The organism is Bradyrhizobium sp. (genome assembly GCF_027307225.1).
GTDB lineage: Bacteria > Pseudomonadota > Alphaproteobacteria > Rhizobiales > Xanthobacteraceae > Bradyrhizobium.
Map to the genome: position 1 here is coordinate 1 of NZ_DAHUXJ010000149.1, position 112863 is coordinate 112863.

At 61.5% G+C, this 112863-nt stretch carries 112 protein-coding genes and 1 tRNA gene (1 of these 113 only partly in view); 74 read left to right on the forward strand and 39 right to left on the reverse strand.

From position 1 onward, the window contains the following. Positions 1-398, reverse strand: a 398-nt coding sequence (locus M6D32_RS24760; RefSeq protein ID WP_298261503.1) for a SurA N-terminal domain-containing protein, incomplete at its 3' end; no start/stop codon positions are given. A gap of 246 nt (positions 399-644) precedes the next feature. Here M6D32_RS24760 and tpiA point away from each other — a divergent pair. The 7 genes from tpiA (at position 645) to M6D32_RS24795 (ending at position 6077) form a co-directional block, all read left to right on the forward strand. Continuing rightward, positions 645-1403 carry a triose-phosphate isomerase gene (gene tpiA / locus M6D32_RS24765; RefSeq protein ID WP_298261282.1) on the forward strand — a complete coding sequence of 253 codons (759 nt, stop codon included), beginning with the start codon at positions 645-647 and terminating at the stop codon, positions 1401-1403. Between the two features lie 124 nt (positions 1404-1527). Then, on the forward strand, positions 1528-1899 hold the full coding sequence (secG, locus tag M6D32_RS24770) for a preprotein translocase subunit SecG (RefSeq protein WP_298261283.1): 372 nt from the start codon (positions 1528-1530) through the stop codon (positions 1897-1899). A gap of 183 nt (positions 1900-2082) precedes the next feature. Next, the gene (locus M6D32_RS24775) at positions 2083-3714 is read left to right on the forward strand and encodes a CTP synthase (protein WP_298261284.1); all 1632 of its coding nucleotides are present in this window, start codon (positions 2083-2085) and stop codon (positions 3712-3714) included. Positions 3715-3807: 93 nt separating this feature from the next. Next, a complete protein-coding gene (locus tag M6D32_RS24780; protein WP_298261285.1) occupies positions 3808-4134 on the forward strand; it encodes an NIPSNAP family protein in 327 nt (108 codons plus the stop codon). A gap of 24 nt (positions 4135-4158) precedes the next feature. Beyond that, entirely contained in the window at positions 4159-5034 is an 876-nt protein-coding gene (locus M6D32_RS24785) for a VOC family protein (RefSeq protein ID WP_298261286.1), read from the forward strand. 49 nt (positions 5035-5083) lie between these two features. Then, complete coding sequence (gene kdsA, locus M6D32_RS24790; RefSeq protein ID WP_298261287.1) at positions 5084-5929, forward strand: 3-deoxy-8-phosphooctulonate synthase; 846 nt, start codon at positions 5084-5086, stop codon at positions 5927-5929. A 25-nt stretch (positions 5930-5954) separates the two neighbouring features. Continuing rightward, a complete protein-coding gene (locus M6D32_RS24795) occupies positions 5955-6077 on the forward strand; it encodes a hypothetical protein (RefSeq protein WP_298261288.1) in 123 nt (40 codons plus the stop codon). On the opposite strand, the gene M6D32_RS24800 is transcribed toward M6D32_RS24795, so the two are convergent. The 4 genes from M6D32_RS24800 to queF form a co-directional block, all read right to left on the reverse strand. Further along, complete coding sequence (locus tag M6D32_RS24800; RefSeq protein WP_298261289.1) at positions 6061-6936, reverse strand: LysR family transcriptional regulator; 876 nt, start codon at positions 6934-6936, stop codon at positions 6061-6063. The two genes, M6D32_RS24795 and M6D32_RS24800, sit on opposite strands and share 17 nt — an antisense overlap. A gap of 6 nt (positions 6937-6942) precedes the next feature. Next, positions 6943-7995 (reverse strand): YeiH family protein, encoded by a 1053-nt coding sequence (locus M6D32_RS24805; RefSeq protein ID WP_298261290.1) that lies wholly within the window; start codon positions 7993-7995, stop codon positions 6943-6945. A gap of 111 nt (positions 7996-8106) precedes the next feature. Further along, positions 8107-8898, reverse strand: coding sequence for a dienelactone hydrolase family protein (locus M6D32_RS24810; protein WP_298261291.1), 792 nt, complete (start codon positions 8896-8898; stop codon positions 8107-8109). A 51-nt stretch (positions 8899-8949) separates the two neighbouring features. After that, positions 8950-9438 carry a preQ(1) synthase gene (queF, locus tag M6D32_RS24815; RefSeq protein ID WP_298261292.1) on the reverse strand — a complete coding sequence of 163 codons (489 nt, stop codon included), beginning with the start codon at positions 9436-9438 and terminating at the stop codon, positions 8950-8952. Positions 9439-9571: 133 nt separating this feature from the next. On the opposite strand from queF, the gene eno reads away from it, so the two are divergent. The 12 genes from eno to M6D32_RS24875 all read left to right on the forward strand — a co-directional run bounded on the left by eno (position 9572) and on the right by M6D32_RS24875 (position 23108). Continuing rightward, positions 9572-10855, forward strand: a complete 1284-nt coding sequence (gene eno / locus M6D32_RS24820) for a phosphopyruvate hydratase (protein ID WP_298261293.1) — start codon at positions 9572-9574, stop codon at positions 10853-10855. A 73-nt stretch (positions 10856-10928) separates the two neighbouring features. Next, a complete protein-coding gene (locus M6D32_RS24825) occupies positions 10929-12068 on the forward strand; it encodes a zinc-binding dehydrogenase (protein WP_298261294.1) in 1140 nt (379 codons plus the stop codon). A 70-nt stretch (positions 12069-12138) separates the two neighbouring features. Next, positions 12139-12528 carry an MAPEG family protein gene (locus M6D32_RS24830; RefSeq protein ID WP_298261296.1) on the forward strand — a complete coding sequence of 130 codons (390 nt, stop codon included), beginning with the start codon at positions 12139-12141 and terminating at the stop codon, positions 12526-12528. A 216-nt stretch (positions 12529-12744) separates the two neighbouring features. Next, positions 12745-13743, forward strand: coding sequence for an MBL fold metallo-hydrolase (locus M6D32_RS24835; protein WP_298261298.1), 999 nt, complete (start codon positions 12745-12747; stop codon positions 13741-13743). Between the two features lie 167 nt (positions 13744-13910). Beyond that, positions 13911-14468 (forward strand): NADPH-dependent FMN reductase, encoded by a 558-nt coding sequence (locus M6D32_RS24840; RefSeq protein ID WP_298261300.1) that lies wholly within the window; start codon positions 13911-13913, stop codon positions 14466-14468. Between the two features lie 83 nt (positions 14469-14551). Further along, a complete protein-coding gene (locus M6D32_RS24845) occupies positions 14552-14869 on the forward strand; it encodes a septum formation initiator family protein (protein WP_298261302.1) in 318 nt (105 codons plus the stop codon). A gap of 158 nt (positions 14870-15027) precedes the next feature. Beyond that, entirely contained in the window at positions 15028-16044 is a 1017-nt protein-coding gene (gene pdhA / locus M6D32_RS24850; protein ID WP_298261304.1) for a pyruvate dehydrogenase (acetyl-transferring) E1 component subunit alpha, read from the forward strand. Positions 16045-16079: 35 nt separating this feature from the next. After that, entirely contained in the window at positions 16080-17468 is a 1389-nt protein-coding gene (locus tag M6D32_RS24855) for a pyruvate dehydrogenase complex E1 component subunit beta (RefSeq protein WP_298261306.1), read from the forward strand. Positions 17469-17486: 18 nt separating this feature from the next. Continuing rightward, positions 17487-18833, forward strand: coding sequence for a pyruvate dehydrogenase complex dihydrolipoamide acetyltransferase (locus tag M6D32_RS24860; RefSeq protein ID WP_298261308.1), 1347 nt, complete (start codon positions 17487-17489; stop codon positions 18831-18833). A 2-nt stretch (positions 18834-18835) separates the two neighbouring features. Further along, the gene (lpdA, locus tag M6D32_RS24865) at positions 18836-20254 is read left to right on the forward strand and encodes a dihydrolipoyl dehydrogenase (RefSeq protein ID WP_298261310.1); all 1419 of its coding nucleotides are present in this window, start codon (positions 18836-18838) and stop codon (positions 20252-20254) included. Positions 20255-20593: 339 nt separating this feature from the next. Further along, the gene (gene ilvD, locus M6D32_RS24870; RefSeq protein ID WP_298261312.1) at positions 20594-22318 is read left to right on the forward strand and encodes a dihydroxy-acid dehydratase; all 1725 of its coding nucleotides are present in this window, start codon (positions 20594-20596) and stop codon (positions 22316-22318) included. Next, positions 22305-23108 carry a tetratricopeptide repeat protein gene (locus M6D32_RS24875; protein ID WP_298261314.1) on the forward strand — a complete coding sequence of 268 codons (804 nt, stop codon included), beginning with the start codon at positions 22305-22307 and terminating at the stop codon, positions 23106-23108. Before ilvD ends, M6D32_RS24875 begins: the two co-directional genes overlap by 14 nt. Before the next feature lie 136 nt (positions 23109-23244). Here the strand turns inward: M6D32_RS24875 and xth are convergent, their stop codons facing one another. Next, the gene (gene xth / locus M6D32_RS24880; RefSeq protein WP_298261316.1) at positions 23245-24036 is read right to left on the reverse strand and encodes an exodeoxyribonuclease III; all 792 of its coding nucleotides are present in this window, start codon (positions 24034-24036) and stop codon (positions 23245-23247) included. A 15-nt stretch (positions 24037-24051) separates the two neighbouring features. Then, complete coding sequence (erpA, locus tag M6D32_RS24885) at positions 24052-24381, reverse strand: iron-sulfur cluster insertion protein ErpA (RefSeq protein WP_298261318.1); 330 nt, start codon at positions 24379-24381, stop codon at positions 24052-24054. Between the two features lie 106 nt (positions 24382-24487). Here erpA and M6D32_RS24890 point away from each other — a divergent pair, with 106 nt between their 5' ends. The 12 genes from M6D32_RS24890 to surE all read left to right on the forward strand — a co-directional run bounded on the left by M6D32_RS24890 (position 24488) and on the right by surE (position 36939). Continuing rightward, entirely contained in the window at positions 24488-25699 is a 1212-nt protein-coding gene (locus M6D32_RS24890; RefSeq protein WP_298261505.1) for a deoxyguanosinetriphosphate triphosphohydrolase, read from the forward strand. A gap of 8 nt (positions 25700-25707) precedes the next feature. Next, complete coding sequence (gene argS / locus M6D32_RS24895) at positions 25708-27489, forward strand: arginine--tRNA ligase (RefSeq protein WP_298261320.1); 1782 nt, start codon at positions 25708-25710, stop codon at positions 27487-27489. Positions 27490-27594: 105 nt separating this feature from the next. Beyond that, positions 27595-29169: an SPOR domain-containing protein gene (locus tag M6D32_RS24900; protein WP_298261322.1), complete on the forward strand. Its 1575-nt coding sequence runs from the start codon at positions 27595-27597 to the stop codon at positions 29167-29169. Positions 29170-29422: 253 nt separating this feature from the next. Further along, positions 29423-30442, forward strand: coding sequence for a beta-N-acetylhexosaminidase (gene nagZ / locus M6D32_RS24905; protein ID WP_298261324.1), 1020 nt, complete (start codon positions 29423-29425; stop codon positions 30440-30442). Positions 30443-30449: 7 nt separating this feature from the next. Continuing rightward, complete coding sequence (locus M6D32_RS24910; protein ID WP_298261326.1) at positions 30450-31274, forward strand: ScpA family protein; 825 nt, start codon at positions 30450-30452, stop codon at positions 31272-31274. A gap of 93 nt (positions 31275-31367) precedes the next feature. After that, complete coding sequence (scpB, locus tag M6D32_RS24915) at positions 31368-32087, forward strand: SMC-Scp complex subunit ScpB (RefSeq protein ID WP_298261328.1); 720 nt, start codon at positions 31368-31370, stop codon at positions 32085-32087. 183 nt (positions 32088-32270) lie between these two features. Continuing rightward, entirely contained in the window at positions 32271-32504 is a 234-nt protein-coding gene (locus tag M6D32_RS24920; protein ID WP_298261330.1) for a twin-arginine translocase TatA/TatE family subunit, read from the forward strand. A 127-nt stretch (positions 32505-32631) separates the two neighbouring features. After that, positions 32632-33132, forward strand: a complete 501-nt coding sequence (tatB, locus tag M6D32_RS24925; RefSeq protein WP_298261332.1) for a Sec-independent protein translocase protein TatB — start codon at positions 32632-32634, stop codon at positions 33130-33132. After that, positions 33129-33947, forward strand: coding sequence for a twin-arginine translocase subunit TatC (gene tatC, locus M6D32_RS24930; protein WP_298261334.1), 819 nt, complete (start codon positions 33129-33131; stop codon positions 33945-33947). Before tatB ends, tatC begins: the two co-directional genes overlap by 4 nt. 140 nt (positions 33948-34087) lie before the next feature. After that, the gene (gene serS, locus M6D32_RS24935) at positions 34088-35521 is read left to right on the forward strand and encodes a serine--tRNA ligase (protein ID WP_298261336.1); all 1434 of its coding nucleotides are present in this window, start codon (positions 34088-34090) and stop codon (positions 35519-35521) included. Positions 35522-35641: 120 nt separating this feature from the next. Then, the gene (locus M6D32_RS24940) at positions 35642-36019 is read left to right on the forward strand and encodes a hypothetical protein (RefSeq protein WP_298261338.1); all 378 of its coding nucleotides are present in this window, start codon (positions 35642-35644) and stop codon (positions 36017-36019) included. 152 nt (positions 36020-36171) lie between these two features. Then, positions 36172-36939 (forward strand): 5'/3'-nucleotidase SurE, encoded by a 768-nt coding sequence (gene surE / locus M6D32_RS24945; RefSeq protein ID WP_298261340.1) that lies wholly within the window; start codon positions 36172-36174, stop codon positions 36937-36939. A gap of 19 nt (positions 36940-36958) precedes the next feature. On the opposite strand, the gene M6D32_RS24950 is transcribed toward surE, so the two are convergent. Further along, positions 36959-37336, reverse strand: coding sequence for a response regulator (locus M6D32_RS24950; protein ID WP_298261342.1), 378 nt, complete (start codon positions 37334-37336; stop codon positions 36959-36961). 185 nt (positions 37337-37521) lie between these two features. Here M6D32_RS24950 and M6D32_RS24955 point away from each other — a divergent pair, with 185 nt between their 5' ends. Continuing rightward, on the forward strand, positions 37522-38172 hold the full coding sequence (locus M6D32_RS24955; RefSeq protein WP_298261343.1) for a protein-L-isoaspartate(D-aspartate) O-methyltransferase: 651 nt from the start codon (positions 37522-37524) through the stop codon (positions 38170-38172). A 109-nt stretch (positions 38173-38281) separates the two neighbouring features. Further along, complete coding sequence (locus M6D32_RS24960) at positions 38282-39592, forward strand: LysM peptidoglycan-binding domain-containing M23 family metallopeptidase (protein WP_298261345.1); 1311 nt, start codon at positions 38282-38284, stop codon at positions 39590-39592. On the opposite strand, the gene M6D32_RS24965 is transcribed toward M6D32_RS24960, so the two are convergent. Continuing rightward, complete coding sequence (locus M6D32_RS24965; protein ID WP_298261347.1) at positions 39579-40550, reverse strand: ATP-binding protein; 972 nt, start codon at positions 40548-40550, stop codon at positions 39579-39581. The genes M6D32_RS24960 and M6D32_RS24965 overlap by 14 nt on opposite strands. Positions 40551-40747: 197 nt before the next feature. Between M6D32_RS24965 and yajC the strand changes: the two genes are divergently transcribed. Genes yajC through M6D32_RS24990 form a run of 5 tightly spaced genes read left to right on the forward strand, consistent with a single transcriptional unit; the run spans position 40748 to position 45075 of the window. Beyond that, positions 40748-41113, forward strand: coding sequence for a preprotein translocase subunit YajC (gene yajC, locus M6D32_RS24970; protein ID WP_298261349.1), 366 nt, complete (start codon positions 40748-40750; stop codon positions 41111-41113). A gap of 40 nt (positions 41114-41153) precedes the next feature. Then, the gene (secD, locus tag M6D32_RS24975; RefSeq protein WP_298261351.1) at positions 41154-42749 is read left to right on the forward strand and encodes a protein translocase subunit SecD; all 1596 of its coding nucleotides are present in this window, start codon (positions 41154-41156) and stop codon (positions 42747-42749) included. Positions 42750-42762: 13 nt separating this feature from the next. Beyond that, positions 42763-43767, forward strand: coding sequence for a protein translocase subunit SecF (gene secF / locus M6D32_RS24980; protein ID WP_298261353.1), 1005 nt, complete (start codon positions 42763-42765; stop codon positions 43765-43767). A 46-nt stretch (positions 43768-43813) separates the two neighbouring features. Continuing rightward, the gene (locus M6D32_RS24985) at positions 43814-44209 is read left to right on the forward strand and encodes an Mth938-like domain-containing protein (RefSeq protein ID WP_298261356.1); all 396 of its coding nucleotides are present in this window, start codon (positions 43814-43816) and stop codon (positions 44207-44209) included. Beyond that, positions 44206-45075, forward strand: a complete 870-nt coding sequence (locus M6D32_RS24990; protein WP_298261358.1) for a phytoene/squalene synthase family protein — start codon at positions 44206-44208, stop codon at positions 45073-45075. The genes M6D32_RS24985 and M6D32_RS24990 overlap by 4 nt, the downstream gene beginning before the upstream one ends. On the opposite strand, the gene M6D32_RS24995 is transcribed toward M6D32_RS24990, so the two are convergent. The 5 genes from M6D32_RS24995 to M6D32_RS25015 form a co-directional block, all read right to left on the reverse strand. After that, a complete protein-coding gene (locus tag M6D32_RS24995) occupies positions 45076-46167 on the reverse strand; it encodes a serine/threonine protein kinase (protein ID WP_298261360.1) in 1092 nt (363 codons plus the stop codon). Between the two features lie 7 nt (positions 46168-46174). Then, on the reverse strand, positions 46175-47605 hold the full coding sequence (trmFO, locus tag M6D32_RS25000; RefSeq protein ID WP_298261362.1) for a methylenetetrahydrofolate--tRNA-(uracil(54)-C(5))-methyltransferase (FADH(2)-oxidizing) TrmFO: 1431 nt from the start codon (positions 47603-47605) through the stop codon (positions 46175-46177). 113 nt (positions 47606-47718) lie between these two features. Further along, positions 47719-47871 (reverse strand): DUF1127 domain-containing protein, encoded by a 153-nt coding sequence (locus M6D32_RS25005; protein WP_298106169.1) that lies wholly within the window; start codon positions 47869-47871, stop codon positions 47719-47721. A gap of 327 nt (positions 47872-48198) precedes the next feature. After that, positions 48199-49005, reverse strand: coding sequence for a lytic murein transglycosylase (locus M6D32_RS25010; RefSeq protein WP_298261507.1), 807 nt, complete (start codon positions 49003-49005; stop codon positions 48199-48201). Positions 49006-49224: 219 nt separating this feature from the next. Beyond that, positions 49225-50136, reverse strand: coding sequence for a DUF2189 domain-containing protein (locus tag M6D32_RS25015; protein ID WP_298261364.1), 912 nt, complete (start codon positions 50134-50136; stop codon positions 49225-49227). Between the two features lie 483 nt (positions 50137-50619). Here M6D32_RS25015 and M6D32_RS25020 point away from each other — a divergent pair, with 483 nt between their 5' ends. Together M6D32_RS25020 and M6D32_RS25025 are read left to right on the forward strand one after the other, a co-directional pair. Next, positions 50620-51021, forward strand: coding sequence for a DUF3597 domain-containing protein (locus M6D32_RS25020; RefSeq protein ID WP_298261365.1), 402 nt, complete (start codon positions 50620-50622; stop codon positions 51019-51021). A gap of 139 nt (positions 51022-51160) precedes the next feature. Continuing rightward, positions 51161-51952 carry a fumarylacetoacetate hydrolase family protein gene (locus M6D32_RS25025; RefSeq protein ID WP_298261367.1) on the forward strand — a complete coding sequence of 264 codons (792 nt, stop codon included), beginning with the start codon at positions 51161-51163 and terminating at the stop codon, positions 51950-51952. Between the two features lie 99 nt (positions 51953-52051). Here M6D32_RS25025 and M6D32_RS25030 read toward each other — a convergent pair whose 3' ends face one another. Together M6D32_RS25030 and M6D32_RS25035 are read right to left on the reverse strand one after the other, a co-directional pair. Further along, on the reverse strand, positions 52052-52324 hold the full coding sequence (locus M6D32_RS25030) for a GNAT family N-acetyltransferase (protein ID WP_298261369.1): 273 nt from the start codon (positions 52322-52324) through the stop codon (positions 52052-52054). Between the two features lie 10 nt (positions 52325-52334). Beyond that, a complete protein-coding gene (locus tag M6D32_RS25035) occupies positions 52335-52613 on the reverse strand; it encodes a GNAT family N-acetyltransferase (protein ID WP_298261371.1) in 279 nt (92 codons plus the stop codon). Between the two features lie 98 nt (positions 52614-52711). Here M6D32_RS25035 and M6D32_RS25040 point away from each other — a divergent pair, with 98 nt between their 5' ends. From M6D32_RS25040 to M6D32_RS25065, 6 genes are all read left to right on the forward strand, one after another. After that, positions 52712-52912, forward strand: coding sequence for a hypothetical protein (locus M6D32_RS25040; RefSeq protein ID WP_298261373.1), 201 nt, complete (start codon positions 52712-52714; stop codon positions 52910-52912). 947 nt (positions 52913-53859) lie between these two features. Next, positions 53860-54549 (forward strand): septum site-determining protein MinC, encoded by a 690-nt coding sequence (gene minC, locus M6D32_RS25045; protein WP_298261375.1) that lies wholly within the window; start codon positions 53860-53862, stop codon positions 54547-54549. A gap of 24 nt (positions 54550-54573) precedes the next feature. Continuing rightward, on the forward strand, positions 54574-55389 hold the full coding sequence (gene minD / locus M6D32_RS25050; RefSeq protein WP_298261378.1) for a septum site-determining protein MinD: 816 nt from the start codon (positions 54574-54576) through the stop codon (positions 55387-55389). Next, positions 55389-55673, forward strand: coding sequence for a cell division topological specificity factor MinE (gene minE, locus M6D32_RS25055; RefSeq protein ID WP_298261509.1), 285 nt, complete (start codon positions 55389-55391; stop codon positions 55671-55673). The genes minD and minE overlap by 1 nt, the downstream gene beginning before the upstream one ends. 183 nt (positions 55674-55856) lie before the next feature. Continuing rightward, on the forward strand, positions 55857-56036 hold the full coding sequence (locus M6D32_RS25060) for a hypothetical protein (RefSeq protein ID WP_298261381.1): 180 nt from the start codon (positions 55857-55859) through the stop codon (positions 56034-56036). Between the two features lie 288 nt (positions 56037-56324). Continuing rightward, entirely contained in the window at positions 56325-56567 is a 243-nt protein-coding gene (locus M6D32_RS25065) for a hypothetical protein (RefSeq protein ID WP_298261383.1), read from the forward strand. Positions 56568-56592: 25 nt separating this feature from the next. Here the strand turns inward: M6D32_RS25065 and M6D32_RS25070 are convergent, their stop codons facing one another. The 3 genes from M6D32_RS25070 to M6D32_RS25080 form a co-directional block, all read right to left on the reverse strand. Continuing rightward, positions 56593-57783 carry an ATP-binding protein gene (locus M6D32_RS25070; RefSeq protein ID WP_298261385.1) on the reverse strand — a complete coding sequence of 397 codons (1191 nt, stop codon included), beginning with the start codon at positions 57781-57783 and terminating at the stop codon, positions 56593-56595. Between the two features lie 27 nt (positions 57784-57810). After that, positions 57811-60939 (reverse strand): excinuclease ABC subunit UvrA, encoded by a 3129-nt coding sequence (gene uvrA, locus M6D32_RS25075; protein WP_298261387.1) that lies wholly within the window; start codon positions 60937-60939, stop codon positions 57811-57813. A gap of 424 nt (positions 60940-61363) precedes the next feature. Then, complete coding sequence (locus M6D32_RS25080) at positions 61364-62101, reverse strand: outer membrane beta-barrel protein (protein WP_298261389.1); 738 nt, start codon at positions 62099-62101, stop codon at positions 61364-61366. A 386-nt stretch (positions 62102-62487) separates the two neighbouring features. Here M6D32_RS25080 and M6D32_RS25085 point away from each other — a divergent pair, with 386 nt between their 5' ends. The 5 genes from M6D32_RS25085 to M6D32_RS25105 all read left to right on the forward strand — a co-directional run bounded on the left by M6D32_RS25085 (position 62488) and on the right by M6D32_RS25105 (position 67600). Then, positions 62488-62979: a single-stranded DNA-binding protein gene (locus M6D32_RS25085; protein ID WP_298261391.1), complete on the forward strand. Its 492-nt coding sequence runs from the start codon at positions 62488-62490 to the stop codon at positions 62977-62979. Positions 62980-63089: 110 nt separating this feature from the next. Further along, entirely contained in the window at positions 63090-63488 is a 399-nt protein-coding gene (locus tag M6D32_RS25090) for a DUF2306 domain-containing protein (protein WP_298261393.1), read from the forward strand. Between the two features lie 180 nt (positions 63489-63668). Then, positions 63669-66410: a DNA gyrase subunit A gene (gene gyrA / locus M6D32_RS25095; protein WP_298261395.1), complete on the forward strand. Its 2742-nt coding sequence runs from the start codon at positions 63669-63671 to the stop codon at positions 66408-66410. Between the two features lie 430 nt (positions 66411-66840). After that, positions 66841-67425: a carbohydrate-binding family 9-like protein gene (locus M6D32_RS25100; RefSeq protein WP_298261397.1), complete on the forward strand. Its 585-nt coding sequence runs from the start codon at positions 66841-66843 to the stop codon at positions 67423-67425. 43 nt (positions 67426-67468) lie between these two features. Then, the gene (locus M6D32_RS25105; RefSeq protein ID WP_298261399.1) at positions 67469-67600 is read left to right on the forward strand and encodes a hypothetical protein; all 132 of its coding nucleotides are present in this window, start codon (positions 67469-67471) and stop codon (positions 67598-67600) included. 258 nt (positions 67601-67858) lie between these two features. Here M6D32_RS25105 and M6D32_RS25110 read toward each other — a convergent pair whose 3' ends face one another. Then, positions 67859-68116, reverse strand: coding sequence for a hypothetical protein (locus M6D32_RS25110; protein ID WP_298261401.1), 258 nt, complete (start codon positions 68114-68116; stop codon positions 67859-67861). A 307-nt stretch (positions 68117-68423) separates the two neighbouring features. Between M6D32_RS25110 and coaD the strand changes: the two genes are divergently transcribed. The 5 genes from coaD (at position 68424) to queA (ending at position 71884) form a co-directional block, all read left to right on the forward strand. Then, a complete protein-coding gene (gene coaD, locus M6D32_RS25115) occupies positions 68424-68921 on the forward strand; it encodes a pantetheine-phosphate adenylyltransferase (protein WP_298261403.1) in 498 nt (165 codons plus the stop codon). Positions 68922-68955: 34 nt separating this feature from the next. After that, on the forward strand, positions 68956-69498 hold the full coding sequence (locus M6D32_RS25120) for a peptidylprolyl isomerase (RefSeq protein ID WP_298261405.1): 543 nt from the start codon (positions 68956-68958) through the stop codon (positions 69496-69498). A gap of 356 nt (positions 69499-69854) precedes the next feature. Beyond that, positions 69855-70262, forward strand: a complete 408-nt coding sequence (locus tag M6D32_RS25125) for a hypothetical protein (RefSeq protein WP_298261511.1) — start codon at positions 69855-69857, stop codon at positions 70260-70262. Then, positions 70238-70702 (forward strand): peptidylprolyl isomerase, encoded by a 465-nt coding sequence (locus M6D32_RS25130; protein ID WP_298261408.1) that lies wholly within the window; start codon positions 70238-70240, stop codon positions 70700-70702. The genes M6D32_RS25125 and M6D32_RS25130 overlap by 25 nt, the downstream gene beginning before the upstream one ends. Before the next feature lie 105 nt (positions 70703-70807). Continuing rightward, positions 70808-71884 carry a tRNA preQ1(34) S-adenosylmethionine ribosyltransferase-isomerase QueA gene (gene queA / locus M6D32_RS25135; RefSeq protein ID WP_298261410.1) on the forward strand — a complete coding sequence of 359 codons (1077 nt, stop codon included), beginning with the start codon at positions 70808-70810 and terminating at the stop codon, positions 71882-71884. A 2-nt stretch (positions 71885-71886) separates the two neighbouring features. Here the strand turns inward: queA and M6D32_RS25140 are convergent, their stop codons facing one another. Further along, entirely contained in the window at positions 71887-72912 is a 1026-nt protein-coding gene (locus M6D32_RS25140) for an aspartate-semialdehyde dehydrogenase (protein WP_298261412.1), read from the reverse strand. 337 nt (positions 72913-73249) lie between these two features. On the opposite strand from M6D32_RS25140, the gene tgt reads away from it, so the two are divergent. Continuing rightward, complete coding sequence (gene tgt / locus M6D32_RS25145; RefSeq protein WP_298261414.1) at positions 73250-74383, forward strand: tRNA guanosine(34) transglycosylase Tgt; 1134 nt, start codon at positions 73250-73252, stop codon at positions 74381-74383. Between the two features lie 202 nt (positions 74384-74585). Here tgt and M6D32_RS25150 read toward each other — a convergent pair whose 3' ends face one another. Then, entirely contained in the window at positions 74586-74801 is a 216-nt protein-coding gene (locus tag M6D32_RS25150; protein ID WP_298261416.1) for a hypothetical protein, read from the reverse strand. A 208-nt stretch (positions 74802-75009) separates the two neighbouring features. On the opposite strand from M6D32_RS25150, the gene cysK reads away from it, so the two are divergent. Beyond that, a complete protein-coding gene (cysK, locus tag M6D32_RS25155) occupies positions 75010-75987 on the forward strand; it encodes a cysteine synthase A (protein ID WP_298261418.1) in 978 nt (325 codons plus the stop codon). A 2-nt stretch (positions 75988-75989) separates the two neighbouring features. Beyond that, complete coding sequence (locus M6D32_RS25160; protein ID WP_298261420.1) at positions 75990-76229, forward strand: BrnA antitoxin family protein; 240 nt, start codon at positions 75990-75992, stop codon at positions 76227-76229. Positions 76230-76382: 153 nt separating this feature from the next. Here M6D32_RS25160 and M6D32_RS25165 read toward each other — a convergent pair whose 3' ends face one another. Then, positions 76383-77303 (reverse strand): DMT family transporter, encoded by a 921-nt coding sequence (locus tag M6D32_RS25165; protein WP_298261421.1) that lies wholly within the window; start codon positions 77301-77303, stop codon positions 76383-76385. Positions 77304-77448: 145 nt separating this feature from the next. Between M6D32_RS25165 and M6D32_RS25170 the strand changes: the two genes are divergently transcribed. Next, on the forward strand, positions 77449-77844 hold the full coding sequence (locus M6D32_RS25170; RefSeq protein ID WP_298261423.1) for a RidA family protein: 396 nt from the start codon (positions 77449-77451) through the stop codon (positions 77842-77844). A 50-nt stretch (positions 77845-77894) separates the two neighbouring features. Here M6D32_RS25170 and M6D32_RS25175 read toward each other — a convergent pair whose 3' ends face one another. The 3 genes from M6D32_RS25175 to M6D32_RS25185 form a co-directional block, all read right to left on the reverse strand. Further along, positions 77895-78446: a hypothetical protein gene (locus M6D32_RS25175; RefSeq protein ID WP_298261425.1), complete on the reverse strand. Its 552-nt coding sequence runs from the start codon at positions 78444-78446 to the stop codon at positions 77895-77897. A gap of 281 nt (positions 78447-78727) precedes the next feature. Next, complete coding sequence (locus tag M6D32_RS25180; protein ID WP_298261427.1) at positions 78728-79318, reverse strand: formyltransferase family protein; 591 nt, start codon at positions 79316-79318, stop codon at positions 78728-78730. A 153-nt stretch (positions 79319-79471) separates the two neighbouring features. Further along, positions 79472-79828 (reverse strand): hypothetical protein, encoded by a 357-nt coding sequence (locus M6D32_RS25185; RefSeq protein WP_298261429.1) that lies wholly within the window; start codon positions 79826-79828, stop codon positions 79472-79474. A gap of 329 nt (positions 79829-80157) precedes the next feature. On the opposite strand from M6D32_RS25185, the gene M6D32_RS25190 reads away from it, so the two are divergent. From M6D32_RS25190 to M6D32_RS25200, 3 genes are all read left to right on the forward strand, one after another. Continuing rightward, positions 80158-80877, forward strand: coding sequence for a hypothetical protein (locus M6D32_RS25190; RefSeq protein ID WP_298261431.1), 720 nt, complete (start codon positions 80158-80160; stop codon positions 80875-80877). 81 nt (positions 80878-80958) lie between these two features. After that, the gene (locus M6D32_RS25195; protein ID WP_298261433.1) at positions 80959-81324 is read left to right on the forward strand and encodes a winged helix-turn-helix domain-containing protein; all 366 of its coding nucleotides are present in this window, start codon (positions 80959-80961) and stop codon (positions 81322-81324) included. A gap of 452 nt (positions 81325-81776) precedes the next feature. Beyond that, positions 81777-83282 carry a porin gene (locus tag M6D32_RS25200; RefSeq protein ID WP_298261435.1) on the forward strand — a complete coding sequence of 502 codons (1506 nt, stop codon included), beginning with the start codon at positions 81777-81779 and terminating at the stop codon, positions 83280-83282. A gap of 375 nt (positions 83283-83657) precedes the next feature. Here M6D32_RS25200 and M6D32_RS25205 read toward each other — a convergent pair whose 3' ends face one another. Further along, on the reverse strand, positions 83658-85073 hold the full coding sequence (locus tag M6D32_RS25205) for a sodium:solute symporter family protein (protein WP_298261437.1): 1416 nt from the start codon (positions 85071-85073) through the stop codon (positions 83658-83660). A gap of 65 nt (positions 85074-85138) precedes the next feature. Beyond that, positions 85139-85402: a hypothetical protein gene (locus M6D32_RS25210; RefSeq protein ID WP_298261439.1), complete on the reverse strand. Its 264-nt coding sequence runs from the start codon at positions 85400-85402 to the stop codon at positions 85139-85141. 104 nt (positions 85403-85506) lie between these two features. Here M6D32_RS25210 and M6D32_RS25215 point away from each other — a divergent pair, with 104 nt between their 5' ends. Then, positions 85507-85695, forward strand: coding sequence for a hypothetical protein (locus M6D32_RS25215; protein ID WP_298261441.1), 189 nt, complete (start codon positions 85507-85509; stop codon positions 85693-85695). 275 nt (positions 85696-85970) lie between these two features. Here the strand turns inward: M6D32_RS25215 and M6D32_RS25220 are convergent, their stop codons facing one another. Beyond that, the gene (locus M6D32_RS25220; RefSeq protein ID WP_298261444.1) at positions 85971-87059 is read right to left on the reverse strand and encodes an FUSC family protein; all 1089 of its coding nucleotides are present in this window, start codon (positions 87057-87059) and stop codon (positions 85971-85973) included. A gap of 501 nt (positions 87060-87560) precedes the next feature. Here M6D32_RS25220 and M6D32_RS25225 point away from each other — a divergent pair. Together M6D32_RS25225 and M6D32_RS25230 are read left to right on the forward strand one after the other, a co-directional pair. Beyond that, a complete protein-coding gene (locus tag M6D32_RS25225) occupies positions 87561-87830 on the forward strand; it encodes a hypothetical protein (RefSeq protein WP_298261446.1) in 270 nt (89 codons plus the stop codon). A 288-nt stretch (positions 87831-88118) separates the two neighbouring features. Further along, entirely contained in the window at positions 88119-88967 is an 849-nt protein-coding gene (locus tag M6D32_RS25230; protein ID WP_298261449.1) for a CmcJ/NvfI family oxidoreductase, read from the forward strand. Positions 88968-88980: 13 nt separating this feature from the next. On the opposite strand, the gene M6D32_RS25235 is transcribed toward M6D32_RS25230, so the two are convergent. Continuing rightward, entirely contained in the window at positions 88981-89367 is a 387-nt protein-coding gene (locus M6D32_RS25235; protein WP_298261451.1) for a hypothetical protein, read from the reverse strand. A gap of 150 nt (positions 89368-89517) precedes the next feature. Here M6D32_RS25235 and M6D32_RS25240 point away from each other — a divergent pair. Next, positions 89518-89593, forward strand: a tRNA-Lys gene (locus M6D32_RS25240). 413 nt (positions 89594-90006) lie between these two features. Then, complete coding sequence (locus M6D32_RS25245; protein ID WP_298261453.1) at positions 90007-90210, forward strand: hypothetical protein; 204 nt, start codon at positions 90007-90009, stop codon at positions 90208-90210. A 38-nt stretch (positions 90211-90248) separates the two neighbouring features. On the opposite strand, the gene M6D32_RS25250 is transcribed toward M6D32_RS25245, so the two are convergent. The 3 genes from M6D32_RS25250 to M6D32_RS25260 all read right to left on the reverse strand — a co-directional run bounded on the left by M6D32_RS25250 (position 90249) and on the right by M6D32_RS25260 (position 94688). Further along, entirely contained in the window at positions 90249-90905 is a 657-nt protein-coding gene (locus M6D32_RS25250; RefSeq protein WP_366145861.1) for a hypothetical protein, read from the reverse strand. A gap of 184 nt (positions 90906-91089) precedes the next feature. Continuing rightward, complete coding sequence (locus tag M6D32_RS25255; protein ID WP_298261455.1) at positions 91090-93924, reverse strand: glycosyltransferase; 2835 nt, start codon at positions 93922-93924, stop codon at positions 91090-91092. A gap of 203 nt (positions 93925-94127) precedes the next feature. After that, positions 94128-94688 (reverse strand): beta-1-3, beta-1-6-glucan biosynthesis protein, encoded by a 561-nt coding sequence (locus M6D32_RS25260; protein ID WP_298261457.1) that lies wholly within the window; start codon positions 94686-94688, stop codon positions 94128-94130. 254 nt (positions 94689-94942) lie between these two features. Between M6D32_RS25260 and M6D32_RS25265 the strand changes: the two genes are divergently transcribed. Then, complete coding sequence (locus M6D32_RS25265) at positions 94943-96568, forward strand: beta-(1-6) glucans synthase (protein ID WP_298261459.1); 1626 nt, start codon at positions 94943-94945, stop codon at positions 96566-96568. On the opposite strand, the gene M6D32_RS25270 is transcribed toward M6D32_RS25265, so the two are convergent. After that, positions 96528-96908: a hypothetical protein gene (locus tag M6D32_RS25270; protein WP_298261461.1), complete on the reverse strand. Its 381-nt coding sequence runs from the start codon at positions 96906-96908 to the stop codon at positions 96528-96530. The two genes, M6D32_RS25265 and M6D32_RS25270, sit on opposite strands and share 41 nt — an antisense overlap. A gap of 337 nt (positions 96909-97245) precedes the next feature. Further along, positions 97246-98739: a hypothetical protein gene (locus M6D32_RS25275; RefSeq protein ID WP_298261463.1), complete on the reverse strand. Its 1494-nt coding sequence runs from the start codon at positions 98737-98739 to the stop codon at positions 97246-97248. Between the two features lie 180 nt (positions 98740-98919). Here M6D32_RS25275 and glmU point away from each other — a divergent pair, with 180 nt between their 5' ends. From glmU to M6D32_RS25290, 3 genes are all read left to right on the forward strand, one after another. Next, positions 98920-100275, forward strand: coding sequence for a bifunctional UDP-N-acetylglucosamine diphosphorylase/glucosamine-1-phosphate N-acetyltransferase GlmU (gene glmU / locus M6D32_RS25280; RefSeq protein ID WP_298261465.1), 1356 nt, complete (start codon positions 98920-98922; stop codon positions 100273-100275). 304 nt (positions 100276-100579) lie between these two features. Continuing rightward, on the forward strand, positions 100580-102406 hold the full coding sequence (gene glmS / locus M6D32_RS25285) for a glutamine--fructose-6-phosphate transaminase (isomerizing) (protein WP_298261467.1): 1827 nt from the start codon (positions 100580-100582) through the stop codon (positions 102404-102406). 118 nt (positions 102407-102524) lie between these two features. Beyond that, positions 102525-103304 carry a DUF502 domain-containing protein gene (locus M6D32_RS25290; protein ID WP_298261468.1) on the forward strand — a complete coding sequence of 260 codons (780 nt, stop codon included), beginning with the start codon at positions 102525-102527 and terminating at the stop codon, positions 103302-103304. A gap of 2 nt (positions 103305-103306) precedes the next feature. On the opposite strand, the gene recG is transcribed toward M6D32_RS25290, so the two are convergent. After that, on the reverse strand, positions 103307-105412 hold the full coding sequence (recG, locus tag M6D32_RS25295) for an ATP-dependent DNA helicase RecG (protein ID WP_298261470.1): 2106 nt from the start codon (positions 105410-105412) through the stop codon (positions 103307-103309). Between the two features lie 275 nt (positions 105413-105687). Between recG and M6D32_RS25300 the strand changes: the two genes are divergently transcribed. After that, positions 105688-105978, forward strand: a complete 291-nt coding sequence (locus M6D32_RS25300) for a succinate dehydrogenase assembly factor 2 (protein WP_298261473.1) — start codon at positions 105688-105690, stop codon at positions 105976-105978. Continuing rightward, the gene (gene mfd, locus M6D32_RS25305) at positions 105975-109493 is read left to right on the forward strand and encodes a transcription-repair coupling factor (RefSeq protein ID WP_298261475.1); all 3519 of its coding nucleotides are present in this window, start codon (positions 105975-105977) and stop codon (positions 109491-109493) included. Before M6D32_RS25300 ends, mfd begins: the two co-directional genes overlap by 4 nt. 5 nt (positions 109494-109498) lie before the next feature. Here mfd and M6D32_RS25310 read toward each other — a convergent pair whose 3' ends face one another. The 3 genes from M6D32_RS25310 to M6D32_RS25320 form a co-directional block, all read right to left on the reverse strand. Next, positions 109499-110731 carry a GGDEF domain-containing protein gene (locus tag M6D32_RS25310; RefSeq protein ID WP_298261477.1) on the reverse strand — a complete coding sequence of 411 codons (1233 nt, stop codon included), beginning with the start codon at positions 110729-110731 and terminating at the stop codon, positions 109499-109501. Between the two features lie 90 nt (positions 110732-110821). Then, entirely contained in the window at positions 110822-112327 is a 1506-nt protein-coding gene (locus M6D32_RS25315; RefSeq protein WP_298261479.1) for a class I adenylate-forming enzyme family protein, read from the reverse strand. Positions 112328-112366: 39 nt separating this feature from the next. Then, positions 112367-112863: the 3' portion of an extracellular solute-binding protein gene (locus M6D32_RS25320; protein ID WP_298261514.1), read on the reverse strand. Its footprint extends 1288 nt past the window's final position; the window shows 497 of its 1785 coding nt (coding positions 1289-1785); the start codon falls outside the window, past its right edge — the gene reads right to left on this strand; it ends in the stop codon at positions 112367-112369.

A 112863-nucleotide genomic window follows, 5' to 3' on the forward strand; every position in this document is an offset into this window, starting at 1 on the left:
CCGTTGGAGCCCTTGAAGCTCGGATCGTCCATGATCATTTTCAACGTTTCTTCATTGGACTGTCCGAGTCCGAGCCGCTTGGCTTCTTCATCCAACGTGGTCTCAGCAATGGTTTGCTGCAGCACCTGCCGGTCGATACCGAGGGCGCGGGCCTGTTCGTTCGAAAGCGGACGATGGAATTGGCGACCGATCTGTTGCAGGCGGTCGGTGAAGATCCGGCGGAATTGCTCGGTCGATATCTCCGTGTGCCCAACCTTGGCCAACGACGACTGTCCAAAGCCCCTGAAAATGTCGGCGATGCCCCAAATGCCGAAACTGACGATCAGGACGCCCATCACGATGGCCATGATAATTTTGCCGAGCCAGTTTGATGAGGCTTTGCGTATTCCTCGAAGCATTGGGTCCAACTTGTTGGCAGGAGGGAACCGAAGGCTGCCCGCGGGAATTCGTTTTTCGAATGCCACAAAAGAGCGTCACCGGATTGATAACGCATCATAAAGTGGTGGCCACTCCCTCGCAACCAGCGCATTGCTGCAATTGAGAGAGTTAACGTCCGCACGATGGCGCCTGGCCCGATCTGGCCGAGTTTGATGGGCTCTGCTAGCGATTGTCCTGACTTTGGTCCCTTGAAGGAACTTTCGGATATGAGCCCCACCATTCGGCCATTGGTCGCCGGCAACTGGAAAATGAACGGCCTGCATTCCTCGATGGCCGAGTTCGAAGCCATGATCGCTGGTGCCCCGCAGGTGGCGGGGAAGGCGGACCTTCTGGTTTGTCCGCCCGCCACGCTGATTTCAGCTTTTTCCGCGAAATTGGTCGGCTCTCGGGATATCGGAATTGGCGGCCAGGACTGCGATCCGAAGGTCTCTGGCGCCCACACGGGCGATATATCTGCCGAAATGCTGGCCGATGCGGGCGCAAGCGCGGTCATTGTCGGCCACTCGGAGCGTCGAGCGGATCACGGCGAAAGCGATGCCTTGGTGCGGCAGAAGGCGGAGGCCGCTTGGCGCGCGGGACTTCTGGCCATCGTCTGCATCGGCGAAACCCAGAGCCAGCGCGATGCCGGGCAGACGCTGGAGATTTGCCGCGGCCAGCTTCAGGGCTCGCTGCCGGATGGGACCCGCGCGGACAACCTCGTGGTGGCCTATGAGCCGATTTGGGCCATCGGCACCGGCTTGACGCCGACGGTCAAGGATGTGGAGCAAATTCATCAGTTTATAAGGGAGACGTTGGGCACCCGGTTTAACGGAGAGGGTGCCCGGATGCGCATTCTCTATGGCGGCTCGGTCAAACCGTCCAACGCGCGGGAATTAATGGGGGTCGCCAACGTGAACGGCGCGCTGGTTGGCGGGGCAAGCCTGAAAGCCTCCGACTTCCTTGCGATTGCGGCTGGCTGCCCCTAACTGGAAGTAGGGTGGTGCCGGGGGTGACAATGCCCCGTGCAATCGTGTAACACCCCGCCCAAATCTATCCCCGCAAAACCGAAACCGGCTGCCGGACAGCTTCGGTTTGCGACGAAAGGTCGACATGCAGACTGTCATTATCGTAATCCATTTGATGATCGTCGCGACGCTGATCGCGACCGTCCTGCTGCAAAAATCGGAAGGCGGCGGCCTGGGCATGGGTGGCGGCGCGGGCTTCATGTCGAGCCGCGGTACGGCCAATCTGCTGTCGCGCACGACCGCTGTGTTGGCGACCGGCTTTTTCTTGACCAGCCTGCTCTTGTCGTGGCTTGCCAGCTACGACCGCAAGCCAAGCTCGATTCTTCCAGCGTCGCAGTCGCAGTCCGGGACTCCGGCGACGCCATCGAGCGGAGGCGTTCTGGATTCGTTGAAGAAATCCGAGCAGCAGCAAACTCCGCCCGCGCCGTCAGGCCCGGAAGCGCCGCACTCGCAATAAGCGAAATTCGCAATAAAGCGGGAGGGCCATGCAGCGTGGCCCTCTACCGTGCTGCATCAGCAGTCTATATCAAGCCGCTGATATCTCTTTAATTTTGGCGTCACCCACAGGCCGTGAAAATTTCGCGGCGAAGAGCCTTTTCGTTTTGGCGAATCGGACCTGTGGCCTTAAAGGTTAAGTCCCATGGCGCGGTACATCTTCATCACCGGCGGCGTGGTTTCCTCGCTCGGAAAAGGTCTGGCATCGGCGGCTCTCGGCGCGCTGTTGCAGGCGCGTGGCTACAAGGTTCGGCTGCGCAAGCTCGATCCCTATCTCAATCTCGATCCCGGCACGATGTCGCCCTACCAGCATGGCGAAGTGTTCGTGACCGATGACGGTGCGGAGACCGATCTCGATCTCGGTCATTATGAACGCTTCACGGGGCGTCCCGCAACGAAAGCGGACAGCATCACCACGGGCCGCATCTACCAGGACATCATCACCAAGGAACGACGCGGCGATTATCTCGGCGCCACCATCCAGGTGATCCCGCATGTGACGAACGCGATCAAGGATTTCATCCTCGACAGCAACGACGATTTCGACTTCGTGCTGTGCGAGATCGGCGGCACGGTCGGCGACATCGAGGGCCTGCCGTTCTTCGAGGCGATCCGTCAGGTCAAGAACGACCTGCCGCGCGATCATGCGATCTACATTCACCTGACCCTGTTGCCGTTCATCCCGAGCGCGGGCGAACTCAAGACGAAACCGACCCAGCATTCCGTGAAGGAATTGCGTTCGATCGGCATTCAGCCGGATATTCTGCTATGCCGAACCGATCGTCCGATCCCGAAGGAGGAACGGCGCAAGCTCGGCCTGTTCTGCAATGTGCGCGAGAGCGCGGTGATCGAGGCGCGCGACGTCGATAATATCTATGCCGTGCCGGAGGCCTACCACGCCGCCGGTCTTGACGACGAGGTGCTGGCGGCGTTCGGCATCACCTCAAAAATTCCACCGGCGCTGCAAAGTTGGCACGTCATCAACGAGCGGGTCCGAAATCCGGAAGGCCAGGTGACGATCGCCGTCGTCGGCAAGTACACCGGCATGAAGGACGCCTACAAATCATTGATCGAGGCCTTGTCGCATGGCGGCATCGCCAACAAGGTGAAAGTCAACCTCGACTGGATCGAGAGCGAGGTGTTCGAAAACGAGGATCCGGCGCCATTTCTGGAGCACGTCAACGGTATCCTCGTGCCCGGCGGATTCGGCCAGCGCGGCGCCGAGGGCAAGATCAAGGCGGCGCAGTTCGCACGCGAACGGAACGTGCCGTATTTCGGCATCTGTTTCGGCATGCAGATGGCGGTCATCGAAGCCGTGCGCAATCTCGTCGGCATCGCGGATGCCAATTCCACGGAGTTCGGGCCGACGCCGCAGCCGGTTGTCGGCTTGATGACCGAATGGCTGCGCGGCAACGAGCTGGAGCGGCGGTCGAAGAACGGCGATCTTGGCGGCACGATGCGACTTGGCGCCTATCAGGCCAGCCTGCGGCGCGGCAGCCGCGTCTCGGCGGTCTATGGCGGCGCCACCGAAATTTCGGAACGCCACCGTCACCGCTATGAGGTCAATACCGCCTACAAGGACAGGCTCGAACAGCAAGGCCTGCGGTTCTCAGGGCTTTCGCCCGATGGCATCCTGCCTGAGATCGTCGAGTACGAAGACCACCCGTGGTTCATCGGCGTGCAATTCCACCCCGAATTGAAGTCCCGCCCGTTCGAACCCCACCCGCTCTTTGCCTCGTTTATCGAGGCCGCCGTGGTGCAGTCGCGGCTGGTCTAATGCCGTGCGTCGGGGGCCTTTGACGGGCCCGCCGATTGTTGCGAAAAGACGCTCCCTCGCCATTACAAAAACAAGGTCAAAGGGAGTACGTCGATGATCTATGAAACCCGCGTCTATCGCTGCGTGCCGGGCCGGCTGCCCGCGCTGCTGAAGCGCTTTGAGACCATTACGCTGAAGCTCTGGGAAAAGCACGGCATTCGCCAGGCCGGCTTTTTCACCACGCTGGTCGGTGAATCCAATCAGGAGCTGACCTATCTGCTCGCCTGGGAATCGCTTGCCGACCGGGAAAAGAAATGGGCGGCGTTCCAGAGCGATCCGGAATGGATCGCGGCACGCGCCAAGACCGAGGCCGACGGGCAGATCGTCGACAACATCGTCAATCAATTGCTGGTGCCGACCTCGTTCTCCTCCGTGAAGTAGCATCAAAGGGCGCAAGGTCCCGCCATGCCCCAAGGTCTTGACCATATCGTGCATGCCGTCCGTGACGTGGACGCGGCAGCGGAATTCTATGTCCGCGCCGGGTTCACGGTGGGCGGGCGCAATCGCCACCCTTGGGGGACGCATAATCGCATCGTGCAGTTGAAGAACTGCTACATCGAAATTCTCGAAGTCGCCGAACCCGAAAAGATCGTGGCCCACAGGGCGCGATTTTTCTCGTTCGGCGCTTTCAGCCGCGATTTCCTCGCTTACCGCGAGGGCTTTTCGATGGTCTTGCTCAATAGCCGGGATGCGGCAGCCGATGCGCGCGCCTTCGAGGCAATTGGCATCGGTGCGTTCGATACATTCGATTTCACCCGCGAAGGCAAGAGACCCGACGGCAGCACGGTCAAGCTGGCTTTCTCGCTGGCCTTTGCGGCCGAGCCGAATTCGCCCGATCTTCGCTTCGCCACATGCCAGCATTATTTTCCGGAAAATTTCTGGAATCCGGCGTTTCAGAACCATGCCAACGGGGCCCGGCGCGTGCCCGGCGTCGTGATGACTGCTGCGGATCCGGTAAGCCATCAGAGTTTCCTTGAGGCCTATACGGGAGTGAAGATTGTCGCTTCGAGCGAGGATGGCGTAGCCGCGCACACGAAGAATGGCGATATCGTTATTCTTAATCCTTCAGCGGCTGGCGATCTCCTGGGATTCCCCGTCAAGACAAGCGGCGAGGGGATCGTGCTCAGCGCCATGCGCTTTACCGCCGCCGACCTGAGCCGGGCCGAGGGCTTGCATCGGAAGAACGGACTGGCGGTGCGGAGAAACGGGGAGAGGTTGATCATCCCGCCAGATGAGGGCTTTGGTGCAACCCTGATATTCGAGGCCGCAAAAGAGAGTTGATCCCAGTCTCCGCGCCCGGCATGGTCGCCCGTGAACAGGACAAAAGGCTTTGAAACCAGTCGCTTCCGCAGCAGAGATCGTTGACGTTGGCCCGGTCAAATTCGGCAATCGCCTGCCGATCTCGATCGTCGCGGGCCCGTGTCAGCTCGAGAGCCGCACGCATGGGCTTGAGGTGGCGACCGCGCTGAAGGAAATTTCTGATCGTCTGAAGGTCGGCCTCGTCTACAAGACATCCTTCGACAAGGCCAATCGAACCAGCGCTTCCGCAGCGCGGGGAATAGGTCTGGCGCAGGCATTGCCGATCCTTGCAGAAATACGCGCGTCGGTGGGATTGCCTGTCCTCACCGACGTGCATGAAGCCACCCAATGCGCCGAGGTCGCCCAAGCCGTCGACGTCCTGCAAATTCCGGCGTTCCTGTGCCGGCAAACCGATTTGCTGCTGGCCGCTGCCGCCACCGGCAAGGTCGTCAACGTCAAGAAGGGACAGTTCCTCGCGCCGTGGGACATGGCCAACGTCGTGACCAAAATTACGGGCGCCGGCAATTCGAAGGTGCTTGTCACCGAGCGGGGCGCCTCGTTCGGCTACAACACTTTGGTGTCCGATATGCGCGCACTGCCGATCCTGGCGCGTACCACGGGTGCGCCGGTCATTTTCGATGCGACCCATTCGGTGCAGCAGCCCGGCGGCAAAGGCACGTCATCGGGCGGCGAGCGCGAGTTTGTGCCGGTTCTGGCGCGCGCAGCTGTCGCGGTCGGCGTCGCCGGCGTCTTCATCGAGACCCATCCCGACCCGGATCACGCGCCATCCGACGGACCCAACATGGTGCCGCTGCGCGAGTTCGAAGGCCTGCTGCGAAAGCTGATGGCGTTCGACAAGGTCGCCAAGAATGCCTGAAAACAATGCCTGAGAGCGTGATGCGATGATGCCGCAGACCGTGCCGCGGCGGCGTAATCGCATGCCGCCCGCGATCAACATCATCGCGATCGCGACCTTTGCGGCAAGCCTCTCGGCCCGCGCGCTCGAGTTTAACCCAGCGACTTGAGCAGCGCGTCTTCGGCACGGCTGACGTGCCGCTCCTTGTGGCGCAGGATGTAGAACGATCGGCGCGGCAGGCCGAAGCGGACCCGGTGGAGCGTCCTGGCGGCGATCGACCGCGCCGCCACCAGGTCCGAGATGGCCGTGGCCGCCTGGCCGGCCTCGACCGCAGACCGGACCGCTTCGTTGGATGGAAACTCCAGCGCTATCGGAAGATCGGACAGTTCAAGTCCGTTCGCGCGAAGCCCGGCTTCGAACATGGACCTCGTGCCGGATCCAGCTTCACGCAGCACCCATGTGGTCGTCGGCAAGTCCTTCGCGGAGACTTTCGGTCGACCGGCCCACGGGTGCCGGCTACCTACGGCCAGGATCAGGCTGTCGCCGTCAATTCTCTCCGCGGTCAGGAGATCAGCGTCGATTTCTCCCTCGATAAAGCCGAGATCGGCACCGCCTTGCAGCACCGCCTGCGCGACCTGTTCGGTATTGGAAATCGTCAGCCGCAAATCGATGCCGGGATAGTCAGCGTGAAACGCCTGGATGCGGCTCGGCAGCCAATAATTTCCGACCGTCTGGCTTGCAGCGATGGAAAGTGAGCCACGCTTCAAGCCGGCAAGGTCGTTGAGAACCTGCGTCGCGTCCCTCGCGCGGGTCAGCACCGCCCGGGCTTCGATGAGAAAATCCTTTCCGGTCTGGGTCAGCGCAATGCCCCGGCCGACACGGTCGAACAATTTGATGCCGTAACGCGCCTCGAGCGCCGCGATTGCAGCGCTCGTGGCGGACTGGGTGAGATTGAGTTCGTTCGCGGCTCGCGTGACGTGCTGCTTTTCGGCGACGGCAACGAAGATGCGCAGCTGTTCGAGGGTCATTCGTCCTCATCCAAACAGTTTGACCAGCATGAGACTAAAGCTCGCAATGAACAGGAAGGCGAGGGCGCCTAACAGCGCCGGCCGGATGCCCCTTGCCATGAGCTTGCGAAGGTCGGTTTCCAGCCCCATCGCCGCAAGTGCGACAGACAGCAGGAATGTCGTAACGGCGGCGATCTCGGCCCTGTCGGCGGCAGGAACCGTGATCAGGCTGTTCAGTCCGACCACGGCGACGAAGCCAAGCACAAACCACGGCATGGGTAGCCGCGATGAAGCGGCCGAGGCCGAAGCTCGCGTTGAGGCGCTACGGGATGCAAGCCAGCCCAGCACGATCACGACAGGCGCCAGCAGGACGACCCGCGACAGCTTTGCGATCGTGCCGAATTCCCCGGCCGACTTCCCATACTGGAACGCTGCGGCGACCACTTGCGCGATCTCGTGGATGGAAGCGCCAGACCACAATCCAAAGGCGTGCGGATCGAGATGCAAGAGTGTCGGGAGAAGCGGGTAGGCGAACATCGCGACCGACCCAAAGATCGTCACGCAGGCGACCGCATAGGCGACATCCTCATCATCCCCGTTGGTCACCGTATTCGTGGCGATGACGGCGGAAGCACCGCAAATCGAGGTGCCGGCCGCAATCAACTGCGCCAGTTTTCGTTCGACGCCCAGCAATCGTCCCAGCGAAACCGTGAAGACGAAGGTGGCGAGAAGCGTGGTGGCGACGATGAGAAAGCCGCGCTCGCCGACGTCGATGATCTGGCTGACGGTCAGTTGAAACCCGAGCAAAATGATGCCGAGGCGCAGGAGTCGCCGCATGCTGAAGGCGACCCCGGCTTTGGCGATGACCGGCGTGCCGACAAGATTGTGAAGGGCGGTGCCAATCAGGATCGCCAGGATCAGGGGACTGAACGCCGTCAATCCTGGCAACTCGCGCAAACCATAGGCAGATGCAGCGACCACGGATACCATCAGCAGTCCCGGAAGGACGGCCAGTGCGCGCCTGACATGCGGTGTAACGGGATCGGCATTGGATGCGAGCGATGAGGCGCGATCGGTCATGTTGGGCTCCTTGTTCTTGCCCAACGACCATCGCGGTGTTCGATCGTTCAATCCAACAGATTATAATCGTTATATCAATCGATTTATTTGATTAATATTGCGTCCTGGAAACTATGCCAGGGCCTCACGAAAGAACGCGATGACTTCGTCGACCGCCGCCCGGGTCGGCTCGCCCGGCGCATCGATGAGGTCTCCGGTAAAGACCGAATGCGGTGGCTTTCCGCGGGCCTTCATGCCGCCGGGATGGCCGGCGCTGTCAGGCAATTCGGAGCCAGAAAAGGCGTCGCCAAAGGTAGTGCGTAGCGTTGCGAACCGCGGCGCCTTGCAGAGCTCGTCGCCTTCGAAGCGATAGCCGCGCAGCTTCAATCCCTGCCGTGTCCGGGCAACGACCTGCTCGAGATCGCGAAGAGCGATATCCAGTGCCGCGGCGGAAAGCGCCGGCGCGCCGGGCTGCGCGAGAACCGGCGCCAGCACGACGGGATCGAGCGCCATCGACAGAGCAAAGCCGCCTGTGACGCACATGCCGATAGCTCCGACACCGGGGCCTCCGCACTCCTGGTGGGCGAGGCGCGCCAGCGCGCGCAGCCAGTCCGTTACGGGGCTCGACGTGTTGGCGCGCAGGATGGTGAATTCGCGTGAAATGCAGAGTGAGACGATCCGCGCCACGGAGGGCTTCTCGATATTGCTCGCATCGGGCTCGCCGAACAGGATCGGGGCATAGACGCGGAAACCCGCATCACGAACCCATCGGCAAAACCGCGCAAGAGTTGGCGTGAAGCCGTAGATTTCGTGAACAACAATGATCGCAGGACCGCCAGTCCCCGTCACAAGGACCGGCTTGGTTTTGCCGAGCAGGCTGATGTCGCGTCTGGTGAAGTCGGTGATATCAGGCGTCAATTCCATGTCATCACCCCGTCGAGCTGCCAGTCTAACGAAACACCAACGAGCGGCATTTCATCCGCGACCGCGGTAGGGCGCCACGCCCTGATCAGGAATCCACATTCCCTTCGGCAGGGTACCGGTCTGCCAGAATACGTCGATCGGAATGCCGCCGCGCGGGTACCAGTAGCCGCCGATCCTGAGCCATTTCGGCTTGATCTCCGCGGCGATCCGCTTGCCGATCATGACCGTGCAATCCTCATGAAAGGCACCGTGATTGCGGAAACTCGCGACATAGAGCTTCAGCGACTTCGATTCCAAAAGCCATTGGCCGGGGACGTAGTCAATCACGAGATGAGCGAAATCAGGCTGTCCGGTGACCGGGCATAGCGATGTAAATTCCGGCGCGGTAAAGCGCACGACGTAATTGGTGTGTCTCTGCGGATTAGGCACGTGGTCGAGCCTGGCGGCCTCGGGCGTTGAGGGCCATTCGACGGCGCGGCCGAGCTGTAAATCGGACCGCTGGATTGCGGATTTTGGGGCCCTTCGTGGCTTTCTGGACATAATTGGTCTCCGTTGTGCACGTTTTAGCCAATTCGAGTTTTCCCGTCACGGGCAAGGCAACCTTTTCCGCCCCATTCGCTTGCTGTAGAAGCTGCCCAACCCCTCCGACCACTCCTTATCTCAAGAGGCACTCATGACCGCTATCGTCGACATCATCGGCCGCGAAATTCTCGATAGTCGCGGCAATCCCACGGTTGAAGTTGACGTCGTGCTGGAAGACGGCTCGCTCGGCCGCGCCGCCGTGCCATCAGGCGCTTCGACGGGCGCGCATGAAGCGGTCGAACTGCGCGACGGTGACAAGGCGCGCTATCTCGGCAAGGGCGTGCAAAAGGCCGTCGCTGCGGTCAACGGCGAAATCTGCGATGCCTTGAGCGATATCGCGGTCGAGCAACAGGTGCAGATCGACCAGATCATGATCGACCTCGATGGCACGCCGAACAAAAGCCGGCTGGGCGCCAATGCCATTCTCGGCGTTTCACTCGCCTGCGCCAAGGCAGCCGCCGCTTCCTTTGACATGCCCCTTTACCGCTATGTGGGCGGGACCTCGGCGCGAACCTTGCCGGTCCCGATGATGAACATCATCAACGGCGGCGTGCACGCCGACAACCCGATCGACTTCCAGGAATTCATGATCATGCCGGTCGGGGCTTCGAGTTTTGCCGACGCGCTGCGCTGCGGCTCCGAGATTTTTCACACGCTGCGAGGTGAGCTGAAGAAAGCCGGCCACAACACCAATGTCGGCGACGAGGGCGGTTTTGCGCCAAATCTGCCGTCGGCCGATGCGGCGCTAGAGTTCGTCATGGGTGCGATCGGCAAGGCCGGTTACAAGGCAGGTAACGACGTCATGCTGGCGCTCGACTGTGCGGCCACCGAATTCTTCAAGGAAGGCGCCTACGTCTACGGCGGCGAGAAGAAGACCCGCTCACGCTCGGAACAGGCAAGGTATCTCGCCGATCTTGCTTCGCGCTATCCGATCGTCTCGATCGAGGACGGCATGTCGGAAGACGATATGGACGGCTGGAAGGAATTGACTGGCCTGATCGGCGGTAAATGTCAGCTCGTTGGCGACGACTTGTTTGTCACCAACGTGAAGCGGCTGGCGGACGGCATCAAGAATGGCCGCGCCAATTCCATCCTGGTCAAGGTCAATCAGATCGGCACGCTGACGGAGACGCTTTCCGCCGTCGAGATGGCCTACAAGGCCGGTTATACCGCCGTGATGTCGCACCGCTCCGGCGAAACCGAGGATTCCACGATCGCCGATCTGGCCGTGGCCACCAACTGCGGGCAGATCAAAACCGGCTCGCTGGCCCGCTCGGACCGGACCGCCAAGTACAACCAGCTGCTGCGGATCGAACAGGAATTGGGTACGCAGGCGATATATGGCGGGCGGGCTGCGCTGAAGGCGCTCGCCTAAAAGGCCGCCAGGGGCTTGTGTTTCGCAGCCAGCGCGAGATCATCAGCCCAAAGAAACCTAACGGGAGGACGTGATGAGCGCCGATGGCAAAAGCGGTTTGCAGCTTCGTTCGTTGATCAAGAAAAGCGGCGAACTCGAAATATCGCTGGTTGATGTCCCGACACCGGAGCCAGCGGCCGATGAGGTCGTGGTCCGGGTCGAGGCAGCACCGATCAACCCGTCCGATCTTGGACTTCTCGTCGGCGCCGCCGATATGAGCACCGTGAAAGCGGGCGGGACCACGGACGCACCCGTCATCACTGCGCGCGTGCCTGAGGCAGCGATGCGGGGAATGGGAGCGCGTCTCGATCAATCCATGCCGGTCGGCAACGAGGGCGCCGGCGTCGTGATCAGAACCGGATCGTCCGATGCCGCAAAGGCGCTGATGGGCAAGAACGTCGCGATGATCGGCGGCGCGATGTATGCGCAATACCGCACGATCAAGGCCAGCGATTGTACCGTGCTCCCGGAAGGCACGACGCCCGCCGAAGGCGCTTCCTGGTTCGTCAATCCGCTGACGGCGCTTGGCATGGTCGAGACCATGCGGCGCGAAGGTCACAAGGCGCTGGTGCATACGGCTGCCGCTTCCAATCTCGGGCAGATGCTCAACAAGATCTGCCTCAAGGACGGTGTCGCGCTGGTCAACATCGTTCGCAGTTCCGAGCAGGCCGAAATCCTGCGCAGGATCGGCGCCAAACATGTCGTTGACTCCAAGTCGCCGACATTCCTGAACGACCTGACCGACGCGCTCGCCGAAACCGGTGCGACCATCGCGTTTGATGCCATCGGTGGCGGCAAGCTAGCGGGGCAGATTCTCGGCTGCATGGAGGTGGCGATCAACAAGACGGCGAAGGCCTATAGCCGTTATGGGTCCAACGTGCACAAGCAGGTCTATATCTACGGCTCGCTCGATCCCGGTCCGGTTGAGTTGAACCGGTCTTTCGGAATGGCCTGGGGCGTCGGCGGCTGGCTGTTGTTTCCGTTTATCATGAAGGTCGGACCGGCCGAGGTGACGAGCCTTCGCCAGCGCGTTGTTTCCGAGCTGAAGACCACGTTTGCGAGCCACTACACGCAGGTCGTCTCGTTGCAGGAAGCGCTCCAGCTCTCTCATCTTGCCGTCTACGGTAAGCGCGCCACCGGTGAGAAGTATCTGATCAACCCCAGTAAGGGCTGATCGTTCTCGATTGGGTTACCAGCATAGCAAGGAGTTATCGGGGTACATTATCAAACAGGGGGATACGTCCATGTCCACGGACCTGAAATACCTGGCTTTTACTGCCATCCTGACGGCCTCGTTATGGATTCCCTATATCGCCTGCCAGGTCATGACGAACGGCAATCTGACCCCGCAGAATTATGTCGACCCCTCACCCCGAAAGGTCCCGTTGTGGGGGATGCGCGCGAACCGCGCTCACCTGAATGCAGTGGAGACACTCGCGCCGTTCGCGGTGCTGGTGATTGTTATTCACCTCGCTGGCAAGGCCAACGCCACGACAGCTTTCTGGGCGATTGTCTTCTTCTGGACCAGGGTGGTCCACGCCGTCGTCTACTGGGTCGGCATTCCGTATGTGCGGACGCTGAGCTTCACGCTGGGCTATATCGCGGTTCTCGGCTTGTTCTGGGAACTCCTGTAGCAACCGATCTGCAAGGATTGACGGGGGGGTTGGGGTGGCTCAGGCCGGCGGGCCTAAAGTCGTACCTAGTCCAATGGGAGACCCCCCGGCAGAGCCGGGGGGTCTCCCATTGGACCAGGTACGCCAAATTGACTTGCCTTTGTATGGCGGGGGGAGAAGATTCGCGCCCGCAATCACGTGAGAAAACCCTCAAGCAAAACCTAAAGGGGGAAAGCCATGAATGATCTGAGCCGCCGCAACCTGCTGGCCGGTGTTGCCGCCATCGGCGCCGCATCCGTCCTTCCGCTTGCCTCGGAAGACGCCCATGCGACCGCATCTGCGGCTACCGACCAGGCGCCGGGCTTCTATCGCTACAAGGTCGGCAGCATCGAATGCACGTCGATCAACGACGGCGCGCGCACGTTTCCGCTGCCGGACAACTGGGTCACCAATGTCAGCAAGGATCAGGCGATCGCGGCTGCGGAGGCCGCCTACATGCCGAAGGGCATGGTGACGGTGCCGTTCAATCCGCAACTCATCAATACCGGCAGCAAGCTCATCCTGCTCGACTGCGGCAATGGCATCTCGGCTCTCAATGCGACCAAGGGTCAGGCCGGCCGCTTGTTGCAAAATCTTGCCGCGGCCGGCATCGATCCCAAGAGTATCGACGCCGTCGTCGTGTCTCACTTGCATCCGGACCACACCAACGGCATCCGCGCCGCCGACAATTCGATGGCATTCCCGAATGCCGAGATCATGGTGCCGGCGAAGGACTGGGATTTCTGGATGAGCGAGGAAAATGCCGCCAAGGCTCAATCCAATCCGATGATGAAGAACTACTTCGCCAACGTGAAGAAGATCTACACCGGCATCGAAAAGAACGTGACGAAGTACGATTGGGACAAGGAAGTTGTGCCGGGTCTGACGTCGATCGGCACGCCCGGTCACACACCGGGACACACTTCGTTTGCGCTGGCTTCGGGTAACTCGAAGATCCTGATCGCGGTCGACGTGACCAATATCCCCGAGTTCTTCCTGCGCAATCCGGATTGGCACGTTGCCTATGACGCCGATCCCGAACTCGCCCAGAAGACCCGGCACAAGTTCTATGACATGGCCGCGGCGGAAAAGGCGACCGTGGTCGGCTTCCACTTCCCGTTCCCCGCGGTCGGTCACGTCGAGAAGGACGGCAACGGCTATCGGCTCATTCCGGTCGCTTTCAATCCGGTGCTTTAAGCCTGAATTGTTCCAGGCTTTCCCATCAGGCCGCCTCCGGGCGGCCTGATTTTTGTTCGGGAAAATGTTTCAGAAACGCGTGGTACCAATTCATGCACTTGCATCTTTCGCAGAGGTCGCTAGGTTGACTTAGAAAGCAGCCCAGCGCTTCCAGCAAAGGAAACACCATGTCGAGCCCGCACCACATCCTCGTCCTCGCCGGCAGCCTCCGCAAGGAGAGCTTTACCCTCAAAATCGCCAATGCACTGGCCAAACTGGCGCCGCCTGCGCTGAGGCTCGACGTCGTCATGCCGCACGGGATTTCTTTCTTCAACCAGGATCTGGAGGCGAACCCACCGGCCGACTGGCTCGCTTTCCGCGAGCGGATTCAGAAGTCGGCGGCCGTGATCTTTGTGACGCCCGAATATAACCGCTCCATTTCGGGCGTCTTGAAAAACGCCATCGACGTCGCTTCGCGGCCCTACGGCAAGAGTTCGTTCCTCGGCAAGCCTGTCGGTATCATTTCCAATTCGCCAGGGCCGCTCGGCGGCGTTTCCGCCGCCAAGCACTTGCAGAATATTCTGCCGGGCATTTCCGGCCCGATCATGGGGCAGCCCGAGATGTATCTGAATGGCGTGGGCGATGCCTTCGATGAAAAGGGCCACCTCATCAAGGAATCCCTGCAGAAGGTGCTTCAGCAATATCTGGATGCTTTCGCCGCCTTCGTCGAAAAGCAGAACGGATAGGCGAGGCCCGTTTGGGTTCGAGCTTTCGCGGGTTTCGGGGCACGCTTAGGATTCCCTTAACCCCGCGGGCGCATCTTGCGCCCATGGTATCGCGCAGACGTCTCAAGTCGTTTCTGACAGGTTTTGCCCTCTATTCGATGGCGGCGGGAATGATCGGCTATTTCTGGGTCAACGCCTACACCGGAAGATATGGGTTGAATGCACGGCAGGAACTCGATCAGGAAGTCATCACGCTGACGGCTGAACTGGCGCGTCTGAAAAAAGAGCGCAGCGAAGGCGAACAACGCGTCTCGCTGTTGCGCTCCGACCGGCTCGACCCTGATATGCTCGACGAACGCGCGCGCTACCAGCTCGATTATGCCGACCCGCACGATCTCATTCGGATAATCCATTCGAATTGATCTTCAAATTACAAATTTCTCCGAAATAGATTTCGAAAATGTCGCGCCGCATTGCAGTGCGGCATGACGAGATATTTCCGGCTTACGCAAATCCTTTCAAGGCGGTTGGACTTGAGCTAGACAAAGCAAATTCGCTTCTCTTCACTCCGGAAAACGCCATGGCCCCTCCCAAAAAAAGCGCCGCCAATGAAACCGCTGAGGAGCAGGGGGCGCCGCCTCCCTTCACCAGGGAACAGGAGTTAAAGGCGCTAAGGGACATGCTGCTGATCCGCCGGTTCGAGGAAAAGGCCGGTCAGCTTTACGGCATGGGGGCGATCGGCGGCTTCTGCCACCTCTATATCGGTCAGGAAGCGGTCGTCGTCGGTATGCAGATGGCCTTAAAGAAGGGCGATCAAGTCATAACAGGATACCGTGACCACGGGCATATGCTCGCGTGCGGGATGGATGCCAAGGGCGTGATGGCTGAATTAACCGGACGCCGTGGCGGCTATTCCAAGGGCAAGGGCGGCTCGATGCACATGTTCAGCAAGGCCGAGAATTTCTACGGCGGCCATGGCATCGTCGGCGCGCAGGTGTCGCTCGGCACGGGGCTCGCATTCGCCAACCGTTATCGCGGCAACGATTTTGTCAGCCTGGCCTATTTCGGCGACGGCGCCTCCAACCAGGGCCAGGTCTATGAGAGCTTCAACATGGCGGAGCTCTGGAAACTGCCGGTGATCTACGTCATCGAGAACAACCGTTACGCCATGGGCACCTCGGTGACGCGCTCATCGGCCCAGACCGATTTCTCCAAGCGCGGCGCTTCCTTCAACATTCCGGGCGACCAGGTCGACGGCATGGACGTTCGTGCGGTCAAGGCCGCTGCCGACAAGGCGGTCGCCTGGTGCCGCGCCGCCAAGGGGCCGTACATCCTGGAAATGCAAACCTATCGCTATCGCGGCCATTCGATGTCGGATCCGGCGAAATATCGCACCCGTGAGGAAGTCGAAAAGGTGCGTCACGATCAGGATCCGATCGAACAGGTCCGCAACCGTTTGCTTGCGGCGAAGATGAGCGAGGACGAGTTGAAGAAGATCGATGCAGAGGTTCGCCAGGTCGTCAATGAGGCGGCGGATTTCGCGCAGCACGATCCCGAGCCGGACGTGTCCGAGCTTTATACCGACGTCTATCGATAAGCGTTCGTAGCGCGGCTTAAAATTGCGGAGTTGATATGCCCATTCAAGTTCTCATGCCTGCGCTCTCGCCGACGATGGAGAAAGGCAACCTCGCCAAGTGGCTGAAGAAGGAAGGCGAGACGATCAAGTCGGGCGATGTGATCGCCGAGATCGAGACCGACAAGGCGACGATGGAAGTCGAGGCGACCGACGAGGGAACGCTCGGCAGGATCCTGATCCCGGAAGGCACCGCGGACGTTGCCGTGAACACGCCGATTGCAACCATCTTGGCCGACGGTGAAAGCGCGTCCGACCTCGCCAAGGTGCCGGCCCCCGCGGCCGCGAAACAAGAGAAGCCCGCCGATGCGCCCGCTGCACCGGCGGCGAAGAGCGAACCCGCCGCCGCTCCGGCGGCGCCGAGCGCTGTTGCTCCGCCCGATCCGGAAATTCCCGCCGGCACCGAGATGGTGACCATGACCATCCGCGATGCGTTGCGCGATGCCATGGCGGAGGAAATGCGGCGCGACCCGGACGTGTTCCTGATGGGCGAAGAGGTCGCCGAATATCAGGGCGCCTACAAGGTCAGCCAGGGACTGTTGCAGGAGTTCAGCGCCCGGCGCGTGATCGATACGCCGATCACCGAGCATGGCTTTGCCGGCATTGGCGTTGGCGCGGCGATGAGCGGCCTGAAGCCGATCGTCGAGTTCATGACCTTCAATTTCGCCATGCAGGCGATCGACCAGATCATCAATTCGGCGGCGAAGACACTCTACATGTCGGGCGGCCAGATGGGCTGCGCCATCGTCTTCCGCGGCCCGAATGGCGCGGCCGCCCGCGTCGCCGCCCAGCACAGCCAGGACTACGCCGCCTGGTATTCGCAGGTCCCGGGCCTGAAGGTGATCGCGCCGTTCTCGGCTGCCGATTACAAGGGCTTGCTGAAGGCGGCGATCCGCGATCCCAACCCGGTGATCTTCCTCGAGAACGAAATGCTCTACGGTCACACCGGCGAGATACCGAAGCTGGACGACTATGTGATCCCGATCGGCAAGGCGCGTGTGGCGCGAACTGGCAACCACGTGACGATCATCTCGTGGTCCATGGGCATGAGTTACGCGCTGAAAGCCGCCGACGAGTTGGCGAAGGAAGGCATCGAGGCCGAGATCGTCGACCTCAGGACCATCCGCCCGCTCGATACCGAGACCATCGTCGCATCGGTCAGGAAGACGGGACGCGCCGTCACCGTCGAGGAAGGCTGGCAGCAGAGCGGTGTCGGCGCCGAAGTCGCAGCAAGGATCATGGAGCACGCCTTCGACTATCTCGATGCGCCGGTGACGCGCGTCTCGGGCAAGGATGTGCCGATGCCTTACGCGGCCAACCTGGAAAAGCTCGCACTGCCTTCGGTGGCCGAAGTGGTCGCGGCGGCCAAAGCTGTTTGTTATCGCTGACTGAGCGGGGCCTAGCACATGCCGATCAATATTCTGATGCCCGCACTGTCGCCGACGATGGAGAAGGGCAATCTCGCCAAGTGGCTCAAGAAGGAAGGCGATCAGGTCAAGTCCGGCGACGTGATCGCGGAGATCGAGACCGACAAGGCGACCATGGAGGTCGAGGCGGTCGATGAGGGCACCATCGCGAAGATCCTCGTGCCTGAAGGCACCCAGGACGTCGCCGTCAACGATGTGATCGCGGTGCTGGCCGGCGATGGCGAAGATGTGAAATCCGCCAGCGCATCGGCGGCCGCAAAGCCCGCACCGGCACCGGCCAAGACTGAAGCTCCTCCGCCAAAGCCGGCATCGCCAGCGCCGGCTGCCGCGCCAGCTCCGCAACCCGCCGCAGCACCTCCGCAGCAGGCGGTATCCCCCGCACCACAGGCCAATGGCCAAGGGCGCACCTTCTCGTCGCCGCTCGCGCGGCGCCTGGCCAAGGAAGCCGGCATCGACGTTGCGCGCATCGCCGGTACGGGTCCGCATGGTCGCGTCATCGCGCGCGACGTCGCGGAGGCCAAATCCGGCAAAGGGCTCAAAGCGCCGGCGGCGATACCGGGCGCGGGACCCGCACTCGCACCGTCGATGTCGGACAAGCAGATTCTCGCGCTGTTCGAGCCGGGCAGCTACGAGATCGTGCCGCATGACGGTATGCGCCGCACGATTGCGCAGCGACTCACGGCTGCGGTGCAGACCATTCCGACGTTCTATCTCACGATCGACTGCGAGATCGGCAAGCTCGTGGCCGCGCGCGAGGAGATCAATGCGGCCGCGCCGAAGGACAAGGAGAAGAAGCCGCTCTACAAGCTCTCGGTCAATGACTTCGTCATCAAGGCGATGGCGGTCGCGTTGCAGAAGATTCCCAATTGCAATGTGAGCTGGACCGAAGGCGGCATGGTCAAGCACAAGCACTCGGATATCGGAGTTGCGGTCGCCATGCCAGGCGGCCTGATCACACCGATCATCCGCAAGGCCGAAACCAAGACGCTGTCGGCGATCTCGAACGAGATGAAGGACTTTGCCGCCCGCGCGCGGGCCCGCAAGCTCAAACCGGAAGAATACCAGGGCGGCACCACGGCCGTGTCCAATCTCGGCATGTACGGCATCAATCACTTCACCGCCGTGATCAATCCGCCGCACGCCACGATCCTGGCGGTCGGCACCAGCGAGGAGCGTCCCGTTGTGCGCGGCGGCAAGATCGAGATCGCCCAGATGATGAGCGTGACGTTGTCGTGCGATCACCGCGCGATCGACGGAGCGCTTGGCGCCGAGTTGATCGGCGCCTTCAAGACGCTGATTGAAAACCCCGTGATGATGATGGTGTGACGATGGCCGACACATCCTTTGACGTCATCATCATCGGTTCGGGTCCCGGCGGTTACGTCACTGCCATTCGCGCGGCGCAGCTTGGTTTAAAGACTGCGATCATCGAGAAATCCTATCTCGGCGGCATCTGCCTGAACTGGGGCTGCATTCCGACCAAAGCACTGCTGCGTTCGGCCGAGATCTACCACTATATGCAGCACGCCAAGGATTACGGCCTGTCTGCCGAGAAGGTGGCCTACGATCCCAAGGCGGTCGTGCAACGCTCGCGTGGCGTCTCCAAACGCTTGAACGACGGCGTCGGCTTCCTGATGAAGAAGAACAAGGTGACGATCATCTGGGGCGAGGCGTCGATCGACGCGCCCGGCAAGATCAGCGTGAAGAAGTCCGCCGTCGAAGCGCCCAAGGGCGCGCTCGGCGAGGGCGCCTACCAGGCCAAAGACATCATCGTCGCCACCGGGGCGCGGCCGCGCGTATTGCCGGGGCTCGAGCCCGACAAGAAGCTGGTCTGGACCTATTTCGAGGCCATGGTGCCGGACAAAATGCCGAAGTCGCTGCTGGTGGTCGGCTCCGGCGCGATCGGCATCGAGTTCGCCTCGTTCTTCCACACCATGGGGGCGGAGGTCACCGTCGTTGAGGTGTTGCCGCAAATTCTCCCCGCGGAAGATGCGGAGATCGCCGGCCTCGCGCGCAAGCGCTTCGAGAAGCAGGGCATCAAGATTCTCACCAGTACCAAGGTGACGAAGCTTGAGAAGAAGAGCGATAGCGTGGTCGCTACCATCGATGACGGCAAGAAACCCCAGACAGTCGAATTCGATCGGGTGATTTCAGCCGTCGGCGTCGTCGGCAATATCGAAAACTTGGGCCTGGAAAAACTCGGCGTCAAAACCGATCGTGGCTGCATCGTCGTCGACGGCTTTGGCAAGACCAACGTGCCCGGCATCCACGCCATCGGCGACGTCGCCGGTCCGCCGATGCTGGCCCATAAGGCCGAACATGAAGGCGTGATTTGTGTCGAGGCGATCAAGGGCCTTCATCCGCATGCGCTCGACAAGAACCTGATCCCCGGTTGCACCTACTGCAATCCGCAGGTGGCCTCCGTCGGCCTTACCGAAGCGAAGGCAAAAGAGGGCGGACGTGAGATCCGCGTCGGCCGCTTCCCCTTCGTCGGCAATGGCAAGGCGATCGCGCTCGGCGAAGATCAGGGCCTCGTCAAAGTGGTCTTCGACAAGAAGACCGGACAATTGCTTGGCGCCCACATGATCGGTGCGGAAGTCACCGAATTGATCCAGGGCTATGTGGTGGCGATGAACCTCGAGACCACCGAGGAAGAGCTCATGCATACGGTGTTCCCGCATCCGACCTTGTCGGAGATGATGAAGGAAGCAGTGCTGGATGCGTATGGGCGTGTGCTGAACATCTAGCCCGAGTCGGGAGCCCGAGCGGTCCCGTTGCAGTGTCTATTCGACGCAGTCGGCCACCGGCTGGCTGCCGTCGCAGTACGAAACCCAGTCCTCCCGGAAGGCTTGGCCTTCAAATAATACCTAGAAATGGTGGCTTTACCGCAACGGTTGTGTCGTGGTTGCAACACTTCCCGAACATTTAACCCTCATCCCGGCTCCTGCACCGTTGCGCCGCTTTTTAGCCACACCCCTCCATGAGATCATAAATGCAGAAGATTTTGAGGCCCCGGTAATCGCCGCGGCGGTGGCAATGGTCCACCGATCGACCTGATGCGAGATGGCCGGGAAAACAGGTTCGCGATGGACGCCAAGACCGACATCAAGAAGCGACTGCCGAGCCGCCACGTGACCGAGGGGCCGGAGCGGGCGCCGCATCGCTCCTACCTCTACGCCATGGGGCTGACGACCGAGCAAATCCATCAGCCGTTCGTCGGCGTCGCCTCCTGCTGGAATGAGGCCGCGCCCTGCAATATCGCGCTGATGCGCCAAGCTCAGGCCGTGAAAAAGGGTGTCGCGGCAGGCGGCGGCACGCCCCGGGAGTTCTGCACCATTACCGTGACCGACGGTATCGCGATGGGCCATGACGGCATGCGGTCGTCGCTGCCCTCGCGCGAATGCATCGCCGATTCCGTCGAACTGACCATCCGCGGCCACGCCTATGACGCGCTGGTCGGCCTTGCCGGCTGTGACAAGTCGCTGCCCGGCATGATGATGGCGATGCTGCGGCTGAACGTACCGTCGATCTTCATCTATGGCGGCTCGATCCTGCCCGGCAATTTCCGTGGTCAGCAAGTCACCGTGCAGGACATGTTTGAGGCGGTCGGCAAGCACTCGGTGGGTGCGATGTCGGATGCGGACCTCGATGAAATCGAGCGCGTGGCTTGCCCCTCCGCCGGTGCGTGCGGCGCACAATTCACCGCCAACACCATGGCGACCGTGTCCGAAGCCATCGGCTTGGCGTTGCCGTATTCGGCCGGTGCTCCGGCACCTTACGAAATTCGCGATTCCTTCTGCATGGCCGCCGGCGAAAAGATCATGGAGCTGATCGCCAAGAACATCCGCCCGCGCGACATCGTGACGCGCAAGGCGCTGGAAAATGCGGCTGCCGTGGTTGCGGCATCCGGCGGATCGACCAATGCAGCGCTGCACCTGCCGGCAATCGCCCATGAGTGCGGCATCAAATTCGATCTGTTCGACGTTGCCGAGATTTTTAAGAAAACGCCATATGTCGCAGATTTGAAGCCAGGTGGCCGTTATGTCGCCAAAGACATGTTCGAGGCTGGCGGCATACCGCTTCTCATGAAGACACTGCTCGACAATGGCTACATGCACGGTGACTGCTTGACGGTCACGGGGCGGACCATTGCCGAGAACCTCCGGAGCGTGAAGTGGAACCCGCACCAGGACGTGGTGCGGCCTGCCGACAAGCCGATCACGGTAACTGGCGGTGTGGTCGGCCTGAAGGGTAACCTCGCGCCGGAGGGAGCGATCGTGAAGGTCGCGGGCATGACCAACCTGAAATTCTCAGGTCCCGCCCGCTGCTTCGATCGCGAAGAGGATGCCTTTGAGGCGGTCCAGAAGAAGACTTACAAGGAAGGTGAGGTCATCGTCATCCGCTATGAGGGGCCCCGCGGTGGCCCCGGGATGCGCGAAATGCTTTCGACGACGGCGGCGCTGACGGGCCAGGGAATGGGAGGCAAGATCGCCCTCATCACCGACGGCCGGTTTTCAGGCGCCACACGCGGCTTCTGCATCGGCCATGTCGGGCCGGAAGCTGCCGTCGGCGGTCCGATCGCACTGTTGCGGGACGGCGACATCATCGAGATCGACGCGATCGTCGGGACTCTTAACGTAAAATTGACCGACGCGGAACTCGCTCAGCGCAAGACAGTATGGAGGCCTCGCGCGACTAACCATACGTCAGGTGCTTTGTGGAAATACGCCCAGCAGGTCGGGCCGGCAGTGGCTGGCGCTGTCACCCACCCGGGCGGAGCGCACGAGAAGTTGTGTTATGCGGACATTTGAGCGCATCGCATTTGCTCTGATTTTAGGGGCCGCACCGGTGGCCACTCCCGGATTCGCCTTCGATGGCTCTCCAGTGAATCAGAACTCGACCATTCCAGTGGTTTCGACGCCGTCAGGCGCTGCGGTAACCCTGAAGAAGGGCGCGCCATCCGGCATCGACGGTTCGGCGTCGGCCTATGCTGCCGAAACGGTCACGCAGTGGAAGCTCGGTCGCATGTACGCCGACGGCAACGGCGTGGCGCAGGACGATCTGCGGGCCTTCGAATATTTTAGCGGAATCGCCAACACCCATGCCGAAGACAATCCGTCGGCGCCGCAGGCCGCGATTGTCGCCAACGCGTTCGTGGCGCTTGGACGGTATTATCTGAGCGGTATCCCGAATTCGAAAATCAAGCCGGACACCGAGCGGGCGCGTGAGATGTTTTCCTACGCCGCGTCCTATTTCGGAAACGCAGACGCGCAATACGATCTCGCCCGGCTCTATCTGAAGAGCGCCGGGACCTCCCGCGACGACTTCCGCTACGGCACGCGTTGGCTGTTCCTGGCTGCACAAAAGGGCCAGCATCAGGCCCAGGCGCTGCTTGGCCAGATGCTGTTCAACGGCGATCAGCTGCCGAAGCAGGCCGCGCGCGGATTGATGTGGCTGATGCTCGCGCGCGATAGCGCGACCCCGGATGAGACCTGGATCAGGGACAGCTACAACAAGGCGGTTGCCAAGGCATCCGATGACGACCGCACCATGGCGCTGCAAATGGTTGAGCGTTGGGTACGAACCGGCGGCAGAGACTAGTGTGACGAATTTGAAGTTACTGCCCGTTTCGCCGCGGGTTCGTAACAGGAATTTCAAAGTCAGGGCCGCCCTGGAAAACCAATAGTCGCTCGAGCTCCCTTGATTCCGAAGTTGATTGAGGGTGGGCAGGTAGGACCTACGCCGTAGCCAGATCGAGATCGATCCACACCGGCACGTGATCGGAGGGCTTTTCCCAGGCGCGGACATAGCTGTCGACGCCCACATCCTCCAAGCGATCGCTGGCCTGCGGTGACAGCAGGAGGTGATCGATGCGCAGGCCCTGGTTCTTCTGCCAGGCGCCGGCCTGATAATCCCAGAACGTATATTGGCCCGGTGCGTCGGTGACAGCGCGCAGCGCGTCCGTCAGTCCAAGGCCCAACAGGGATTGAAAGCTTTCGCGCGTCTGGGTTCGAAACAGCGCATCGTCCACCCACGCGGCCGGATTGGAGACGTCTTCCGGTTTTGGGATCACGTTAAAGTCGCCTGCGAGGACAAGCGGCTCTTCCGCTTTAAGTCGCTGCCTCGAATACTCAAGAAGGCGCGACATCCATTTGAGTTTGTAAGGGTATTTGTCGGTATTGGCCGGATTGCCGTTGGGCAGATAAAGACAGGCGATCCTGATCACGCCCTGCTTGAGGGTCACCACGCCCTCGACGAAGCGCGCATGCGCGTCTTCATCGTCACCGGCAAGACCCGACTTTGTCTCATCGAACGGAAGCTTTGATAACAGCGCGACGCCGTTGAAGGTCTTCTGGCCATGCGTGACCACGTTGTAACCGAGGCTTTCGATCTCCAGCCGCGGAAACGCATCGTCGGTGCATTTGATTTCCTGAAGGCAAACAATATCAGGCGAGCATTCCTTCAGCCAGCTCATCAGATTCTCGATCCGCTGACGGACCGAGTTGACGTTCCAGGTGGCGATGCGCATCTGAAATCGTCTCTGTTAAATCGAGAAGCTGGTGCCGCAGCCGCAGGAGGCGGTCGCGTTGGGATTGTTGACTCGGAACGACGCGCCGATCAGGTCATCGACGAAGTCGACCTCGGAGCCCGCCAGAAACGGCACCGAGGCCGGATCGACCAGCACGACCGCACTGTCGCGGGCAATGACGAGGTCGTCCTCGGCCTGCGCCCGCTCGACGTCGAATTTGTACTGGAAGCCGGAGCAGCCGCCGCCCTCGACGCTGATCCGCAGCATGGCGCCGTCGCCCTCTTTCCGGAGGATCTCGCCAATGCGGAGGGCAGCCCGCTCGCTGATGGTGAAGGCTGTGGTCATCATGAAGCTCCGATATGCGCGTATTTATCTCGTAACTGGCCTATCATAGTTAGGTGCAGGGGCCGCGGGAATCAAACCCGCCGGCCCGTTAATGACAGGATATCCCGTGTCGGTTGGAATGGCTGCCCCTCGCTCGGTCTATGCCTGCGACCCCGATCGCAGCCGGGGCCGGCAGTTCGTGGAGCCGCCGAGTCGGACCCGCAGTCCGTTCCGGCGCGATTGCGACCGCGTGATTCATTCTACCGCCTTCCGGCGTCTGAAGCATAAAACCCAGGTCTTCGTGTTCCATGAAGGCGATCATTACCGCACCCGCCTTACGCACAGTCTGGAAGTGGCCCAGATCGCCCGTGCGCTGGCTCGTCAACTGGGGCTCGATGAAGATCTGACAGAAGCGCTGGCGCTCGCGCATGACCTCGGCCATCCGCCGTTCGGTCACGCTGGCGAGCGGGCGCTCGATGCCTGCCTGCACGCCCATGGCGGGTTTGATCACAACGCGCAGACCTTGCGGGTGGTCACTGCGCTCGAGCACCGCTATCCCGAATTCGACGGGCTCAATCTGACCTGGGAGTCGCTTGAGGGTATAGTCAAGCACAACGGTCCCTTGACGGCGCGCGATGGCGTGCCGGTCGGCCGCTATCGCGCGCCCGGTGTTCCCGTCGGGATTTCGCAATTTGTGGCGGCCTACGATCTCGAACTGTGGAGCTTTGCCTCGCTCGAGGCACAGGTCGCCGCGATCGCCGATGACATCGCCTATGACGCCCATGACATCGATGACGGTTTGCGCGCCGGCCTTTTTAAGATCGATGATCTCAAGGCTATTCCGCTGATGGCGGTCATCATTGCGGAAATCGAAGCCCATTACCCTGGTCTCGACGAAAGCCGCCGCGGCGCTGAACTCGTGCGCGAGTTGATTTCGCGCTTGATCGGCGGCGTCGTTTTGGAAACCCGTCGCCGGCTCGAGCAGAGGCAGCCGGCATCAGTCGATGACGTCCGCCACCAGAACGAGGCGCTGATTGCGTTTCCCGACGATACGGCGCAAGCCGAAGCCGCGATCAAGGCGTTCCTGAAGATCAGGATGTACCGGCACCAGCGGGTGATGCGGGTGATGCAGGACGCCGAACAACTCCTCTTCGACCTTTTTGCGCGCTATCAGAGCGATCCGGCCGCCCTGCCGGCCGAATGGCTGCCTGCGGAGAGTCAGCCGGAAACGGAGGCCGAACGCGCACGGCGGATCGGCAATTTTATCGCGGGAATGACCGACCGATTCGCGCTGACCGAACATCGGCGGCTTTTTGACTCGACCCCGGATTTACGTTAGGCGGCGGCATGGCCGATACACCTCAGACACAACATCTTTTCGCCCAGGTGCTGGCGCGCGTGCAAGCCGTCTGCGCTGCGGAACTAGGGCTGGGCGCGGACCTGTCGCGCGTGGTGGTCGAGCCGCCGAAAGACCCGACCCACGGCGACGTGGCGACCAATGCCGCCATGGTGCTTGCCAAGGAGGCGAAGGCCAAGCCGCGCGACCTCGCCGAAAGGATCGCAGGGCGACTGCGCGCCGAGGAAATTGTCGCGTCGGTCGATGTCGCCGGTCCCGGCTTCATCAATCTCACTTTGAAGCCAGCAGTCTGGACCGACACGCTGTGCGTTATCATGCGGGCGGGTCGCGCTTACGGGAAAAGCGCCGTCGGTGCAGCGGAGAAGGTCAACGTCGAATACGTTTCGGCCAACCCGACCGGGCCGATGCACGTCGGGCATTGCCGCGGCGCCGTGTTTGGCGACGCGCTCGCCAGCCTGCTCGAACTCGCCGGCTCTGACGTCACGCGCGAATATTACATCAACGATGCCGGCGCCCAGGTCGACGTGCTCGCGCGTTCGGCCTTCTTGCGCTACCGCGAGGCGCTTGGCGAAGACATCGGCGGGATTCCCGAAGGGCTTTATCCCGGCGACTATCTGAAGCCGGTCGGGCAGGCGTTGGCCGCCGAACACGGCAAGTCGCTTCTCGCCAAACCCGAGAGCGAATGGCTGCCGCTCGTGCGCGCCAAAGCGATCGACATGATGATTGAGGCGATCAAAGACGATCTGGCCGCACTCAACATCAGGCATGACGTGTTTTTCTCGGAGCGCTCGCTGAATGCAGGCGGCCACAGCCGCGTCGCCGCGACGATCGATTTTCTGCGCGCCAAAGGCGACGTCTACGAAGGCCGGCTGCCGCCGCCGAAGGGCGCGCCTGTCGACGACTACGAAGACCGCCAGCAGACACTGTTTCGCGCGACCGCCTTTGGCGACGACGTCGATCGGCCGCTGCTCAAGTCCGACGGCAGCTACACGTATTTCGCTTCCGACATCGCCTATCACAAGGACAAGTTCGACCGCGGATTCCACAATCTGGTCGACGTCTGGGGCGCCGATCACGGCGGCTACATCAAGCGCGTCGAGGCGGCGATCAAGGCGGTGACCGGCGGCAAGGCCGCGCTCGATGTGAAGATCGTTCAGCTTGTCCGGCTGCTGCGCAACGGCGAGCCGGTGAAGATGTCCAAGCGATCAGGCGATTTCGTCACCTTGCGCGAGGTTGTCGATGAGGTCGGCAAGGATGCCGTCCGCTTCATGATGCTGTACCGCAAGAACGATGCGGTGCTTGATTTCGACCTGGCGAAAGTCATCGAGCAGTCGCGCGATAATCCGGTGTTTTACGTGCAGTACGGCCATGCCCGCGGGCATTCGATCTTCCGCACGGCGCGGGAGGAGGTCTTGCCTGACCTTCCGGCGGAGGAGAGCGCGCGGCTGGCCTACCTTGCTGCCGCTCCGGTCGAGCGGCTCGTGGATCCGGCGGAACTGAGCCTGCTCAGGAAGCTCGCCGTCTACCCCCGCGCGGTGGAAGCGGCGGCATCGGCGCATGAACCGCACCGAATCGCTTTTTATCTGTATGATCTCGCCAGTGAATTCCACGCCTTATGGACCAAGGGGCGCGATTTGCCCTATTTACGCTTTATTAACAATAATGATGCCGAGATGACGACGGCCCGGCTGGCGATGGTGCAGGGCGTTGTCACGGTGTTGGCGTCGGGCCTCGCGGTCCTTGGGGTCGGCGCGCCAAACGAGATGCGCTGATTGACGTGCCACCACCCGGGGGAAATTTTTGGGTGGATTCCGGCAGAAGCCGGTTCGTTTCTGAAGGCGGGTTGGCGACTTTCCCCGAGGGGACGCATCACGACGATGGCTGATCGATATCAGAACAGAGCTTATCCGGCCGGTGACGGCTATGATCGCGGCGCGGGCTCGCGTGGACCCGGCAATGCGGAAAGCGATCCGCTGGCCGAGCTTGCGCGCTTGATCGGCCAGACCGATCCATTCGGCACCAGGCCCATGAGCCGGGCCAACTTGCCGACGCAGCCGCCGGCGCGACCGTCCGAGCCGGGGCCCGCCGAGGGCGATTATCAAGACGGCGATCCGGACGGTTATCAGGACAGCTACTACGAGGCCTCGGAGCCGGAGGAGGTACCGCCTCCTGCGCCGCCATCCTGGATGCAGCGAGCCGCTACGAGACAAGAGGCACCGCCGGCTCCGCGAGAGGATGACTATCCAAACGCGGTACATCCGCTGCACCGTTACGCGGCCGCACATCCTCCTGCCGAGCCGGACTATGACCACGCGCAATACGATCATGGGCAATACGATCATGGGCAGTATGATCACGGAAAGTCCTTTGCCGAGCCCAGTCATGAGGCGGATCCGTCGCGCTACGATGAAGCGCTCTACGGCAGCTTCGATTCCGGCACGCAGCACGCCCAGCACGATCAGGGCTATGGCGACGATGGTTACGGCTACGAAGACGACCAGCAATTCGAGGACCAGCCAGAACCAAAACGGCGCGGCGACATGATCAAGGTCGCAGCTGTGCTGGCCTTGGCTGTGTTCGGCGTTGGTGGCGCCTTTGCTTATCGCACCTACACCGGCAGGGTCCGCAGTGGCGAGCCGCCGATCATCCGGGCTGACACCGGTCCGACCAAGATCATTCCTGCGCAGGCCGATGCGACGGCAAAGGTACCGGATCGAATGGCCATCAGCGATGGCACCGAGAAGATCGTCTCGCGCGAGGAAACGCCGATGGATCCCGGCAGCGCGAGACAGCCAGGACCCCGCGTCGTATTTCCGCCGCTCACTCAGAACGGAAACGCGCCACTGCCGGCGACAATTACACCGGGTGGGCCGGCCCCGGCCGCCGGTTCTCCGAACGGGACCTTCACGAACAACGAACCACACCAGGTTCGGACCGTCACGGTTCGTCAAGATGCGGCGAACTCCGGAACGCCGCCGGCTGCCGCGCCTCCTGCGGCAGCCCCGGCCAGGCCTTCATCGCGCACAGCAGCGGCGAGCCCCATCAGACCGTCCGCCGGCAACCCCAATGCCGCTAACGCGAACGGCCCGTTGTCGCTGGCGCCACAGGGTGAGGCTTCAGCGGCGCCGGAGCCGCCGGTTCGGATGGCTGCGACCAATCCCACCCAGATGGTGCCCAGCGCTCCCAGTCCGGCCGCCGCTGGTGGCGGCTACCTCGTGCAGGTCTCGTCGCAATCCAGCGAAGCCGAAGCTCAGGCATCCTACAAAATGCTCCAGAGCAAATATCCGTCGGTGCTCCGATCGCATGCGCCAGTGATCAGGCGCGCCGAGCTTAGCGGCGACAAGGTCGTGTATCGGGCCATGGTCGGCCCGTTCGGGTCGTCTGCGGAGGCATCGCAGTTCTGCGGTAGCTTGAAATCCGCCGGCGGCCAGTGCCTCATCCACCGGAACTAGTGGTCCACCGGAACTAGAGCTCCGATTCCGAAGTTCACAAGCTATTGCGGCCTTTCCGATGCGAACTTCGGAATCAAAGGAGCTCAAGCAACTTATTGATTTGAGTAGCGGCTTTGAATTTGAAGTTCCTATAACGAACTCACGGCGAAACTGATAGGAACTTCAAATTCGCCGCACGTGGTCCACACGAACTAGCGGCGACCGCCCCCGACCGGGTGTTGACCCTCGGAGGGCCGAGGGCTAATCGGCCTCGATGAAACGACGCGCCTTCATCACCGGCATCGCCGGACCAGAATTGAGCGCCGACGAGCGCACGTTCATCCAGGCGACGCGGCCCTGGGGTTTCATTCTGTTCAAACGGAACATCGAAACCCCTGAGCAAGTTGGCGGGTTGGTTGCCGAACTGAAGAAATGCGCTGGCCGCAGCGATGCCCCAGTTCTCATCGATCAGGAAGGGGGCCGGGTGCAGCGCCTCGGACCGCCGCATTGGCCCGTCTATCCGCCGGGAGCGTTATTCAGCGCGCTTTACGATGTCGACCCTGCGATCGGGCTCAGAGCGGCGCGGCTGAGCGCACGCCTCATTGCCGCCGACCTGTCCGAACTCGGCATCAGTGTCGACTGTTTGCCGTTGGCGGACGTGCCTGTTGCAGGCGCCAACGCCGTCATCGGCAATCGCGCGTACGGAACCGAGCCGCCCAAGGTGGCTGCGATCGCACGCGCGGTCACGGAAGGGCTCGCTGAAGGTGGAATTTTACCGGTTTTGAAGCACATTCCCGGTCATGGCCGGGCCACGGCTGATAGCCATTTGCGGCTTCCCACGGTGGATACGCCCAGACAAGAGCTCGAAAAGACCGATTTTGCGGCCTTCCAGCCTCTGTCGGACCTGCCGATGGCGATGACCGCACATGTTGTGTTTAGCGCGCTCGACCCGGTCCACCCGACGACAACTTCTGCGACAATCATCAGCCAAGTGATTCGCGGCGCGATCGGGTTCCAGGGTTTGTTGATGAGTGATGACGTTTCGATGGATGCGCTCTCCGGATCGATCGGGGAGCGAACGAAAGCCATTTTTGCTGCCGGCTGCGACGTCGTGCTCCACTGCAACGGTGACCTCGAGGAAATGCGCGAGGTCGCCGCCTGGACGCCGGAATTGTCAGGGAAAGCACTCCAGCGCGCCGAGCAGGCTCTGGCGTCGCGTGGCAACGCGCAGCCGCTCGACCGGGGCGCAGCCCGGGCCGAGCTTGAAGCGATTATGAACAGCGCGGGGACTTGAGGAGCACATGACCGCGGAAATTCTCTCGTTCGAAACCGGTCGTCCGGCCGAACTCGCCGATGGCGAGCCGGCGCTGGTCGTCGACGTTGAAGGCTATGAGGGGCCGCTTGATCTGCTGCTTGCGCTGGCGCGGCAGCAGAAGGTCGATCTCGCCAAGATTTCAATTCTGGCCCTGGCCGACCAGTACCTGCAATTCATCGAGGCGGCGCGAAAGATCCGGCTAGAGCTTGCTGCCGATTATCTCGTCATGGCGGCCTGGCTCGCCTTTCTCAAATCACGGCTTCTGTTGCCGGAGCCGCCGACGGCCGAGGGTCCGAGCGCGGAGCAAATGGCAACCGCGCTTGCCAACCGCCTGCGCTGCCTGGAAGCCATTCGCGAAGCGTCGAACCGGCTGATGAATCGCCCGCAGCTGCAGCGCGATATCTTCCCGCGCGGCTTTCCCGAAACGATCGCGGAAATCCGTCACCCCAGATACACGGCGACCTTGTACGACCTGCTTGCGGCCTATGCCGTGCAACGTCAGCAGACCGTGCTGGCGTCGGTGCATCTTGCCAAGCGCACGGTGTGGTCGCTCGCCGAGGCGAGAGCGTCCCTGGAGCGGATGGTGGGACTCGCCGAGGATTGGAGCCGCCTCGACGAATATCTTCTCCATTACGTGGTCGACCCCTCGCAAAAGGCGACCGTGTTTGCATCGAGCTTTGCCGCGGCGCTGGAGCTTGTCAGGGAAGGCGAAGTCGAACTGCATCAGCAGGAGCCGTTTGCTCCGCTGTTTTTCAGAAAGCGTCCGCCGCTACCGGCGCCCGACACCATGCCCACAGGCGACGCGGGCTGAGTGAGTGAGTGAGTGAGTGAGTGAGTGAGTGAGTGAGTGAGTGAGTGAGTGAGTGAGTGAGTGAGTGAGTAAGTGGAAGAAGGAGATTGTGCCATGGCAAGCCTGGCGGAAAAGCGCATGGTCGACGCCGAGCAGGCCGACAACAATCCGCGGACGCGGCCTGAAGAACTGCGCCTGCTGGAGGCACTGCTGTTTGCCTCCACCGAGCCGCTCGACCAGGCTACGCTGGCGAAGCGGATGCCCGACGGTGTCGATATCAAGGCCGCGCTGACGCAGTTGCAGGAGGACTATGCTCCGCGCGGCGTCAATCTCGTTCGCATTGCCAACAAATGGACGTTCCGTACCGCCGGCGATCTGTCGTGGCTGATGACGCGCGAGAGCACCGAAACGCGGCGGCTGTCGCGCGCGGCGACCGAGATGCTGGCCATCATCGCCTATCATCAGCCGGTCACGCGCGCCGAGATCGAAGAGATCCGCGGTGTAGTGACGTCGAAGGGAACGCTGGATGTGCTGCTCGAGACCGGGTGGATCAGGCCGCGCGGCCGCCGCAAGACTCCTGGTCGTCCGTTGACCTTCGGAACCACAGAAGCCTTTTTGTCGCAGTTCAGCCTTGAGGCGCTTAGTGACCTGCCGGGCCTTGAGGAACTGAAGGGAACGGGCCTGCTGGATACGCGCTTGCCGACAGGGTTCACCGTTCCGACGCCCTCCGACGATCCCACCTTGCGCGAGGATGAAGATCCGCTGGAAGCAGGCGACCTGGAACTGGTTTTGGCTCCGCGGGTCGAACCGGAAACAGGCTCTGAAGGCGAATAAACGCAGATTTCCCAGCGATCGGATCGCTGAGGTGCTTGGCCGCAGCGCACGTTAACGGTTCGCCGCGTAACGGGTATTTTACGCGGCCTAAGTCCTTGTTTTTGGCACCCCTTAAGCCTACGTTCGCTGGATGGCAGGCGGGCGCCGCAGGCGTCCCAATTCGCGTGTTTGGAGGGTTGCAGGATGGGTTCTTTGAGCATTTGGCACTGGATCGTGGTGATCGCAGTCGTCCTGCTGCTGTTTGGTCGCGGCAAGATTTCCGACCTGATGGGTGACGTCGCCCAGGGCATCAAGGCCTTCAAGAAGGGCATGCAGGACGACGACAGCACGGCCCAGAAGACCGAGCCTGTGAAGTCGATCGACCACGACGGCTCGCCGCAGGCGGCACGGACGGACGTCGGCAGCAAGGCGGTTTGATCCGTCGGGCGCCTCAGCAAGCCGCCTATGATCGTGATCATGCAGGCGGGAAGGCCTGCGGAATATAGACGCGGATGGCCCGGTCTCGGTAACGGAAAACCTTGGCCTCGCGTGAGCGGAAGCTTTCATGTTCAACATCGGGTGGAGTGAGTACCTCGTCATCGCGGTGATCGCGTTGGTTGCGATCGGCCCGAAGGAATTGCCCGGCGTTCTGCGCATGGTCGGCCAGTGGGTCAACAAGGCTCGCAAGATGGCCGCCGAATTCCAGGGACAATTCCAGGAAGCGATGCGTGAGGCCGAAATGGCCGACCTCAAGAAAAGTTTTGATGAGGTCAAGGAAGCCGCCACCGGATTCGCGAGCGGCGACATCATGACATCGCTCCACAAGGACGTCACCGCTGCTTTTGGCTCCGATGAAAAGCCCACTGCGGCGGTCGAAGCAAGCTCACCTTCAGAAGCAACGGGCCCTGTAGAAGAAGCGGCGAGCGCCTCCGCCGAGGTTGCGGCGTCGGAGCCCTTGGCAATCGCCCCAGTCAGCGAGCCGGCTTCGGTGACGCCGGATACTCACGCGGCTGCAGCCGAGGCTACCGAGACTGCTGAACCTCCACGGGATGCCAAGGCGTCATGAGCGACGACGACATCGAGGCCAGCAAAGCGCCGCTGATGGACCACTTGATTGAGTTGCGCTCGCGCCTGATCAAGGCGCTGCTTGGCTTTGGTCTCGCGTTCATCGTCTGCTTTTTCTTTGCCAAGTATATCTACAACTGGCTGATCTGGCCTTACGTCTGGATCGCCGGACCGGAAAATTCGAAGTTCATCTACACGGCGCTTCTGGAATATTTCATCACCCAGTTGAAGGTTGCGCTGTTTGGCGCGGGTTTCATTTCGTTTCCCATTGTGGCGGGGCAAATTTATGCCTTTGTGGCGCCCGGCCTCTACAAGCACGAGCGGAATGCTTTCAGGCCGTATCTGATCGCGACCCCGGTCTTCTTCTTGCTTGGTGCGATGCTCGTCTATTTCGTCGTGCTGCCGATGCTGGTGCGCTTCTCGCTCAGCATGCAGCAATCGGGCGGCACGGACAGCGCGCGGATCGAGCTTCTGCCCAGGGTCGGCGAATTCCTGTCGCTGACGATGTCGCTGATCTTTGCCTTCGGCGTTGCTTTCCAGCTTCCGGTCATCCTGACGCTGCTGGGACGGATCGGGCTGATCACGTCCCAACAACTGCGCGACAAGCGGCGCTATTTCATTGTGCTCGCTTTCATTATCGCGGCCGTGCTGACCCCACCAGACGTCTTGAGCATGTCTTCGCTCGCCCTTCCCTTGGTAGCGCTCTACGAGGGCTCGATCTGGGCCGTGCGTATCGTGGAAAAGAACGCCGCCGCCCGCCAGACCTCGACCGTGCCAACGCCGCCGGCGCCGACCACGCCGACACCGGCAGAGTAGGGACTCATTCCCTGGAAAGATGGATCACCCGCTTTCGCGGACGATGACGGCCGTGCTAGTTGAGGGCGCACCGTTGTGTAGACAGTTAACGCTTTTGCTAACTGTCAACATCGACGATTGAGGCCTGAGAGAGTCCCGCCATGCATGACATCAAATGGATACGCGAGAATGCCGACGCGTTCGACGCAGCTTTAAAGCGGCGGGGGCTTTCGGCTCTCTCCGCTTCGTTGCTGGCGATCGACGAGAAACGCCGGGCCGCGATCCTGAGGTCCGAGCAGGCGCAGGCGCGGCGCAACGCGGCGTCCAAGGAAATCGGCGAAGCCAAGAAGGCAAAGGATGAAGCGCGCGCGTCGAGCCTGATGGCTGAAGTCGCCGAGCTCAAGACGACCATGCCGGAGCTTGAGGCCGCGACCAAGGCTGCGGATGCCGAGCTCGAGACGGCCTTGGCCGCGATCCCGAACTTGCCGCTCGGCGAGGTCCCCGACGGCGTCGACGAGCATGGCAATGTTCAGCATCACGTCTTCGGCGCGGCGCGCAATTACGCGTTTGCGCCAAAGCCCCACGACGATCTCGGCAACGCGCTCGGCTTCATGGACTTCGAGGCCGCGGCAAAACTGTCAGGCGCACGCTTTGTCGTGCTGAAGAAGGGGCTGGCGCGGCTGGAGCGCGCGATCGGGCAATTCTTGCTCGACCTCCATACCAATGAGCACGGGTACACAGAAGTAAATCCGCCGCTCGCGGTCCGTCAGGACGTTATGTTTGGTACAGGACAACTTCCGAAATTTAGTGAGGATCAATTTCGTATCGCTAGCGAAATAGAATTGCGAGAGGGTGCACTGCACGACTTTGATAGGGCAAAAACAGCCGTTTTGGATTATGCAGAAAAATTCGGAATACCTGCAGCAAGAGCTGAGCAGGCGTCGGTAGGCGCTTTCCAATATGAACCGGGCTCTAGTCGGCGCTGGCTCATTCCCACCGCCGAAGTGCCGCTCACCAACCTCGTCCGCGAATCCATCGTCGACGAGAAGGAACTGCCGATGCGGCTCACGGCCCTGACGCCGTGCTTCCGCGCCGAAGCGGGCGCTGCAGGGCGCGACACCCGCGGCATGATCCGGCAGCATCAATTCACCAAGGTCGAGCTCGTGTCGATCACCACGCCCGAGACCAGCAAGGACGAACACGAACGCATGCTGGCTTGCGCGGAGGAGGTGCTTCGGCGCCTGGATCTGCATTACCGCGTGATGACGTTGTGCGCAGGCGACATGGGCTTTTCCGCGCAAAAGACCTACGACATCGAAGTGTGGATGCCCGGGCAGGGCGAGGGCGGGGCCTTTCGCGAAATTTCCAGCTGCTCGGTCTGTGGCGACTTCCAGGCGCGGCGGATGGATGCCCGTTATCGCGGCAGCGACGGCAAGCCGCGCTTCGTGCACACCTTGAACGGGTCCGGCACGGCGGTCGGCCGCGCCCTGATCGCGATCATGGAGACCTACCAGCAAGCCGATGGCACGATCGCTGTACCCGACGTGCTCCAGCCTTATATGGGCGGTGTAAAGGTAGTCGCGGCTGATCGATAACGCGATTTGTTTGCGGCGAGCCGCGATCTGCGGTTGCGAAGCCACGGCGCGCGGGTATCTTGGTTTCGGATAGCGCCGAAGAATTGCGCCCAAATCCATTTTCGCAAACCGACAAAGCCGATGGCCCTGCACCGCGACATCTACTGGGTGGGCAAGCAATGGGCGGTCACCGGCCACGGCATTCAAGCCTGCAATCAGAAGCAGAAGGGGCAATTCGACATCGCAGGCTCGCACCTATGGGACGATGGCGTTCAGGACGCCGTGCGCAGCCTGAACTGGGTCAACAAGGAAGATTTCGACAAAGCGGTCGCAGCCGCCCGCAAGCACTATCCCGAGCCGCTGCGAAACGAGCCGTCGCCCGCGCCGCCGGTTTCGCCGCCCACCCACATGGCCCCCGCGCCTGAAGCTGAGCCGTCGAGGCTTGCTCCCAAATTCGATATGCGGTTGGGCAGCGTGCCGGCCAAACTGCGACCGGTGTGGCGTGTCCGCCCCCGCTAGCGGGCGGACGTGGTCGCGGCTGAAATTGATGGCCCATGACGCGCAGTTGAAGAAATTTTGTAACGAGAACAACGGGTTTGCCTCTTGGTTGATAGCCGGATAAGACGGCGCCAGCCGCGCCACGGAATCGACCGGAAAGGGCCGCTCGAGCGATGCGAATTTTATGCACCAACGATGATGGTATTCACGCGCCCGGCCTAAAGGTGGTCGAAGAGATCGCGCGGAAACTGTCCGACGACGTCTGGGTCGTTGCGCCTGAACTCGACCAGTCCGGCGTCTCGCATTCGCTGTCGCTCAATGATCCCCTTCGTCTGCGCGAGATCGGTCCCCGCCATTTTGCCGTGCGGGGGACGCCGACCGACTGCGTCATCATGGGCGCGCGTCACATCCTGGGCCAAAAATTGCCGGACCTCGTGCTGTCGGGCGTCAACAAGGGACGCAACGTCGCTGAGGACGTCGTCTATTCTGGCACCATTGCCGGTGCGCTCGAGGGCACGATCCTGGGCCTGCCGTCATTTGCGCTGTCGCAGGAATTTACGCTGGAGACGCGCGAGAAGCCGTTGTGGGATACGGCCCTGCAGTTCGGCCCGTCGATCCTGCGCAAGGTGATCGATGCCGGCGTGCCGAAGGACACCGTGATCAACGTCAATTTTCCGGCCTGCGCGCCCGACGAAGTGGCCGGTGTTCGCGTCACCCGGCAGGGCAAGCGCAATCTGGGTTTCCTGAAAGTCGATCAGCGGCGCGACGGCCGCGGCAACCCCTATTTCTGGATCGGCTTCGAGCGGTTGTCCAAGGTCGACGTGCCGGCGGAGGGGACTGACCTGTGGGCGCTGGGTGCGCGCTACGTGTCGGTGACGCCGCTGCGGCTTGACCGTACCGACGAGGCATTTTCCGCAAACCTCGCATCGACCCTGAAGTAAGGCCGAGGCTGCCTGCCGATCAAGCCGCCGTGCGGTTAAGCGCCTGCTCGATCACCCGTCTCAGCGTCTCGATCTGGAAGGGTTTCTGCAGCGCCGGCCGGTCGCGATATTCTGCCGGAAGTCCCGACGATCCATAGCCAGTTGCGAAGATGAAGGGGCGATTGCGGGCCGCAAGGAGCTCCGCGACCGGCGAAATCACCTTGCCGTTGACGTTCACATCGAGGATGGCGAGGTCGAAGTTGGTCGATTGGGCGAGCTCGATCGCCTCGCCGATGTCGCCGGCTTCCGCGACAACGGTGTAGCCAAGCTCTTCCAGCATGTCCGCTACCATCATTCTGATCATGACCTCGTCTTCAACGAGGAATACCGATCTGCCTGATGTCCGCGCCGCGCCCATCCGTGGAACCCCTGACTACGTTCGTGCGAGGATCGCAAATATCCACTCCTGGCGCAATCTTGACCTGTGTGACGAAAAGTTCGGATGCACTGCGGGAACACGGCTCAGAAGTGCTATGTTTCCTGGAATCGGAATGGCTGTGCCATCACATGTATGGCCGCCGACAGGCAAGCTTGCAGACAAAGATGCCAGATCCGCAAAACCCGCCCCAGAAGATGATGTTTCAGCTGAATCTGCGGCGGCGCGGCATCAGCGATCAGGCGGTGCTTCGCACCATGGAGGCGGTGCCGCGGGACCTGTTCGTCGATCCCGCCGATCGCGCCGACGCCTTTCGCGACATGGCGCTTGGCATTGCCTGTGGGCAGACGATCAGCCAGCCCTTTGTCGTAGCCTACATGACCGAACAGCTCCAGCTGCAGAAATCGCACCGGGTGCTCGAGATCGGTACCGGTTCCGGCTATCAGGCGGCCGTGCTGTCGAAGCTGTGCAGCCACGTCCTGACGATCGAGCGCTATAGGACCTTGGCCGACCGCGCCCGGGCGCGGTTAAACGAGCTCGGCTACGACAACGTCGAGGTGATGGCGGGCGACGGCTTTGACGTTCCTGAAAACGTCGGCAGTTTTGACCGCATCATCGTGACCGCGGCGATGGAGGAAATTCCAGAGGCGCTTTCGCAACGGCTCGAACCCGGCGGCATCTTGATTGCACCGGTCGGGCCGCTTCACGGCGTGCAGACCCTCGTCCGTCTGGTCAGGACCGAAGGAGGCTTCGATCGGAAGCAGCTTGTCGACGTGCGCTTCGTACCGGCGTTACCCGGTATCGCGCGCGAGCTGTAAAACCCCGGATCGGCTGTCCCGCCAACGTCTTAATTCTTGGGCTTAAGCGGTTATTTACTCGGCGCGTGTTAACTCAAATCAGTATTTTGTTGCGTACGAGTGAGTAACCATGTCCCGTGCCGTCGAGTTGCTTTGCTCGCGTCGCGTGCCGCAGATCGCGGTGCTGGCGCTGATGTCGATCGGATTTGCTGGTTGCAGCTCCGACATGCAGGGCCGCCTTTCGGAAAACCCCTTTGCGTCCAATGAATCGACCGCATCGGTGCCTCCGGCCCCGGTCCAGCGTCGTGACCTGCCGCAATATTCAAGGCCCCAGTCGCAGGTTCAGTCGCGGGCACTTCCGCCGCCGATTGCCGCGCCGCAGTCCTATTCCACGGCAAACGCAGGCGTTTCCGGCGGTGGCCGTGGCATGGCGTCCTACGCGCCTCCACTCCATCCGATCGAGGCCACCGGCAGCGTTCCGCACTCGGTTGCGGCGGTGCATCCGGCCCATGTCACGACCATCATCGTCGGCACCAGTGACACGCTGGAAATTCTGGCCCGCCGCTACAATGTGACGCCGGCCGCGATCCTTCAGGCCAACGGCTACAAGGGACCGCGCGTGCTGTCTCCGGGGCAGCAACTGATCATCCCGCGCCCAGGCACCGTTGCGGTTGCCCCCGCCGTGTCCGTGCCCGCCTACAGGCCGGTTACGGTCGCCGCCGCTTCGCCCGTCCATGTCGTCAATCGCGGCGAGACGTTGATGGCCATTGCGCGCCACAACCACATCTCGGCAGCCGAACTCGCCAGGGCCAACGGTCTCGAGGCGGGTGCAAAGCTCCGGATAGGCATGAAGCTCAACGTGCCGACCAGGACATCCGCCGCCACGGCGCCGGTGGCGCGTCCGATGGACGCCCAGGCAGCGCCATTGTCCATGCCCATGACCAGGATCGCCGCTGTCGCGCCCGATCCACAACAAAAAGCAAGGTTGGCGCAAACGACTGACGTTGCGGAGGCAGCGGCAGTTGCAACGCCGGCGAAAGCCGCCGAGGCAACTGGCGCGCTGCCGACGTTCCGCTGGCCGGTCCGGGGCAAGGTGATCACGAGCTATGGCGCCAAGACCAACGGCAAAGCCAATGACGGTATCAACGTGGCCGTGCCTGAAGGCACGCCGGTGAAGGCCGCCGAGGACGGGGTGGTCGCATATGCCGGAAACGAGTTGAAGGGTTACGGCAATCTGGTGCTGATCCGCCATGCCAACGGCTATGTGACGGCTTATGCCCATGCCAGCGAGCTTCTGGTGAAGCGCGGCGATAGCATCAAGCGCGGTCAGGTCATCGCCAAGTCGGGGCAGTCGGGCGAGGTTGCATCGCCGCAGCTCCACTTCGAAATTCGCAAGGGTTCAACCCCGGTCGATCCGCTGCAATTCCTCAACGGAGCTTGATCCGCACGCCTAGCCGGCCTGCCAGTTCCTGGGTGAACTGCCAGGCCACGCGGCCTGAGCGCGAGCCACGGGTGGTTGACCATTCCAGGGCCTCACGCTCAAGCTCTTCTTCCGGCAGCTTGATGCCGAAATGGCTGCAATAGCCCTCCACCATCGCCAGGTACTCGTCCTGGCTGCAGCGGTGAAAGCCGAGCCACAAACCGAAACGATCCGAAAGCGAAACTTTTTCTTCGACGGCTTCGCCGGGATTGATCGCCGTTGAACGCTCGTTCTCGATCATCTCGCGAGCGAGCAGGTGCCTGCGATTAGAGGTCGCATACAGGATCACATTGTCGGGACGCCCCTCGATGCCGCCCTCCAACACCGCCTTGAGCGATTTGTAGGACGCATCGTTGCCGTCGAAGGAGAGGTCATCGCAGAACACGATGACATTGAACGGCGCCTTGCGCAGGACCTCCATCAGGGACGGCAGGCTCTCGATATCCTCACGGTGAATCTCGATCAGCTTGAGCCGGTCGGCCGGCTTGCGGTCACGATTGATGCTGGCGTGGGCGGCCTTGACCAGAGAGGATTTCCCCATGCCGCGCGCGCCCCACAACAGCGCGTTGTTGGCGGGAAAGCCGTTCGCGAAGCGTTCGGTATTCTCGATCAGGATGTCGCGCATCCGCTCGATGCCCTTGAGCAGGCCGATATCGACGCGGCTGACATGCGGAACGGGCGCGAGCCGTCCTTCGGGGTGCCAGATGAAAGCGTCCGCCCGGTGCAGGGCGTCGCCGCCTTCCGCGCAAGGCGCGGCCGCGGCCAGGTGGGTCGCGATGGCCTCCAGCGCACCCGCAATCCGTTCCGCCGCATCCTGTCCGGGGGTCGGCGCGGCACGGTTCGCGGGCCGTTGCTGTGAGCCGGACCGCTGCGCCTTTCGAGCGGCAGGCGTGACTTTTTTTGCGGGCTTTTTCGACATCTTTGGCCTTTCCGACGGCGAACCCTTAACGGGCCTTGCGGAGCCTCGCAAGCGGCCCAAATGAGGGGTCTATGAGGGGGTTAGCGGCGTTGCAATTGGGCGGTTGGCCGCTATAGTCCGCGCCAAATTTGCCTGCCGGACCGGGCTGGCGCCAGATATGCGCGCCTTCCGGTCACCGCTCCACGAGGATTGAACGAATGCTGATTACCCCTGCGTACGCCCAGGCCGCAGCCGGCGGCGATACCAACAGTATGTTGATGTCGCTGCTGCCGTTCGCCCTGATCTTCGTGATCATGTATTTTCTCATCCTGCGGCCGCAGCAGAAGAAGGTAAAGGACCACGCGGAACTCGTGAAAAACATCCGCCGGGGCGACACCGTGGTGACCACGGGCGGGCTGGTCGGCAAGGTGACCAAGGTCGTCGACGACGATCAGATCGAGTTCGAGATTTCCGATGGCGTTCGCGTCCGCCAGATGCGGCAAATGATCTCCGGCGTTCGCGCCAAGGGAGAGCCGGCCAAGGAGAAGGGCGACTTCGGCAAGGACGAGACCGCCGCGGGCTGAAATCAGGCACCGTTTTCTCTGGATCTGACGAGTCAATTCGATGCTGTATTTCACACGGTGGAAAGCGCTGGCGATCATCCTGACCGCGCTGGTGGTGTGCCTGTGCGCCGTGCCGAATTTCTTTTCGGAAGCACGCGTGAAGACCTGGCCGCTCTGGGCGCAGCGCCATCTGGTGCTTGGCCTCGACCTGCAAGGCGGCTCCTATCTGCTGCTTGAAGTCGATTCCAACTACGTCAAGAAAGAGAAGCTCGACGCGGTGCGCGACGACGCTCGCCGCGTGTTGCGTGAGGCGAAGATCGGCTACACCGGCCTCAACGCGCGCAACGATGCCGTCGAGGTGCACATCTCCCGCGACAACGAGTTGCAACCCGCGCTGGCGAAACTGCGCGAATTGTCCCAGCCGCTTGGCGGACTGCTCGGTTCCAACGGCCAGCGCAGCCTGGAAGTGACCGACGCTGGCAACGGAACGATTCGTCTGACGGTGCCCCCGGCGGCCATCACCGCTCGCATCCGCCAGACCATCGAACAGTCAATCCAGATCGTCGAGCGCCGCGTCAACCAGCTCGGCACTGTCGAGCCCGTGATCCAGCGTCAGGGCACCGATCGCATTCTGGTGCAGGTCCCGGGCCTGCAGGATCCGACGCGGTTGAAGCAGCTGCTTGGCAGGACGGCCAAGATGGAATTTCGCATGGTCGACGAGGCCGTGTCGCCGGACGCGGCAGCGCAGGGAAGAATACCGCCCGAGGATGAACTCCTGTCTGAAGTTTCCGGGCAAAAGATCGTCATCAAGAAGCAAGTGCTGGTATCGGGCGGAGATTTAAGCGACGCGCAGACCGGGTTCGATCAACGCTCTGGCGAACCGGTCGTGAATTTCAAGTTCAATTCAGCCGGCGCGCGCAAATTCGCGCAAGCCACAACCGAGAACGTCGGTCAGCGCTTTGCGATCGTGCTGGATAACCAGGTGATTTCGGCTCCCGTGATCCGCGAGCCCATCATCGGCGGCCAAGGTCAGATCTCCGGCAGCTTCACGGTCCAGTCCGCCAACGACCTCGCGATCCTGCTGCGCGCTGGCGCGTTGCCCGCCCCTCTGACCGTCATCGAGGAACGCACCGTCGGTCCGGGCCTCGGCCAGGACTCGATCGAAAAAGGCGAACTCGCGGCCTATGTCGGCTCGATCATGGTGGTCGTCTTCATGCTCGTGACCTACCGCCTGTTTGGCCTGTTTGCCAACATTGCCGTGGCTATCAACGTCGCGATGATCTTCGGCGTGCTGTCGCTTCTGAACGCCACGCTGACGCTGCCCGGCATTGCCGGCATCGTGCTGACGGTGGGCATCGCCGTCGACTCCAACGTGCTGATCTACGAGCGTATTCGCGAGGAAATCCGCGGAGGACGCAATGCGATCTCGGCGATTGACGCCGGTTTCAAGCGGGCGCTCGCAACCATCCTTGACTCGAACATCACAACATTCATCGCTGCCGCGGTCCTGTTCTACATCGGCACCGGACCGGTTCGCGGCTTCGCAGTGACACTTGGCGTCGGCATCCTCACCACGGTTTTCACCGCGTTCACGTTGACCCGGCTTATCGTCGCCACCTGGGTGCGTTGGAAGCGGCCGCAAAGCGTGCCGATCTGAAGGGAATGCGGCCGTGACTCATACCGTTTTGATTGGGCTGGGCATTCTGATCGTCGTCCTGACGATTGTCAGCATTTTCGGCATTCTGCCGCCGTTGCGGATCGTGCCGGACAATACCCATTTCGATTTCACGCGCTTTCGCCGCATCAGCTTTCCGATCTCGGCGCTGCTCTCGATCGTCGCGATCACGCTGTTCTTTACCCATGGCCTGAACTTCGGCATCGACTTCAAGGGCGGCACGCTCATGGAAGTGAAAGCCAAGTCGGGTGCGGCCGACATCGGCGCGATGCGCTCCACGCTGAGCGGATTGGGCCTCGGCGACATCCAGATGCAACAGTTCGGCGGTCCCGACGAGGTCCTGATCAGGGTTGCCGAGCAACCCGGCGGCGATCAGGCGCAACAGGTTGCCGTCCAGAAGGTTCGCGGTGCGCTCGGCGATTCCGTTGAATACCGGCGCGTCGAAGTCGTCGGCCCGCGCGTCTCCGGCGAACTGCTGGCCTACGGGATGATCGGGCTGATGCTCGCGATCGTAGGCATCCTGATCTATCTCTGGTTCCGGTTCGAATGGCAGTTCGCCCTGGGCGCCATGATCGCCAACGTGCATGATATCGTGCTGACGATCGGCTTCATGTCGATCTCGCAGGTCGACTTCGACCTCACCAGTATCGCTGCCTTGCTGACCATTCTGGGTTACTCGCTGAACGATACGGTCGTCATTTACGACCGAATCCGCGAAATGCTGCGGCGTTACAAGAAGATGCCGATGCCGGAACTGCTCAACGAATCCATCAACTCGACGCTGTCACGGTCCATCATTACCCACGTCACGGTGACGCTGGCCCTGCTGGCGCTGTTGTTGTTCGGCGGCAACGCGATCCACAGTTTCACGGCCGTGATGATGTTCGGCGTCGTGCTGGTCGGCACTTATACGTCGATCTTCATCGCCGCTCCGATCCTGATCTATCTTGGCGTGGGTACCCACCGCGCCGATACGCCGGATACGCCCGCGAAGAAGTAACGCGGGCGTGATCCCGGAGATCGGGATCCTGTTTTCGGAAAAGATCATGTCCAAGCTAGCAAGCGAAGGCGCCGACGCGCCACATCTTCCGAGGTCAGCAGCAATCGACGCTTACGGAAAGGGCGGCTTCGCCTTCGCCGATATGTCGCATCGCGGTTCGCTGCTGTGCTTGCCGGACGCCATCTGGGCTTGGCCGGTGACGAAGGTCGCTGAAATCGACGAGTATTCGTTATCGCGCGTGTTTGCTGCCGCAAATCAGATCGATACACTGATCGTTGGCACCGGCACGGAGGTCTGGGTTGCCCCCCGGCATTTGCGGGAGGCATTTCGCACTGTCCGTGTCAGCCTCGATATCATGCAGACGGGGCCGGCGATCCGCACCTACAACATCATGATGGGCGAACGGCGGCGAGTAGCCGCAGCGCTGATCGCCGTGCCATGAGCACATCCGTCGATGACGGCAGCGACGCGGCCGGCCAATGCGCCGAGCTTGTCCGTGCACACGATTTCACCCGTTATGCATCCACGCTGTTCGTGCCGGCGCCGGCGCGGCGCGCCTTGCTTGCGCTCTATGCCTTCGATGTCGAGATTTGCCGGGTCCATACCCAGGTGAGCCAACCCCTGCCAGGCGAGATAAGATTGCAGTGGTGGCGCGATATGCTTGCAGGGCAGGGTCATGGCGGCGTCGAGGGCAATCCGGTTGCCGCCGAACTTCTGTCGGCGATGCGCAGCCATCGTCTGCCGGTTGAACGTCTCTCGCGTCTGATCGACGAGCACCTGTTCGACCTCTACAACGATCCGATGCCGACCATGGCCGCGCTCGAGGGGTATCTCAACGACACCTCTTCGGCCATCTTTTCGCTGGCTGCGGCGATGATGGGACCGCCATCCAGTGAGGTCGAGCACTTGGCACGCCATGCGGGATTGGCGCAGGGAATGGTTCGGGTGATGGCTTCACTGCCGCTTGATGCCTCGCAAGGCCGGCTCTTTGTGCCGCAGCAGGTGTTTACGAAACATGGCTGCGATCCTGATGAGCTGTTCGCGGGCAAGCAGGCGCCGAGGCTGCGCGAAGCGTTGAATGACCTGCTGGGTGAAGCACGCGCGCATCTCGATACAGCCTACGCGCTGCTTGCGTCAGTGATGCCGGATGTTCGGCCGGCGTTTCTGCCGTTGGCGCAAGCCAAACGCGATCTCGCCAGGTTGATGCGGGCCGACAACGATCCCTTTGTGGCGCGGCCACCATCGCGGCTTGCGGTGCTGTGGACGCTGTGGCGTGCGTCGCGGTCATCGGCCCTTGCGGGACGATGATCAATTCATCCCGGCGGTTTCGAAATTGAAGCGATCGCGCAGGTTTTTCCGCGATTCCAGAATGGTATTCAAAAAGGCGCGGTCCGGCTCGCTGGTGATCATGGTCTCGATCAGATCGAGCTGATTGGTTGCGACCAATTGCAACAGCTCGATGCGAGGCTGTCCGCTGGAATCGCGCGGCAGCGCCTTGACAACCTGGATGTGCTCCGGCGGTTTGGGCCCGTGGCCCGCGGCAAGCGCGCCTTTCAGCTCGGTCTCGAGTGCTGTCTGATCGGATTCAACAAAGGCATAAAGGCCCACACCGACCCGGCGATCCGGAAAGGCGACGATAGCCGCATCACGAACGGCAGGATTTTTCCGTATCTCCTGCACCAGCACCGGGGCGTCGTTGACCAGGCGACGCCCGCCGCCTTCGCGGTCGGTGAAATTGAACAGGCCACGGGTGATCGCCTGATAGACCTTTTTCCCGGTTGCGAGCCACAAACTTGCGACGACCGACTTGCGGGTGAGAATCTGACGCTCTTTCGGGGTCAGCGCTTGCGGCGCATAGCTGCGCTTGTGCTTCAGAAGGTGTCGCAGATCCTCGTAGGCCGCGACACGAAACAGCCAGCTGCGCTTGCGAAAGCATGCCGCCAGCTGAAAGTCCGTCAGGTAAGCGCGGCCGTCACGTCCGACCAGCCAGTTCTGCTCCTTGGCGAGGTCGTTGTGGCAGACGCCGGCGCGATGCAACCGCCGCAAGGCCTCTTTGGCTGAACGGAAATAAGCGACGTCGCCGGTCGGTTTGACCAAGTGTAACGCGACGCCATCGATGAAGCCGCGGACCAGCGCCTGCCGGCCGCCCCATAGGAGCGGCGGCCCAACATTGAGGTCGCGCACCACCGCCAAGGCGTGACGCTCACGGCGGAACAAATGTCGCGCGAGCAGATATGACCACCGGGGCACCTGATCGATCCGGCGCAAGATGGCATCGACCTCGCCATTCGGTGTGCGGAAGCGGCCGCGCTCCACGGACGAAAACACGTCGCGTTTGAGCAGGACGCCTTCGGTCCATTGCGCCGACAGAATTTCAGCGTCGTGTCTTGCAAAACTCATGATAAGCTCACGCGGCCGCCGCCAGCCGCAAATGATCAGCAATCCAGCGATCGATGTCGGCTAGCGCCCGGGCGCTGAGCGCTTGGCGTTTCGCGATGGCCTTTTCGTTGCCGCGCAGCCGCGTTCCATCCGTCTTTCGTGTCGGCGGGTTGGCGAGCGGCGGAAACAGCCCGAAATTGATGTTCATCGGCTGGAACGAGCGTGGACCATTGTCGATCGTTTCCAGATGACCGCCGGTGATATGTCCGAGCAGCGATCCTAGCGCCGTGGTTGGAGGTGGCGAGGGCAGCACGCGGCCACGCGCGTCGGCGGCGGCATAAAGGCCCGCGATCAGGCCGATGCTGGCGGACTCGACATACCCTTCGCAGCCGGTCATTTGTCCCGCAAACCGCAATCGTGAGGCAGCCTTCAGGCGCAGCTGTTCATCCAATAGCTTTGGCGAGTTCAGAAAAGTGTTGCGGTGGAGGCCGCCGAGCCGAGCGAACTCGGCGTTCTCAAGTCCAGGAATCATGCGAAAGATGCGCTGCTGCGCGCCATACTTCAGCTTGGTTTGAAAACCCACCACATTGTAGAGGGTGCCGAGCTTATTGTCCTGTCGCAGCTGCACGATCGCGTAGGCCTTTACAGTCGGGTTGTGCGGGTTGGTCAACCCGACCGGCTTCATCGGGCCATGGCGAAGCGTCTCCGCGCCGCGTTCGGCCATGACTTCGATTGGCAGACAGCCGTCGAAATAGGGCGTGTTGGTTTCCCATTCCTTGAAGTCGGTCTTTTCACCTGCAATGAGCGCCGCGACGAAATCCTCGTACTGCTCCTTTGTCATCGGGCAGTTGATGTAATCGGCGCCCGTGCCGCCGGGGCCGACCTTGTCGTAGCGCGACTGAAACCATGCCTTCGACATATCGATGCTGTCGCGATGAACGATCGGCGCGATCGCATCGAAAAAAGCCAGGGCGTTTTCGTCTGTCAGCTGGCGGATGGCCTCGGCGAGCGGCGCAGAGGTGAGGGGGCCGGTCGAGATGATGACGTTGGCCCAATCGGCGGGCGGTAAGCCCTCGATTTCACCGCGCTTGAGTTCGATCAGCGGATGATCTGCCAGCGCTTTGGTGACGGCGGCTGAAAAGCCGTCCCGATCGACCGCCAACGCGCCACCGGCTGGCACCTGATGGGCGTCGGCGGCTTGCATAATCAGGGAGGAGAGCCGGCGCATTTCGGCGTGCAATAATCCGACCGCGTTGTTGGCGGCGTCGTCGGAGCGAAACGAATTCGAACAGACGAGCTCGGCAAAGCCTTCGGTTCGATGCGCCTCGGTCATCCGCTGCGGCCGCATCTCGTGGAGAATGACGCGGACGCCCGCATTGGCAACCTGCCATGCGGCTTCAGAGCCGGCGAGACCGCCACCGATGATATGGATGGGTTCCAATGAGAGAGTGCCTGTCATGCGGCACAGAGGTAGCGCGTTTCTTCCGTGAGTGGAATGCGCGCGACCGCCTACAAACGACAACGCCCGCCATCGGCGGGCGCTATCCGTTTTCCGTCAGCGGGTTTGAAATATCAGGCGGTGTAATTGCCGGCCGCAACGCGCGGAATATCCGAGCGGTCGAGTCCAATATCCGCCAGTTCCCGGTCGGTGAGCTGGGACAATTCGGCGACGTTGCGCTGATAGTCGCGGAACGCCTGGATCATTCGGATGAGCGAGAGCAGCATGGGTAGTCTCCTTGAATTCTTGATTCAATCTTTCGAAGAGGACTGAATCGTTGATGGCAATATAGATCCCTATACCGCAGTGCAGAAGCCAAGATGCTGCGTTGCAGCTAATCGATATATGCATAGCTATGTAAGAATTGATTAACTATTCGGGAAACGGTTCCGTAGACCCCCAGCAGGAATGCTCAGAATATTGCCGAAGTTTCGGCTACTACAGGGCAAAATCGTAGGTTCCGATCAATTCCGGCGCGGTTTTGATCTGTCGGGTGTATGAATCATATGCATGATAAAAAGTGAATATAAAATCATTGTAAGGAAACGGCTTAGCTACGGCGCGTGGGTCAGCTGGGTAGCGAAATAGGCGACGGTGCGGATGTAAACGTCGCTCTTGTTCCATTGCTGGAGCACCGCGAAGTTGGGACTTCCGGGCTGCCAATCCTTGCCGCGCTGCCAGCCGTAACTCGCGAGAAGGTTTGCGGTGGAAGCAAGCACGTCTGGCGGGCTGCGCAGCAGGTCACGGCGGCCGTTCGCGTCGAAATCAACCGCGTACTTCATGTAGTTCGACGGCATGAACTGCGTCTGGCCAATTTCGCCGGCCCAGGCGCCGCGCATTTCGGCTGGCGTGAGGTCACCGCGATCGATGATGCGGAGCGCATCGAGCAATTCGCCCCGAAACATTTCCGAGCGCCGGCAATCATAGGCCAACGTCGCCAGCGATCTCAGCGTCGGGAACTTGCCGATGTTGACGCCGTAATCGGTCTCGAGGCCCCAGATCGCGACCAGCACCTCGCCGGGCACGCCGTAGGTTTCCTCGATCCGCGACAGGACCGATCCATACCGTTTCAGCATGTTGGCGCCGCGCGCGAGGCGTGGCGGCACCATGCGGCCGGAAAACTGCTCAAACGTTTGGTCAAAGACCTTTTGCGAGTGATCGCGGGAGAGCACGCTCTGATCGAGCGTTACGCCGTTCAGGCTTGCAGTGATGGTCGCCTGTGAAATGCCCTTGGATGCGGCTTCAGTCTTGAAATCATCAAGCCAGGCCTGAAAGCTGCCAGAACCGCATGGCACGGCCGCATTCGCTGATGCCACCGAGAGAGCGAGACCAATGCCCGCTGCCAGGGCGCAATGTAGGATCTGGCGATATTGCAAGGGAATTGCCTTCCGCGCTGAAGAACGGTCGGGCGTTATGTCGGGCGCAACCGCGGCCAAAACAAGGCTCGCGTGGGACGTCGCGGAACCATGTGAAGAAACCTGTATTTGCTGGTGGTCCTTTGATTCTAAAATTCGCAAAGAAGCCGGCTGCGAACGGATGCGAATGTTAGAATCGGACCACCAGTTCACTTTTGCATCAGCTCAGACGCTGTCCTTGCGTCGCCAGGGGAACAGGTTGGCTGGAAAATCCGCGGCCGGGCGTTTTTCGCGCGGCGGACGCGGCGGAATCGGCCGTCGATGGGGATCCGGCGCGATCACCTTGCGATAAAGATGCCAGGTCGCGTGACCGAGCAGCGGGACCACGATCGCGAGCCCCAGAAATAGCGGGATCGATCCTGCCACCAGGAGCGCAGCAACGATCAAACCCCAGGCCGCCATGGCAACCGGATTGGCGGCGACCACGCGAAGCGAGGTCACCATGGCCTCGCCGGTCGTGGCGTGGCGATCGAGCATCAGCGGGAAGGAAACCACGCTGATGCACAGCGCCAGCAGCGCGAACAGGAAGCCGACGCCGCAGCCAACCACGATCAGCCACCATCCCTGTGGCGTGGTCAGGACGCGCCCGACGAAGTCGGGGATCTCGGCGGCGGATGCATAACCGAATGCCGCAACGTAGACCGCTTGCGCAACCCCGATCCAGACGACGAACAAGGCCAGCAGCAGCGTGCCGAGGCCAAGCATGGCGCCGAAGGATGGCGAGGAAAACACGTCAAACGCGTTCCAGGCCGAAGCTTCCTCACCGAGCTCGCGGCGGCGGCTCAGTTCGTAAAGGCCAAGTGCAGCGAAGGGGCCGAGCAGGGCAAAGCCGGCGGCCAGCGGGAACAACAGCGGCAAGACCGCGTAGCCCATCACGGCCCGCGCAAGCGCCAGGCCAAGCACGGGGTAGATCACGCAGAGGATGATGGCGTGGCTCGGGACGGCCTTGAAATCTTCCCAGCCAAGCCGCAACGCGTCGTGCAGATCGGAGAGTCCGATCCGGCGAATGATGGGATCTGCGGTTTCCTGAGCTGGCTGAGCCAGCGGTGGGGCATTGCCCGAATATTGATTGGCCATGTTCGCACTCCCTTGACGCGGCGGTTTTGCCTGGACCTCGGAAGAGGACGTACGGCACCGTCCGCGGGATAATGATCACGATCTGGCCAGACGCGAAGACAAGGAAACCGAACTGGCCATGTCGCGAACTGATGGCGCAATGGTACTCCGATTTGCATGCGTTGTCTCTCACGCTTCGTTGACGCCGGTTGCAAATCCAATACGCATATATTCGCCTCAATTTGAAACGGTATTCGAGGCAGCTTTGCCGAAAGCTTTCGCGTTCTTGCTTCGCGGCGCAACAAAGCCCCGGTACATTTTTGGTTACCGCTCGTGTCATTGCGCCGTCATTGCTGCGGTGTTCAGTCAAATCGCCGCGGGCTCGTTGCATTGGCAAGGTCTGCCGGGAAGACTAAGCTTTCCTTGATCCGGTCGGGGTGCTGCCGGACTGAAGAATAATCTGTTCACGCCGTCACAAAATCCAGAAATCATCAGGAGCGAGCGATGAGTATTTTCGGAAAAATCATGAGCGCGATTTTCGGCACCTCGGCAAGCGCGACCCCGGCGAGCGGTGGCGTAGCTGCGCCGGCGTCAGGCGGAGCGGCATCGTCAGGCAGCGCGTCTGCTGCGCCTGCGGCACCCGCGCAAAGCGTCGATGTCGCGCCGATTCTGGACAAGGCGGTGGCGGCGAAGAAGGAAAAGCTGGCATGGCGCACCTCGATCGTCGATCTGATGAAAGCACTCGACATCGATTCAAGCCTCTCCGCCCGCAAGGAGCTCGCCCACGAACTCGGCTACACCGGTGATACCAACGATTCCGCCTCCATGAACATCTGGCTGCACAAGCAGGTGATGGCCAAACTCGCCGCCAACGGCGGAAAGCTGCCGTCCGATGTGAAGTGGTGACCTGATTTTCACAGGATGCCAAAAGGCCCGCCATTTCGCGAGCCTTTTTCATGCCTTCGTTGCAGTCGCTCTGGCTTGCCGGGCCAAGGACCGGACAGTAGATAGCGTGCTCAACATCAACGACAATCCGGAGCACCCTATGGAAACCGTCGATCGCAGGACCTTGCTGGCCACGGGCGCGCTTGCGCTCGCGGGCACGGCTGCCGGAAGCCGTTCGGCCGAGGCCCAATCGGGACCGAAGCCGATCTTCGACGTGCCCGCGGTGACCATCCCGATCGCCGGCGAGAAGAACGTGTTTCCGGTTCGCCGCATCTACTGCATTGGCCGCAATTACGCTGCGCATGCGCTGGAGCGCGGCTCCGACCCCACGCGCGAGCCGCCCTTCTTCTTCCAGAAGCCGACCGATGCAATCCAGAATGTCCCGCCCGACACGGTTGCCGATCATCGCTATCCGTCGCTCACCAGGAATTATCACCATGAGGTCGAGCTCGTGGCCGCGCTGAAATCCGGCGGCACCAACATTGCGCCGGAGCAGGCGCTTGATCACGTCTATGGTTACGCGATCGGCCTCGACATGACGCGGCGCGATCTCCAGAACGGCATGGCCGTGCAGAAAAAACCGTGGGAGATCGGCAAGAGTTTTGATCACGCGGCGGTGCTTGGACCGATCCATTCGGCGAGCAACACCGGGCATTTCACCAAGGGTGCGATCTCGCTCGCGGTCAACGGCAACGTGCGCCAATCGTCCGATCTCAGCAAGATGATCTGGAGCGTCGCCGAGCAGATCGCCAAGCTTTCGGAGGCGTTCGAACTGAAGGCCGGCGACATCATCTATTCCGGCACACCGGAAAATGTCGGCCCGGTCGTCAAGGGCGACGTGCTGCTCTGCAAGCTCGATGGCCTGCCGGACATGTCGATCCGGATCGTGTGACTTGGTTTGCGTCATTCCGGGGCGTCCGAAGGACGAGCCCGGAATCTCGAGGTTCCGGGTTCGACGCGAGCGTCGCCCCGGAACGACGCCAGATAAGCATCACCCCACCATATCCGCATATTCCGGATGCTTGCGCAGGTAGTCGACGACGAAGCCGCAGGCGCCGATCACCTGGAGGCCGTCGGCACGGATCAGGGCAAGTGTCCCTTTGACCAACTCTGATGCAACGCCGTGGCCGCGCAGCGCGCGCGGCGTCTCGGTATGCGTGATGACGACGGCCGCGGGCGTGAGGCGGTAATTGGCGAAGGCCATGCCGCCCTCGACATCGAGTTCGAACCGGTTCAGTGCCTTGTTGTCGCGAACGATGGCCATGCGGGAAATCTCAGCGCACGAGCAGGAGGTCGGCATAGTCGGCATGCTTGTCGATATAGCCTTTGACGAAGGGGCATTGCGCGATGACCTTCAAGCCATCGGCTCGCACCTGATCGAGCGCACCCTTCACCAGCTTTGAGCCGACGCCCTTGCCGCCGAGCTCCGGCGGAACTTCCGTGTGAACAAAAGTGATGACGCCGTCGGCAAGCGTGTAATAGGTCGCGGCGAGATGGCCGTCGACCACGAGTTCGTAGCGATGCTCCGCCTTGTTGTTGACGACATCAGTCATGGAAGTTTCCTGTTATCCGCACCGCATCGATCGGTCTTAACAAAGTGGCGTGAATCTGGTTCAAGCTCAAGCCGGTCATACATCACAAGGATAAGTCCATGAAAATCATTCTTATGCTTGTCGGCATCTTGCTCCTCATCGCCGCCGGCTTCTATTTCATTTTCCCCGCAGACCAGTTGCCCGGCTTTCTCCCCGGACACGAAGCCGGCGTGACGCATGTTCACGTCAAGCACGGCGTTGTCGCAGGCGCCGCGGGCATCGTCTTGCTGATCGCCGGCTGGTTCGTCGGACGCAGGTGAGGGCAGCACTGAGCCCCCAAGCCGTCATCGCGAGCCCAAGCGAAGCGATCCAGACTGGATTGCTTCCGCCTTCGCGGAAGAACGCTTTGGCGGACTTCTACCCCGCGTAGCTCGCACAGCGAGCGAAGAGGGGTCGTCGCTGACGCTCCCTTGCGCAAACGTTTCGCGTTTGTCGCAGGCAATGACGAATTAACCTGGCCTGCCGTGCAGATGTGAAACGGCAATGCTTCGCATTCCCGCGGCACAAAACGCGCCCGGATGATGCGAAAAAGGCCCTCATGACGAGGGCGCAGGGAATGCCGGGCGTTCAAGCTCGCCCGCAGCCTCGTGCGCAAAAGTAAAAAGCACACGAGTTAGTCACCGCAGGTTCGCCGAAACATTCCGGCATTCCCCGCGCAATGGTTTGAACGGCTTATTCCACGCTCTTCCCGGCGATCGGGCTTTTTGTCACCGTCGCCAGCGCAATGCGCAAGCATTGTCGCCAACTTGACGTCAGCGTCGAGACGTCAGAACCACGTGGCTTCGCCGTACACCTCGCATGCGCTCGTCCGTCGCATGTGAGGCGTCCACCGCATCCTGTGCCCAACGTTCGTGACGATCGCGATACGTCCCTCTTGGCGGGCACGGGATGCGCGGAAAGTGCCCGTGATTTGCCCGACGTCACAAGCGAAAAGGCTGCGACACATTGGCACGACGGGCAAATCACCTGGCGCAATCGGATTTTGAAACTGTCAACTCATATCTCGCCAAATTCCTTCGCGCGACGAACGAAGCCCAGACAATGATTTTGCGGCGCCTCAACCGTTTCCACTTTTCGACTCAATTTCGCCCGGCGACTCAATTTCATTGAGCGCGAATCTGAAAGGGTGAGCGGGGGCACACACTGATGGATCGCCGGTCGTGCGCCGGCATATTTTAATATTTATTAGAGGCGTGAGCGGATCGTCATGGGTGCGGTTGTGAGGCCAAAGCCGAAGTCCATTCGCTTACGCGGGCGATCCTATGTTGCGTTTGTGTTCTTTCCCGTGGTTCCGATCATCGACTGGCTCGACGAGATCGACGTAACGCTGAATCAATCGCCGGGCTTTTTTGCCGGCAAGCCGATGGTGCTCGATCTTTCCGCGGTTGATCTCAGCCAGAATGCGATTGGCCAGCTTGTCGCAAGCCTGGAACAGCGGGGTCTCCGCATCCTCGGTATCGAGGGGGTAGGCGCCGAGCGGCTGAGCGCGAACCTGCCGCCCTTGCTCACTGGCGGCCGCAATGCCGTGGTCTCGAACAGCGAACCGAAGAAGCCGCCTCCGAAGAAGGCCGCATCCCTGTTGATCGACACACAGGTGCGCTCGGGCCAGTCGGTGGTGTTTCCCGAAGGCGACATCACGATTGTGGGTTCAGTCAGCTCGGGCGCCGAGATCGTCGCAGGTGGCTCCATCCATGTCTACGGCACGCTGCGCGGCCGGGCGATGGCGGGCATCAACGGCAATCTGACCGCACGGATCTACTGCCAGAAGGTCGAAGCCGAATTACTCGCGATCGATGGTTATTACCGGACTGCCGAACAGATCGACGCCACCTCGTATGCCGGACCGATACAGGTCTGGCTCCAGGGTGAGGTCGTGGAGATTTCACCACTCAGTTGATTGTATTTTGGGGAGAAATAGAGAATGGCCAAAGTGCTGGTCGTGACGTCAGGCAAAGGCGGCGTGGGCAAGACGACGTCGACCGCCGCACTCGGTGCGGCGCTCGCGCAGATGGGAGAAAAAGTCGTCGTCGTCGATTTCGATGTCGGCCTGCGCAACCTCGATCTGGTGCTCGGGGCAGAACGGCGGGTGGTGTTCGACTTCATCAACGTGGTGCAGGGCATTGCCAACCTGTCGCAGGCGCTCATTCGCGACAAGCGTCTGGAGAATTTGTGGCTGCTGCCGGCGTCGCAGACGCGGGACAAGGATGCGCTGACCGACGAGGGCGTCGGCAAGATCATCGCCGAGCTGCGCACGAAATTCGACTGGATCATTTGCGATAGTCCGGCCGGAATCGAACGGGGCGCGATGCTTGCGATGCGCTTTGCCGACGAAGCGGTCGTCGTCACCAATCCGGAAGTTTCTTCGGTGCGCGACTCCGACCGCATCATCGGAATGCTGGATTCCAGGACCGTGAAGGCCGAGCAGGGCGAGCAGGTGCAAAAGCATCTGTTGATCACTCGCTACGACACCGGCCGCGCAGCGCGGGGAGAAATGCTTTCGATTGGCGACGTCACCGATATTCTGGCGACGCCGATGCTCGGCATCATTCCCGAAAGTCAGGACGTCTTGCGCGCCTCCAACGTGGGAATGCCCGTGACACTCAACGACGCCACCAGCGCACCGGCCCGCGCCTATACCGATGCGGCACGTCGCCTGATGGGCGCGACCATTCCGGTGCTGGTGCCGGCCGCACGGAAGGGACTGATGAACAGGTTGCTGGGACGGAGGGCCGCATGATGATCTTTCCGCGGCTGTTCGGCGGCCGCACCGCAACTGCGACTGCCACCGCGCCCGTGGCGCGGGAACGGTTGCAGATTCTGCTGGCGCATGAGCGTGGTCTGCGCGGCCAGCCGGATTTGTTGGAACTGCTGCGGGGCGAGATTCTGGCCGTGGTCTCCCGGCATGTGACGTTCGATCCGGAAAAGCTTCAGATCAAGATGGACAGAGGCAACCTCGTCTCGGTGCTGGAAATCGATATCGAGGTGCCCAACAGTGCGGAGGGATGGGCGGTCGCTTCCTGACCGAGCGGGGTGGGTTTGGCTTAGCTGAATCCATCCCGCACGGGTCGGCGGAAGCAATCCAGATTCGATCTCGCGGCGGCATGGGCGGGCTCGACGAAAGTGACGTCATTCGGGGGCGCGAGTGAAACGAGCGAACTATGCGCACAATTGCGCACCTGAGAATCCATCACAAAGTTGAACATCATGTCTCGCATTGTACATCCCGGCCGTTTGCTGAAACGAGAAATGCTGGCCCGCAAACTCAGCGCCAACCGGCTGTCACTTGATATCGACGTCCCGTCTGGTCGTATCACCGACATTCTCAACTTTCGCCGCGGGATCACAGCCGATACCGCCGTGCGGCTTGGTCGCTACTTGGCATAGCGCGCAGTTCTGGCTCGACTTGCAGAGCCAACACGACATTGGCGGGGTTGAACGGGAGAAGGGCGCCGAGATTGCAAGGCGCGTCAGCCCGGCGGATGTGGCGTGAGGCAGGTCATGTAGGGTGGGTAGAGCGAAGCGAAACCCACCAATGGTGAGCACAATGGGTTTCGCTACGCTCTACCCATCCTACGCGGGCTGTCGTTCTCGCACGGTGAGGGTTTTATCCGCTTCCTCGAGGAGCGTTGCCAGCGACAGGGCTTCTTTATCTTCGACGAGCCGGAGTCGGCTTTGTCGACTAAACGCCAGATGGAATTTTTGAAGCTGCTCCATCGCATGGACAAGTCCGAGCGCTGCCAGGTGATCATGAAGACGCACGCACCTATCTTGATGGCCTATCCCGATGCGACGTTATTGCGGCTGACCAAATGCGGGCTGGAGCCGACGACCCCCGAGCAGACCGATCATTACAAGGCGATGCGCGAGTTTTTCTATGATCCCAAGGGATTTGTCGAAGCGGCGATCGAGGAGTGAAGGGCAGAATTCGCAACTCAGATGACTAGTATTTGCTCAACGTCCACTTACCTGTCTGATCGAAATGCTTGGAGCGCGAATACCCTCCAGTATTCCACAACGCGTCGAAAACCGGTCGGGAAGCACGTTGATAAGATTCTTCGGCGCCGTATTGCTCGATGACGGCTTCGGGCAGCTCAAGGACGTCCCGGTCGATTTGCGGAGGATCGTCAATGGGCCTAGGTTCAACCCCTAAACGGGCCCCACGAACCCCTTGCAGCGTCACCATCAGCACAATTGGCGGTGGGACTTCCAGCTGCTGTAAGGCGGCAAAATAATTGGGAAGCTGTTGGAAAATCCAACGATCAAAAGCTAGGGTCGGTATCCAAACGGCCCCGTCTGTTGGGTCGCCCGTGACGCGAACCTTGACGGCTTCGATCGCTCCGGTCCTGAAGACTTGTGTATATGAGACGCATTTGTTGTTTGCTCCATGAGACAGGGTTGAAAATCCATCAAAGTTAATGCGCGGCGAGTAACCCATTGTGCCCATGGGCTTTAAGAGCTCTTGAAGTGTATTAGCTTTTGCAAGGTCGATATTATTTTCAATCCCGAAAGATGAGGCAGGCAAGAGGTGGAGGACGAGGCGGCCATTATTTTTTACGAGAGGAGCAATAGCTTCACCAGCATCGATCTTTGCTAAACGCTGAGCACGGAATAAGCGCACCCTGTCCAAGGCCGTTGCCGACGATGTAAAAAGAACACGTAGCTCTTCTACGCTAAACTCGTACGCGCCCGCCGAGTTTCGACCATAGATGCGGTTGGTATTTCTGGCACTAACGCGATGGGGAGGATTCCAACTTTTCGGGATTCTTAGCAGAAGCACATAGCCGCCGCCGCCGCTTATTGAGATTGCCTTCATCCGTAGTCCAGAGATGCGCGGTTCTAGGCCGTCTCGAACCAAGCTTTCTAGTCTCTGTAAGTCCTGGTCAGGGTCACCGCTTAACGCAGATATTGCTGACGGAACGCCGCCCACTTCGTCAATACCGATCGCGAGATGACCGCCCGAAGAATTCGCGAAGGAAGAAACGTCTTTCAGAAATTCCTTTACATCGGCGTCGGCGCGGCCATACATGTCTCTCTTGTAGTCGACGAGAACGCCTTCAGGCACACCGGCGCTTACCTGTTCGCTTAAGTGAGCTTCCGATATGTTATCGAAGCTGATGCTTGATAGGCTCATTTTATTGTCTCGTTGAAGAGCCGTTCCTCACTCCGCCGCCTCGCTCGTCCCGCCGCCACTCTTGCGCACCTTGCCAGCCTTCTCCAAGACCGGTTTCAAAAACTTACCGGTGTAGCTCCGCGGCGCCTTGACGATATCTTCCGGCGGACCCCAGGCGACGATTTCGCCGCCGCCGTCGCCGCCTTCCGGGCCGAGGTCGATCACCCAGTCCGCCGTCTTGATGACTTCGAGATTGTGCTCGATCACGACGACCGTGTTGCCCTGCGACACCAGCTCGTGCAGCACTTCGAGCAGCTTCTTCACGTCGTGGAAGTGCAACCCCGTGGTCGGCTCGTCCAGGATATAGAGCGTGCGGCCCGTTGCGCGCTTGGATAATTCCTTGGCGAGCTTGACGCGCTGGGCTTCGCCACCCGACAGCGTCGTCGCCTGTTGGCCGACATGGATATAGTCGAGGCCGACGCGATGCAGCGTCTTGAAGGTCTCGCGCACCCGCGGCACCGCCTTGAAGAATTCGGCGGCTTCCTCGACCGTCATGTCGAGCACGTCGGCGATCGACTTGCCCTTGAACAGCACCTCCAATGTCTCGCGGTTGTAGCGCTTGCCCTTGCAGACATCGCAGGTGACGTAGACGTCGGGCAAAAAGTGCATCTCGATCTTGATGACGCCATCGCCCTCGCAGGCCTCGCAGCGGCCGCCTTTGACATTGAACGAGAAGCGGCCGGGCTCGTAGCCGCGCGCCTTCGCCTCCGGCAGGCCGGCGAACCATTCGCGGATCGGCGTGAACGCGCCGGTATAGGTCGCCGGATTGGAGCGCGGGGTGCGGCCGATCGGCGACTGGTCGATATCGATGATCTTGTCGATGTGCTCCAGCCCCTCGATGCGATCGTGCGGCGCGGCGCCTTCGCTGGCATTGTTCAGCTTGCGCGCGATCGCCTTGTAGAGCGTATCGATCAGAAGCGTCGACTTGCCGCCGCCGGACACGCCGGTGACGCAGGTGAACAATCCCAGCGGAATTTCCGCCGAGACGTTCTTCAAATTATTGCCGCGGGCGTTGATGACCTTGATGGTGCGGCGATGGTTCGGCGGCCGCCGCTCCGGCACATCCACCGACATTTCGCCGGTGAGGTATTTGCCGGTCAGCGATTTCGGACTGCGCATGATGTCGGTGGGCGTGCCCTGGGCTACGATATGGCCGCCATGCATGCCGGCGCCGGGGCCGATATCGAGCACGTGGTCGGCGAGGCGGATGGCGTCCTCGTCATGCTCGACCACGATCACGGTGTTGCCGAGGTCGCGCAGCCGCTTCAGCGTATCGAGCAGCCGCGCGTTGTCGCGCTGATGCAGGCCGATCGAAGGCTCGTCCAGCACATAGAGCACGCCGGTGAGGCCCGAGCCGATCTGCGAGGCCAGCCGAATGCGCTGGCTCTCGCCGCCGGACAGCGTGCCGGAAGAGCGCGACAGCGTCAGGTAATTCCGGCCGACGTCGAGCAGGAAGGAGAGGCGCTCGCGGATTTCCTTCAGGACGCGGGCGGCGATCTCGTTCTGCTGGGCGTTCAGCGCCGCAGGCACCGTCTCGAACCATTCGCCGGCGCGCCGCACCGACATTTCCGAGATCTCGCCGATATGCTTGCCAGCGATTTTGACGCAGAGCGCTTCCGGCTTGAGCCGATGGCAGTGGCAGGCTTCGCAGGGCACGTCGGAGAAATATTTGGCCATCTCCTCGCGTGCCCATTCGCTCTCGGTCTCGCGATAGCGGCGGTTGATGTTGGTGATGACGCCCTCGAACGGCTTTTTGGTATCGTAGGAGCGCACGCCGTCTTCGTAGGAGAACTTGATCTCGTCCTCGCCGGAGCCGTGCAGGATCGCGGCCTGCGTCTTCTTCGGCAGATCCTTCCATTTGGTGTCGAGCGTGAACTTGTAGAATTTGCCGAGCGCGGTCAGCGTCTGGATGTAATAGGGCGACGACGATTTGGCCCAGGGCGCGATCGCACCCTTGCGCAGGGTCGCCTCCTTGTCGGGAATGACGAGGTCCTCGTCGATATGCTGCTCGATGCCAAGCCCGCCGCAGGCGGGGCAGGCGCCATAGGGGTTGTTGAACGAAAACAGCCGCGGCTCAATTTCCGGAATGGTGAAGCCGGATACCGGGCAGGCGAACTGTTCCGAAAACAGGATTCTTTCCGGCCCGCTCTTGTCGTGGATTTTGGCGATTTTTTTTGTCGGGGCCTCATCCTTCGAGACGACGCTTTGCGTCTCCTCAGGATGAGGGGAAGCGCCTCGCTTTGCTGCCTTCGATCGTCGAGCACCGTCCTCATCCCCGGATGAGCGCGTTGCGCTCACCGAGGGAGCGCCCGCAGGGCGCGTCTCGAAGGATGATGGTTGGGCGACCGGCGCATCGGCATATTCGATCACCGCGAGCCCTTCGGCGAGCTTCAGCGCGGTTTCAAAACTCTCCGCCAGACGCTGTCCGATGTCGGACCGAACCACGATGCGGTCGACCACGACGTCGATGTCATGCGGGAACTTCTTGTCGAGCGTCGGTGCCTCGGCAAGTTCGTAGTACTTGCCGTCGATCTTGACGCGCTGAAAACCCTTCTTGAGGTATTCGGCGAGCTCTTTCTTGTATTCGCCCTTGCGGCCGCGTACAACCGGCGCCAGCAGATAGAGCCGCGAGCCTTCGGGCAGCGCCAGCACGCGATCGACCATCTGCGAGACGGTCTGGCTTTCGATCGGCAGCCCGGTGGCGGGCGAGTAGGGCACGCCGACGCGCGCCCACAACAGGCGCATGTAGTCGTAGATCTCGGTGACGGTGCCGACGGTGGAGCGTGGATTCTTCGACGTCGTCTTCTGTTCGATGGAAATTGCCGGCGACAGTCCGTCGATCTGGTCGACGTCGGGCTTCTGCATCATCTCCAGAAACTGGCGCGCATAGGCCGACAGCGACTCGACGTAGCGCCGCTGGCCTTCGGCGTAGATCGTGTCGAAAGCGAGCGAGGATTTTCCCGAGCCCGACAACCCCGTGAACACCACGAGCTTGTCTCTGGGAACCTCGACGTCGATGTTCTTCAGATTGTGCTCGCGCGCGCCGCGAATGCTGATCCCGCGCAGGCTCAAGGGGCCTGTCGGGTGACGCTGCTTGGCCTTGATCACTTCGTCCATATCGGGATTTCCACGCGACGCATTCGGGCGCGTCGCCGGAGCAGCGATCAGACGCCAAAGGATAGTGCGGCGAATTTGAAGTTCCTATCGGTATTCACGGCAAGTTCGCAATAGGAACTTCAAATTCAAAGCCGCACTATGATCATTTACTGCTGGAGCTCCTTTGATTCCGAAGTTCGCATGAGAGGTCGCCGCGACCGCTTGCGAACTTCGAAATCGGAGCTCCAGTTTCGGAACATAGGAAGAACGGGAATCGATTTCCAGTGCCGCGTGACAACCATCAACGGATTGTTGGGGTGCTGACCGCTGCTGCCACTCCATTCGGCGCGTCTTCTTCGCGCGAACCGGTTCCCGAATACGCCAATGACGGCAATGAAAAAGCCGGCGAAACCGCCGGCTTTTGGAATCGATCAGTTCGCCGCGATCAGTACTTCGCAACGACCGGGCCGCCCCAGCGATAGTTGACACGCACCGATACCAGATCGGCATCGCCATGCAGCCGATCAGTGCTGACGACCGCACCGGTGTTCGGGTTGGTGAAGGTGGTGTTGTTGGTGGCGACGAACAGGTGATCGTACTCAAAAGCCGCCGACCAGTTCGGCGCAAACGAGAATTCGAGGCCGGCGCCGACAGTGCCGCCCCAGCGGTTATCGCCGGATGCCGTTCCGCTCAGCGTGCCGGCAGTGAGGATGTCGTTGCGATCGGCAACGATCGCTCCGCCGCCCTTGATGTAGAGCAGCGCCGTATTCCAGGCGTAACCGACCTGGCCGGTGAACAGGCCGAACGCCTCGACGCGCGAACGGTTGGTATTGCCGGTGATGGAGCTGACATTGCTGCCGTTCAGGCTTGCCCAGTCGCCCTGGGCATCAAAGCCCCAAACCCATGCGCCGGTTTGCCAGCGATAGCCGGCCTGGCCGCCCGCGAAACCGCCGGACGGGTTGTGGCAGCCTTCCGGGCCGACAGCGGGAGCGATTTGATCCCAGCAACTATTCGCTGTACCCCAGCCGCCGTTTAGGCCGACGTAGAAGCCGCTCCAATCGTAAACCGCCGGCATCATTTCCGGCGCTTTCGTGTAGGTCCGGGCAGGCAAATCAGCCGCCACTGCCGGTGCCACCGCTCCCAAGGCAAGGAGAGCAACAGCGCCCAGCAAAATCCCCTTCATCTCAATAGCTCCGGCTTCTTCGTTCGCTTCGCTTGAGGAGAAGCGTTTTGTCCTATCGGTCGAAGGAGCGCCCATCTACCCCTGCTCGGACGCGACACTACCGCAGTATGGTCCCAAAGGCCGTCTCCCAAAAGCCACAGTCCGAACCGAACTGCGCCCTGGTGAAGCCGATGATTTGTCGGGCTTTTCAGTGGCCCGAAGGGCCAAGGACGACCCAATCGAGACTTGCAGGCCGTCCCGGCGCATTTCGGCAAATTGCCCAGGAACAAAACTGGAACATTGCGGCTGGCGGTGCTATATGTGGGGATAACACGGGATCCGCGGGCGCGCCCGGCAAGTGAGCGTATAGGGTCTGCCCGGACAAGCGAAGTGAGTGGAGAGCGGCGATGGCAGGAAGCGTAAACAAGGTGATTCTGGTCGGAAATCTCGGCAAGGATCCCGAAATCCGGCGCACCCAGGACGGCCGTCCGATCGCCAATCTCAGCGTCGCCACTTCCGAGAGCTGGCGCGACAAGGCGACCGGCGAGCGCAAGGAAAAGACCGAGTGGCACCGTGTGGTGATCTTCAATGAAGGGCTTTGCAAGGTTGCCGAGCAGTACCTGAAGAAGGGCGCCAAGGTTTACCTCGAAGGCCAGTTGCAGACCCGAAAGTGGACCGATCAGAGCGGTGCCGAGAAGTATTCGACCGAGGTGGTGCTGCAAGGCTTCAACTCGAACCTGACCATGCTGGACGGGCGTAGCGGCGGAGGCGGCGCCAGCGTTGGCTCCGACGATCAGGGCGGCGGCGATTTCGGTGTCAGCGGACCCTCGAGTGCGCCGCGCCGGGCGGTGGCCGCCGGCTCTCGCAGCAGCGACATGGACGACGACATCCCGTTCTGATCTGGTTTTTCAAGCACGGCATCGAATTTCCATCCGAACCCAAGACGGTTGCAGATGGAGTAGCGGTCGTTTGATCCGGTGCTGGATGGCGGCGAGAGGAGACGCGCGACTTGAGCCTCGCACCGTTGCTCGATGCGGAGCCTGCAATCCCTCTTCACGCGATGGCCGCGATGGCGGCCTTCGTGCTCGGCGTCATTCAGCTGGCGGGGTCCAAGGGAACGCTACCCCATCGTACCGTCGGCTGGATCTGGGTTTTGCTGATGCTCGCGGTGGCGCTGAGCTCGTTCTGGATCCATAGGATCAAGCTGTGGGGACCGTGGAGCCCGATCCACTTGTTGTCGATCTTCACGCTGACGATGCTTCCGCTCGGTGTGTGGTATGCGCACCGCCATCGGGTCGTGGATCACCGGCGCGTCATGATCGGGATATTCTCCGGCGCTCTTGTCGTCGCCGGGCTGTTCACGCTCCTGCCAGGGCGCATCATGCATATGGTCGTTTTCGGCCCCTGAAACCGCGCCCGTGAAGTGGCTTTTGGGTGTCGGTCCGGAGGCGCGGAATCTGGCGGGTGGACGGCCTGCTAAGTTACTGGAAAAACGAGGGGAAAATCGTCTGCTCCGGGCGATCAAGGGGTGGTTTTGCGGCCCCCGATGCGCTATATGATCATGATTCTGATCTGACCGGATTTTCCCTTGTCTGAACCTGAAGATACGAAGCCCGGCGATCCGCCGGTGCCGTCCGATATTCGTCCCGTTTCCATCCTCGACGAGATGAAGCGCTCCTACCTCGATTACGCCATGAGCGTGATCGTGGCGCGTGCGCTGCCGGATGCGCGCGACGGCCTGAAGCCGGTGCATCGGCGCATCCTGTACTCGATGTATGAGCAGGGGCACACGCCGGACAAAAAATACGTCAAATCCGCCCGAGTGGTTGGCGACGTCATCGGTAAATATCATCCGCACGGCGACCAATCGATCTACGACGCAATGGTTCGCATGGCGCAGGATTTTTCCATGCGCGTGCCACTGGTCGACGGGCAGGGCAATTTCGGCTCGGTCGACGGTGATCCGCCAGCGGCCTATCGGTACACCGAAGCGCGTTTGACGCGCTCGGCGATCCCGCTTCTCGACGACATCGACGAGGACACCGTCGATTTCGAACCAAACTACGACAACTCCGACAAGGAACCCGCGGTTCTTCCCGCGAAGTTTCCGAACCTCCTGGTGAACGGCGCTGGCGGTATCGCTGTCGGCATGGCCACCAACATCCCGCCGCACAATCTCGGCGAAGTCATCGATGCCTGCGTCGCGCTGATCGACAATCCGTCGCTTACAATCGACGATCTCATCAACATTGTCCCGGGTCCGGATTTTCCGACCGGCGGCATCATCCTCGGCAGGCAAGGCATTCGCTCGGCCTATCATCTCGGCCGCGGCTCGATTGTGATGCGCGGCAGGGTTTCGATCGATACCATCCGCAAGGACCGCGAGGCCATCGTCGTCACCGAAATTCCCTATCAGGTGAACAAGGCCAATATGGTCGAGCGCATTGCTGAACTGGTGCGCGAGAAGAAGATCGACGGCATTGCGGATCTGCGCGACGAATCCGACCGCGAAGGATTCCGCGTCGTGGTCGAACTGAAGCGCGACGCCATGGCGGACGTTGTCTTGAATCAGCTCTACAAGTTCACGCCGTTGCAGTCGAATTTCGCCGCCAACATGCTGGCGCTGGACAATCGTCGTCCTCAGACCATGAATCTGAAGGACATGCTCACGGTCTTTATCGCCTTCCGCGAGCAGGTGGTGACGCGGCGGACGAAGTTCCGGCTCAACAAGGCGCGTGACCGCGCCCACATCCTGGTAGGTCTCGCCATTGCGGTCGCCAATATCGACGAGATCATCCGCGTCATCCGCACCTCGCCCGATCCGAATACGGCGCGCGATGCCCTGATGTCGCGCGATTGGCCGGCGAACGATGTCGCCGCCATGATCACGCTGATCGACGATGCCCGCCATCGGCTCGCTCCCGACGGCACGGCGCGGCTATCGATGGAGCAGGCCAAGGCCATTCTCGACTTGCGACTGCAACGGCTGACCGCGCTCGGCCGCGAGGAAATTTCCGAAGAACTCGACAAGCTCGCGGTCGAAATCAACGATTATCTCGACATCCTGCGCTCGCGCGCCCGGATTCAAGACATCATCAAGACCGAGCTTGCCGGGGTCAGATCGGAATTCGCGACGCCGCGCAGGACCGTCATCGTCGAACAGGAAGGCGAGGTCGAGGACGAGGATCTCATCCAGCGCGAGGACATGGTCGTGACCGTGTCCCACGCCGGCTACGTCAAGCGCGTGCCGCTGTCGACCTATCGCGCGCAGCGGCGCGGCGGCAAGGGCAGGGCCGGCATGCAGACCCGCGACGAGGACTTCGTCAGCCGGCTGTTCGTTGCCTCGACCCACACGCCGATGCTGTTCTTCTCGTCGCGCGGGCAGGTCTACAAGGAAAAGGTCTGGCGATTGCCGATGGCCGCTCCGAACGCCCGTGGCAAGGCCATGATCAATATCCTGCCGCTGGAGCAGGGCGAGCGCATCACGACCATCATGCCGCTCCCCGAGGATGAATCCTCCTGGGGTAATCTCGACGTGATGTTCGCCACCACCGGCGGCACCGTTCGCCGCAACAAGCTCTCCGATTTCGTCGACGTAAGACGGTCGGGCATCATCGCGATGAAACTCGCCGACGACGAGGCGATCGTGGACGTGCAGATCTGCACCGAGCACGACGACGTGTTGCTGACCGCCGGCGGCGGCCAATGTATCCGCTTCCCGGTTACCGATGTGCGCGTATTCTCGGGCCGCACCTCGATGGGGGTCCGCGGCATCGCGTTGCCTGAAGGCGACCGGCTGATTTCGCTCACGATCCTACGCCACGTCGAGGCGACATCGGACGAGCGGTCCGCGTACCTGAAGATGCGTCGTGCAGTGGCCGGCGAGAATGCGAGCGAGGAGACAGCGGCCGAGGCAGAGACCGAGGAGGCTTCGAGCGCGATCCAGCTCTCATCCGACCGCTATGTCGAAATGTCGGCGCACGAGCAGGTGGTGCTGACCGTTTCGGTCAACGGCTATGGCAAGCGCACCTCGTCCTACGAGTACCGGACGACCGGGCGTGGCGGCAAAGGCATCGTCGCAATGTCCGTCAACGACCGCAACGGCAGGCTGGTGGCTTCCTTCCCGGTGGAGGAGTCCGACCAGATCATGCTGGTAACCGACAAGGGCCAGCTGATCCGTTGTCCGGTAGAGGACATCCGGATCGCCGGCCGCTCGACCCAGGGCGTGATCGTGTTCGACACCGCCGAAGACGAGCATGTGGTGTCGGTTGAGCATATCGGCGAGGAAGCCGAGAACGGCAATGGTAACGGAGAGGGCGCCGCGAGCTAGTGTCCCGATTCCGAAGTTCGTAGCATTTTTCGGAGCCACGTTTCGAACTTCGGAATCGAAAGGACACTAGCCAACCTACTGTTCTAGTGTGGCTTTGGTTCAGAAGTCCGCACGACGGACCCGCGGCACAAATGATGCGAACTTCTGAACCGCCACATTAGGCGGTCGCCCCCAACTCCTGACCGGCGATCCCGCAACGGGTAGTGGTCCGATTCTAACATTCGCATCCCTTCTCAGCGTGCACTTTTTGCGAATGTTAGAATCAAAGGACCACTACCAAATATATGTTTCTAGTGGAGTTTAGGATTTTGACATTCGCTTTGCGAATTCGCGGCCGGGTGGGTCGCGAATGTCAAATCCACTCCACTAGTTGACTGGACCGGCTTGTCCGGCACACTTGGCTCCCGTCCATGCGCGCGGGGGCCTGGCGATGAGACTCTTTCTCGTTCTTGTCATTGCGATGTTGCCGAACTGTCGGGGGGCGCTCGCCTGCGAGCTGTCGTTGGTCGCGCCCGCGACATCGGTTCTGAAGAAACCGGTCCAGGTCCAGGCCTCGTTGACCGGCGACACATTGATCGTGCGCTTCTCGGTGTCGACGCCGTCGCTGAACGCGAAGAAGGCCCTTGATGCCGGCGAATATCCCTATCAATTCGATGTCGTGGAAGTATTCGTGACCTTTTCGGACAGCGGATTTCCTTATTTCGAATTCGAAGTGTCTCCGTACAATCAAACCTTCCAGGTCAAGATCGTCAGCGCCAAGGAGCACCAGGAAGGCGTCGATCTCGGTTTGACATCGACAGCAACCATCGCGACCGGCGGCTGGAAAGCCGAGTTGAATATTCCCTTGAAATCACTGGGTTGGGACGGCGACCCGGAAGATATTGGTGGAAACTTCTATTCGGTTTTGGGGCCGGTAAAGGAGCGCAGCTATTGGAGCACCTTCCTGCCGAAGGCCGCCAAAGCCGATTTTCACCAGCCGCAACAATTCAAGCCGCTGTTGCAGTGTAGCCAATAAGATGACCCAGCACTTTTGAGAGGCGGTGTCATGGGGGGACGCGATGGGAGGAAGCGGCGAGATCAGGCGGCGTGATTTCGTGCAAACGTCAGGTCTGCTCGCGGCAAACCTGATCGTAGGCCGTTCGCTGTCCGCGCTCCCGAAGGCCGAGGCCGCGACCGACAGCAGCGCTTGATCCCAAAAAGGATATGGTTCTGCTCTCCGGAAGTTCGGCACCTGACAAATTCGACTACGAGCCTCCTACAGCCAGCGAAAGCAGATCACGCCGCAGGTGCGCGTGGTTGGCGCAAGCCGTTGGCAGCGTTATCCGGCGGGCCACCACAATGGCGCCAGCTTCGCCATGCGCTCCGGCGATTCCGAAGGTCGCATCGGAGGGGCCGCAATAGCTTGCGAATTTCGGAATCGGAGCTCTAGGTCGATCGCAGGCCGAGCCCTACGGCGTGCGGTCGGCAGTTACCAGACGGGCTTGCCGGACCGCTCCCCTGGAGCCAGCGGCGCGCAGGCAGGAAGCTTCGAAATTCGGCCAGGCCTGCTGCGAGCAGTCGCGGCCGACCGGGCGGATGTCGAGGCGGTCGGATTTGGCGAGCGGGCGCGGCACGCTCGCTTCGACCTGGGGCGCAAAGCCCGGCAGGATGGCCAGGGCAGCGGCAACGCAAGCGGCGGCAGCGATTGCTGAAAGAGTCTTGATCATGACGGTCCCCTGTCGGGCCTTGGTGGCCCCGTTAACTGGCCGCGTTGATACAAACCGGGCGTTTCCGGAGTTCTTCGCGAAAGCCTCAAAACTGGCGAAAATGGTTTCGTCCCCCCGCCATATTGTTTCGTCGGCCAGGGGCCGGCGAAACAAAGCAGACTCGCGAACGTTAGAATCGGACCCCCAGCAGACGCGCCCGGCGGGCAACGGGTTCAAAGACCGACAAAATTAACGGCTTTGCCGCCGGGATCAGGCTGCGCAGCCGGAGCGGCTTGCGGGCGCGCACGGAGCGGGGTAGGACGGTTTCATGCCCCGTATCGCGCTCTATCCCGGCTCCTTCGACCCCGTCACCAATGGCCATCTGGACGTCGTCCGGCATGCGGTCGCGCTCTGCGACCGCCTGGTGGTCGCTGTCGGCGTCCATCCCAGCCGTGCACCGCTGTTCCCGGTGGAAGAGCGGCTCGCGATGCTACGCGAGGTGTGCGAGCCGGTAGCGGCCAGCGCGAAATGCGAATTCGATTGCGTTACTTTCGACGATCTCACGGTGACCGCGGCCAAGCGCGCCAAGGCCACCATTCTGATCCGCGGTTTGCGCGACGGCACCGACCTCGACTACGAAATGCAGATCGCCGGCATGAATGAGACCATGGCGCCCGAGGTTCACACCGTTTTCCTGCCGGCATCCCCGACCGTCCGCCCGATCACTGCCACACTGGTGCGACAGATCGCCGGTATGGGTGGCGACGTCTCGAACTTCGTGCCCAAGGCCGTTGCCAAACGCCTCAAGGCCAGGTTCGGCCACTGATCTCTTTCGCTCATTCTCTCACGCTGGAGCTTCCATGATCCGAATTCTCGCCGTTCTTGCCGCGCTGGTTTGCGTTGCGCCCGCCATCGCCCAGCCGCTTCCTGCAGGTCTCGACAAGAAGAATGCGATCGTCATCGACACCACCAAGGGCCGGATCGTCATCAAGCTGCGCACAGATGTAGCGCCCCAGCATGCCGAGCGCATCAAGCAGCTTGCGCGTGACGGCTTCTACAACAATGTGCCTTTCCATCGCGTCATCGACGGCTTCATGGCGCAGACAGGTGACGGCCAGAATTTCAACGGCACCGGTGGATCAAAATATCCGAACCTGAAGCAGGAATTTTCCAATGTGCCATTCAAGCGTGGCGTCGTCGGCATGGCGCGCAAAGGCGAACCGGACTCCGCGAACGCGCAATTCTTCATCTGCTTCGCCGATGCTTCGTTCCTGAACTCCAAATATACGGTGATCGGCGAAGTCGTGCAGGGCATGGACGTGATCGACAAGTTCAATCGCGGCGAACCGCCGGTCAATCCTGACAAGATGGTGAAGGTTCAGGTCGCTTCCGACATGAAGTGACCAGCGCGGTACATTGGAAGTTCCTATCAGTTTTGCTGCAAATTCATCACGGGAACATCAAATTCGAAGCCGCACTGGAAACAATAAGTTGCTAGAGCTCCTTTGATTTCGAAGTCGCATCGGAGGGTTGCTGCGGTTGTTTGCGAACTTCGGAATCGGAGCTCTAGTGGTCCGATTCTAACATTTGCATCCCGGTGTGGATGGCACTCTTGCAAATGTTAGAATCAAAGGACCACTAGCAAGTATAGGTTTCTAGTGGAGTTTTGGATTTGACATTCGCTTTGCGGGTTCCAGGCTACGGGGTAGCGAATGTCAAATCCACTCCACTAGTGACGAGCCTGCCTTGCCGGTTCGCCTTGATCTGCGCTGCGGCGGCGTGGTTCGTCGGACCAAACCCTGCGCCGGCGCAACCGGCGCAGGTCAATACCATTGCTGACGTCGTTGCGAGATTGAAAGCTTGTTGGCAGCCGCCAGACCCCAGGCGAGCCCACGCCGGCATCGACATTACGGTGATCGTCAGTTTCAAGCGAAACGGAGAGATTTTGGGCAAGCCGCGCGTCACCTATGAATCGGAACAGGCTGACGACAACGACCGTCTATTGTACCGGATTGCCGTGATGGAGGCATTGCAGCGCTGCACGCCAATGCCATTTACAGAAGGAATGGCCGGTGCCGTAGCCGGCCGCCCCTTCGCCGTTCGATTTCAAAACCGGAAACCTTCACCAACAGAGAAGCGAGCATGGCTGATACCGAAAATACTTTGATCCTCGAAACTACGCAGGGGCCCGTCACCATCGAAATGCGTCCGGATCTGGCGCCGGGCCACGTGGCGCGGATCAAGGAACTGGTGCGCGCCGGCTTTTACGATGGCATCGTGTTCCACCGCGTCATCGAGGGATTCATGGCCCAGACCGGCTGCCCGCAAGGTACCGGCACCGGCGGTTCCGGCCAGAAGCTGAAGGCCGAGTTCAATGCCGAGCCGCATGTGCGCGGCACGGCGTCGATGGCGCGCGCCGCCAATCCCGATTCCGGCGACAGCCAGTTCTTTATCTGCTTCGACGATGCGCCGTTCCTCAACAAGCAGTACACCGTCTGGGGAAAGGTGACCTCGGGCATGGAGAACGTCGACGAGATCAAGCGCGGCGAGCCGGTCAAGGATCCCGACAAGATCGTGAAGGCGCGCATGGCCAAGGACGCGGCGTGATGGTTTGTTGTCATTCCGGGGCGTCGCGCAGGCGACGAACCCGGAATCTGAGATTCCGGATAGCCGCGCAAGAGGCGCGGCTTCCGGAATGACGCTTAGCTCGAAATGCGCACCGATCTTTTCGACTTCGAACTCCCCACCGAGCGGATCGCACTCCGCCCGGCGCATCCGCGCGACAGCGCGCGGCTATTGGTCGTCGAACCCGGCGCACGCCTGCACGACCGCGTGGTGACCGATCTGCCGCAATGGCTGAGGGAAGGCGATCAGATCGTCGTCAACGATACCAAGGTGATCGCGGCGCAGCTTAAGGGGAGACGGATTGGACGCGAGACTGAGCCGAAAATCGAAGCGACGCTGATCAAGCGGCTCGACGGCTCGCGCTGGCAGGCGTTGGTGAAGCCGGCCAAGAAGCTTGCGCCCGGCGATGTCGTGCGCTTCGGCAACGAGGGCAAGGTCTGTCTGCTCGGGCATCTCGATGCCGAAGTGGAGGAGAAAGGCAAAGAGGGCGCGGTGACGCTGTCGTTCTCCTTTCACGGGCCGACACTGGATTCCGCGATATCAGACCTCGGCAGCCCGCCGCTGCCGCCTTACATCGCCTCCAGGCGGGCGCCGGACGAGCAGGACGCGGCCGATTACCAGACCATGTTTGCGGTGAACGAGGGTGCGGTCGCCGCGCCCACCGCCGGTTTGCATTTCACGCCGGCGCTGGAGACAGCTTTGCGCGAACGCGGAGTCGGCCTGAACCGGATCACGCTCCATGTCGGCGCTGGCACGTTCCTGCCGGTCAAGGCCGACGACACCTCCGAGCACAGGATGCACGCGGAGTGGGGTACGATTTCCGCTGATGTCGCCGACACGCTCAATACGGCGCGCGCCAGGGGTGGCCGCGTCGTCGCCGTCGGCACCACCTCGATGCGGCTACTCGAGAGCGCGGCCACGGAGAACGGCATCATCCAGCCATTCACCGACGAGACCGCGATCTTCATCACCCCGGGCTATCGCTTCCGCGCAGTCGATATTCTCCTGACCAACTTTCATCTGCCGCGCTCGACGCTGTTCATGCTGGTCTCGGCCTTTTCAGGGCTGGAGACCATGAAGCAGGCCTACAAGCACGCCATCAAGAGCGGCTACCGGTTTTACTCCTATGGCGATGCCTGTCTTTTGTTTCGGGAAGATAGCTAGCATTACGCCGTCACCCGCTCCGGCAGGAGTTCCGCGATCTGCACCGCGTTCAGCGCTGCGCCCTTGAGCAGTTGATCGGCCGAGACAAAAAGCGAAATCGAACGTCCGCTCGGGTCGCTGAGATCCTTCCGGATACGTCCGACCAGCACATCGTCCTGACCTGAGGCCTCGATCGGCATCGGAAAATAATTCCTGACGCGGTCGTCGACGATCTTCACGCCGGGGGCGTTGGTCAGGACCCTGCGGACCTCACTTTCCGAGATCGGTCGCTCACATTCGAAGGTGATCGCCTGGCTGTGGGCGCGCAGCACCGGCACGCGCACGCAGGTGACGCCGATCGCGATGGCGTCGTCCTCGAGGATCTTCCGGCTCTCGTTGATCACCTTGGTCTCTTCCTCGTTGTAGCCGGTCTCGGGATCGATCGGGGTATCGTGGTTGAAGACGTTGAAGGCGTAAGGGTGGGGCAGCACCTTCGGGGTGAAGCTCTCGCCTGCGAGGTTGGCGCGGGTCGATTCCACCAGTTCTGCCATCGCCGCGGCGCCTGCGCCGGAGGCCGCCTGGTAGGTCGAAATGATCATCCGCTTGATGCGGTTCTGCCGGTGGATCGGCCAGAGCGGCATCAGTGCTGTTATCGCCGAGCAGTTGGGGACGGCGATGACGCCCTTGTGCTCACGGATACGGCGGCCGTTGATCTCGGGCACCACCAGCGGCACGTTCGGATCCATGCGGAACGCCGAGGAGTTATCGATCACGACGGCGCCGGCCTTGACCGCAATCGGCGTAAACTTTCGCGAGACGTGGCTTCCGGCCGAGAACAGCGCGATGTCGACGCCGTCGAACGAATCTTCGCGCAGCTCCTCGATCTCGATGGTCTGGCCCCGGAAGCCCACCGTTTTTCCCGCGGACCGCCTACTCGCCAGCGCCTTGAGCTTGCCCACGGGGAATCCGCGCTTGTTCAGGGTTGCGATGAATTCCGCGCCAACGGCGCCGGTCACACCGGCAATGGCAACAACGGGATCTCTATTCACGTTCGTCTCCACTTTGTTTGGACATGATCTTCGCGCAAACGCTTAGGCGTTTGTCGCGAGGGAAAACCTGTTTCTACTTTTCCGGATCATGCCGCGGGCAATAAAAAAGCCCCGGACCATTTGGTGCGGGGCTTCGGATCGGATGGTGCGTCGTTCGACTACGCGCGCACGCCTCCCGCGCCCCCGGAGGGCTTGGTTTTGGTCGTGGTTTTGGTAGTCGCTGACATCATGGGAGCGGACTTATGGGCAAGAGTAGGCAAGTCGTCAACCGATTTTGCCGCGAAACCGTAAAGCAACGGTTGAACAGGGCGGTATTGTTACGCGATAAGCCGCTTCCATGACCGTTGCCAATCATTTCGAACTGCTTGCAACCGATGGCGAGGCGCGAGCCGGCGAGCTGACGACGCCGCATGGCGTGGTGCGGACACCGGCCTTCATGCCGGTCGGCACGGCAGGGGCCATGAAGGGCATGCACTGGCGCGAGGTGCGCGACGCGGGTGCCGATATCGTACTGGGCAACACCTACCATTTGATGCTGCGGCCGGGCGCTGAGCGGATCGCGGCGCTCGGCGGCTTGCAGGCCTTCACCGGCTGGAACGGCCCGATGCTGACCGACTCCGGCGGCTTTCAGGTGATGTCGCTGTCCGAGCTGCGCAACGTGAAGGAGACGGCCGTCACCTTTCGCTCGCATATCGACGGCGCCATCGTCGAATTGTCGCCGGAGCGCTCGATCGAGGTGCAGCGTCTGCTCGGGTCCGACATCGCGATGCAGATGGACGAGTGCGTTCGCTTGCCAGCCGAGCGTGGCGACATTGAGCGGGCGATGCAGCTATCGTTGCGCTGGGCCGAGCGCAGCAAACGCGCGTTCGAGACCGCACCATCCGGCTACATGCTGTTCGGCATCGTGCAAGGCGGCGACGTTCCCGAGTTGCGGCGAACGAGCGCGCAAGGCCTCGTCGATATCGGCTTTCACGGCTATGCGATCGGGGGGCTGGCCGTCGGCGAGCCGCAACCGGTGATGCTTACGATGATCGAGGAGACCGCGCCGTTCCTTCCCAAGGAGCGGGCGCGTTATCTGATGGGGGTTGGAACGCCCGATGACATCCTTGAGGCCGTGGCGCGCGGCATCGACATGTTCGATTGCGTGATGCCGACCCGCAATGGCCGCCACGGCACGGCGTTCACGCGGTACGGCCAGATCAATTTGCGCAATGCGCGCCACGCCGACGATCCAAGGCCGCTTGACGAAACCAGCTCCTGGCCATCCGCGCGCACCTGTTCACGCGCCTACCTGCATCACCTCGTCAGGTCAGGCGAAACGCTCGGCGCGATGCTGCTCTCCGAGATCAACATCGCCTACTATCAACATTTGATGAGCGAGATCAGGCAGGCGATCGCCCAGGGAACGTTCGCAGGGTTTCGCGAACGCACGCGCAGCGGTTGGAAAAAAGGCGACATTACGGCGCGCTGAAGGCCTCGCGCAGGCATGCAGGTTCGAAAAACGCTGGAACCTAGTGCGGCGAATTTGAAGTTCCTATCGGTTTCGCCGTGAGTTCGTTATAGGAACTTCAAATTCAAAGCCGCACTAGAATCAGTAAGTTGCTAGAGCTCCTTTGATTCCGAAGTTCGCATCGGAGGGGCCGCAATAGCGTGCGAACTTCGGAATCGGAGCTCTAGTTACACGACAAACGCTTGAACGAATGCTTGGTAACGAAGCCGTAACCGCAAGTGTCGCAGGTCCAGAGGTAACTGACAACGTTATCGGCCAGATAGGCTGACGCTTCGGCAGCCACCATGGAATCGGCGCATACAGGACACGTCGGCAGATCGCTGCCACGCGGGCTATGCGATGTGGATGTGGTGGACAGGACTTCTGCAAGTGCTGACATCGCGGCCTCCCTCTCGATGTGAGCGTGACGTCACCATACAACAATTTGTTTGACGGTGTCGCAACACAAATGCGTTGGTTTTGCGATATTTGAAGTGGCGCGAATTTTTGCGATGCAGCGAATTGTGGCGCGGAAATGCTTGAACGACGGCGCGCATTTTCCTCTATAAAAACTGACTCAAATTGTCGCTCGCATCGGAGAGACGCGCATGACTGAAACGTTGACGACGCATGCTGCGCAGCATCGCGGTCGTGGCCGGGTATTCGATAGCATCGTGGATGCGATTGGCGATACGCCGATAGTGCGGCTGCAACGGCTGCCGCAGCAGCGAGGCGCGAACGCGACGATTTTAGCCAAACTCGAATATCTCAGTCCCGCCGCGAGCGTGAAGGATCGCATCGGCGTCGCCATGATCGTGGCAATGGAGAAGGCCGGCCTCATCGATGCCGACACAGTTCTGATCGAACCGACCTCCGGCAACACCGGCATTGCGCTCGCCTTCGCGGCCGCCTCGCGCGGTTACCGATTGAAACTGGTGATGCCGGAATCGATGTCGATCGAACGGCGCAAGATGCTGGCGTTCCTCGGCGCCGAGATTGTCCTCACGCCAGCGGGCCAGGGAATGAAGGCCGCGATCGCGACCGCCGAAGAGCTGGTGCGGACCACGCCGAAGGCCATCATGCCGCAGCAGTTCAAGAACCTCGCCAACCCCGAAATTCATCGTCAGACCACAGCCGAGGAAATCTGGAACGATACCGGCGGCAACATCGACATCTTTGTCGCGGGGGTCGGGACAGGCGGCACCATCACGGGGGTGGGGCAGGTGCTGAAGGCACGCAAACCCTCGCTGCGGGTCGTTGCCGTCGAGCCGGAAGAAAGCCCGGTGCTTTCGGGCGGCCGGCATTCTTCGCACAAGATCCAGGGTATCGGGGCCGGGTTCATTCCCGACGTCCTCGATCGCTCGGTCATCGATGAAATCGTCACGGTGGGCAGCGCCGACGCCATCGAGACGGCGCGGGCAACGGCGCGCAACGAGGGCATCGCCGGTGGCATCTCCTCGGGCGCTGCGATTGCGGCTGCGATCAAACTGGGGCAACGTCCCGAAAATGCCGGCAAGACCATCCTGGCGGTCGTGCCGTCGTTCTCCGAGCGCTATCTCTCAACCGTGCTTTTTGAAGGAATCTGATCGTGTCCGACCAACCACGGCGACCGCGAACCCTCAATGATGCCCGTACCGAAGCGGAAGCGGCGTTCAAGAAGATGACCAGGAAAGAGCCGGAAGCGGCGCCCAAGGCTAATGTGGCGCCGGGCGTAAAGGAGCAGGTCTCGCTGCGGATCGACCAGGGTGTGCTCGAATTCTTTCGAGCGGGCGGGCCGGGGTGGCAGGATCGGATCAACGAGGCGTTGCGCAAGGCCGCCGGGAAATAGTCGGCGTTAACCGCCGATCGCCCAAATCCGGCCTCAGGCTTCGACGGGTGCAGCCTGCGGCCGTGGTGGAGTGGATTTGACATTCGCTCGCAGGGATCCGCGACCGCTTGTAGCGAATGTCAAATCCAAAACTCCACCAAAGACATATTTTTGCTAGCGTCCCTTTGGTTCTGACATTCGCAAACGCGCGCGCCGCAACAAGATTCGAATGTCAGAACCGGGACCTAGTGGCTTCAAGTTCAAGAGATTGCCGGTCAGGATGAGGAGCGCGCCCAGTACGGTGAAGATATCCATCCGCTCGGCGTAAAGTAGCCAGCCGGCAGCGGCGGTCAGCGGTACGCGGAGGAAATCCATCGGCAGCACGATCGTGGCGTCGGCATAGAGCATCGCGCGCGCCATGCAGAAATGCGAGAAGGTGCCCCCGATGGCAATTGCGATCGCGCAAGCCCAGACATAGGGCGAAGGCCAGACCCAGACGTAGAAGGTAGGCAGCGCGCCGGCCACGACCTGGACCGCCATCATCCAGAACACGATGGCAACCGTCGTCTCGGTGCGGGTCAGGGATTTCATCATCGCAACCGACGTGCCGAAGCCGACCGCGGCGGCCAGCGCGATGAGCTGGCCCGGATTGACCTCGCCCGTTGCCGGACGGACGATCACGAAGACGCCGATCAGGCCGAGCACGATGGCCACGACCTTCCAGGTCGTCATGCGCTCGCCGAGAAAGCTCGCGGCCAGGATGGCCGTCCAGATCGGCATGGTGAATTCGAGCGACACCACTTGTCCGAGCGGGATCAGCGTCAGCGCGTAGAACCAGCCGAGCTGCCCGGCATAGTGCAGGAGACCGCGGCCGGCGTGCATACGCAGCCGCGACGTGCGCAGCGCCGCGAGACCGCCTGCCAGGCGGATCAGGGGATACAGCATGATCAGGCCGAGGCTCGATCGGATCTCCATGATCTGGAAGACGTTGAGTTCGCGCGTCGCCTCGCGGCCGGCCACTGCGACCACCAGCATCAGGCTGAGCCAGCCTGCCATCCACAATGCGGCCTTCGGTTTTGACGGCGTTCGGGTCATGGATCAAACAAGCCGGGCTTAGGGGGCGATGACGCGGGACGCGTCAACAAAGCATGCCGGTATCGTCGAGCAGGCGCTTGTTTGCAACGGCCAAATGAGGCGATGCTATAATCAGTGTACCCGCACGACGTTCAGGAGAACTTTCATGCGCATCCTGCAGCCAGCCGATTGGTCGAAACCGCGCGGCTTTTCCCATGGCGTCGCGGTCGAGGCTCCCGGGCGATGGATCGTCCTGGCCGGCCAGACCGGCGGCGACGGGAGGGCTGACTATCCGCCTGACATGGCTGAGCAGGTTGGCGTGGCGCTAAAGCGTATCATCCGCTTGCTCGCGGAGGCCGGTGCCGGGCCTGAGCACATCGTCCGCTTGACCTGGTACCTGACCAGCCGGAGCGAATACGAGGCCGCTGGGGCTGGAATCGGCTCGGCCTGGCGAGAAACCATCGGAAAGAACTTTCCGCCTTCGACCTTGCTTTACATCGATGGATTGGTTGATGCCCGTGCCAAGGTCGAGATCGAGGTGACTGCCTTCGTGCCGGCATAAAATCGCCGGCGGCGCCGAGATGTCCGCCGGCAATTGGATCCGATCCAAGCTCAACTGCGCGCCAGCGAAATCGAGGCGCTCTTGAACTGGCCCTCGGCCCTGATGACCACCGACTGCCTGTTGCCGCGGGTGGTCAGCGAGATATTCGCCGTGAAACCCGGGGCGCTTGCGATGACCTGAACCACGCCGCCGGCCGAGCGTCCCTCGATCGCGCCATGGATGTTGCGGCTGGATTCACTCCAGGTGCCGGAAATCGCCGGACCCTGGGCCATCACGTTGCTCGACAGGTTGAATTTGTAACTGTCGCTGGCGCAGGTCAGCGTCTGCTGCAAACCGTTGCCACCGGCGCCGACCGCGTAAGTGGCGCGGCAACGGATGCGTTCGGTTGAGCCGTCGTCCAATGTCACGGTGCCAGCACCGCTCCAGACGCCAGCCAGGCCGGCAAACGGTCCGCCGGCTTGCGCGTAGCTTGCCCCGCTCCACATCGACACAACCAGCGCTGCGCCAGCGGCAAGAATGGCGCGCCGCGTCGAGCCGATGCCGAAAGGCTTCCTGTTACTGCTCACGTGAAGCTTTCCTCCACCCGCTGCGCGATACTCCATTCACTTCCCCCATCGGGCATTGTCACTACACCGGCGTTTTGCATATGCACATTGATCGGAACAAGTACAAGAGCCCTGCGGCCGCAACAAACCCGCGACATTGATGCCGGCCGAAGAGGCCACCCCGCCACGCGAAAGCAGCGTGCGCCTGCCGCAAGATCACGAACTCGTTTGGGCTTATTTTCACCTGCAAAAGCAGTTTCGAAACATGGATTTAAATTAAAAGGCAAGTCAGTGGATCAACTGATTGAAGTGATTCCTGTGCGCGAGAGGCCCTCCGGTTAGTCTGCCAGCGCTGGCGCGTTGGTAGCAAATTGCTCGTCTTGCGGCCGCGCCGGCAGAAAGTTGTGTGCCTTTGCGTACTCAATGACTTCAGCCAGCAATCTCTGACCCATCGGCGCCAGCGCACGTTCCCACAGCTGGCGGGCGGTTTCATCCTTTCCGACAAAACACCAATCCTGCGCGGCGATCGCGCCAGCGTCCATGCGATCGGCCAGGTGGTACACCGTGCCACCGGCAATCGGATCCTTCTCGCGGATCGTCCATTCGACCGCGGCGATCCCGCGGTGCCGGGGCAGCAGCGAGGGATGATAGCCGATACCGCCGAGACGGGAGGCTGCCAGCGCGTCCTTGCCGATCCGCGCGTGGCTATGTGCGGTGACAATGAGATCGGTCGCCGGTGCAATTTCAGACGCGACCACCAGTTTCGGGTTGGCCTGTATGACCACCTCGATACCAGCGGCGTGAGCCGCCGCCGCCAAACGGTCGTCCGCGTCGGCAACGACCACCCGCACGACGTCGATGTCGCGCTGACGCAGCATTTGCAGGGTCGTCACGCCGAAATGGCGGGAACCGACGAGGGTGATCCGCATGGTATTTCTTCCGTCAGCTGTAATCCGAAAATGTCGATAGCATGCCGCGGGCGCCGGCCTCATGCCGAAAGCAGCGAGCGCTGGCTTATCAACAGACTGGGCGCGCCGGTATGGAATCGGTGGGGCCGCACTTCGGTAAGGGTACGATCGCCTTTATCGCGACGAAAACTTCGGAATTTTCTCCGCAAAGCCATTGAAGCAGGTCAACCGCTCGTCCTCTTCCTTGACAAAGCGGCAGTCCATGACGCCGTTCGCAGGCCCAGCTTTCGCTTTCGGCTTGGGCGGAACGGCCGCATCATAGCAATCGAGCCGGTCCTTGGTTTGGTCGTCGATGTCGAGGCAAGCCAATAGCTTCTCGGCGAGCGACTTCGCGGGGGCCGCAGGGCCCTTCGACTTGGCGTGATGCGCCGGCGGCTTGGCGGGGGCGGGCGCGGCGGGCGGTGCGTTGTCCTGCTGGGCCATGGCGGCCGATGCAAACAGCACGACGATCAACGCGAGCAATTTCTTCATATCCCTGTCCTCTTTGAGGTCGAACCCTCGTGGCTTGATTCGGAGGATCGCATCGCCGAGCCGCCGGCGGCAGGGCAGGCGGCGGATGTCGGATCCGTGCCCCTCTATAGGGCCGTCCGCGCGCGTTGCAACACGAAGTTAGCGCAAGTTGAACGCAAATCCGACCTTTTGCGAACCTCGGTCCATCTCAATCGACGGCGATGAATCGGCGTTTGTGGCAAGATGGCGGCATTCGGTTTGCGTTCATTTCAAACGCAGCGGCTGACGTAGATTTCGACCCTCCGCCGATCCATAATGGCCGTCCATCGCGGCAGTGGAGAAAGAAAGTTATGCGCGCATTGAAACGCTCGCTGATCGCCGTTCCGTTGGTATCCGTTGCCGCTGTTTTTGCCGTGTCAGCGCAAGCGCAACAACAACAGCAACCAAACCCGCGCGAACAGCATGCGCGCCCGGCCGCGCCGGCAGCGCGTCCGGCGGCGGCCAGAGGGGCACAGGTGCACGGGCCGCAGTTGCGCGGGCCGCAGGGCGGCGCCCGCTTTGCGCACGGCAATTTCCCGGCGCGAAATTTTGGCGGTCATCCCTATCACGGTCACCTCGCATGGGAAGGCGGGCGGTGGCGCCACGAGATGCATAATGGCCGCTATGGCTGGTGGTGGGACGTTGGCGGCGTCTGGTACTTCTACCCGCAGCCGATGGGCGGGCCGCCGGCTTACGTCTCGGACGATGAGGTGATGGACGATGCTTATGCTGATGGCCCGGATGCCGGTCCGGGTGGACCGCCGCCGGTCGCCGCTTATGCTCCCCCACCGCCGGCGCCCGATCCAGCCGCAAGTGCTGTTGGCGGCGCGATCGTTGGCGGCATCCTGGGCGGCCTGATCAGCGGGCGGCCGGTCGGTGCTGCCGTGGGTGCCATCACCGGCGGCACGATCGGCGCGATCGCAGGTGCGCAGGCGGCCGCACGTCCGGGCTATTATCTGGCGCAAGATAACTGCTATTATAAATATCCATCCGGGCAGTACGTTCAGGTCGATCCGCGTAGCTGCTACTAAATCCGACGATGGCGCGCGGGCCGCAAAGTGAGTGCGCCGTCATCCTTGCTGGAATGACTTGAGGGGAAGAGCGAGCCATCGATGCGCAAGTCATCGCTGCCATCCTTGAGCGTTCGGATCGACCTCGACCCCGAGGGGCGGATTGGTCCGGGCAAGATCAGGCTGCTCGAGAAGATCGCCAGCTGCGGTTCGATCTCCGCGGCCGGGCGGGCCATGAACATGTCCTACAAGCGGGCCTGGGACCTCGTCGACGAGATCAACCGGATCTGCAAGCGCGCCGCGGTCGAGCGGCAAACCGGTGGCAAGAACGGCGGAGGCGCGATGCTCACGCCGTTCGGCGAGTCGCTGGTGACGCGCTACCGGAAAATCGAGCGCTCGGCCGAAAGCGCCGCGCGCAAGGAGCTTCAAGCCTTGCGGGCCGACATCGGCCATCGCGCCAAGGGCTAACCGGCCACCGCTTTCCGAACCCTTCAACCTAGTGCCGCCTATTTGAAGTTCCTGCACCACAAGCGGTGAATTCTGTCCAGGAACTTCAAATAGAAAAGCGGTACTAGAATCAATAAGTTTGCTAGTGCCCATAGCTTTCCGAAGTCCGCGAAAGGTCGTGCTGAGATGTAACACGGACTTCGGAAAGTGGGCACTAGCGCTTTGACGTTCGCTGAACGCCTCACGGGATGCCGTGCAGCGGTACTCGGATGTTCGGGATCGCAAATCCGGCAATAGGCAAGTCAAATCCATTTTTAATCTTGGAGTGTTGCGCAGTTGCACTTGTGGCGGGTTTCACCACCGTTATGTTTCGCAAAATATATCGGTCGCTGTGTTTGGCTGGACATAGCGAAAAACAGCCAGACGCCCGTCTGGCTCTCTGGGGCGGCCAAATTTTTGGGGAGTATCAAAACATGAAGAAAGCGCTCGCAGTTGCGCTCGCCTTGTCAGGCCTGGCGGCTAGCGCCCGGGCCGCGGACTGGACTCCGCCGAAAGTCCCGGATCCGATTCCTGACAATTTGACCTGGTACGGCATCACGCCGATTGGCGTGCTCGATCTGGGCTACGCCTACCAGACCAACGGCCGGCCGCTCGGAAGTGTGGTCTCTGGCCTTGAATTCTCGCCGTTTACGACCACCCGCAACTATACCGGGCAGGCGATTTCGACGATTGCCCACAGCGGTCTCACGCAGTCGTTTCTCGGCGTGAAGATCGAAGAGCCGCTCGGCGCTGGCTGGGCAGCGATCGGCCGCGCCGACACCGGCATTGATCCGTTGCAGGGCAAGCTTTCCGATGGCTGCAGTTCGTTCATCCAGAACGCCGGCATCCCTTACAACCAACAGACGTCCAACGCCGACAGCGGTCGCTGCGGCCAGGCCTTCAACGGCGTGCTCTGGGGCGGCATCAGCAACAAGCAGTACGGCACGCTGACGATCGGCCGCCAGAACTCGTTCGAACTCGATAACATCGCCAAGTACGATCCGATGGAGCTGTCTTACGCCTTCTCGCTGCTCGGCTACTCCGGCACGGACGGCGGCATGGGCAGCACCCAGGCGGCCCGTTGGGATAACTCGGCCAAGTACGTCTACGATTTCAACGGCCTCGCTCATATCGGTGGCATGTTCTCCCAAGGTGGCTCGAACACCGGCTTCTTCGGTAACTCCTACGGCGTCAACGTTGGTGCCGCCTACCAGGGCTTCGCGATCGATGCGATTTATACCAAGGAGCACGGGGCGGTTAATCTCCAGTCGTCGGTCAACGATCCGCTTAACGCCACCACGCTGGCGGCCAGCATTGCCGACAACACCGCCTATTCAGTGATGGCCAAATACACCTTCCACCTCGGCGGCGGATATGCTCCGCCCGCCCCTTATCCGACCAAGGCCGCTGTCAACGCCCCACCCCAGCAAGACAAACTGATCCTGTTTGCCGGTTACACCAATCTCAGCCAGGCCAATCCGAACACGCCGGTTACGTTCGGCGGTGCTGCTGGCGGCTATCCCCTGACCAGCACGGCTCTCTTGCCGGACAACGATGCGTTCACGACCGCGAAGGTTCTGAACTTCTTCTGGGTGGGTGCAAAGTATGAACTGGCGTGGGGCCTGAGCTTCACCGGCGCTTACTATCACGTCAACCAGAGCGCCTTTATCGCGGACAGCAAGTTCACGGACCCCGCGGCCTGCGCCCTCAATAGCGCCAGCAAGGGCGACTGCGCCGGCGCCTATGATCAGGTGTCGTTCCTGACTGACTATGCGTTGAACAAGCACCTGGATGTCTATGCGGGCGCCACCTGGGCCAGGGTGACCGACGGTCTGGCGTCGGGCTTCCCGGGGACACCCGGTGCCAAGTTCGGCTTCGCCGGTACCGGTACCTCCATCGATACCGCTACCGTCATGACGGGCTTCCGCATCAAGCTGTAGCTTGAGGCGAACGGCCTCACCCTCGGGCCGAAGAAGCTGCCCCGAACCTGATCGGTTCGGGGCAGTTTTATTTTTTGGGCTTGAAAGGAGCCTCGGAGAAGTGCGCCAAAGGCACATCAGGCGCCGGAATAAATCGCCGCTTCTTGTGGTGGGCGAAGACGAATTTTTAAATCATTGATGCTGTTATTAAAAGGCCGCACCGCCGCGCGGCCGAGTAGCCGGGCGCCGCCCTTTTTTCACCTACCCCAGAGAGCGAAAGCGCTCGGCTACTTCGCGAGGTCGCGTAGCCGGCTGTGCGCTTTCAGGTCGCTATGGGGAACTTTGTTCTCGATCGGAGAACTACGGGCAAATAGCCTGTTTTCAGCAGGATACGGCCTATCGCGGCTCCTGTCCCGGCCGGGTCCCAAAGGCCTGACCGGTCCTCAGCCATGCGAGGACCGAACTCCCAACCATCACGACCGGCGGAATTGCCAGCGCTACATAGGCGTTGTCGATGCCGAACGGATTGCCCATCAAGAACCAGGCGATGGTTGTCACCATCGACACGATGATGCTGACCAGCGCGCCGCCGCTGGTGCCGAGCCAAGGCGCATAGAACACCAGCAGCACCAGAACGGATAGCGAGGCCCGTATAGCCTTGGCGAGGAAGGTCATCTGCAAGACGTTCGGCGTGTAGATCGCCAGCACAATCGGGAGCAGGCCGACGATGATCGTCGTCACCCTGACGAAAACGAGTGAGCGGCCTTTGTCATCTTCCGCTTTTACGAACCGGACGTAGAAGTCCCTGTAGAGCAGAGTGGCCGTGGAAACGCTGATGGCCGCGATGGTGCCGAACAGCGAGGCCGCCAGTCCCGCCGCGACCACACCGGCCATCGGACCGTTCATGTCGGCGATGAGCGCCGAGAAGGCATTGATGGACTTGATCCCGGGTGAAAGGACCTGCGAGCACATTCCGATCAGTGCAGTGGCGATCCCGAAAGGCACCAGCAGGAGGGCCGCGCTGAAGCTCGCGGTTCTCGCCTTTTGCGGCGTTTCAACCGTGTTGATGGCCTGAATGACGTATTGGGTGGAGAACGTGGCGCCGATGCCGGCGATGAACCACGCAAAGATCTGGCTGAGACCCACGTGAGTCCAGGAAAACATCTCGCCGGGCAGGCGAGCGTGCAATTGCGCAAGTCCACCGACTCTGGTCAGCCCGAAATACAGCGCAATGCTGATGCCGATATACTTCATCAGGGAATGGATGACGTTGGTGTAGACCACCGACTTCATTCCCCCGACGAAAACATAGAGCACGGCGGCGACGCCGCAAATTACCGTCGCCAGCGTCCGATCGACGGCAAGCAGCACGCTCAGGATCGCGCCGCCGCCGGCATAGAGCGCGACCGCGACGATCTGAAGCGCAAAGATCATGACCAGCGAGGTGGCGGCCTTGGTCGCGGGACCGTAGACGTCGGCAAACACGCCCGAGATCGTGTTGTGACCGGAGGTCTTGTATTTGCCGGCGAGAAACCAGGCGTAGAACAGAAAGCCCGCCCCGAGCGCGATGATGTTCCAGGCGGCTGAGATGCCGAACACATAGGCCTCTTGCGCCGTTCCGACGCTGGCCGAGGTGCCGATGAATTCGGACATCAGCATCAAGCCGACGAGAACGGCAGGCACCCCGGAATCCGTGGTGCCCGACGTGAAGGTTGTCGTTGATGTCACCGAGCGCTGCACGATGCTCGTCAGCAGTCCGAGAGCGGCCATATAGGCGACGACGATGGCCAGCGCCACATAATTGGGTTGCATACGGACTTGATATCAAGACGCTCGCGATTGCGCCATGCAGCCAATCGGCTACCCCGCAGGCGACCTTAGTAGTGCGCCGCTCCGCCGCACTCGTCCGGCACGTAATGCGGGTTCATCAGGCAGGCATTGTCGAGCGTCGAATCCCAGCCACCGCGCCGGCGCCAGAAGCTCCAGGCGAGGTAGTCGCAGTACCTGCTGTGGGGATTACCGGCCTCCCGGGTCGCGCAATAGATGCTCTCGCCATAGGAGGCGCGTGGCATCGGCCTTGCCGTGGCAACGCTTGCCGTGAGTGCCAGTGCCGTCGCAGCCAGAAGAAGGGTCGTTTTCATGTGGGTGTTCTCTTGTGATCTTTCTCGCCGAATTTAGACGCCCCTGATGAAGATTTCATCCTTTCGTGATGCGGCTCACAGAATTGTAATTGAACGGGCAAGGCATGAAGCCAACGCCTTCATCAAGCGCGAGCCACCCGGCCGACGACTCGGTCGCAATGATCGCCGATTCCGACATCGACTACATCACCACGCCGGCGAACTTCATGAAAGACGTCTCGTTCATGCACAGGGTCGGGCGCCCCCGATCGAGCGCGAGAGCGCCGCCCACGGCTGCCCCGCACTGGCGATAGTTGTCCGCGAAGCCGGATTTCGCCCTGACGACGTCGTTTTGGTTCCCCGACGAAATGGGCGTGAAACACAGGGCTGTAATCCTTGTCAGCAATCAACACAGGGGTTGATTCCATGACATTGATCCTTCGCCTCATCTATCGGGAATATTGCCGGGCCTGCTTCATGCGCTACCGGTACTTCTGATCGCGCCTTCTGATTGCGGGGCCGCCGCCACATCGGCCAAAGCCAGCCAATATCCTCCAGCTTTGCTCGAGGTTATTGGCTGAAACCGCCCCTAGCCGTGGGCCCATTCGCCGACCACGCGATGCACTTCGAGCAGGTGTTCGCGAAGCTGTTCGAGTGCGAAGCCGAGCGCAAAGAAGCGCTCGGCGGTTTCGCTTTTCATGTCCCGCGTCAGTCCCTCGTGACGCACCGCGCCGAATGCCTCGAGGTAATCGCGGAAGGCGAGTTCGACGGCGTCCGGGCTGGGGGGAGCCTCTTGGTCGCGCAAGGCGACGGCGCTGCTGCGGAGGAAATCGCGCGCTGAGGCCTCGACGTGGCCGATCGATGGTTTCAGCCGCTCGGCGACACCTTGCGGCAGTTCGCAGCCGACCACGCGGCCGAGCAAGACGATGTCATGGCGCAGCCGTAGCAGCGTCCGCAACAGAGGCCCGGTTGCCGGACCCGAGGTGAGGCGGGCGCTGCGCTCATGCTCGGCCTCGGCTCCGGTCGCATTCAGCCGGGTCAGCGCGGCCGCGATCCCGTCCTGAATGCGCCGCCGCTCGGCCAGGTCGAGTTCGCGGGTGTGGTCTTTCAGAAACCGTGAAAGGCTATCCGCCAGCAGGTCCAGCATATCGGCTGCGGCCTGGACGGTGATCGCATTCGCGCGCGAGGGAAACAGCAGAAAGGACACGATGAAGCCGACGGCTCCACCAACAGTGACCTCCAACACACGATCGATCGCCGAGCCCGCCGGGCTGACATGCTGCATGCTCGGCACCAGAAGCACGATGATCGCGGTCACCGGCAGCACGTTGAAATTGGCGCGGAAGGAGGCAATGAAGGCGAGCGGCGCGACCGCCAGCGCCAGCACCGCGAGCAGGGCCCATTCGCTTTCGTGCGGAATCAGAATCGCCAGCGCGCCGCCATAGGCGACGCCGCCAAAGGTACCGATCAGATAGTCGCTCGCCACCTTCAACGAGCGGCCAAGGCTCATCTGGGTCACGATCAGCGATGTCAGGACTGCCCAGAGTGGCAGATGCAGGTGCAGCACTTGCGCTACCGCGAAGGCCAGCACGGCGGCGACCGTGACGCGCAAGGCGAGAATCAACTGCAACCGATAGCGGTGAAGGTATTTGCGGATCAGTGCCAGCAATCGGGCCATGTGGCTTTCGTCGGAGAACTGCGCTGGCGTGGCGTCGGAATCAGGACACTGACATTCGGGTAAGGCTCTAGTGCTCCGATTCCGAAGTTCGTGAAGGTGGGCGCTGCGATGGAGCACGAACTTCGGAATCGGAGCACTAGGAGCAGGTTTAGGCCAGCCGTCGCGCGAAAACAATGCAGGCTGGCGGCAAGCTCGCAGCTTGGCCGGAGAACAGGAACGCCAAAAATAAACGGCCCCGGTGCAGTTGGGGGCAATTTCCACTGTACCAAAGGCCGTTCATCGCCTTTTTCAGCGTGTTGGTCACACTGGGAAGGCTTGGGGGCGACAGCGACCATATTCGTTTCGCCTTACACGGGCCTTACGCAGCCGCACTCCAGGCAACGCCGCAGTCTTAAAAATTGTTAACGGTATTTGCGCCTCGCAAAACATCACGTTGGATTGAAATTTCGGAACGTCCTTCTGCGCGCGGGGTTGATCGGGCGTAAGTGATGGAGAAAACCAATGAGTATGATGAAAGCGATCAGCGCTGCGGTAATTTTGTCCGCCGCCGTCGCCGCCCCGGCGTTCGCGCAGGAGTACGGACCTGTGGGCGGACCGTATGGGCCGGGATACGGCCCCCCAGCCTATTATCGGTCGTATGGTCAGGTGCCTGGCGACTATCCGCCCCAGACCTCGGATGAGTACTGGAGCCTCATGAATCACGGCTTCACGGGACGAGATCCGTCGCGCGTCGGCAGTGACTCGCCGTCAGTGAATCCGTCAGGCAGCTAAGCGGTCATAGCGCAAGATCGAGCAAATTCGCAAACTGCCCCGAAAGCTTGATTCCGGGACCGTTCGCGTTGTGCCCAGTCCAGGTCCGAGCGCGCATGCATTCCGTGACATGGCAAGCTCTGAACAGAAAAAGCTTGTCGGCAGGCGGCTGCTTTGGCGAAAGGATTTGCTCCCGGCGATGCTCACGACAGCTGTTGCGTTGCTATTTCAGGCGGACGGTTGCCGCCCCTTGTTGCCTTCGGGATGCCGGACCAAATCTCCTGTATGTCTGAATTGCGGGAGATGCTCATGAGCCTGGTCGAGAGAAAAATCGAATCGCTGCCCTTCGTCCTTGGTGAACTGAACTACCTGGCGCCGACGGACGGCAAGCCGCGGACTTATGCGTTCGATCCGCCGCCCGGAGAGCCCAAATCCACCGCATTGCCGGAAGCGCACCATGTGCCCATCTTCGACGGCCGTTCGATTGCGAATGGTTTCTCGCTCGATCGCGAAGGTTTTGCGCTGGTCCGGCACCCGACCGCAGTACGTGACTTCTACGATGATAAGGAGATACGGCAAGTTTACTATCCTGCCGCAGAAGCCTTCATCAGGGCGACGCTGCGCGCCGACCGCGTCGTTATCTTCGATCACACCGTACGCAAGCGGGTTGACAGTGCAGCCGATATTCGCGGCGCCGGCCCGCGGCAGCCCGCCACGCGCGTGCATGTCGATCAGACCGACGCGTCCGGCGCCAACCGGGTGCGCGAACACCTGCCTTCCGAGGCGGACGAACTGCTCAAGGGCCGCGTGCAGGCGATCAATCTATGGCGCCCCATTCGCGGCCCGGTGCGCGACACGCCGCTAGCGCTTTGCGATGCGACCAGCGTTGCCGAGGGCGATCTCGTCGCCTCCGACCTCGTCTACCCGAACCGCAACGGCGAGACCTATTCGGTCAAATTCAATTCGGACCATCGCTGGTTCTATTTTCCGGAGATGACGGCGGACGAAGCGCTGCTTCTGAAGTGCTACGATTCAGCGACCGACGGCCGCTCCCGCTTCGCCCCGCACACGGCGTTCGTTGATCCGACGACGCCGAAAGACGCCCCGCTGCGGGAAAGCATCGAGCTCCGCACGCTGGTATTCCACCGGGAAAAGTGATGCGCTCCTGGTGCTAAAGCTCCCAAGGAACAGTTCGTGCGAACGCATTGGTTCCCTTGCGATTGCGAGCTTGCTCAGGCTGTTGATATCTGCCGTTGCCGAGTTGCGGGATCGCAGCGGAATCGCCTAGCGTTTCTGTGGGGTAGGCAAATGAGAGCATTGCGATGGCTTCATCTGCCTTGGAGAACGCCCTTACCGCTACCTGCATCATCGTTGCGCTTGTGGTTGTGTGTTGGGGAATAAAGATTCTGGTTGCGTGAGCGAGTTGGCTGCCTCGCAGGCAAGCTGCGACCGTTTTTCCTCGCTGATTTGCTGGGTCGACGGTTCGGCTTGCCTGCCAGGCCAGCGTCAAGCTACCGGCATCAACCGTCTGCGCCGGTTCGTTCGCGGTAGCCGCCATGGACGTTGCTTCATCTGCATATGCTTTCACATCGGAAGTAGCGAGCAAGGCGCCGCAACCCCGTCGGAATTTCCGAAGATCGGTCTCGCCCCCTGCTCGGCGGGCGCTATTGACCCGCACCCGGCAGCCCCCTACACAGCGGCCTTGAGCGAGCGCGTAGCTCAGATGGTAGAGCACGTGACTTTTAATCACGGGGTCCTGGGTTCGATCCCCAGCGCGCTCACCAATAAAATCAATAACTTAATAGCATTTGGTGGGCAGGGTCGATTGCCGTTACCGGTCGCACCCGCAGGCCTGTTTACTGGACAGTTTTCGCTCCGTGTGGTCGTCTGAGGACGTCTTAGAACCGCGGTATTTACGACGGAGATTGCCGCAGTTATTTCTGCGGTGCCGCTAACGAGCGTTTTGGCTTGTGATGGTGGCTGCAGTTTCCTGCAGCCCCGAAGGATCTCCAGAACGTCGTTGGCTCAGACTCCAAAGCCGATCAACGACAACCGGTGCGGGACGATTGCGTCGGCCCGCATTGTGCCAGGCAGAGCAATCCATCGCCGTTCAGCCTGCTGTCCGCCGATTCAGAAGCGATCAATTCAAGGAAGCCAAAGAAGCCGACCGGGCAGTGAGACCGTAAGGGAGGACAAAATGGGATTTTTTGACATCCTGTTTGGAAGGACCTCGGAACCCGCCAAGAAACTCTTTGCCAAATTCAGACGAAAATCACAGGCGCCGACGGATCCCGATCTTCTGAAGATCGCCAAAGACCGCAAAGGGCATATCTCGCGCAAGGCGGTGCACGCCGAGTATAATCGGCTGATCGTGGAGAAGTACGCCCACGATAAGGCGTGACCTCCAGGCTCAGCCAGTGGTGCGTGGTGCGCTGTGGTTTAGCCTTCGGGGCTTTGTCCAGTGCTCCGGCTCTGGACCGGTGCTATGGCCAACGGCGCTCCACCAACCGAAACGGGTCCCATAGGCCCGGCAGATTTTGACATGCGAGCCCACCTTTTGCGGGCCAGCAGCCGGCTGCGCGCGCGTCCTTTTGAAATGGAGGAGGTTATCTCCGGCGCAATCGCGTTTTGGAGCGTGTCGACCTTCGCCATCAGCGTCGACAGTTGAGAAGATATCTTCTTGATGTCGGACTGTTCGTCCGTGACGCTCTGCCGTAGCCCAAGAAGCGTCGTTGAATCCTTCTGAAGCAGGGCCGTGTGTTGTTGCAACGCGGCGTTATTCTCTTGCAACGAGGCGGTGTATTGCTGCTGGGCCGATTGAATATCCTTCAAGGCCGTGACAACCGGATCTGGTACTTGAACTGAGGCTCGATGGTGCGGAAGCAGCTCGGACAACGTGCCGATATCCGGCAACGCGAGACTGACGTTTGGCAAGGAGATATCGAAGGACGACGGCAGCGTGTAGATGGCCGCCGTACCGTTGATGGCCAAGGCGAACACCGACAGGGCCAGGATCGATTTCCGGCTGGGCCGTTTGCTGGGCACGGTGGGCTCGAGTTGTTCGGTTTGGCTCTGCGTTTCCGATGTGTTGGTCACGTGCACCCCAATGCGTGAATAAAAAGGAGCCGCCGCTGGATTCGTCCTCGCGACGGCTCCTTTACGCGTGACCCAACTAATACTGCTATGGATCATAAGCGGACGAGATTAATTCCCAGTTAGCGCCACTGTCGGTTGCGCTTCCTGTGCGATCTCGGCGCAGCCAAGACCGCACCGGGGGCTGTCAGCTGGCCTCGGAGCGGATCTCGTTGACTGCCGGCTGCGGCGGGGCGACCGAAGGTAACGCCACCGGCCGCAAGCCGATCAGCTCGGCGGTGCGCACGCCCGCATCGTGCCAGAATTTGAACGAGTTGATCCGGGAGCTCTCGAGGATGGCGATCGCGACCGCCGACAGGAACGGCAGGCTTTCCAGCACCAGCACGCCCGCGAAGATATAGATCTCGCGGATCTGCTTGGAATTATTGGTGACCACAAGCACGACAGCGCCGATCAGGAGCAGCACGCCGATGACGGCTTCCCAAAATGCCTGAAACTCGATTGACATCCGCGACAGGCCGCCTTTGGAGGTGCGCGCGAACGGCAGATGTTCGGTGATCAGGCCCTGCGCGACCGCGCGTGCCACTGTCCACTGCACGCTCATGGCGGCGATCATGGCGCCCAGCATCTGTCCCCATTTCACCGGCACGCGCAGGCGGTAGAGAATGAGGAAATGCGCCAGCGTCACCACGAAGGCCGCGATGATCGGTAGCGTCAAGATCTTGTCGGGAATGGCGATGTCGGCAAAGGCGACGATCGGCACCCAGATCAGATTAAGGATCGCGACCACGACGCCAAGGCTTTCCGCGCCAAGCCAGTTCAGCCAGCCGAGCGAAAATTCGCGCTTCTGAACCCGCGACAGCCGGCTCCCGCCGGGCAGGAAACGCCGCCAGTGCTTCTTGACGATCTGGAAGCCGCCATAGGCCCAGCGATGGCGCTGCTTTTTGAACGCCTCATAGGTATCCGGCAGCAGCCCGTGGCCATGACGATAGTTCGTGTAGTGCGTCAGCCAGCCGTGCTCGATGATGTTCAATCCGAGATCGGTGTCTTCGCAGATGGTGTCACCAGCCCAGCCGCCTGCCATATCCATCGCGGTACGGCGGATCAGGCACATCGTGCCATGCACGATAATTGCGTTCTCCTCATTGCGTTGGACCATGCCGATGTCGAAGAAGCCGGCATATTCGCCGTTCATGATGTAGTGCATCAGCGAACGGTCGCCATCGCGATGATCCTGCGGGGCCTGCACGAGCCCGACGCGCGGATCGGCAAAGACAGGCACGAGGTCCTTCAGCCAGTCCGGGCCGACGACATAATCAGCATCGATGACGCCGATGATCTCGGCATCGACCGCGGTCCGCTCCATCGCGATGCGCAAGGCGCCGGCCTTGAAGCCCTGAACCTTCTCGGCATTGATGAACTTGAAGCGCTCGCCGAGGGTGCGGCAATGATCCTGGATCGGTTGCCAGAATGCCGGATCGGGCGTGTTGTTGATGATCACCACGCATTCGAAATTCGGATAGTCGAGCCGGGATACCGCATCGAGCGTTGCTTTCAGCATCTCCGGCGGTTCGAAATAAGCAGGAATATGGATCGAGACTTTCGGGAAGCTCAAGCCGTCGCCGATGGTCGCGGGCACGGTCGGCGCGCCCTTGACGATGAGCCGGCGCGGCTTTCGGCCAAAGGTAACGGCGGCAATTTCCTCTACCCGCGCCATCGCGATCAGGATCAGCGGCACCAGCAGGGTCAGGCCGAGCGACAAGGCGAAGGATGAACCGAAGACGAAGTAGTGCCCGTTCCAAAAGGCAAAAACGGTGGCAACCCAGGCACCGACGCCGTTGGCTGCTGCCGACAGCGTCAGCGCCTGCAAGATCGTCGGTTCGGCCAGGCCCAGGATCGGCAGCGACATCAGGATTCCGACCAGTAGCGCAATCCCCGCAAGCTTCCAGTAGTCCGGATTGACGATCGGGCCGGCCCAGTTGAACTTGGCGTCGCCGTCGTATTTGAGAACGCCCCAGTATGGACCGACGCCACCCTCGAAATATTTCCAGGGTCGATCGATGCCCTCGACGATGTTGTAGTCCACGCCAATGGCTTGGGCGCGGCTGACGAAATTGCGCAGCACCGTTGCTTGTTCGAAAAGACCGGGCACAGCATTTCCCAGGTTATAGCCCGCGCTCGGCCAGCCGAATTCCGCAATCATGATTCGCTTGCCCGGGAATTGCTTGCGAAGGGAGTTGTAGCGGTCGATGGCTTGATCGACCGCCTCAGTCGAAGAGAATCGCTCCCAATAAGGCAGCACGTGCGCGGCGATGAAATCGGCGGCGTAGCCGAGGTCGGGATGCTCGCTCCAGACGCTGTAGATATCGCCGGTCGTCACCGGCACCCCATTGACCGATTTCTTGACCCGCTGAATCAGGCGGATGAGCCGATGGGCATTGTTCTCAGCCTTTGCCCATTCAATTGCTTTTTCCCTGTCCTTCGCGGGCGCCGTTTCGGCATCCTTGATTCGCTGGACTTCCTCGGCCTCTATTCGCTGGAACTCGCCCGCGGACGCATCTCGCTCCGAGGGAGGTACCAGGTTTTCGAGCGGAATCTGCAGGTCGGTGAAGATCGTCTCATTGCCGACGACGATGCCGATGACGTTGCTGTTGTGCCGGGCGAGATCGATGGCGGCATCGATCTCACGGTCGTTGCGATCGGTATCCTTGGCGATCCAGATGCCGAGCATGACCTTCATGCCCAACTCGGCGGCGATTGGCGGCACCAGTTCACTGCCTTCGGTCGAGGTATAGAGACGGACGGCGCGGCTGACAGAGGAGAGTTTCTTCAGATCAGCGCGGATCGTCTCGGCGTCCGCGGCAGGGTCAGCCGTGGCGTTGTGACCCGGTTCGAAAGGCGTATAGGAAACGCTCGGCAGGACACCCGTGAAGTCAGGGGCTTGTCGCTTATCCTGAAAAAAACCCCAAAGCGCGGCGTGGGCAGCGGTAACCAACAACAAAACGGCGACGACGGCGCGCATCGCAACTAACCATACGGGGCGTGCAGTGGAATAAAGCGAACCCGTCCCCAAGGTTCGGCAGACACGGGAGCGATTCTAAGGATAATCCTGCCACGCAATTTAACAACTGGTATGCACGGATGGCGTTTTGAGGGCGCAGATCGAGGCGCGCCGCCCTCAATCCTTCAAAGTCCGCATCGTTCCTATTCAGGCGGACGGGCGGACTACTTCGTGGCGGGAGCCGGGGCCGCGGCGGGAGGTGCGCCGGCGGCGCTGCCGGCCGTGGTGGCAGCAGGGGCAGGCGTCGCGGCGACCGCCGCCTGCGGCTGGGCATTCGGATTGATCCAACAGGTGTGAATGCGGTTGTTCAGGCTGTTCGCCACCTTGTCGTCAATCTGGGGGAGGAAGCGGGTGAGGCAGCGGAACGTCGCCTGCACATGGCCCCCGGGGCAGCCGAAGCGGTCGTACAGGTCGAGATGGCGGAAGGCGGTATCGAGATCGTCCCGGTACATCAACTGAACGACCCTGCGACCGAGCCAGACGCACTCCGGGTTGCCGGCCGGACCACTGATGGCCTGGGCGGCTTCGGCAAATTCGTCGGTCTTGCGCTGGTTTTCCTTGGCCGCCTCGGCAGCAGCGGCTGCTGACTTACCGGACTGGTCGCCATTTTGCGGCGTACCGCTCTGGGCCAACGCACTGCCGAACCCGAGCATCAGGGCTAGTCCGGGAACCACGAAGTAGCGCAAAACAGAAAACCGAGCCTGCAGAAACAACCGCTTACGCATAAATTCCCCGATTTGGTTCCCAGCCGGGTCCCGTTGGCTACGATCCCACCCAACAACGCTTGCCGCCGAATTGGGTCTCCAATACGGCAAGAGGGCGTGCCGGAATCCCATGGCGGAGATTTTGGATTTTGGCAAGCAAACCCACAACTTTAACGTACCTCTGTAAAGCCGGCGGAGGCTTGGGACGGGCCCCGCTCTTTCCCGCTCTTGGCAGATTGCCCGCGACCGGTTAATCGACGATCCCGGCCCGGAGGATGGAACCGATTACTTTTCGCACGCCGCTGGCGCTTCTCATACTATCCTTAGGTTCGATCGCCGCGCTGTGGTGGTGGCTCGCCACACCGATCTCGCTGGCGCGTGCCCCGATCGACCCGCACGCCAAGCTGATGTGCGTTTCCTATGCCCCTTTCCGTGATGACCAGTCGCCGCTATCGCCGTCGACCTACATCTCAGCAGGGCAGATTTCCGAAGACCTTGCCCAACTCGCCAAGGTATCGGACTGCGTCCGCACGTATTCGATTGCAAACGGCCTCGATCAGGTCCCCGAGCTTGCGGCCAAGGTGGGGCTGAAGGTCATCCAGGGAATCTGGCTGAGCAGCAGCCGCCAGAAGAACGCGGTTCAACTCGCAACCGGTATTCGGTTGGCCAAGGAATACCCTTCCACGATTACGGCCCTCGTTGTCGGGAATGAGGTCTTGTTACGCGGGGAGATGACCCAGTCGGATCTCGCCGCCACGATCCGATCGGTCAAGGCGCAGGTCTCGGTGCCCGTCACCTATGCCGACGTCTGGGAGTTCTGGCTGCGCTACCGCGAGATCTACGACGCGGTCGACTTCATCACCATTCACATCCTTCCGTACTGGGAGGATCTTCCAGTCCGCGCCAAATACGCGGCTGCCCATGTTCAAGCCATTCGGCATCGCATGGAAATTGCCTTTCCGGGCAAGGAAATCCTGATCGGCGAAACCGGTTGGCCCAGCATGGGGCGCATGCGCGCTGCCGCCTTGCCCTCCCGCACCAACCAGGCGCTGGTCGTCTCCGAGATTCTTGATCTCGCCAAGCGCGAAAACTTCCGCGTCAATCTGATCGAGGCCTATGACCAGCCGTGGAAGCGCCAGCTCGAAGGCACAGTCGGCGGCTACTGGGGGCTGTTTGATTCCGTGCACCGGGCGTTGAAATATCCGCCGGGGATTGCCATCAGCAACTATCCCTATTGGAAGCTGCAAATGGCCGGCGGCATGGTGCTGGCCATCCTGACATTTGCGGTCGGCTGGTTAGCCTTGCGACGCAAGCCCTGGAAACCGGGGCTCGCGGCGTGGATCGCGGTCGGTATTTCCGCCACCACTGCCGGTGCGCTGCTCGGCATGGCCGTCGACAAGATGTATTACGAAAGCTACGGCATCGGCGGTTGGCTATTCTGGGGCTTTCTGCTGGCCGCCGGCGTCACCTCGCCCTTGCTTGGCGCGCAGGCCTTGATGTCCGGCCGCGGGGTGCCGACCTTTCTCGAAGTGCTCGGTCCCGCCGACTATCGCGACCGCTCGTGGTCGGCTTCGATCCTCGGGCTGGTTCTGGCGATCACCACGGTCATCGGCGCCGACACCGCGATCGGCCTCGCGTTCGATCCGCGCTATCGGGATTTTCCCTTCGCAGCCCTGACCATGGCGGTGGTCCCGTTCGCGCTGCTCTCCCTGCTCAAGCGCCCGAAGGAGGGCGCCCGCCCGATCGCGGAGGCGGCGTTTGCGGGTTTGCTTGTGATGGCGGCTATCTATACCGGCTTCAACGAAGGTTCGGACAACTGGCAGTCGGTGTGGACTTGCGTGATGTATGTCCTGCTCGCCGCTACGCTGTGGCGGGCGCGGGCCGTGCAAATCCCAAAATAAGCAGGCCGATCGCAAGCCCCGACAGGACGACGTTATAGAGCACGATGCCGAGACCGGCCGCGATCAGGCCGAGCGTCAGCAGGACGATGGACGGCCGGATGAGATGCAGGGCCGCGATGACAAGCGCGGTTATTCCGAAAACCGAATTGCGAAACAGCGTGGTCGCAAGCGACCTCGATTTGCAGAGCAGGGTTTGCAGACCCGCATCGCAGGCGAGCGACGTAGACGACAACTCGATCGCCATGTAGCGAACGTAGATCGCGTAGCCGACGGTGAGGAACCCCACAATCAGCAGCCACTGCACCTGATAAGGGGAGAGGCGGAACGGGGCTTTGGTCACGGGGATATCCTTCGGCAAGCTGAGCCGGTTTGCCGCTTTTGGTTCGGACGCGCAAGGCCAATCTGAAAGTCACGTCTGAAAGCCTTCTTGAGAGCAATCAAGAAGATCTTTCAACCGGCTGGAGTAATGAGGTTTTTACCTCGTCGGGGTGCGAAAATCAGTTCCACCGCGACTTAGTGGAGTGGATTTGACATTCGCTACCCACTTGGCCGCGAGTTCGTCAGGCGAATGTCAAATCCAAAACTCCACTAGAAACCTATATTTGCTAGTGGTCCTTTGATTCTAACATTCGCAAAAGTGGCCGCTGAGATGGGATGCGAATGTTAGAATCGGACCACTAGTGCTTGCCGAAAATCAGCGACAGCGTCGACGGCTGCTCCTCCTTCGGGGGCGGCGGCGGGGGATCGTCTTCCTTGGCCTGTCGCTTTGGCGCGTAGTGCCTGTGGGCGGGGTATTTCGGCTTGGTCTCGGCCTCTGGTCTGGCTTCGGAGGCAGGCTTGGTCTCCGACGAGGTTCGTGTGTTCACCTTGGGCTGCTGGTCAGCGCCCATGCTGAGCCGCTGACCTTCGAACACCGTGGTGCTGCAGCCCCGATCGCTCACCGTCAGTGAGGCGCAGATTTTCGCCGCCGCCGCCGCATCGTTGATCGGTCCCGCTACCAGCCGCAATTGCATGCCGAGCCCGTTGTTATTTTCCTTGATGACGATGATCGGACGCAACGTCGCCAGCGCCGCATTGGACCGTGACTTCAGAAGCCCGCGCCACAGCGCGCGCAGACCTGGAAGCGAATTCGCGCCGCCGACATCGACGCCGAATTCCGTGCGTCGCGCCACGAGTTCGGGCGGCGAGTCCGGTTCATTTTCCCCGGCGGCCTTTTCCTCTGATGTCTTTTCCTCCAACGCCTTTTCCTCTGACGCCTTTTCCTCTGACGCCTTGGGCGCGACCGCAGCGATTTCAGGCATTGGTGCTGAGGTAAACGTCTTTGGCGGCGAGGCTTGCCGGGGCGGTGAGGTCGGTTCGATGAGTTTTTCGGCCGCCGGATCCGGCGGTGCCATCATCGATTTCGGCGCCATCAAATAGCCGAACGGCTGCACCGAAGCGCTTTGCTGCGCGTTCGCCAATTTCATGGCCGAGCTCGGTTCCGGCGGAACGGTCGTTGAGGCTTGCTTGTCCTTTTTGTCGGCAGTAACCGGCATGGTTGCGGCCACCGACGTCACCACGGGGACGGGTGGAGTGGGCTTGGAGGCGGCTGGAGGCAGCTCGGCGCTTGCGGTGACGGCCGGTGCCGTCGATGCGGTCACCGTCGGCGCTACTGGGGTGGTCGCCGTGGCCGGAGCTGACGCAGGTTGTGGCGCGGAAGAACTGGCAGACGGAGCCGCGTTTGCACCGGCCTGGCCGGCCTTGGCGGGGCTTGCGCCCGTTGGCTGCAGCGACGGCGCGGGAGCTTGCCGCGAGATCGCTCCGGTCACGGAATCGAGTCCCTGCTCAAGAACGGCAACGCGGGCGTAAAGCCGGTCGCGATCGCCGTTGAGCGTATCGACGGCGGACGCCAGCCGGTGGGTCTCGTTCTGGCTTTCCTTGGCGGTGAGCTGTAGCTGCTGGGCTTGCTTCATCAGATCGACGGAGGCGGTCTGTTCGCGCCGAAGGCCGATTGAGGATTGGTTGGTAACGAGCGCCACGACGACGGCGCCGACCGAGATAGCCGCCCAGGTTCCGAGCCGCCACAGCGTGCGACGGTCGAATTCGTCCTCCTCGGCGAGCAAGCCGGATAGCCCCCCGCCGGTCTCTTCGACGTCCAACCGGCCGCGCTTCCTGTCGGGATCCTTCGCCATGAGATGTCTTCGGCCCCCCTCGGCCCCAACCGAATCAACCGGTAAACATTAACAGGAAATCGGCCGCTATCTTCCGATCGTCACCGTGAGTCGAAGCGAATCCGGTTTCCTTCGGAGACCAAAAGGCTCTATGAGGGCGGCGGCGGCCGGGGCCGCTTGAGGTGGATCAAGGGAATTCCGATGAGCGGCAGGACCAGCCTGACCATCGTACTTGCTGCCGGCGAGGGAACGCGAATGCGCTCGTCCACGCCCAAGGTTTTGCACCCGGTCGCCGGACAGTCGCTGCTTGCTCATGTGCTGTCGGCCGCCCCCAAGGGAGCTGGCACGTCGCTTGCGGTCGTGATTGGGCCGGATCACCAGGCCGTCGGCGACGAGGCAAAGCGGTACCGGCCGGATGCCGAGACGTTCGTTCAGCGCCATCGCAAGGGCACGGCGCATGCGGTGCTGGCGGCGCGCCAGGCGCTGGCGCCCGGCGCCGACGATCTGATCATTGCCTTCGGCGATACGCCGCTGATTTCGGCGAAAACATTCGAGCGGTTGCGAACGGCCTTGAATCAGGGTGCAACGCTGGCCGTACTCGGCTTTCGGGCCGCCGACCCTACCGGCTACGGACGTCTTTTGGTCGAGGGCGGGCGTCTGATGGCGATCCGCGAACAGGCCGATGCGAGCCCGGCCGAGCGCGACGTCACGCTGTGCAATGCCGGCGTCATGGCTTTTGACGGCCGCAAGGCGCTTTCGATTCTCGAAAAGATCGGCAATGCCAACAGCAAGGGCGAGTACTATCTGACGGATGCGGTGACAATCGTTCGGGATCTGGGATTGGAGGCTGTCGTGATCGAAACCGGCGAGGATGAAGTACGCGGCATTAACACCAAGGCGCAACTTGCCGAAGCGGAGGGCGCGATGCAGGTGCGCTTGCGCAAGGACGCCATGGAAGCCGGCGTGACCCTGATCGCGCCGGAGACGATTTTCCTTGCTGCCGACACCAGCTTCGGCAAGGACGTAACGATCGAGCCATTTGTCGTCATCGGACCGGGCGTCTCGATCGCTGACGGCGCCGTGATCCACTCGTTTTCCCATATCGTGCAAGCCTCGATCGGCAAGAACGCGTCGGTCGGTCCGTATGCGCGCTTGCGGCCGGGGACTTCGCTCGGCGAAGGCGCGAGGATCGGCAACTTCGTCGAGACCAAGGCCGCGACGCTCGAGGCCGGCGTCAAGGTCAACCATCTGAGCTATGTCGGCGACGCCCATGTCGGCGCCAATTCCAACATCGGCGCAGGCACTATTACCTGCAACTATGATGGCTTCAGCAAGCACAAGACCGAAATCGGCAACGGCGCTTTCATCGGCACCAATTCGTCGCTGGTGGCGCCGGTCAAGATCGGCAAGGGCGCCTATATCGGCTCGGGTTCGGTGATCACCCGCGACGTGCCGGACGATGCCATGGCGGTTGAACGCAGCCAGCAAACCAATCGCGAGGGCGGGGCCACGCGCTACCGCGAGCTCAAGACCCGCGACAAGCCGCCGAAGAGCTAGCGCGGCGAATTTGAAGTTCCTATCAGGATTGCGGCAAGTTCGTCATAGGAACTTCAAATTCAAAGCCGCACTGGAATCATATGCTTGCTGGTGTCCCTTTGGTTCTGACATTCGCAAAAGTGGGCGCCGCGATATGATACGAATGTCAGAACCGGGACACCAGTTAAGGCAGCTTGTTAAGCCTTCCATTTAACGCTGTCTCAATCTAACGCTGTCTCAATCGGCAATAATTATTGAATATGTCGGCGCAGCCTAATTTCGCTAAGAGACCTTCGGGCTTTTGGATCGTGGGGGTAACTACCGCATGTGCGGCATCGTCGGCATTCTCGGACGCGGACCGGTCGCCGAGCAATTGGTGGATTCGCTCAAGCGTCTCGAATATCGCGGCTATGATTCCGCCGGCGTTGCGACGCTGGAAGGCGGCAAGCTCGAGCGCCGCCGCGCCGAAGGCAAATTGAAAAATCTCGAAGCCCGGCTGCGCGCTGAGCCGCTGAAAGGGCACACCGGCATCGGGCACACGCGCTGGGCCACCCACGGCAAGCCGACCGAAAGCAACGCCCATCCCCACGCGACCGAGAACGTCGCCGTAGTTCACAACGGCATCATCGAGAATTTCCGCGAACTGCGGCAAAGCCTCGAAGCGAGGGGCGCGAAATTTGCCAGCGAAACCGACACCGAAGTCATTGCCCACCTCGTCAACTCCTACCTCCTGAAAGGTGCCTCACCGCAGGAATCGGTGAAGGCGACGCTGCCGCAGCTTCGCGGTGCGTTTGCGCTCGCGTTCGTCTTCCAGGGCCACAAGGATCTTCTGATCGGCGCGCGTCGCGGCTCGCCACTTGCGATCGGCTACGGCAAGGGCGAGATGTATCTCGGCTCGGACGCGATTGCGCTCGCGCCGTTTACCGATACCATCAGCTATCTCGAGGACGGCGACTGGGCTGTGCTCACACGAGATGCTGCCGTGGTCTACAACGCCATGAATGAGCGCGTCCATCGCGAGGTACTGAAGTCCGGCGCGTCGTCATTCCTGGTCGACAAGGCCAACTTTCGCCACTTCATGGCGAAGGAAATTCACGAGCAGCCGGAAGTCGTCGGTCATACGCTCGCGCGCTACGTCGATATGGCGACCGATCGGGTGTCGTTACCGCTGAACCTGCCGTTCGACTTCAAGGATATTCAGCGCATTTCCATTTCCGCCTGCGGCACCGCGAGCTATGCGGGCTACATCGCCAAATACTGGTTGGAGCGGCTGGCGCGGATTCCGGTCGAACTCGACGTCGCCTCCGAGTTCCGCTACCGCGAGCCGCCGCTGTACAAGAACGATCTCGCGATCTTCATTTCGCAGTCGGGCGAGACCGCCGACACGCTGGCTGCCTTGCGCTATGCAAAGTCGCAGGGCTTGCACACGCTCTCCGTCGTCAACGTGCCGACCTCGACCATTGCCCGCGAAAGCGAGACCGTGTTGCCGACGCTCGCAGGTCCCGAGATCGGCGTCGCCTCCACCAAGGCCTTCACCTGTCAGCTGATGGTGCTAGCCGCGCTGGCGGTTGCCGCCGGCAAGGCGCGCGGCGCCGTCTCGGATACCGACGAAACCAGGCTCGTTCATGGCCTCGTCGAAATTCCCCGCCTGATGGCGGCGGCCCTGGCAACAGAGCCGCAGATTGAAAAGCTCGCGCGAGACATCTCGAAATCGACCGACGTGCTCTATCTCGGCCGCGGCACCAGCTATCCGCTGGCGCTGGAAGGCGCGCTGAAGCTCAAGGAAATCTCCTACATCCATGCGGAAGGTTACGCCGCCGGCGAACTCAAGCACGGGCCGATCGCCCTGATCGACGAGAAGATGCCGGTCGTGGTGATCGCGCCCTACGACCAGGTGTTCGATAAGACGGTCTCCAACATGCAGGAAGTGGCGGCCCGAGGCGGCCAGATTATCCTGATGACCGATGCCAAGGGCGCCGCGGAAGCGACGATCGAATCGCTTCTAACGATCGTGCTGCCGGACATGGGGGCTATGTTCGCCGCGATGGTCTATGCCATTCCGGTTCAACTGTTGGCCTATCATACCGCCGTGGTCATGGGCACCGACGTCGACCAGCCGCGAAATCTCGCCAAATCGGTAACCGTGGAATAACGGCCAGGTCGGATTAACGGGAGTCTTCCGCGGGTTAACATTAGGGGTCTTCAAAAGTCTGTTAGGATGGCATAGCTGGCGTATAAGACTGCCGCCTCGACCGACCTGGAACCCCCCGATGGACCGCGACGATTTGCCCCCGCCCAAGCCCCCGGCCGAGCCTTCGCCGGAGGTCCATAGCGGCTTCGTTGCCCGATTCCGCAACTATTTCCTCACTGGCCTGATCGTCGCCGGCCCAATCGCAATCACCTTCTATCTGACCTGGTGGTTTGTCACCTGGGTCGACGGCCTGGTGCGGCCGTTCGTTCCCATTGCCTACCGGCCGGAGACCTATTTGCCGTTCGGCCTGCCCGGTTCGGGGCTGGTCGTTGCAGTGTTCGCGCTGACGCTGCTCGGGTTTCTCACTGCCAACCTGATCGGGCGCACGCTCGTCGATCTCGGCGAGCGGCTACTTGGACGCATGCCGGTGGTGCGTGCGATCTACCGCAGCCTCAAGCAGGTATTCGAGACCTTGTTTTCGGGCAAGGGGTCGAGCTTTCGCCGTGTCGGCCTTGTCGAATTTCCTTCGCCCGGCATGTGGTCGATCGTGTTGATCTCGCAAGCGCCGAGCGAAGAGATCGCGACGAGCATTCCCGGCCAGGAAGAGCATATCTCCGTATTCCTGCCTTGTGCGCCCAACCCGACCACGGGGTTCTTCTTCTACGTCCCGAAGAGCAAGATCGTCGAAGTCGAGATGAGCACCGAAGATGCCGCCACGCTGATCATGTCCTGTGGTGTGGTACAGCCGGGCACCAGTTCTGACCCGCAGAAGAAGATGGCGGCACTCGCGGGAATGGCGCAAGCCGCGCAGGCGGCAAATGCTTCCGCGCGGCTGCCGGAACCGGCGAAGGTCGACTGAGCTTAGCCCGCGCCCATCAGCGGTATGGCTTCGCCGCGTTCAAACAAATAGAGCAGGCAACGCAGCGCCTCGCCGCGCGATCCCGTCAGTTTCGGATTGTCCCTCATGATGCGCAGCGCTTCGTCGCGGGCCTGGACGATGAGCTGGCCGTGCACATCCGATCGGGCGATGCGATAGCCGGGCAGGCCGCTTTGCCTGATGCCAAGGACATCGCCTTCGCCGCGCAGCCGCAAATCCTCTTCCGCGATACGAAAGCCGTCGGTGGTCTCGCGTATCACTGTCAGCCGGGCTTTCGACATTTCGCTGAGCGGCTCGCGGTAGAGCAGCAGGCAGGTCGAAGCCTCCGAGCCGCGGCCGATCCGGCCGCGCAATTGGTGCAATTGCGCGAGCCCGAAACGTTCGGCGTTCTCGATCACCATGATGGTGGCCTCGGGCACGTCGACGCCGACTTCGACAACGGTCGTTGCCACCAACAGATTGGTCTCGCCGGCAGCAAACTGCGCCATGGTCCGATCCTTGTCCGGTCCGCGCATCTTGCCGTGGACGAGGCCGACCTTGTCGCCAAAGCGTTCCTTCAGGCTCGCGAAGCGTTGTTCGGCATCGGTGAGGACCACTTCCATGGCCTCGGATTCCTCCACCAGCGGCACGATCCAATAGACGCGCTTGCCTTTGTCGATCGCACGCCAGACCGCGTCCATCACCTCTGCAAGCCGGCTCATCGGGACCGCGCGCGTATCGATCGGCTGCCGTCCGGCGGGCTTTTCGCGTAACTCCGAGACGTCCATGTCGCCAAAATAAGTCAGCACCAGCGTGCGGGGGATCGGTGTTGCGCTCAGCACCAGCACATCGACGGCTTCGCCCTTGGAGGTGAGCGCAAGACGCTCACGCACCCCGAACCGGTGCTGTTCATCGACCACCGCCAGCGCGAGCGATTTGAAGATCACATCGTCCTGGATCAGCGCATGGGTGCCGACCAGCAAATCGATCTCGCCGGTCTCGAGCCGCGCCAGAATATCGCGACGTTCCTTGCCTTTTTCGCGCCCGGTAAGGATCGCAACCCGCATGCCGGCGCGTTCGGCGAGCGGCGTGATGGTCTTGATGTGCTGCCGCGCCAGAATTTCCGTCGGCGCCATCAGCGCGGCCTGCTTGCCGACCTCGGCCACGGCTGCAGCTGCGAGTAGCGCAACCACCGTCTTGCCGGAGCCGACATCGCCTTGCAGCAGCCGCAGCATGCGGACGGGTTGGCGCAGATCGTCGGCGATGGCGGCCGCCGCCTCGCGCTGGGATGGGGTGAGCGCATAGGGCAGCGCGTCGATGATTTTCCGCCGCAAATGGCCATCGCCGGCATGACGATTGCCCGCGGGACGCCGCAACTGCGCGCGCACCAGCGCGAGCGCCAGCTGGCCCGCGAGCAGTTCATCGAAAGCCAGCCGCGACCAGAACGGTCCATCCGGCAGAATATCGGTCAGTTCGATGGGGATATGGACGCGGTTCAACGCCTCCCTGATGGGCGGAAATTTACAGCGGCGAATGACTTCGCCGCTGATCCATTCCGGCAGATCGGGCAGCTTTTGCAGTGCTTGTGCGATCGCCCGCCGCAGCGAGCCAAGCGCCAATCCCTCCGTTAGGGGATAGACCGGATCGATCCCGGATAGTTTGGCAAAACCGGCCTCGTCGACGACGCGGTCGGGATGCACGATCTGCGGTACACCGTCGAACATCTGCAAGGTGCCGGAGACATAGCGCTTGGCACCGACCGGAAGCAGCTTCTGAATGTAGTCGGCCTTGGCGCGGAAATAAGTCAGGACGACGTCGCCGGTGTCGTCGCTGGCGTAGACCAGATAGGGTGCCCGCGCGTTGCGCGGAGGCGAGGGCCGGTGGCGATCGACGGTCACTTCCAGCGTAACCACGGTTCCCGCCAGCGCGTCGCGAATTTTCGGCCGGGCTCGGCGATCGATCACGCCGGAGGGCAGATGCAGCAAGAGATCGATCAGCCGCGGCGTCTCTTCGCGCCCGAGCAGGTAGCGAAACAGCTTGTCCTGCTTGGGGCCGACGCCGGGCAGGCTCGTGACCGGCGCAAACAGGGAATTGAGCACAGGAGGGCGCATCAAAATCTTTCGTCGCACACAATCCGTCATGCGTGGACCCGCCGCCTTCGCTAAAGCTTCGTCGGCCGAGTGAGCTAGTGGCCCGGCGCAGCCGCGGCGGAGACGGGATCCGCGCATCCATCTCTTTTCAAAGATGATGGATTGCACGGTCCAGCCCGGCAATGACAACCTTGTGGCAATCACGCAACTGTTGGGGCTGACAACGGGCATTCGGATGGCTATATCAACGCCGCCCGGCACGTCCGGGCGTTTGGCGTTGAACTGGAATTGAAGAAATGACGGGAATGACACGGTCGAGCGGCGGCCTCGATGACCGCCGCAAGCGGCTCTTATTTCGCTGCTGGCATCGCGGCACCCGTGAGATGGATCTCATCCTCGGCCGCTTTGCCGACACCACAATCGAAAGCCTGTCCGACCATGAGCTTACCCAACTCGAGCGCCTGATCGAGGTCCCCGATCCCGATCTCTACGCTGCGCTGTCAGGCGATGGGCAGCTGGCTCCGCAATATGCCGGCGCGCTGTTCGACCGGATCAAGGCGTTCCGGCCGGGAGAGCAGGGCGAATGAAACAGCCAAGCCAATCGCCTGCGCAATCGTTGGTTCCCGGCCGCGCCATTACCTTTGCCAACGTCGCCGAGGGCGCCGAAGGGCTCATTCTCTCGGACCTGGCACGCGCGGTCGCCGCGCGGCCGACGCGGTCCGCCGTCAGCCTTGCGGTGGTCTGCCGCGACGGTCCGCGGATGCAGCAGCTTGCCCGCGCGCTGTCGTTCTTCGCACCGGATTTGTCGGTGCTGCATTTTCCGGCCTGGGACTGCCAGCCTTACGATCGGGTGTCCCCGCACGGCGGTATCCTCAGTCAGCGGATGACGACGCTCGCGCAACTGTCGCGTCTCGCCGGCAGCGAAAAGCCGCTGATCGTGCTGACCACCGTGAACGCGATCGTGCAGCGGGTGCCCACGCGCGATCTGGTCGCGGCACAAGCGCTCTCGGTGGCGCCGGGCCATGTCGTGCCGATGGATTCCATCGTCGCCTGGCTCGAGCACAATGGCTATAGCCGCTCATCGACCGTCCGCGAACCCGGCGAATACGCCGTACGCGGCGGCATTCTCGATCTGTTTCCGGCCGGGCTCGATCAGCCGGTGCGCTTCGATTTCTTTGGCGACAGCCTGGAGTCGATCCGCAGCTTCGACGCCGAGACCCAACGCACGCTGCTCGACATGCGCTCGCTCGATCTCGTGCCGATTTCCGAATTTCAGTTGACCACCGAGACCATCCGGCGTTTCCGCATGGGGTATGTCGCAGCCTTTGGCGCGCCCGGTCGCGACGACCAGCTCTATGAGGCCGTGAGCGAAGGCCGCCGCCATCCCGGCATGGAACATTGGCTGCCGCTGTTCCACGATCACATGGACACGCTGTTCGATTATCTCGGCGATGCGCCGATTGCGATCGAGCCGCAAAGCGAAGACGCAACCATCGAGCGCTTCAAGCAGATTGCCGATTATTACGAGGCCCGGCGCGATGCGCTCGAACATCCCGGCAGCGGCGCGATCTACCAGCCATTGCCGCCGGACCGGCTCTATCTGACGGACGACGAATGGAAGAAGCGGCTGCAAGAGGCAGCCTTGGCACGGCTGACGCCGTTCGCGGTGCCTGACGGCAGCGCCGATACGGTCGACGCCGGCGCGCGACAAGGACGGAATTTTGCGCCGGAACGCAATGACGGCTCAGTCAATGTCTTCGAAGCGGTCGTCGGGCACGTCCACGCTCTGCAGGCTGAGCGCAAGAAGGTTATCATCGCGCTATGGAGCGAAGGCTCGCGCGATCGCATGGAAAGCATGCTTCGCGACCACAAGCTGCTCAACCTGACCAGCGTCAATGCCTGGCGAACCGTGCAGGCGACGCCACGCAACGAAACCATGCTGGCGGTTGTCGGCATGGAAACCGGGTTCGAGACCGACCAGGTCGCAATCCTCACCGAACAGGATATCCTCGGCGACCGTCTGGTACGGCCGCGCAAGGCGAGCCGCAAGCTCGACAACTTCATCTCGGAAGTCACGAGCCTCGCGACCGGTGATATCGTCGTTCACGTCGAGCACGGCATCGGCCGCTTCGTCGGTTTGCAGACGCTTGATGTCGCCGGCGCGCCGCACGACTGTCTCGAACTGCATTATGCCGCCGAAACCAAACTGTTCCTGCCGGTCGAGAACATCGAACTGCTCTCGCGCTTTGGCTCCGACAGCGCCAATGTGGAGCTCGACCGGCTTGGCGGCAGCGGCTGGCAGGCCCGAAAAGCCAAGCTGAAGAGCCGCATCCGCGAGATCGCCGGCGAATTGATCAAGATCGCCGCCGAACGTCATCTGCACGAGGCGCCGAAACTGCCGGTGCAACCGCATGTTTATGACGAATTCTGTGCGCGCTTCCCCTACGAAGAGACCGAAGACCAGCTCACCGCCATCAACGCGACCTTGAAGGATCTCGAGATCGGCCGTCCGATGGACCGGCTGATCTGCGGCGACGTCGGCTTCGGCAAGACCGAGGTGGCGTTGCGCGCAGCCTTTGCCACCGCGCTCGACGGCAAACAGGTGGCCGTCGTTGTGCCGACGACGCTTCTGGCGCGCCAGCACGCCAAAACCTTTACCGAGCGCTTCCGCGGATTTCCGGTGAAGGTCGCGCAGGCCTCGCGCCTGATCGCGGCCAAGGAATTGACGCAGGTCAAAAAGGGACTGACGGACGGATCGATCGATATCGTGGTCGGCACCCATGCGCTGCTCGGCAAATCGATCAAGTTCCGCGAACTCGGCCTTCTCATCGTCGACGAGGAACAGCACTTCGGCGTCAGCCACAAGGAGCGGCTCAAGCAATTGCGCGCCGAGGTGCATGTGCTCACGCTGAGCGCGACGCCGATCCCGCGCACGCTACAACTGGCGCTCACCGGCGTGCGCGAACTTTCGATCATCGCTTCGCCGCCGGTCGACCGCCTGGCGGTTCGCACCTTCGTGGCGCCGCACGATCCCCTGATGATCCGCGAGGCGCTGCTCCGCGAGCGTTACCGCGGCGGGCAGGCGTTCTATGTGGTGCCGCGCATCGAAGATCTCGCCGGCGTCAAGGATTTCGTCGACAAGAACGTGCCGGAAATGAAAGTCGCGGTCGCGCATGGCCAGATGCCGCCGACCGTGATCGAGGACATCATGTCGGCGTTCTACGACGGCAAATACGACATTCTGTTGTCGACAACGATCGTCGAGTCCGGCCTCGATATCCCGAATGCCAATACGCTGATCGTCCATCGTGCCGACATGTTTGGTCTCGCCCAGCTCTACCAGTTGCGCGGACGGGTCGGGCGCTCGAAGCTGCGCGCCTATGCACTGTTTACGCTACCGGCGCAGCAGAAGATCACCGCGCAAGCCGAGCGGCGGCTGAAGGTGCTGCAATCGCTGGAGACATTGGGGGCCGGCTTCCAGCTTGCATCCCACGACCTCGATATCCGCGGCGCCGGCAATCTGCTCGGCGAGGAGCAGTCCGGCCACATCAAGGAAGTCGGCTTCGAGCTCTATCAGTCGATGCTGGAGGAGGCGATCGTCAACCTCAAGGCCGGCGTGGTCGAGCCTGCCGCCGACCGCTGGTCGCCGCAAATCACCATCGGCATGCCGGTGCTCATTCCCGAGCACTATGTCGCAGACCTCTCCGTCCGGCTGTCGTTGTACCGGCGGCTCGCCGATCTCGAGACCGACGAGGAGATCGACAATTTCGCCGCCGAACTGCGCGATCGCTTCGGCGTGTTGCCGGACGAAGTCCGCTACCTCTTCAAGGTTGCGGCGATCAAGAACTATTGCCGCAGGGCCAATGTCGAAAAGGTTGATGCCGGACCGAAAGGCGCGGTCATCACCTTCCGCGACAATAAATTCGCACAACCGGATCGTCTGGTGTTCTTCATCCGCCAGCATGGTCAGGCTGCGCGCGTGCGCCCGGATATGAAAGTGGTGTTCTTCCAGGACTGGGAAACGGCCGAGGAACGGCTTGCCGGGACGACCGAAATCCTGCGGCAACTCGCGAATCTTGCCGAGGATCGCAAGGCCGCCTGACCGGTTCAGGACGCGGCGCGGCGGCCTTCGTCGTTGAGGCGGGCGAGTAGCGATTGCGCCGTATCGGAAGGCTCCAGCGTCGCAATTGAGACGGTGGGCTCGTTTCCCCGCCTGTCCTTGCTGTCATAGGCCGTGTGTCGCATGACGCTGGAGAGCCGCCGCGCGATTACATGCGCTGTGCGTAAATCGGTTTCGGTAAGCACGACCAGCGCCGATCCGTCGGCGTAAAGCGTTCCGAAATCCATCTGCCGCATCAGCCGGCTGAGGAGCCGCGCGCCGTCGCGCTGCGCGCGTGAATTGGCAGCACCGAAAGCGAAGCGCGCGACCGACAATCCGCTGCCATTCGCGAGCGTCTGCCGGACGGCGGTGGCAAAATCACGCTCGAAGGCGTCCGCCGTCAACAATCCGGTCAAGGGATCGAGCAAGCCGCCGGCATCGATCGAACGCAGTGTTCGGCTCAAATGAGCTTCAAACGCACGCTGACGGATCAATGGCAGTGCATTCGCCGCGATATAGGCTGGATCGCCGCTGATGACTTCCAGGTTTGGCAAATCATAGCTCGGCACGAGTCCGGCGAGCGTGGCCACGATCGGCAAATTGCGAAACCGCGGATCTTCACTAAGGACGGTAAGAAAGGCGTCGACCACGCGGTCTGTGAAGCCTTCTCCGAGCACGATGCCGTCGATGTCACGGGTGTTGAGGTGCCTGGCGGCCGCCTCAATGCTGAGCGCCCCGACAACGCCCACCCGCTCGCCGAGGGCGACGGACAGAGCGGGATACGTGCCGCCGCGTCCGACCAGAAGCACGGTCGCATCATGGAGTGGATCGATTTCAGCGCCCGCCGCTTTGACGGGCTGATCGCTCAGCCGGCGCAGGACCGTCGTGTGCAGGGTTCTGACCCTGAGCGCGGCCCGCAGACGCGGAGTCAGCCGATCCCATTTGCGACGGACTTGCGAAAACGGGATGGCATTTCCAGGCAGCACAATCTTCGGGTCGATTGCGAGCAGCGGCAGGTATGGCTGAATGGCGTTGATTTGTCCGGCCAGTGCATCGAGCTTGCCGTCGGCACGATCATCCGCAGTGGCGATGACGACGGTGGGATGCAACTGCATCACCGCCGTCGATGCTTCGGCCCAGCTTGTTTCGATCACTGGAAACATCGCCTCGCCTAGCACCGCCGCGAAGGCCGGCGGCCTGTCGTCAGACACGACGAGGATCAAGCCTTGCTGCTGGGACATCTCAAAATTCGGATCAACGCGGTTGGTTTGCTGGCGCGATCCTAGTTTGGCGAGCTTAACGCCTTGTCAACGAAGCGGCACGCCGAACCGTCAGCCAATAATGGTACGATCCCGAAAAGCTTCTGCCATCAGCGGGTTAAGGCCGAGCTGGTTCAGCGCCTCACGCCCGCGGGCGTTGTCCTGGGCGCGCCCGGCCAAACGGTATCCGCAAAGACGATCAGGCAGCGCCGTGAGTAGCGCGCCCTGTCCGAGCCGCTTTGCCCATTCCTGAAGGTCTTGCGACAGGAAGCGGTACCCGCCTACGGCGACGATGCCCGACGGTGGCGAAGTGATGCAGAGCGCGCCGGAGGATCGGTCAAGCCGCACCGCATAGCCTGTATCGGCGTAGTCAGGTGGCGGGGAGGGGGTCATCAAGGAATCCGTCGACGGGGCCGGCGGCGCATAAGCGGCGACCGTCACCATCGGTCCGCGCAAGGCCAGCGTGCCCTTCGGCGTCAGCGAGGTTTCGCCGGCGATCGAGGTGCCAGGAATATCCCGCGGTGCGCCATGCGGGCCCGGCATGATCGGGACCGGCACGCCGTCAGCGCTTCGCCGCGCGCCGAACAGGCCGACCTCGCCGAACAAATAGACGTCGGTGAATCTGGCTTGTTCCACCGTCCATTGCGCGCTCGAGGCGATCTGCTCCGGCATCCGCCACAGGCCGATCACATGACGCAAGGACGGCAGGCGCGAGGCCACGTCGGCGTCGTTGAGCCGCAACGCCAACGGCGCGGGCGCGACCAGCGTGTCGAAAGCACCCTCGTTGATTTGTCGCTCCAGTGCCTCGCCATCAAAGGGGTGATGTAGAGCGAGCGTTCCGCCCGACAACAGCCAGAGCAGAAGCGATGAGGTCAAACCCGCGAAGGAAGAGGGCGCGAACGCGGACATCACCCTTGCGCCCTGGGGCACCCGGCTTTCGAGGAAAATCGCAAGTCCGCCGGCGATCAGGTTGAGATGGGTTCGCGGCACTGCGCGAAGTCCATCGGAGGTGACATCGAAGGAGACCAGCCCTGCCTTGCGCCCATCCTGAACGACGAGGCGGTCGGTTGACGATCCATTCGTCATGGCGGGGTCGAGCGAGGCCATGCCTTCCGGGAGATCCTCGCCGAAGCCGCAGACGTGACGGATGGAGAACGCCTCCGCCGCGGCGTTCATGGCGAGATCGGCGTGGCTGACGCCGTCGATCTTCGACATGGTCACGATCGCCCTCGCGCCGGTGCGGTTGAGCGCGGTGGTCAGTTCCGCCTGCCGCCATAGCTGCGGCAGCAGCGCGACGATCAGTCCGGCGCGATGGGCTGCGAGCAGCGTGAGCATGAACTCGATGGTGTTGGGAAGTTGCACCCCGATCACCGCGTTGATCGGCAGGCCCGCTTCGACAAAATGTGCCGCCAATGCCGAGATGGCGCGGTCGGCCTGGGCAAAGGTCAAGCGCCGCGGCGCGTGGCCGGTGATCCGGGCTTTGTTGATCGGGTCAACCAGCGCAAGCGCATCCGGTTGGCGTGCCAAAATCCGCTGAAACAAGCCGTCGAGCGTTGGCGATACGTTGGGAGTCGGCATCACGGGAGTTGGCTCGGCTGCGAATCGTTATGATCGAGACTACTTCGATTGCGGCGGTCGATACCACCAGGTTTCCGGAAGATAGCCGGTCAAAGCTGTGGCTTCCGGACGTTCTATGCGATTCCAGCGCGCGATCCATTGCTCGCTGATGTTAAAAACCGGGATGGCGTAAAAGCCGGACATCAGAACGCGATCCAGCGCACGCACCGCGGCCACAAAGACGTTGCGATCGCGTGCCGCCAGCATCTCACCGATCATGGCGTCGATCGCCGGATCCTTGCAGCCCATATAGTTGCGCGTGCCCGGAGTATCGGCGGCCTCGCTGCCCCAGTAAAAATACTGTTCATTGCCGGGTGAAAGCGATTGATCGAGGCGGTTCTGGATCATGTCGAAATCAAAACCGAGGCGGCGCTGATCGAACTGCACGGGATCGACCGCACGAACCCTGGCCTCGATCCCCGCACGCTTGAGGTCGCGCGAAAAGGCAAGTGCAATACGTTCCTGATCGCGCGTGGTCACCAAAATCTCGAAGCTGA

Excerpts from the sequence above, each read along its gene's own strand:
- tpiA (WP_298261282.1), top strand. The coding sequence starts at position 645 with ATGAGCCCCACCATTCGGCCATTGGTCGCCGGCAACTGGAAAATGAAC.
- M6D32_RS25195 (WP_298261433.1), top strand. The coding sequence starts at position 80,959 with ATGCGCAAGTCATCGCTGCCATCCTTGAGCGTTCGGATCGACCTCGAC.
- serS (WP_298261336.1), top strand. The coding sequence starts at position 34,088 with ATGCATGACATCAAATGGATACGCGAGAATGCCGACGCGTTCGACGCA.
- M6D32_RS25245 (WP_298261453.1), top strand. The coding sequence starts at position 90,007 with ATGGGATTTTTTGACATCCTGTTTGGAAGGACCTCGGAACCCGCCAAG.
- M6D32_RS24940 (WP_298261338.1), top strand. The coding sequence starts at position 35,642 with ATGGCCCTGCACCGCGACATCTACTGGGTGGGCAAGCAATGGGCGGTC.
- M6D32_RS24840 (WP_298261300.1), top strand. The coding sequence starts at position 13,911 with ATGTCGAGCCCGCACCACATCCTCGTCCTCGCCGGCAGCCTCCGCAAG.
- M6D32_RS25290 (WP_298261468.1), top strand. The coding sequence starts at position 102,525 with ATGGACCGCGACGATTTGCCCCCGCCCAAGCCCCCGGCCGAGCCTTCG.
- tatB (WP_298261332.1), top strand. The coding sequence starts at position 32,632 with ATGTTCAACATCGGGTGGAGTGAGTACCTCGTCATCGCGGTGATCGCG.
- M6D32_RS25100 (WP_298261397.1), top strand. The coding sequence starts at position 66,841 with ATGAGACTCTTTCTCGTTCTTGTCATTGCGATGTTGCCGAACTGTCGG.
- secD (WP_298261351.1), top strand. The coding sequence starts at position 41,154 with ATGCTGTATTTCACACGGTGGAAAGCGCTGGCGATCATCCTGACCGCG.
- M6D32_RS25005 (WP_298106169.1), bottom strand. The coding sequence starts at position 47,871 with ATGCTGCTCTCGCTCATCCGAATGATCCAGGCGTTCCGCGACTATCAG.
- M6D32_RS25200 (WP_298261435.1), top strand. The coding sequence starts at position 81,777 with ATGAAGAAAGCGCTCGCAGTTGCGCTCGCCTTGTCAGGCCTGGCGGCT.
- M6D32_RS25120 (WP_298261405.1), top strand. The coding sequence starts at position 68,956 with ATGATCCGAATTCTCGCCGTTCTTGCCGCGCTGGTTTGCGTTGCGCCC.
- M6D32_RS24875 (WP_298261314.1), top strand. The coding sequence starts at position 22,305 with ATGCGGACATTTGAGCGCATCGCATTTGCTCTGATTTTAGGGGCCGCA.
- tgt (WP_298261414.1), top strand. The coding sequence starts at position 73,250 with ATGACCGTTGCCAATCATTTCGAACTGCTTGCAACCGATGGCGAGGCG.
- lpdA (WP_298261310.1), top strand. The coding sequence starts at position 18,836 with ATGGCCGACACATCCTTTGACGTCATCATCATCGGTTCGGGTCCCGGC.
- glmS (WP_298261467.1), top strand. The coding sequence starts at position 100,580 with ATGTGCGGCATCGTCGGCATTCTCGGACGCGGACCGGTCGCCGAGCAA.
- M6D32_RS25105 (WP_298261399.1), top strand. The coding sequence starts at position 67,469 with ATGGGAGGAAGCGGCGAGATCAGGCGGCGTGATTTCGTGCAAACGTCA.
- M6D32_RS24950 (WP_298261342.1), bottom strand. The coding sequence starts at position 37,336 with ATGGGCGCGGCGCGGACATCAGGCAGATCGGTATTCCTCGTTGAAGAC.
- trmFO (WP_298261362.1), bottom strand. The coding sequence starts at position 47,605 with ATGACAGGCACTCTCTCATTGGAACCCATCCATATCATCGGTGGCGGT.
- M6D32_RS25260 (WP_298261457.1), bottom strand. The coding sequence starts at position 94,688 with ATGCGTAAGCGGTTGTTTCTGCAGGCTCGGTTTTCTGTTTTGCGCTAC.
- M6D32_RS24855 (WP_298261306.1), top strand. The coding sequence starts at position 16,080 with ATGCCCATTCAAGTTCTCATGCCTGCGCTCTCGCCGACGATGGAGAAA.
- M6D32_RS25275 (WP_298261463.1), bottom strand. The coding sequence starts at position 98,739 with ATGGCGAAGGATCCCGACAGGAAGCGCGGCCGGTTGGACGTCGAAGAG.
- minC (WP_298261375.1), top strand. The coding sequence starts at position 53,860 with ATGGGTGCGGTTGTGAGGCCAAAGCCGAAGTCCATTCGCTTACGCGGG.
- M6D32_RS25070 (WP_298261385.1), bottom strand. The coding sequence starts at position 57,783 with ATGAGCCTATCAAGCATCAGCTTCGATAACATATCGGAAGCTCACTTA.
- ilvD (WP_298261312.1), top strand. The coding sequence starts at position 20,594 with ATGGACGCCAAGACCGACATCAAGAAGCGACTGCCGAGCCGCCACGTG.
- M6D32_RS24805 (WP_298261290.1), bottom strand. The coding sequence starts at position 7,995 with ATGACCGATCGCGCCTCATCGCTCGCATCCAATGCCGATCCCGTTACA.
- M6D32_RS25025 (WP_298261367.1), top strand. The coding sequence starts at position 51,161 with ATGGAAACCGTCGATCGCAGGACCTTGCTGGCCACGGGCGCGCTTGCG.
- queF (WP_298261292.1), bottom strand. The coding sequence starts at position 9,438 with ATGTCCAGAAAGCCACGAAGGGCCCCAAAATCCGCAATCCAGCGGTCC.
- pdhA (WP_298261304.1), top strand. The coding sequence starts at position 15,028 with ATGGCCCCTCCCAAAAAAAGCGCCGCCAATGAAACCGCTGAGGAGCAG.
- M6D32_RS24795 (WP_298261288.1), top strand. The coding sequence starts at position 5,955 with ATGATGCCGCAGACCGTGCCGCGGCGGCGTAATCGCATGCCGCCCGCG.
- M6D32_RS25020 (WP_298261365.1), top strand. The coding sequence starts at position 50,620 with ATGAGTATTTTCGGAAAAATCATGAGCGCGATTTTCGGCACCTCGGCA.
- M6D32_RS25180 (WP_298261427.1), bottom strand. The coding sequence starts at position 79,318 with ATGCGGATCACCCTCGTCGGTTCCCGCCATTTCGGCGTGACGACCCTG.
- M6D32_RS24800 (WP_298261289.1), bottom strand. The coding sequence starts at position 6,936 with ATGACCCTCGAACAGCTGCGCATCTTCGTTGCCGTCGCCGAAAAGCAG.
- M6D32_RS25080 (WP_298261389.1), bottom strand. The coding sequence starts at position 62,101 with ATGAAGGGGATTTTGCTGGGCGCTGTTGCTCTCCTTGCCTTGGGAGCG.
- M6D32_RS25030 (WP_298261369.1), bottom strand. The coding sequence starts at position 52,324 with ATGGCCATCGTTCGCGACAACAAGGCACTGAACCGGTTCGAACTCGAT.
- M6D32_RS24845 (WP_298261302.1), top strand. The coding sequence starts at position 14,552 with ATGGTATCGCGCAGACGTCTCAAGTCGTTTCTGACAGGTTTTGCCCTC.
- argS (WP_298261320.1), top strand. The coding sequence starts at position 25,708 with ATGGCCGATACACCTCAGACACAACATCTTTTCGCCCAGGTGCTGGCG.
- M6D32_RS24900 (WP_298261322.1), top strand. The coding sequence starts at position 27,595 with ATGGCTGATCGATATCAGAACAGAGCTTATCCGGCCGGTGACGGCTAT.
- M6D32_RS25300 (WP_298261473.1), top strand. The coding sequence starts at position 105,688 with ATGACGGGAATGACACGGTCGAGCGGCGGCCTCGATGACCGCCGCAAG.
- M6D32_RS25230 (WP_298261449.1), top strand. The coding sequence starts at position 88,119 with ATGAGCCTGGTCGAGAGAAAAATCGAATCGCTGCCCTTCGTCCTTGGT.
- glmU (WP_298261465.1), top strand. The coding sequence starts at position 98,920 with ATGAGCGGCAGGACCAGCCTGACCATCGTACTTGCTGCCGGCGAGGGA.
- surE (WP_298261340.1), top strand. The coding sequence starts at position 36,172 with ATGCGAATTTTATGCACCAACGATGATGGTATTCACGCGCCCGGCCTA.
- coaD (WP_298261403.1), top strand. The coding sequence starts at position 68,424 with ATGCCCCGTATCGCGCTCTATCCCGGCTCCTTCGACCCCGTCACCAAT.
- secG (WP_298261283.1), top strand. The coding sequence starts at position 1,528 with ATGCAGACTGTCATTATCGTAATCCATTTGATGATCGTCGCGACGCTG.
- M6D32_RS24825 (WP_298261294.1), top strand. The coding sequence starts at position 10,929 with ATGAGCGCCGATGGCAAAAGCGGTTTGCAGCTTCGTTCGTTGATCAAG.
- M6D32_RS25265 (WP_298261459.1), top strand. The coding sequence starts at position 94,943 with ATGGAACCGATTACTTTTCGCACGCCGCTGGCGCTTCTCATACTATCC.
- M6D32_RS25015 (WP_298261364.1), bottom strand. The coding sequence starts at position 50,136 with ATGGCCAATCAATATTCGGGCAATGCCCCACCGCTGGCTCAGCCAGCT.
- M6D32_RS25130 (WP_298261408.1), top strand. The coding sequence starts at position 70,238 with ATGGCTGATACCGAAAATACTTTGATCCTCGAAACTACGCAGGGGCCC.
- M6D32_RS24810 (WP_298261291.1), bottom strand. The coding sequence starts at position 8,898 with ATGGAATTGACGCCTGATATCACCGACTTCACCAGACGCGACATCAGC.
- recG (WP_298261470.1), bottom strand. The coding sequence starts at position 105,412 with ATGCGCCCTCCTGTGCTCAATTCCCTGTTTGCGCCGGTCACGAGCCTG.
- M6D32_RS25225 (WP_298261446.1), top strand. The coding sequence starts at position 87,561 with ATGAGTATGATGAAAGCGATCAGCGCTGCGGTAATTTTGTCCGCCGCC.
- M6D32_RS25110 (WP_298261401.1), bottom strand. The coding sequence starts at position 68,116 with ATGATCAAGACTCTTTCAGCAATCGCTGCCGCCGCTTGCGTTGCCGCT.
- M6D32_RS24775 (WP_298261284.1), top strand. The coding sequence starts at position 2,083 with ATGGCGCGGTACATCTTCATCACCGGCGGCGTGGTTTCCTCGCTCGGA.
- M6D32_RS25040 (WP_298261373.1), top strand. The coding sequence starts at position 52,712 with ATGAAAATCATTCTTATGCTTGTCGGCATCTTGCTCCTCATCGCCGCC.
- M6D32_RS25315 (WP_298261479.1), bottom strand. The coding sequence starts at position 112,327 with ATGCCGACTCCCAACGTATCGCCAACGCTCGACGGCTTGTTTCAGCGG.
- M6D32_RS25185 (WP_298261429.1), bottom strand. The coding sequence starts at position 79,828 with ATGAAGAAATTGCTCGCGTTGATCGTCGTGCTGTTTGCATCGGCCGCC.
- scpB (WP_298261328.1), top strand. The coding sequence starts at position 31,368 with ATGGCAAGCCTGGCGGAAAAGCGCATGGTCGACGCCGAGCAGGCCGAC.
- M6D32_RS24780 (WP_298261285.1), top strand. The coding sequence starts at position 3,808 with ATGATCTATGAAACCCGCGTCTATCGCTGCGTGCCGGGCCGGCTGCCC.
- mfd (WP_298261475.1), top strand. The coding sequence starts at position 105,975 with ATGAAACAGCCAAGCCAATCGCCTGCGCAATCGTTGGTTCCCGGCCGC.
- M6D32_RS25170 (WP_298261423.1), top strand. The coding sequence starts at position 77,449 with ATGCGCATCCTGCAGCCAGCCGATTGGTCGAAACCGCGCGGCTTTTCC.
- uvrA (WP_298261387.1), bottom strand. The coding sequence starts at position 60,939 with ATGGACGAAGTGATCAAGGCCAAGCAGCGTCACCCGACAGGCCCCTTG.
- M6D32_RS25175 (WP_298261425.1), bottom strand. The coding sequence starts at position 78,446 with ATGGAGTATCGCGCAGCGGGTGGAGGAAAGCTTCACGTGAGCAGTAAC.
- erpA (WP_298261318.1), bottom strand. The coding sequence starts at position 24,381 with ATGACCACAGCCTTCACCATCAGCGAGCGGGCTGCCCTCCGCATTGGC.
- M6D32_RS25060 (WP_298261381.1), top strand. The coding sequence starts at position 55,857 with ATGTCTCGCATTGTACATCCCGGCCGTTTGCTGAAACGAGAAATGCTG.
- M6D32_RS25310 (WP_298261477.1), bottom strand. The coding sequence starts at position 110,731 with ATGTCCCAGCAGCAAGGCTTGATCCTCGTCGTGTCTGACGACAGGCCG.
- M6D32_RS24960 (WP_298261345.1), top strand. The coding sequence starts at position 38,282 with ATGTCCCGTGCCGTCGAGTTGCTTTGCTCGCGTCGCGTGCCGCAGATC.
- M6D32_RS24785 (WP_298261286.1), top strand. The coding sequence starts at position 4,159 with ATGCCCCAAGGTCTTGACCATATCGTGCATGCCGTCCGTGACGTGGAC.
- M6D32_RS25235 (WP_298261451.1), bottom strand. The coding sequence starts at position 89,367 with ATGGCGGCTACCGCGAACGAACCGGCGCAGACGGTTGATGCCGGTAGC.
- yajC (WP_298261349.1), top strand. The coding sequence starts at position 40,748 with ATGCTGATTACCCCTGCGTACGCCCAGGCCGCAGCCGGCGGCGATACC.
- M6D32_RS24955 (WP_298261343.1), top strand. The coding sequence starts at position 37,522 with ATGCCAGATCCGCAAAACCCGCCCCAGAAGATGATGTTTCAGCTGAAT.
- minE (WP_298261509.1), top strand. The coding sequence starts at position 55,389 with ATGATCTTTCCGCGGCTGTTCGGCGGCCGCACCGCAACTGCGACTGCC.
- M6D32_RS25150 (WP_298261416.1), bottom strand. The coding sequence starts at position 74,801 with ATGTCAGCACTTGCAGAAGTCCTGTCCACCACATCCACATCGCATAGC.
- M6D32_RS24910 (WP_298261326.1), top strand. The coding sequence starts at position 30,450 with ATGACCGCGGAAATTCTCTCGTTCGAAACCGGTCGTCCGGCCGAACTC.
- cysK (WP_298261418.1), top strand. The coding sequence starts at position 75,010 with ATGACTGAAACGTTGACGACGCATGCTGCGCAGCATCGCGGTCGTGGC.
- M6D32_RS24860 (WP_298261308.1), top strand. The coding sequence starts at position 17,487 with ATGCCGATCAATATTCTGATGCCCGCACTGTCGCCGACGATGGAGAAG.
- M6D32_RS25215 (WP_298261441.1), top strand. The coding sequence starts at position 85,507 with ATGAAGCCAACGCCTTCATCAAGCGCGAGCCACCCGGCCGACGACTCG.
- M6D32_RS25190 (WP_298261431.1), top strand. The coding sequence starts at position 80,158 with ATGCGCGCATTGAAACGCTCGCTGATCGCCGTTCCGTTGGTATCCGTT.
- M6D32_RS24985 (WP_298261356.1), top strand. The coding sequence starts at position 43,814 with ATGTCCAAGCTAGCAAGCGAAGGCGCCGACGCGCCACATCTTCCGAGG.
- M6D32_RS24995 (WP_298261360.1), bottom strand. The coding sequence starts at position 46,167 with ATGAGTTTTGCAAGACACGACGCTGAAATTCTGTCGGCGCAATGGACC.
- tatC (WP_298261334.1), top strand. The coding sequence starts at position 33,129 with ATGAGCGACGACGACATCGAGGCCAGCAAAGCGCCGCTGATGGACCAC.
- M6D32_RS25085 (WP_298261391.1), top strand. The coding sequence starts at position 62,488 with ATGGCAGGAAGCGTAAACAAGGTGATTCTGGTCGGAAATCTCGGCAAG.
- M6D32_RS24835 (WP_298261298.1), top strand. The coding sequence starts at position 12,745 with ATGAATGATCTGAGCCGCCGCAACCTGCTGGCCGGTGTTGCCGCCATC.
- xth (WP_298261316.1), bottom strand. The coding sequence starts at position 24,036 with ATGCGCATCGCCACCTGGAACGTCAACTCGGTCCGTCAGCGGATCGAG.
- M6D32_RS24830 (WP_298261296.1), top strand. The coding sequence starts at position 12,139 with ATGTCCACGGACCTGAAATACCTGGCTTTTACTGCCATCCTGACGGCC.
- M6D32_RS25210 (WP_298261439.1), bottom strand. The coding sequence starts at position 85,402 with ATGAAAACGACCCTTCTTCTGGCTGCGACGGCACTGGCACTCACGGCA.
- M6D32_RS24990 (WP_298261358.1), top strand. The coding sequence starts at position 44,206 with ATGAGCACATCCGTCGATGACGGCAGCGACGCGGCCGGCCAATGCGCC.
- M6D32_RS24920 (WP_298261330.1), top strand. The coding sequence starts at position 32,271 with ATGGGTTCTTTGAGCATTTGGCACTGGATCGTGGTGATCGCAGTCGTC.
- queA (WP_298261410.1), top strand. The coding sequence starts at position 70,808 with ATGCGCACCGATCTTTTCGACTTCGAACTCCCCACCGAGCGGATCGCA.
- minD (WP_298261378.1), top strand. The coding sequence starts at position 54,574 with ATGGCCAAAGTGCTGGTCGTGACGTCAGGCAAAGGCGGCGTGGGCAAG.
- M6D32_RS24965 (WP_298261347.1), bottom strand. The coding sequence starts at position 40,550 with ATGTCGAAAAAGCCCGCAAAAAAAGTCACGCCTGCCGCTCGAAAGGCG.
- eno (WP_298261293.1), top strand. The coding sequence starts at position 9,572 with ATGACCGCTATCGTCGACATCATCGGCCGCGAAATTCTCGATAGTCGC.
- M6D32_RS25255 (WP_298261455.1), bottom strand. The coding sequence starts at position 93,924 with ATGCGCGCCGTCGTCGCCGTTTTGTTGTTGGTTACCGCTGCCCACGCC.
- nagZ (WP_298261324.1), top strand. The coding sequence starts at position 29,423 with ATGAAACGACGCGCCTTCATCACCGGCATCGCCGGACCAGAATTGAGC.
- M6D32_RS25220 (WP_298261444.1), bottom strand. The coding sequence starts at position 87,059 with ATGGCCCGATTGCTGGCACTGATCCGCAAATACCTTCACCGCTATCGG.
- M6D32_RS25205 (WP_298261437.1), bottom strand. The coding sequence starts at position 85,073 with ATGCAACCCAATTATGTGGCGCTGGCCATCGTCGTCGCCTATATGGCC.
- M6D32_RS25035 (WP_298261371.1), bottom strand. The coding sequence starts at position 52,613 with ATGACTGATGTCGTCAACAACAAGGCGGAGCATCGCTACGAACTCGTG.
- M6D32_RS25165 (WP_298261421.1), bottom strand. The coding sequence starts at position 77,303 with ATGACCCGAACGCCGTCAAAACCGAAGGCCGCATTGTGGATGGCAGGC.